Below are 110,269 nucleotides of genomic sequence, written 5' to 3'. Positions count from 1 at the left end.
AAGATCGTGCTCGATGTGGCCTGAATGCGACCGGTCCTTCCGCCGGGAGCTCTGGACGTGGTAAGCCCCCGCCGATGAGCCGATTTTCCATCCTGCTCGGCGGTGACATCCGCCTCACACCCCGTCTTCTGGCGCAGGTCGCCGGCACGCGCGCGATCGCCGCCGATTCCGGCATGCGCCATGCCGATGCGCTCGGCCTTGCGCCCGAACTGTGGCTCGGCGATTTCGATTCGGTTCCAGAGGACATGAGCGAAGCCTTTCCGGAGGTGGCACGCGAGGTCTTTCCAATCGAGAAGGACAAGACCGATGGCGAACTTGCCATCGACGCAGCCCTCCACCTCGGCGCCACCTCGCTCATCCTCGTCGGCGCCTTTGGCGGGGCAAGACCCGATCATGCGCATCTCCACCTCGCGCAGGCCGTACACCTGGCGGAAACGGGGATTCCGACGTTGCTTTCGAGCGGAAGCCAGGAAGGGCGGCTGCTCGTGACGGGGGAGCGCCATGCCTTCGACTTGGAAGATGGGACGCTGTTCAGCATCCTTGCCTTCACGGACCTTTCGGGCCTCACGGTGGAAGGCGCGAAGTGGCCGCTCCGTGCGGTTGATGTCCCCTTCGGTTCCTCCCTTGTCCTCTCCAATGTCGTGCGTGGAGAACTCACCGTGACCCTGCGGCAGGGACGGGCGCTGCTTCTCGCCGACTTCTTTGCAGACGAGAAGGTGTAAAGTGGCGCCTCCCCTCCTGAAGCTCGACGACATTCGGCTCACCTTCGGTGGCACCCCGCTGCTGGACGGGGCATCCCTGATGGTCGCTCCCGGCGAGCGCATCGCCCTTGTCGGCCGCAACGGCTCCGGCAAGTCGACCCTGCTCAAGATCGCCGCCGGCCTCGTGGAGGCGCAGGACGGCGAGGTGTTCCGCCAGCCCACGGCCACCATGCGCTATCTGCCGCAGGCGCCTGACTGGCAAGGCTTCTCCACCGTGCGCGCCTATGTCGAAGCGGGGCTGGGACCGGCCGACGACGTCAACCGTGTGGCGCTCGTGCTGGACCGGCTGGGGCTTACCGGCGAGGAGACGCCTGCCTCCCTTTCGGGCGGAGAGGCGCGCCGCGCCGCGCTTGCCCGCGTGCTTGCACCCGAGCCGGACGTCCTGCTCCTGGACGAGCCGACCAACCACCTGGACCTCGCCACGATCGAGTGGCTGGAGGACGAATTGCAGCGTTCCTCCTCGGCCGCCGTGATCATCTCGCATGACCGCCGTTTCCTCGAAAATGCAAGCCGCGCCACGGTCTGGCTCGACCGCGGCACCACGCGGCGGCTGGACAAGGGCTTTTCCCATTTCGAGGACTGGCGCGACAAGCTGCTCGAGGAGGAGGAGCGCGAGCAGCAGAAGCTCGGGCGCCAGATCGCGCGCGAGGAGCATTGGCTGCGATACGGCGTGACGGCGCGCCGCAAGCGCAATGTGCGCCGGCTGTCCGATCTGCAGACGCTGCGCGCGCGCCACCGCGGGCACCGGGGCGTGGAGGGTCTCGCCACGATGACGGCCAGCGATGCGGCCCTTTCCGGCAAGCTGGTGATCGAAGCGAAAGGCCTTGCGAAGAGCTTCGGCGAGCTTGCGGTGGTGAAAGATTTCTCCACCCGGATCCTGCGCGGAGACCGCGTAGGCCTCGTCGGACCGAACGGCGCGGGCAAGACGACCCTGCTCAAGCTCTTGACCGGCGCCCTCGAACTCGACGCGGGCATGGTACGGCTGGGCGCCAATCTGGAGATCGCCACGCTCGACCAGAACCGTGCCGCGCTCGATCCGGACGAGACCCTCGCCCATTTCCTGACCGACGGCCGCGGCGAGAGCGTGGTGGTCAACGGGCAGGAGCGGCATGTGGTCTCCTACATGAAGGACTTCCTGTTCAAGCCCGAACAGGCCCGCACACCGGTGCGCGAGCTTTCCGGCGGCGAGCGGGCAAGGCTCGTGCTCGCCCGCCTCCTCTCGCGCCCCGCGAACCTGCTGGTGCTGGACGAGCCGACCAACGATCTCGACATGGAGACCCTCGATCTCCTGCAGGAGCTGGTGGAAGGCTTTCCGGGCACGGTCATCCTCGTCAGCCACGACCGCGATTTCCTGGACCGCACGGTGACGAGCACCATCGCGCCGGCCGGCGACGGGCGCTGGATCGAATATGCGGGCGGCTATTCCGACATGATGGCGCAGCGCAAGGGCGAGGAGCTCGATCGCCGGAAATCGCGCCCTATGGAAGCGCCGCAGGCGAGGGTGCAGCCCCGCGGCGATCCGCAACGGCAGGTCACCAGGAAGCTCTCCTACAAGCAGAAATTCGCACTGGAGACCCTGCCTGAAAAGATCGAGGCGCTCGGCTCGGACATCGCGCGCCTCGAGGAGGAGCTGGCCGATCCTGCCCTTTATGCGCGCGACGCGGCCGCCTTCACCCGCTTCACGAAGGAACTCGACGACAAACGTGCCGAACGAGAGCGCCTCGAAGAAGAGTGGCTGGAGCTCGAAATGCTGCGCGAGGAGATCGAAGGCGGTTGAACTTGCCGCTATTTACCTGCTCTCGGCCCGTGCTATGCAGGTCGTGATTCATCTGCGGGGGTGGGCGGCGATGCTTTTCTTCTTTCGACCGATCGATGCTTGGGCGCTCGCTTCAGCAGTCGCGATTCTCTTCACGTGCGCCGATGGAGCCCTTGCGGCTGATATCGATGAGCTCGATGCGCTCTATCGGGAAGCCACGGTCATCACGGGCAAGTTCGAAAACGAGGTGCAGCGCGGGTTTGCGGAGTGCTTCGAACGGGTGCTGGTGAAGGTTTCCGGCGACACCGACCTCGCCGGCTCCCCCGCGGTGGTCGCGATGGCCGTTCGGGCGGAGGAATTCGTCGAGACCTACGAACTCCATGACCGGATGGCCGGCATCCCCGTCAATGACGAGCAGGGGACCCGCGACAGGCCTCATGTCCTGAGCGTCCAATTCTCCCCGGACGAGATCAACGAGGCCCTGCAGACATTGGGCAGCGAACCGTGGCTCGATCGCCCGCCGCTGACGCTTGCCGTCGCAATCGACAATGGGACGAACCGGTTCCTGCTGGCGCAGGACGCCCAATCCGGTGCCGATCAGCGCGAGGCGCTGGCGCAGCTTGGCGAGCGCTACGGCCTGGAGCTTGTCATCCCCGACAACAGCGCGCTCGCCGCGATCCCGATCGATTCGGCGACCTTCGACCTTCCCGAGTCCGACGAGGCGGAGGGGATACGAAAGGCGCTCGGCGCGGAGGCACTGCTGGCCGGCGTGCTGGTCTGGAACCAGGAGGCATTTCGCTGGTGGTCGCAATGGCGGCTCATCGGCGAGAATGCGGAGGAGCGCTGGGAGGCCGACAGCGTTTCCTTCGACACGGTGTTCCGCAATGTCCTGGAGACCGCGGTGCAGGAACTGTCCGGCACGGACGAGGAATAGTGTTCCTTCACGCGATGCTAACCCTCCCGGGCGAGACTGCCTCGACAACCAGCAGGATCGCCACGAATGAGCGAAGAGTTCCTCGTTTCAGCAAGACCCGACCTGCAGAAGGCCCGTGCCGACTGGCTCGCCTCCCTCGGGGATGAGCGGCGGCTGGCGCGGCTGACGCTCGAGGCTTATGAGCGTGACACGCGGCAATTCCTGCAGTTCCTGACGGGGCATCTCGGTGGCGCTCCCGGCATTTCCGATATCGCGCATCTGCGCCCTGCCGATCTCCGCGCCTTCCTGGCCGCGCGCCGGGCAAACGGCGCGGGCGCCCGCACGCTGGGCCGGGGCCTTGCCGGGATTCGCTCCTTCCTGCGCTATCTGGAAAGACGCGGTCTTGCCAACGCGGCCGGCGCGGGGGCGCTCAGGGCACCGAAGGCGCCCAAGGGACTGCCCAAGCCGCTCGCGGCGGCGGATGCGAGGCGCGTCGCCTCCGGCGAGGGCCAGCTCGCGGAGGAGCCGTGGATCGCCGCGCGCAACGCGGCCGTGCTCGCGCTGCTCTACGGCTCCGGGCTGCGCATCGGCGAGGCGCTCGGCCTCACCGGTGCGGATATCGCGGCGATCCGCAGCGGCTCGCTGCGAGTGGCCGGCAAGGGCGGGAAGACACGGATCGTCCCGGTGCTGCCGGTGGTGGGAGAAGCCGTTGCCGAATACCAGCGCCTCTGCCCATATCATCTGGCGGCAGAGGCAGCGCTTTTCCGCGGTGCGCACGGCAAGGCGCTGCAGCCCGCCATCATCCAGCGCGAGATGCGGAAGATGCGCTCGGCCCTCAACCTGCCCGACACGGCGACACCGCACGCGCTGCGCCATTCCTTCGCGACGCATCTGCTCGGCCGGGGCGGCGACCTGCGCGCGATTCAGGAGCTGCTGGGTCATGCGAGTCTTTCCACCACCCAGATCTATACGGCCGTGGACACATCGCGGCTTCTTGAGATCTACGAAAACGCCCATCCACGCGCGTGAGCGGCCAATTTCGCCTTGTTTCTCCGCTATCGCCTGACCGCATGAAGAATGATCGCCTTGCCCCCGGCCACCCGGCCCGGCCCTTGCTTACCACCCTCGCCGCTGCCCTGCTCCTCCTCTTCCTTGCGGCATTGCCGGCAGCCGGAAGGGCGGCGGAGGAAGCCGCCTGCACCGGCACGGACCTCGTGGCCGAGCTCGGAAGGGAGAATCCCGCCCTCCTGCGCCGCATCGAGACGGAAGCCGAAGCGATTCCCAATGGCGAGGGTCTCCTCTGGCGCGTGGAGGGCCGGGCAACCGCTCCGTCCTATCTGTTCGGCACGATGCACGTGACCGATCCGCGCGTGACCAAGCTGCCGGAAGCCGCGCAGAATGCCTTTGCCGAAGCGCGCAAGGTGGTGATCGAGACAACGGATATCCTGGACCGGCAGGCCATGATGGCGGCAATGCTGGAGAAGCCCGGACTGATGATGTTTCCCGAGGGCGAGAGCCTGACGGATCACCTCACGCCCGAGCAGCGGCAAACCGTGGAGGAGGCGCTGCAGAAGAGGGGCATGCCGCTCCAGAGCGTCATACGGATGAAACCCTGGATTCTCATCTCGCTCGTCTCGCTGCCCGAATGCGAGCTTCAGCGCCAGCAGAAGGGCACGCCGGTGCTCGATGCCAAGCTTGCCCAGGAGGCCGAGGCGGCGGGGAAGGACGTGACCGGCCTGGAGACGGTAACCGAGCAGCTCTCCGCCATGGCATCGCTGCCGCTGGACCTCCACATACAGGGCCTCGTCGGCACGCTCGATCTGGGGGAGCGCATGGACGACGTGATCGAGACCATGGTCGCGCTCTACATCAAGGGCGAGACGGGCATGTTCCGCCCGGCGCTCGGCGAGCTTCTCGAACTCGAAGGACAGGAAGAAGCGGATTATGCGGCCTTCGAGGAGCGGATGGTCAAGATGCGCAATCGCGTGATGGCGGAACGCGCCGTGCCGCTGCTGGAGGAAGGCGGTGCCTTCATCGCCGTCGGCGCCATGCACCTGCCGGGTGAAACCGGCCTGATCGAATTGCTGCGCGATGCCGGGTACCGCGTGAGCCGCGCGGAGTAGGCGTGCCTCACCATTGCCACGCCCGGTTTGCACCGTCTGGCCATTGTCAAAGAATTTGGGAAGCGGGGCGCACCGTTCGCGCCACAAAATTAAATAAGGCGCTCCCTTTGGCCCTCCGCTTTCGCTCCGGGCGTTCGTTCGCTCGAAAAGCCAAATCGTTGGCTTTTCGTCCGCTGCGCGGACCGCTCCTCACCCCCGCCGGAGTCTGTCCCGACCTCGGCCGATCACTCGGACCCTTCTCCTTCCCGGCTGCACCCGATGAAGGGGGTGGTCTCTGCCGGGCCGAAGGAGAGCCCTAGCGGCTTCTCCGCGGTTTCCGCGATGCCGTCTCTCACCAGCATCCGTTTTTCCGGAAACGGCGTCTCACACCCACCGCCCCGGCACCGCCGGCCTGTCGCGGGCCCTCGGATCCCCAGGTTCCGATCCTGGGGAGGAGGTTTCCGCCGCCCTCCCGAACACCCGGTGCGCATCCGGTTCCCGCGAGAGCGATGGGGCAAGAATAATACGGGCTGAGAGGGTGGGGAGAAAAAGAGTGCGATGAGCGAGTGGCGAAATAGAGAATAGCGAGTAGGAACAGAGGGTTGGCGTCGCAAAAAGATTTTGGAGGGGCGGATTTTATCCCCGCCTGGGACGGCGGCTGCGGTCCACTCGCACCCGAAGACGGAACCCTCCATCCCGATAGGACGTTTCGTCGCCAAGAGAAACGGAGAATGGTCCGATGGCTGATTACGACAGACCCAAAGACGCGCCGGGCACCGATCCAAGGGTCGATCCGGCCGGTACGCCGCCTCCCGTGAACCAGACGGTGGTTCGCGGCGGCGGCAGCGGCACCTTCATCGTCGTCGCCGTGATTGCGGCGATCCTCATCATTCTGTTCCTGGCCTTCGGCGGTTCCGAGTTCTTCGGAGGGGCTGATACCGCCGTGGCTCCGGAGGGTGAGGAGACCGTGATCGTGCCCGAGGGCGACGAGACCACAATAGCACCCGCTCCAGGCGGTGCGACGGGCGAAGCCCCGGCAGAGACCGCTCCCGCCACGCCGGATACGGGCGGCGGCGCCACCGGCGGCGATGCCGGCGGAACCGCGCCTGCTGCCCCTGAGGGCAGCACGACCGCGCCCGCCCCGAGCGAGCCGGCTCCGGCCGGGCAGTAGGACCCGAAGCTGCTGCAAACGAAGACGGCCGCGGACTCGTCCGCGGCCGTTCCTTCTCCTCCGCCGGGAGACGAATCAGCTGTGGATCGGCTTGTAGAAGGTGGCCAGCGCCGCCTCCTTGACCGCTTCGGACATGGTCGGATGGGCATGACAGGTGCGTGCCAGATCCTCCGACGACCCGCCGAACTCCATAAGCACCGCCGCCTCGTGGATCATCTCCCCGGCGCCGAAGCCCAGGATGTGGACACCCAGGACGCGGTCCGTCTTCTTGTCGGCAAGCACCTTCACGAAACCGTCCGTGTGCAGCATGGAGCGGGCGCGGCCATTGGCGCTGAAGGGGAATTTCCCGGCATTGTACTCGATGCCGGCTTTCTTCAGCTCCTCCTCGGTCTTGCCCACCGAAGCAACCTCGGGGCTCGTATAGACGACGGACGGGATGACCTCGTAGTTCACGTGACCCGCCTGGCCGGCGACGATCTCGGCCACGGCCACGCCCTCGTCCTCCGCCTTGTGGGCGAGCATGGGACCGGCGATCACGTCGCCGATGGCGTAGATGCCAGGCACGTTGGTGCGCAAATGCTCGTCGGTTTTCACGCGGCCGCGCTCGTCGACTTCGACCCCCGCCTCCTCGAGGCCGAGGCCCTCGGTGTAGGGTTTGCGGCCGGTGGCGACCAGCACGATATCCGCCTCGATCGTTTCGGCTTCGCCGCCCTTGGCCGGCTCGAAGGTCACGGATGCGCCGCCCTTCGTCTTGGAAACGCCGGTCACCTTGGCGCCCAGCTTGAACTCGAAGCCCTGCTTGGACAGCATGCGCTGGAACTGCCTGGCCACCTCGCCGTCCATGCCACCGAGAATGGTGTCGAGATATTCGACCACCGTCACCTTGGAGCCCAGCCGCGACCAGACGGAGCCGAGCTCCAGCCCGATCACGCCGCCGCCGACCACGACCATGCGCTCGGGCACCTTGGAAAGCTCTAGCGCGCCGGTGGAGGAGACCACGACCTTCTCGTCGAACTTCACCTCGACGCCGGGAATGCCGGCAACGTCCGAGCCCGTGGCGATGACGATGTTCTTCGTCTCCACCGTCTGGTCCTTGCCGTCCTCGCCGGTGACGAGGATCTTGCCCGCCCCGGCGATGCGCCCGGTGCCGCGGAAGACGTCGATCTTGTTCTTCTTGAAGAGGAAATCGAGACCCTTGACGTTCTGCTCGACCGTCCTGTCCTTGTGGGCGAGCATCTTCTTCAGCTCGAATTTCGGCGTGCCCACGTCGATGCCGAGATCGGCGAAGGAATGCCCGGCCTCCGCGAACATCTCCGTGGCGTGCAGCAGCGCCTTGGAAGGGATGCAGCCCACATTGACGCAGGTCCCGCCATGGTTCGGCCGCTTCTCCACGACAGCGGTCTTGAGGCCGAGCTGGGCGGCCTTGATGGCGCAGACATAGCCGCCGGGGCCGGTTCCGATCACGACGACATCATAGGTGTCGGGCATGGAAGTCCCTCACTTGCTTCTTGGGGAAAGGGAAAATCGTTTTCAGCTCTACTTGGCCGATGGAAAGTTTTGCGCCCCTTCGCACCCCCCTCTGTCCTGCCGGACATCTCCCCCTCAAGGGGGGAGACTGCACCGGCCGTTCACCGCGACACCTGTTCTGCAACTGTGACGGCTGGCGAAGGGGGTAATCCAGGCTGATCTCCCCCCTTGAGGGGGAGATGCCCGGCAGGGCAGAGGGGGGTAACCGCCCGGAGTGAAATCCTGAAACCATCTGTCCTAAAGATCGAGCACCAAGCGTTCGGGATCCTCGAGCACGTCCTTGATGCGGACAAGGAAGGTGACCGCCTCCTTGCCGTCGACGACGCGGTGATCGTAGGAGAGGGCGAGGTACATCATGGGGCGGACGACGATCTGCCCGCCGACGACCATCGGCCGCTCCTGGATCTTGTGCATGCCCAGGATGCCCGACTGCGGGGCATTGAGGATCGGCGTCGACATCAGCGAACCGTAGACGCCGCCATTGGAGATGGTGAAGGTGCCGCCCTGCATGTCGGCCAGCGCGAGCTTGCCGTCGCGGGCTTCCGCGCCCAGACGGCCGACCTCCTTTTCGATCTCGGCGATGCTCATGCGGTCGGCATCGCGCACCACGGGCACGACGAGGCCGCGGTCCGTGCCCACGGCCACGCCGATATGGCAGTAATTCTTGTAGACGATGTCCGCGCCGTCGATCTCGGCATTGACGGCCGGGATCTCCTTCAGCGCGTGGCAGACCGCCTTGGTGAAGAAGCCCATGAAGCCGAGCTTCACATTGTGCTTCTTCTCGAACAGGTCCTTGTACTTCTTGCGCAGGTCCATGACGGCCGTCATGTCCACCTCGTTGAAGGTGGTGAGCATGGCGGCCGTGTTCTGCGCATCCTTGAGGCGGCGCGCGATGGTCTGGCGCAGGCGCGTCATCTTCACACGCTCCTCGCGTGCCTCGTCCTCCGCTGCGGAAGGCGCGCGGGCAACTTTCGGCGTCTCGGCCGGCTGGCTGGGCGCGCCGCGCCCGCCGCGCTCGATAGCGCCCAGCACGTCGCCCTTGAGCACCTGCCCGTCCTTGCCGGAACCGGCGACATCGTCGCTCGAGAGCTTGTTCTCGGCCATGAGCTTGGCGGCGGAAGGTGCAGGCGGCCGCTTGCGCTCCTCGATCTGCGGCTCGCCGCCCACTTCCGCGGTCTTCTCGACGGCTTGCCCGGTGTCTTCGCTGCCGGCGGCACCCGCGGCCTGCGCCACGGCTTCCTCCTTCTCTTCCCGGGCGGGCGCCTGCCTGGCCGGCGCGGCAGCAGCGCCGCCCCCGCCGATGGAGCCGAGCAGCGCCCCGACCTCGACGGTCTCGCCTTCCTTGACGGAAATCTCCTGCAGCGTGCCGGCGGAAGGCGCAGGCACCTCCACCGTCACCTTGTCGGTCTCGAGCTCGACGAGGGGCTCGTCGACGGCGATCGCGTCGCCGACCTGCTTGAACCAGCGGCCGATGGTGGCCTCGGTAACGGATTCACCCAGAGTGGGAACGCGGATTTCAGTAGCCATGGTTCTGTTCCGTCGGTTCTTTTTGAGGTCGTTGCGTTCAGCCGCCCAGCGCGTCTTCGAGAAGCTGCGCGAGCTGCTCCAGATGCTTGGACATGAGGCCGGTGGCGGGCGAAGCGGAGGCCGGCCGGCCCGCATAGCGCACGCGCTTGTTCTTCGCTTCGATGTGCTGCAGCACCCATTCGAGATAGGGATCGATGAAAGACCAGGCGCCCATGTTCTTGGGCTCCTCCTGACACCAGACCATCTCCGCATTGCGGAAGCGTGACAGCTCCGTGATCAGTGCCTTGGCCGGGAACGGGTAGAGCTGTTCCACGCGCAGGAGATAGACATCGTTGACGCCGCGCTTCTCGCGCTCCTCGTAGAGGTCGTAATAGACCTTGCCGGAGCACATGACGACGCGTCGGATCTTCGAATCCTTGACGAGCTTGATCGGCTCGCCCGGCAAAGACTGCGCATCATCCCACAAAAGCCGGTGGAACGAGCTCTCGCCCGACAGTTCCGAAAGGGTCGAGACCGCCCGCTTGTGCCGCAGGAGCGACTTCGGCGTCATCAGGATGAGCGGCTTGCGGAAGTCGCGCTTCAGCTGCCGGCGCAGGGCGTGGAAGTAGTTGGCGGGGGTGGTGCAGTTCGCCACCTGCATGTTGTCCTCGGCGCACATCTGCAGGAAGCGCTCCAGGCGGGCGGAGGAGTGCTCCGGCCCCTGGCCCTCATAGCCGTGCGGCAGGAGGCAGACGAGGCCGGACATGCGCAGCCACTTGCGCTCGCCCGACGAGATGAACTGGTCGAACACCACCTGTGCGCCGTTGGCGAAATCGCCGAACTGGGCTTCCCAGAGCGTCAGCGCCCGCGGCTCGGCCAGTGAATATCCGTACTCGAAGCCCAGGACCGCCTCTTCCGAAAGCATCGAGTTGATGACCTCGTAATAGGCCTGCTGCGGTCCCAGATGGTTGAGCGGGATATACCGATTCTCGTCGCGCTGGTCGTAGAGCACGGAATGGCGCTGCGAGAAGGTGCCGCGCTCCGAATCCTGGCCGGAAAGGCGCACGGGATTGCCTTCGAGCAGGATCGAGCCGAAGGCCAGCGCCTCGGCCGTCGCCCAGTCGATCCCCTCGCCGGTCTCGATCATCTTCTTGCGGTTGTCCAGGAAGCGCCGGATGGTGCGGTGAACCTCGAAACCCTCAGGCACCTCCGTCAGCGTCTTGCCGATCTCTTTGAGCGTCTTCACCGGCACGGCGGTCTTGCCGCGGCGCTGCTCGTCCTCGTCATCGGCCTTCTTGAGGCCCGACCAGGCGCCATCGAGCCAGTCGGCCTTGTTGGGCTTGTAGGACTGCCCGGCCTCGAACTCCGCCTCGAGCGTCGAGCGCCACTCGGCCCGCATCTGGTCGATGTCGTCCTTGGTGACGAGGCCTTCCTCGACGAGCTTCTTCGAATAGATCTCGACCGTCGTGGGATGCGACCGGATCATCTTGTACATGATCGGCTGCGTGAACGCCGGCTCGTCGCCCTCATTGTGGCCGAAGCGGCGGTAGCAGAACATGTCGATGACGACCGGCTTGTGGAAGGCCATGCGGAACTCGGTGGCCACCTTGGCGGCATAGACCACCGCTTCCGGATCGTCGCCGTTCACGTGGAAGATCGGCGCCTCGATCATCTTCGCCACATCTGAAGGATAGGGCGAGGAGCGCGAGAAGCGCGGATTGGTGGTGAAGCCGATCTGGTTGTTGATGATGAAGTGCACCGTGCCGCCGACGCGGTGGCCGCGCAGCCCCGATAGCCCCAGGCATTCCGCGACGACGCCCTGGCCGGCGAAGGCGGCATCGCCGTGCAGGAGAAGCGGCATGACGCGGGCGCGCTCGGGAAGCGGCACCACCTCGTCACGCGTGCGGCCGTAAAGCTGGTCCTGCTTGGCGCGGGCCTTGCCCATCACCACCGGATCGACGATCTCCAGATGGGATGGATTGGCGGTCAGCGACAGGTGCACCTTGTTGCCGTCGAACTCCCGGTCGGAGGAGGCGCCGAGATGGTACTTCACGTCGCCCGAGCCCTCCACGTCGTCAGGGGCGATGGAGCCGCCCTTGAACTCGTGGAAGATGGCGCGGTGCGGCTTGCCCATGACCTGGGAGAGCACGTTGAGACGGCCGCGATGGGCCATGCCGAGCACGATCTCCTGGAGGCCCAACTGGCCGCCGCGCTTGATGATCTGCTCCAGCGCGGGGATGAGCGATTCGCTGCCGTCGAGGCCGAAGCGCTTGGTGCCCTTATACTTGACGTCGATGAACTGCTCGAAGCCTTCCGCCTCGATCAGCTTCTGCAGGATCGCCTTCTTGCCGTTGGCGGTGAAGGCCACGCCCTTGTCCGGCCCCTCGATGCGCTCCTGGATCCAGGCCTTCTCCTCGGGGTTGGAGATGTGCATGAATTCCACGCCGAGCGTGGAGCAGTAGGTGCGCTTCAGGATCGCCAGCATGTCCCGGATGGTGGCGGTCTCCAGCCCGAGCACGTTGTCGATGAAGATCGGCCGGTCGAAATCCGCCTCCGTGAAGCCGTAGGCCTCGGGCGAAAGCTCGTTGTAGTCCTCGAGCGGGTTGGCGATGCCGAGCGGATCGAGATTGGCGTGCAGGTGCCCGCGCATGCGGTAGGCACGGATCATCATGATGGCGCGGACGGAATCACGCGTGGCGCGGTGCACCTCGGCTTCCGAGAGGGCCACGCCGCCTTCGGCCGCCTTCTTCCTGAGCTTGAGGTCGATGTCTCCTTCGAGCGCCGCCCAATTGCCGTCGAGCGCGGAGACCAGTTCGCCATTGACGGTGAGCGGCCAGTCCTTCTTCTTCCAGGAGGCGCCCTCCGCGCTCTTCTTCACGTCCGCGGCGTTATCCTTGAGCTGGCTGAAGAAGGCGCGCCAGTCATCGCTGACCGAGCCCGGATCGCTTTCATAGGATGCGTAGAGATCCTCGATATAAGCGGCGTTGCCGCCGTAGAGGAACGAGGTGATGGAAAAATCGTCGTTGGCCTGGTTCTGCCGTGCCATCTTTATCTCGAAGCTTTTGGCTTCGTCTCCTGTTCAGAGCGAGTAGGGAGTAGCGAATAGCGAGCAGGGATTTCCTCTCGCGCATCCGCCGATCCTGTACGTCCCTATTCGCTACTCCCCTATTCGCTACTCGCTAACCCTTGATCGCCTCGACCAAGGTTTTTCCGAGCCGGGCCGGAGAGGGCGACACCTTGATGCCCGCCCGCTCCATGGCCGCGATCTTGTCTTCCGCGCCGCCCTTGCCGCCGGAGATCACCGCGCCCGCATGGCCCATGGTGCGGCCCTTGGGCGCCGTGCGGCCGGCGATGAAGCCAGTCATCGGCTTCTTGCGGCCGCGCTTGGCCTCGTCGAGCAGGAACTGCGCGGCATCCTCTTCCGCCGAGCCGCCGATCTCGCCGATCATGATGATGGATTTCGTCTCGTCGTCGGCCAGGAACATCTCCAGGACATCGATGAATTCGGTGCCCTTCACCGGATCGCCGCCGATGCCGACGGCCGTGGTCTGGCCGAGGCCTTCATTGGTGGTCTGGAACACCGCCTCGTAGGTAAGCGTGCCCGAGCGTGAAACAACACCCACCGAGCCCTTCTTGAAGATGTTGCCCGGCATGATGCCGATCTTGCACTCCTCGGGCGTGAGCACGCCCGGGCAGTTCGGCCCGACGAGGCGGGACTTCGACTTTTCGAGCTTCGCCTTCACATGCACCATGTCCATCACCGGGATGCCCTCGGTAATGCAGACGATGAGCGGGATCTCCGCCTCGATCGCCTCGACGATCGCGGCGGCGGCCCCTGCAGGCGGCACATAGATGACGGAAGCGTCGGCGCCCGTCTTCTCCTTGCCTTCCGCGACAGTGGCGAAGATCGGCAATTCGGCGGCGCTGTCGAGGCCGCTGCGCCAGATATCGCCACCCTTCTTCGGATGGACCCCGCCGACCATCTTGGTGCCGTAATAAGCAAGCGCCTGCTCCGTATGGAAAGTGCCGGTCTTGCCCGTCAGCCCCTGGACGAGGACCTTGGTGTCTTTGTTGACGAGAATGGACATTCTATCTCCTACAGACGCTTCAGCTCGGTGACGGTGAGGTCACTTTCGGCATTGCCGGTATTGAGGGTCGTGGCGGGTTCGAACATCAGCACCACCGGTTCCCTGGTCAGAGAACGCGGACGGTGCTCCACCGCCCGCGGCACGACGAGGAACTCGCCCTCGTCGAGTTCGACGGAGCCGTCCCGGAAATCGATCGCGATCCGCCCGCGCAGAACGAGGAACGCCTCGTCCTCCTTCTCGTGAGCATGCCAGTCGAAGACCTCGCCGAACTTGGCGACCTTCGCCTGGGATTCGTTCACATCGCCGGCCACGTGCGGGTCGAATACCTTCTGAATTTGGCGGTCCGCCGCTTCCAGCAGGTTGATCTTCCGGGGCGGCATGGAGTCAGGCTCCCTTCACCGCCGCCACGATCTTCTTGGCCGCGTCGTCGAGGTCGTCGGCGGGAGTCACGTCGAGGCCGCTCTCGGCGAGGATCTTCTTGCCGAGATCGACATTGGTGCCTTCGAGACGAACGACGAGCGGGACCTTGAGGCCGACTTCCTTCACGGCGGCCACCACACCTTCCGCGATCACGTCGCAGCGCATGATGCCGCCGAAGATGTTGACCAGGATGCCCTTCACGTTCGGGTCGGCGGTGATGATCTTGAAGGCGGCCGTCACCTTCTCCTTGGACGCGCCGCCCCCCACATCGAGGAAGTTGGCGGGCTCGGCGCCATAGAGTTTGATGATGTCCATGGTCGCCATGGCAAGGCCGGCGCCGTTCACCATGCAGCCGATATCGCCGTCCAGCGCCACATAGGAGAGGTCGTATCTGGAGGCCTCGATCTCCTTGGCGTCTTCCTCCGTCGTGTCGCGCAGCGCGACGACGTCCTCGTGGCGGAAGAGCGCGTTGTTGTCGAAGGAGACCTTGGCGTCGAGCACGCGCAGGCGGCCGTTCTCCATCACGATCAGCGGGTTGATCTCGAGCAGGCTCATGTCCTTCTCGGTGAAGGCTTTGTAGAGCGTCGGGAACAGCGCCTCGCCGTCCCTGGCCGCCTCGCCATCGAGCTCGAGCGCTGCATTGATCTTGGCTACATCCTCCGCCGTCACGCCCTTTTCGGGATCGACGGCGAGAGTCAGGATCTTGTCCGGCGTCTCCTCCGCCACGGCCTCGATGTCCATGCCGCCCTCGGTGGAGACGACGAAGGCGGGCCGGCCGACCGTGCGGTCGATGAGGATCGAGAGATAGAGCTCGCGGGCGATGTCGGCGCCGTCCTCGACATAAAGGCGGTTCACCTGCCTGCCCCCGGGACCGGTCTGCTTGGTGACCAGCGTATTGCCGAGCATCTCCTTGACATTGGCCACCACGTCCTCGACGGACCTGGCGAGCCGCACGCCGCCCTTGGCGTCGGGGCCGAGTTCCTTGAACTTGCCCTTGCCGCGCCCGCCGGCATGGATCTGGCTCTTCACCACATAGAGCGGTCCGGGCAGTCTTTTTGCGGCGGCCTCCGCCTCATCGGGCGTGAACACCGCCACGCCCTGCGCGACCGGTGCGCCGTAACCCTTCAGGAGTTCCTTGGCCTGATATTCATGGATGTTCATGTCGAAGAGCTCCTACTTTTTCAGGGCCGGCGCGATTTCTGCACAGGCCGTGCACAGGCCCTCGACGGCGCCCACCGAACTTTCGAACATCTTTTGCTCGGTCTTGTTCAGGTCGATCTCGATGATGCGCTCCACACCACCGGCGCCGATCACCACCGGCACGCCCAGATAGAGGTCCTTCACGCCGTACTGGCCGGAGACATGCGCTGCACAGGGAAGCACGCGCTTCTTGTCCTTGAGAAAGGCCTCCGCCATGGCGATGGCCGCGGAGGCCGGCGCGTAGAAGGCCGAGCCGGTCTTGAGGAGGCCGACGATCTCCGCGCCCCCGTCGCGCGTGCGCTGCACGATTTGGTCGATCTTCTCCTGCGTGGTCCAGCCCATCTTCACGAGGTCCGGAATGGGGATGCCGGCAACGGTGGAATAGCGCGTCAGCGGCACCATGGAATCGCCGTGGCCGCCGAGCACGAAGGCCGTCACGTCCTCCACGGAAACCTTGAACTCCTCCGCAAGGAAGTAGCGGAAGCGGGCCGAATCGAGCACGCCCGCCATGCCCACCACGTGGCTCTTGGGCATGCCGGAGAACTTCTGCAACGCCCATACCATGGCGTCGAGCGGATTGGTGATGCAGATCACGAAGGCGTTGGGCGCATACTTCCTGATGCCGGCGCCCACCTGCTCCATCACCTTCAGATTGATGCCCAGGAGGTCGTCTCGGCTCATGCCCGGCTTGCGCGGCACGCCAGCCGTCACGATGCAGACATCCGCGCCCTCGATCGCCGCATAGTCGTTCGCGCCCAGATATTTCGCGTCGAAGCCTTCGACCGGGGAGGATTCGGCGATGTCGAGGCTCTTGCCCTGCGGAATGCCTTCGGCGATGTCGAACAGGACGACGTCACCCAGTTCCTTCAGGCCGACCAGATGGGCAAGCGTGCCGCCGATCATGCCCGAACCGATGAGAGCGATTTTGTTGCGAGCCATGTTTTGAGAATCCCCTTTTCAGACGCGCCGGCCGCACGAGCAGAGGCCGACAGATTGCGAGGGCTGGAGCCGGAAGAAGGCCCTGAAAATCCCGCTTGCCATAATGCCGCAGGCGTAAAAATTCAACCGATTCTTTTGACCCCAGTGTTTTCAATCGTTTAGATCATTCGGGATTTACGTAAACGTAATCGCCAACCTTATCGGGCCGCGGAAACCTCCGGCTCCGGCGCATTCAGTGCCCATTCGCGGCTCTGCATCTCGACAAGCCGCGAGGCGGTTCTGTCGAACTCGAATTTCTCCGTTCCGGAGGCGGCCCGGTAGAGCGCCTCCGGTGCCGCTTCGGCGGAGAGGAACACCCGCGTGCGGCTGTCATAGAGCGTGTCGACAAGCAGGATGAAGCGTTTGGCCTCGTTCCGTCGCGAAAGGTCCATCGCCGGCACGTGGTCGATGAAGACCGTGTCGAAGCGCTGAGCGATGGCGAGATAGTCGCGCGCGCCGAGCGGTTTGCTGCACAGATCGGCGAAGTCGAAGCGTGCCGCGCGGCCGGCGGCCTTCGGCACCGCCACGCTCCGCCCCTTGACCGTCAGGGTCTCCTCGTGCCCTTCCCGGCCGCCTGCGGCCGCTTCCCACGCTTCGTCCATCGTGCGATCGGCCTCGGGGCCCAGCGGCGTGAGATAGACCGGAAGGCGACTGAGCTTCTCCAGCCTGTAGTCGGTGCCGGCGTCGAGATGCATGATCTTGGCATGCCGCTTCAGGACGTCGATGAAGGGCTCGAACAGGCCGCGGTTGAGGCCGTCACGGTAAAGATCGTCCGGCGCCACGTTCGAGGTCGCCACCAGCACCACGCCTTCGGCGAACAGGGCGGAGAAAAGGCGGGAAAGGATCATCGCGTCGGCGATGTCGGTCACGGAGAACTCGTCGAAGCACAGCACCCACGCCTCGCTCGCGAGGGCCGCGGCGACCGGAGGGATCGGGTCCGTCTCGCGCGTTTCCCCGTTCTTGAGCGCGGCACGGTGGGCGGCGATACGGTCATGCACGTCGGCCATGAAAGCGTTGAAATGGACGCGCCTTTTCCCCCGCACCGGCACGAGTTCGAAGAAGAGGTCCATGAGCATGGTCTTGCCGCGCCCGACCCCCCCATAAAGATAGAGCCCGGTAACGGGCTCCCTGTTTCTCCTGCCTTTGGCGAAAAGCCAGCCCAGCGCGCTGGACTTGCGGGCGAGCCGACGCTCCGCGATGCGCGAGATCAGGCCGTCGAGCGCGACCGCGACCTTCTCCTGCTGCTCGTCACGGGACACGGCTCCCGTCTCGACCATATGCGCGTAGCGCCGCGCAACGGAAGGATGGGTTTCTACGTCACGCAGGGACATGAGACGGGCCGAAGAACCTTTCGTTCCATGGAAGGCGGGCGCGACGCGCCCGCACGCCGCTTTCAGCGGGAAAGCGAGATCGACGAGCCGCCCGTCGTCTGGCCGCTATAGCTGCCTGCCCCGGTGGAATTAAGGCGAGCGATCGTGTTGCCGCCTTCATCATAGACGACGACTTGATTGCCGGCGACATCCCAGGCCCGCATATTGGCAAGCTCGTTGGAACAGCCGCGCGTACCGCCGCGGGACGAATTGCCGTATTTGGTGAGCGTCAGGAACATCTGGCAGGTCGAGCCGCCCGTGTTGACGCTCCACGAGCCGAGCAGGCTGTTCTTCTCGATGGGCGCGGCGGAGGCGGCTGCGGCCTGGCCGGCCGGATCGACGGCAGCCATCTCGGTTCCCGTCTGGCCGGGAGCGGGCGGGAACCCGCCTGCACCGGGCTGTGCGGGCGGAGGAAGCTGGCTGCCGGTCACGGTGCCGGAGGGCGCCGCGGGCAGCGGTTGCGGCGCGCGCGCTGGCACCGGGTTGAGCCGCTCCGACTGGCAGCCGGCCAAGGCAAGCGCCAGAAGCGAAATCGCAAAAACTCCGGTTTTCGAACTCGGCATTCCTCTCTCCGTTTTGGGCCTACCCAATGACGCCCTGACTGGTCCATCCAGGCGAGATCAGGAAGCTATCACATCCATCTATGGTTAAGAACCGGTTTCAAAGTGGAAATTTGCCTTGCCGCCCGTGATGGAGGAACCGGCGGCGGGAGGGCGCGTTAACACTTCGGTTTCAACCGGAGAGGTTTCTGATGCTTGAGTGGATACTCATTCTTTTGATCGTAGCAGCCGTTGCCGGCCTGCTCGGCTTGAATTCGCTTGCAGGCGTGGCGATGACGGGCGTCAAGATCCTGATCGGCATCGTGCTCGTGCTCTTCCTGCTGGCCGTACTCGGCGTCTTCGCGATTGCCTGACTTAGACCCCGCGCCATCTGGTAATTTCCGCCGCTATCCGCCATATAGGCCCCGAACCCCGAAGGGATTGGAGCCTTATGGCCGGACAGGCGTCATTCGCGAAGATGAACGGGCTCGGCAATGCGATCATCGTTGCCGATATGCGCGGCCGTGCGGGCCGCGTGAACCCGGACGCCGCGCGCGCGCTCGCTGCCGACCCGGCCACACATTTCGACCAGATCATGGCGATCCACGATCCGCGCCTACCGGGCACGGACAGTTATGTCGAGATCATCAATTCCGACGGCAGCCAGGCGCAGGCCTGCGGCAACGGCATGCGCTGCGTGGTGCAGGCGCTTGCCGCCGAGACCGGACGGCGGGCCTTTACGTTCCAGACCGTGGCGGGCGTGCTGACGGCGGAAGAGCACGAAACCGGTCTGATCTCGGTCGACATGGGCAAGCCCTGCTTCGGCTGGCAGGAGATTCCGCTTGCCGAGGAGTTCCGCGACACGCGCAAGATCGAGTTGCAGGTGGGTCCGATCGACGCGCCCGTGCTGCATTCGCCCTCCGTGGCCTCGATGGGCAACCCGCACGCCATATTCTGGGTCGAGGACGATCCCTACTCCTATGATCTGGAGCGTTTCGGGCCGATGCTCGAAAACCATCCGATCTTCCCGGAGCGCGCCAACATCACCGTCGCCCGCGTGGATTCGCCCGGGGAACTCACCATGCGCACCTGGGAGCGCGGCGCGGGGCTGACACTCGCCTGCGGCTCTGCCGCCTGCGCGGCCGCCGTCTCGGCCGCCCGCACCGGCCGCACGGGCCGGCGCGTGACCGTGAACCTGCCGGGCGGGCCGCTTCAGATCTTCTGGCGCGACGACGACCACGTGATGATGACCGGGCCTGCGGAGTGGGAGTTTTCCGGCCGCTTCGACCCCGAGACGGGAGCGTGGGAGCGCGAGACGGCAGGGGTGGCCTGATGGCGGTCGACGTCCTCACCTTCGGCTGCCGGCTCAACGCCTACGAATCCGAGGTGATCAAGCGGGAGGCCGACGCCGCGGGGCTTTCCGCGCTCCAAGGCGGCGCGGTGATCGTCAACACCTGCGCGGTGACGGCGGAGGCCGTGCGCCAGGCCCGGCAGGCGATCCGCAAGGCGCGCCGCGAGCACCCTGAGGCGCGCATCATCGTCACCGGCTGCGCGGCGCAGACGGAGCCCGGCACTTTCGGCGCGATGGACGAAGTGGACCTCGTGCTGGGCAATGAGGAGAAGCTGAAGGCAAACAGCTACCGCGCCCTGCCCGATTTCGGCATCAACCGGTTCGAGAAGGTGCGCGTCAACGACATCATGGAGGTGCGCGAGACCGCCTCGCACATGGTGGACGCCATCGAGGGCCGCGCCCGCGCCTTCGTGCAGGTGCAGAACGGCTGCGACCACCGCTGCACCTTCTGCATCATCCCTTACGGCCGCGGCAATTCCCGTTCCGTGCCCATGGGCGCAGTGGTTGACCAGGTGCGCCGGCTTGTGGAGAACGGCTATGCCGAGGTGGTGCTGACGGGCGTGGACCTGACCAGCTACGGTGCCGACCTGCCGGGAACGCCGAAGCTTGGCCGGCTGGTGCGAACGATCCTGCGGCAGGTGCCGGAGCTGAGACGGCTGCGCCTCTCCTCCATCGATTCCATCGAGGCGGATGCGGACTTGATGGCGGCGCTTGCCGAGGAGGAGCGGCTGATGCCGCATCTGCATCTTTCGCTCCAGGCCGGAGACGACATGGTCCTGAAACGCATGAAGCGGCGGCATCTGCGCGCCGATTCCATCCGCTTCTGCGAAGAGGTGCGGCGGCTCAGGCCCGACGTGGTCTTCGGCGCGGACATCATCGCCGGCTTCCCGACCGAGACGGAGGAGATGTTCGAGAACTCGCTCCGGATCGTGGAGGAGTGCGGGCTGACGCATCTTCACGTGTTCCCCTTCTCGCCCCGCGAGGGCACGCCGGCCGCCCGCATGCCGCAGGTGGCGCGCGATATGGTGAAGGAACGTGCCGCACGCCTGCGTGCCGCCGGTGACGCCGCCTACCAAAGGCATCTGGTGAGCCTCGGCGGAACGCGCCAGCGCATCCTGATCGAGCGCGACGGGCTCGGCCGCACGGAAGGCTTCACGCTTGCCGCGATCGAGACAGGCCGGCCTGGCGAGATCGTGGAAGCCTTCGTCACCGGCCACGACGGCGAGCGGTTGACGGCAACCATCCGCGAAGCGGCTTGAGGATTTAATGGCGTTCGGTTTCATCAAGAAGGTTTTCTCTTTCGGCAAGAAGGAGGTCGAGGAGAGGCCGGCGGAGGGCGAAGCGCCCGCCGAGGCGCTGACGAGCACCCCGACGCCCGAGATCACGCCGGAAACGCCTTCCCAGCCGGAGCCCGGGAAACCTGCCGAAGTGCCGCCGGAGCCCGAGCCGGCCCAGCCGCAGGAGCCGGCGCAACCGACGGAGCCTTCGCCCGCCCCCGAAATCCCGGAACCGCCGCAGCCGGAAATCCCCGAGCCCGCTCCGGAGACCCCGCCCGAGGTGCCGGAGCCGCCTCGGGAGGTCCCGCAGCCGGTCCCGGAGCAGCCGCCGAGCCCTGCGCCGGAAATTCCGCAGGCGCCGGAGCCGTCCCGGTCGCCGGCCCCGCCCGAAGTCCCCGCGCCCACAGTGGAAGGGGGAGGGTTTCCCGCGCCCCTTGCGCCCGAAGAGGCACCGGCGCCCGTCTCCCCCCGTCCCGGCTTCGTCGAAGCGCAGGCCGAGATTGCGGGAGAACCGGATCAGGCAAGCACGCTTGCGGAAGACTTGCGCCAGGGGCGGGTCACCATCGCCAGGACGGTCGAACGCAAGGCGGAAGAAGCCCCCGCGCCCACCCCTGAAGAGCCGCGCAGACCCTGGTTCCAGCGGCTGCGCGAGGGCCTGTCTCGCTCCTCGCGCGAGTTGCGCGACAACATCGCGGGCATCTTCCTCAAGCGGAAGCTCGACGAAGACACGCTGCAGGATCTTGAAGACGTGCTCCTGCGCGCCGATCTCGGGCTCGAGACGGCGATGCGCGTGACCGACGCGCTGTCGGCGGGCCGTTACGGCAAGGACGTCTCCGGCGCCGAGGTGCAGGCGATCATGGCGGAGGAGATCGAGAAGGTGCTGACGCCGGTGGCCCTGCCGCTGGAACTCGATCTCTCCCACAAGCCGCACGTGATCCTCGTGGTGGGCGTCAACGGCACCGGCAAGACGACGACGATCGGCAAGCTCGCCGCCAAGCTCGGCCAGGGCGGTCTCAAGGTGATGCTGGCGGCGGGCGACACGTTTCGAGCCGCCGCGATCGAGCAGCTCAAGATCTGGGGCGAGCGGACGGGCGCGCCGGTCGTCTCCTCCAAGCTCGGCGCCGATGCGGCGGGCCTTGCCTACGACGCCTACGAGAAGGCGAAGGCGGCGGGAAGCGACGTGCTCATCATCGATACGGCGGGCCGGCTGCAGAACAAGACCGAACTGATGTCGGAGCTGGAAAAGATCGTCCGCGTGCTCGGCAAGCACGATCCCGAAGCGCCTCACACGGTTCTGCAGACGCTCGACGCCACGACCGGCCAGAACGCCCTTAATCAGGTCGAAATCTTCCGCAATGTTGCGGGGGTCTCAGGGCTGGTGATGACGAAGCTCGACGGCACGGCGCGCGGGGGCATTCTCGTGGCCATCGCCGCCAAGCACAAGCTGCCGGTCTATTTCATCGGCGTCGGCGAAGGGATCGACGATCTGGAACCTTTTTCGGCTGGCGACTTTGCCAAGGCAATCGCAGGAGTAAGTTGAGTGGCGGACGAGAACACGATCTTCGAGCGCGATCCATCGGACCCGAAGCGCAAGGCGATGAACCCGCTCCTGAAGCTGGTGTTGGAGCTGGGGCCGCTGCTCGTCTTCTTCTTCGCCAACACGCGCGGCGAATGGCTTGCGGAACGCATCCCGGCGCTCGGGAGCCTCGGCGGCCCGCTCTTCATCGCCACCGCGCTTTTCATGGCGGCGACGGCCATTGCGCTCGCCGTCTCCTGGTCGCTCACGCGCACGCTGCCCATCATGCCGCTCGTCTCCGGCGTCGTGGTGTTCGTCTTCGGCGCGCTGACGCTCTACCTGCACAACGAGACCTTCATCAAGATGAAGCCCACGATCGTCAACGCGCTGTTCGGCGCGGTGCTGCTGGGCGGCCTCATCTTCGGCAGATCGCTGCTCGGCTACGTCTTCGATTCGGCCTTCAAGCTAGACGCGGAAGGCTGGCGCAAGCTCACCCTGCGCTGGGGGCTCTTCTTTCTCTTCCTCGCGGTTGTGAACGAGGTGGTCTGGCGCTCCTTTTCCACCGATGCCTGGGTGGCCTTCAAGGTATGGGGCATCATGCCCATCACAATCCTCTTCACCATGAGCCAGATGCCGCTCATTATGCGGCATTCGCTGGAGGGAAAGCAGGCGGGCGAATAACACACTCGTGATCCCGGCAGACCGCAAGGGGGGCCGGGAATCCATTGGCGGCGCACCCGTGAGGCTGCGGCCCGATGCTTCACCACGCGCTTTCGGCACCGCCTTGCCTGCTGCGGAAACCGGCCGCGCGTTCAATAGTCCGCGGCTCCTCGCTACCGTCGGGATGACGTGGCAGGTGATTGTGTCCTCTTTCCCTTCCTCGCAGCCTTCAACGCAGCTTCCAACCCGCGATAGAAGCGCACCTGGGGCGCGTGCAGGCCATGCTTGTGCAGGAGATGGCGCATAGGCGTCGTGGCGCCGACGAGATAGACCCTCGCCCCTTGCCATGCGGCCTTGCGGGAAAAACCCTCGATCGTAGCGGCGGCAGTGGAATCCAGCACGTCGACTTCTGATATATCAATGATATACGTTTTCGGCTGGCCGCCCATACGGTCGAGCGCGGTTGCGACACTCGCCGCTGCGCCGAAGAAGAAGGCACCGGAAATGCGGTAGACGACGATGTCCTCGTCGGTCCTCAGCGCGGCCGGATAGGGTTCCCCATCAGGCGCGTCGTCCGGCCTGTCGGCTGCCGCGATCGGATGCGCGTGGTCGACCTCGATCACCTTGGACATGCGGTGCAGGAAGAGGAGCGCGCCCAGGGCGAAGCCGACGAGGATGCCTTCCGTCAGATCGCGGAAAACGACGAGGAGGAAAGTGACGAGGAGGACGAGAGCATCGCCGCGCGAGCTCCTGAAAAGGGAAGCGAACTGGTGCTTTTCGGCCATGTTCCAGGCGACGACCACGAGGATGGCCGCAAGCGCCGAAAGCGGGATGAAACTTGCGAGTGGCGCAGCGACCAGCATGAAGACGAGCAGGAAGGCGGCATGCAGCATGCCGGAGACGGGCCCCCGCGCGCCGGCGCGCACATTCGCGGCCGTGCGGGCGATGGTGCCGGTCACGCAGATGCCGCCGAAAAGCGAGGAGGCGAGATTGGCCGCACCCTGCGCGACGAGTTCCGCATTGGAACGATGGCGCCTGCCGCTCATGGAATCCGCCACCACGGCGGAGAGCAGGCTTTCGATGCCGCCCAGAAGCGTGAATGAGAGCGCCGCCGGCAGGACGGCAACGACCTTTGCCAGCGACAACTCCGGCAGATGCGGCATGGGAAGCGCTTGCGGGATGCCGCCGAAGCGCGTGCCGATCGTCTCCACCGGCAGCGAAAAGGCCCAGGCGACGAGCGTGGTGAGCGCCACGGCAATGAGAAAGCCCGGCCAGTGCGGGCGGTAGCGCCGCAACACGAGGATGACCGCGACAGCGAGGAGGGCGATGCCCACCGCGGGTGGACTGAGCGTCGGCAGGGCCGCACCGAGCGCCTGCAGCTTGGGGATGAAGGGGCCGGGCTCCTGGCCTTCGAGGGTGAGCCCCAGGAAATCCTTGAGCTGGCTGGTCAGGATGATGACGGCGATACCGGATGTGAAGCCGACCGTGACGGGATAGGGTATATATTTGATGAAAGTACCCAATCGCAGAAAGCCGATTGCAAGTAGGAGGAGCCCCGAGAGGAATGTGGCGAGGATAAGCCCGTCCACCCCATGCATCTGCACCGTGGCAAGTACAAGCACGATGAAGGCGCCGGCCGGCCCGCCGATCTGGAATCGGCTCCCGCCGAGCGCCGAAACGAAGAAGCCGCCGATAATTGAGGTATAGAGCCCGCGCTCCGGCGCGACGCCGGAGGCGATGGCGATCGCCATGGACAGCGGCAGCGCGACGATGGCGACGGTGAGCCCCGCCACGGCGTCGGCCTTGAGCGAGGAGAGACCATAGCCTTCCCTCAGCACCGTGACGAGCTTGGGCGTGAAGAGATCGAGAAAACCTGGTTCGTGAGCGCGGGCGAGCATGATTTTTGACCCCTGGCAGCGGGATCGTCGGCCTGCCCGGCGAACGCCGTTGCACAAGACCCGTTCGATCCCTTCCGGTTCGAAACGGCCTTCTTCTTGTTGCGCAATTCCGGATGGAACGCCGGTTCCGCTTCCCCGGAATAGCCTTTGCGTCAGCCTTCGCCGTTCCTAGGCACCGCTTCCCTGAGGCGGACGCCGCGCCCGCTGCCGGTGCTCGGCGCATTCTCGCCGATCAGTTCGACGCCCGCCGCATCCAGGGCCTCGACCACCTTGGTCAAGGTCTCCACCACGCCCCGCACCCGGCCGTCGCTCGCCTCCATGCGCTGTATCGTGGGCAGCGAGACGCCGGAAAGCTCGGCGAGCCGCTTCTGATCGATGCCGAGAAGGGCGCGCGCGGCGCGCATCTGTCGAGCGGTGATCATGAACGCTCCGTCTGACGGTTATTCATATATCAAATAGCATGAATGATGTCTAGAAACTCAATCATGAGGTTTTGTGCCACGCTGCCTTAAGCACCGAACCATCCGATCACCGCGCCCATGATGACCGCGACGCCGAGCCAATGCAGCGCATCGATGAGGGTGAGGTCCCAGCCGAAGCCCTGGTACCGATGATTGACGGCGATGGTGGTGGCAATGAAGCCGAGCCATAGGAAGGCACCGGAGATCACGCCGTTCCAGAACGTGACCTGGCCCGCGCCCAGATGGCCGATCACGCCGGCGAGGATCCAGGCCATGACGAGCTCGGCCACGAAGGAGGTGATGAACGGCACGGGGCTCATCTTCATCTCCTCGGGCTTCAGCCGCGCGGCCCTGATCCAGGGCTTGCTCAGCGCCATATAGTAGACCGCGCCGAAGGCGAAGGCGGCGATGGCCGCCACCAGGATCGCCAGATAATTCATTCCGCCGAAATCCATCGCCTGATTCCTTTCCCGCTCAAGATGAGCGGATTGAAAGGCCGCACCCGCGCGCCGTCAAGACGAGCGCGACAGCTGCGCATGCGGACCGCCGCGCCCGGTTGCGCGGCCGGACGCGGAGGCACTCCTGTGGGATCAGGCGGCCTGCTTCTTCGGCTGGATGAGGCCGCGGGCGACGAGCAGCTCGGCGATCTGCACCGTGTTGAGGGCCGCGCCCTTGCGCAGATTGTCGGAGACGATCCACATGGCAAGGCCGTTCTCCACCGTCGAGTCCTCGCGGATGCGGCTGATATAGGTCGCGTCCTCGCCCGCGCTCTCATAGGGCGTGACGTAGCCGCCGTCCTCGTGCTTGTCGACCACCAGGCAGCCCGGCGCCTCGCGCAGGATCTCGCGTGCCTCGTCCGCGGTGATCGGCTTCTCGAATTCCAGGTTCACCGCCTCGGAATGGCCGATGAAGACGGGCACCCGCACACAAGTGGCCGTGAGCTTGATCTTCGGATCGAGCATCTTCTTGGTCTCGGCCACCATCTTCCACTCTTCCTTGGTGAAGCCGTCCTCCATGAAGACGTCGATATGCGGAATGACATTGAAGGCGATGCGCTTGGTGAACTTCTTGTTTGAGATTGGATCGGCCACGAAGACGGCGCGGGTCTGCTCGAAGAGCTCGTCCATGCCTTCCTTGCCCGCGCCGGAGACCGACTGATAGGTGGACACGACGATGCGCTTGATGGTGGCGGCGTCATGCAGCGGCTTCAGTGCCACGACGAGCTGGGCGGTCGAGCAGTTGGGATTGGCGATGATGTTCTTCCTGCGGAAGCCCTCGATCGCATCGGGATTCACCTCCGGCACGATGAGCGGCACGTCCTGGTCGTAGCGCCAAGCGGACGAGTTGTCGATGACGACGCAGCCCTGCTTTCCGATGCGTGGCGAGACCTCCTTGGAGACATTGCCGCCCGCCGACATGAGGCAGATATCGGTGTCGGAGAAGTCGTAATTGTCAAGCGCCTTCACCTTCAGCGTCTTGTCGCCGTAGGAGACTTCCGTGCCGACGGAGCGGCGCGAGGCGAGCGGCACCACCTCGTCGGCGGGAAAGCCGCGCTCTTCCAGGATGTTGAGCATTTCACGTCCGACATTCCCGGTGGCGCCGGCAACAGCAATCTTGAAACCCATGGATAAGCTCCTGTCCCTCTCCGCTTGGCTGTGGATCAAACCCGCCGGCCCGCGGGCTGCTCCTCCCCGGGCCTGTCTCGGGGAGAGAGCGAGCGGCCAAGGAAGGTCAGACCGTTTTGGCGGTCGTTTTGGCCGTCGTCTTCGTGAAGCGGGAAACCGCGCCGCCGGTTCCGGCAGCGGCATGAAAACTCGCAATATGGCGCGCGGAAGAGCGCATGTCCAAGGCAGTCTCCGTTTCCGGCACGGGTTTTACGCGGAATCGGGGCGAAGTCAATCGGGTCTCCCCACGGGGCCCGGTCGCTCGCCCGAACGTGAATTGACCGCCACCGCCGAGACCTTACCTTGGGGCAGGAGAACGAGGATAAGGCCATGAAGATTTTCCCGCCGATCGGTCTTTTGCCCGGAGCGCTGGTGGTCGCCCTGCCCATTGCGCTTTCCCTTCCCGCGCTTGCCCATCACGGCTGGTCCTGGACGGAGGACGGCATGTTCGAACTGGAGGGTACGATCACCGAGATCTATGTCGGCAACCCCCATGCTGCGCTGGACGTGGATGTCGAGGGAGAGATCTGGCGCGTCGAACTGGCGCCACCCTCGCGCACCGTCGCCGCCGGGTTTTCCGAGGATACGGCCAAGCCGGGAGACGAGGTCACCGCCATCGGCAACCGCTCGCGCGACGACAGCGAGCGGCGCATGAAGGCCGTGCGCATCATCGTCAACGGAAACACCTATGATGTGTATCCGGGCCGCGCGCCGAACTGACGCGGCCCGCCGCCGGGCCGCCTGAGTGGAGCTTCTCGGCATCATCGAGCAGCTTGCACCTGCGCGCGCGCTCAGGGCGTCGTTCTACGCCTATCCGCTGGTCAACGCCGCGCACATCCTGTCGATCGGAATGCTGCTTGCGAGCGTGATCCTGATGGACCTGCGGATCCTGGGCTTCCTGGCCGCCCAGGAATATCGGCCGTTCCTGAAACTGATGCGCCGCGCGGCGCTGATCGCCTTCTGCGGAGCACTCGCAACCGGCCTTCCGATGTTCGCCATCCGCGCCGGCGAATATTTTCATAATCCGGCCTTTCGGCTCAAGATGGCGCTGATCGGGCTTGCGGGTCTCAACCTCCTGGCGCTGCGCCTTTTCGTCTCCGGATCTGACGGCACCGCGAGCAGGCACCCCGCGGCGAAGCTTGCGGCGGCGCTGTCGATCCTGCTCTGGCTCGGCGTGCTGGTCTGCGGCCGGTTCATCGGGTTCGTGTGATGGGGGAACATTTTCCGCCCCGGCCGGTTGCCGGACAAAGGACGGAAGACCGATGGCCGAGAACCGGAAACCCACGACCATATCCGGCAGAAAGGCACGCCAGGGCGATGTCGTGCTGAAGACGCCGCTGCGCCGCGCGATCTTCATCGGCGGCCTGGCGGGCATCGTGATCCTGGGAATAGCCCTGGCGTTGGCCTGACGTCCGCTCAGGCCGAAAGCTCGCGGAACTTCCGCACGATCGCGTCGCCCATGGCCGAGGTGCTCACCTCGCGCATGCCCTCGGACATGATGTCGCCGGTGCGATAACCCTCGTCCAGGACAGCCGCGATCGCCTTCTCCAGCCGGTCGGCCTCCGCCACCATGTTGAACGAATAGCGCAGGCACATGGCGAAGGAGGCGATCATGGCGATCGGATTGGCCACGCCCTTGCCCGCGATGTCGGGCGCGGAACCATGCACCGGCTCATAGAGCGCCTTGCGGCTGCCGGACTTGGGATCCGGTGCGCCGAGGGAAGCCGACGGCAGCATGCCGAGCGAGCCTGTCAGCATCGCCGCAACGTCCGACAGCATGTCGCCGAAGAGATTGTCGGTCACGATCACGTCGAACTGCTTGGGCCAGCGGACGAGCTGCATGCCGCCCGCATCCGCGAGCATGTGCGTGAGCTCCACGTCGGGGTATTTCGCCCTGTGGGTGGCCGCCACGACCTCCTTCCAGAGCACGCCCGACTTCATGACATTGTGCTTTTCCATCGAGCAGACCTTGTTGCGGCGCGTGCGCGCCAGCTCGAAAGCCACACCGGAGATGCGCTCGATCTCGAACGTGTCGTAGACCTGCGTGTCGACGGCGCGCTTCTGGCCGTTGCCGAGATCGGTGATCTCCTTCGGCTCGCCGAAATAGACGCCGCCGGTGAGCTCCCGCACGATGAGAACGTCGAGCCCCTCCACCACGTCGCGCTTGAGCGAGGAGGAGTCGGCAAGCGCCGGATAGCAGATGGCGGGGCGCAGGTTCGCGAAGAGTTCCATATCCTTGCGCAGCCTGAGGAGGCCGGCCTCCGGCCGCACGTCATAGGGAACATCGGCCCATTTCGGCCCGCCGACGGCGCCGAAGAGCACGGCATCGGCTTGCAGCGCGCGCTGCATGTCCTCCTCGGAGATCGCCTTGCCATGCGCGTCATGGGCAGCACCCCCGACAAGCCCTGCTTCCATCTCGAAACCGGCGCCGAACTCGGAATTCATGACGGCGATGAGTTTCGATACCTCGGCCATCGCCTCGGGGCCGATTCCGTCGCCGGGAAGAAGAAGGAGCTTGCGCGTTGCCATGGGAGCCTCTTGCGTCTCGAAAACCGCGCCTTTGCTAAACGGGCGAGCGGCCTTGCGCAAGATGCGTCATGGAAGCGGAGAGTCAGGCAGCAAGCTCCGGATGGCGTTTGACGAGAGCGGTGCGCAGCTTCTCGAGCGCGCGGGATTCGATCTGGCGGACCCTCTCCTTGGAGATGCCGAGCGTGGCGCCGAGCGACTCGAGCGTGGCCCCCTCCTCGGAAAGCCGGCGTTCGCGCACGATGGTGAGTTCCCGGCCGTTGAGCGTGCCGAGCGCCTGTTTCAGCCATTGCGCGCGGCGCTCGCCGTCGATCGCCTCACGCACCACCTCGTCGGGCTGCGGCGCATCGCTCACCAGGAAATCGATGCGCTCGGAGGTGGGGTCGTTGTCGATCCTGAGCGGCGCGTTGAGCGAAGTATCCGCACTGGCAAGCCGGGCATCCATCAACGCCACGTCGCTCTCGGAAACCCGGAGCGCCTGTGCCACCTCGCGATAGATCTCCTCCGAGGGCGTGGCCCCCCCGGCCTTCTGCAGCTTCATGCGCAGGCGGCGGAGGTTGAAGAAGAGCGCCTTCTGGGCGGAGCTGGTGCCGCCACGCACGATGGACCAGTTGCGCAGGATGTAATCCTGCATCGAAGCCCGGATCCACCATGTGGCGTATGTCGAAAAGCGCACCTCGCGCGAAGGGTCGAAGCGCGCGGCCGCCTCCAGGAGCCCCACATGGCCCTCCTGGATCAGGTCGCTCATGGAAAGCCCGAAATTGCGGAACTTCGACGCCATGGCGATGACGAGCCGCATATGCGCCATCGTCATTCGATGGAGCGCCTGCTGGTCCTGCTTCTCCTTCCACTGGACAGCCAGCTCATGCTCCTCCTCGCGCGCGAGATAGGGCGCCTTCATGGCCGCTTTGATCAGCTTCCGCCGGGCATCTTCCTGCATCTTCTGGGCGCTCCTGCTTCCACCCTACCGCCGGCCTCCGGCGGCGGATCGGCGCCAACCGGTCCATCCGCGCCCAGGGCGGCATCGCACGAGGTGTAACAAGGCCGAAACCCAAAGGTTCCACGCACACGCAAAGGTGAAATGATAGCCGGGAAACAAAAAACCCGGCCGCTGCCGGCCGGGTCTTTCAGGGAAACGAAGATGGAAGGCTTACGCCGCCTCTTCCTTCTCCGTCTCGTCGTTTTCAGCCTTGGCGCCGCGGCGCGGGCCCTTGTTGAGATTGACCTCGATCAGGCGAACCGCCTCGGTTTCCGACATGCGGTTCACCGCGGCGATCTCCCGCGCCATGCGATCGAGCGCAGCCTCGTAGAGCTGGCGTTCGGAATAGGACTGTTCCGGCTGGTTGTCGGCGCGGTAGAGATCGCGCACCACCTCGGAGATGGAGAGCAGGTCGCCGGAATTGATCTTCGCGTCATATTCCTGCGCGCGGCGCGACCACATGGTGCGCTTGACGCGCGCACGGCCCTGCACGACGCGCAGCGCGCGATCGACATAATCCGTCTCCGACAGCTTGCGCATGCCGATGGTGGCGGCCTTGGCGACCGGCACCTTCAGGCGCATCTTGTCCTTCTGGAAATCGATAACGAACAGCTCCAGCTTGTGCCCGGCCACTTCCTGTTCCTCGATCGTGACGATCTGCCCGACGCCATGCGCCGGATAGACGATGAACTCGCCCGTCTTGAAACCCTGCCGTTGTGCCGATTTTTTCTGCTGGGTTGCCATACGCCTTACACTCCTGTTCTTAATGGGGCGGCAGAATAGCTCGCTCCGCCCGGGGCCGAGTGCCGGTGCGTGATTTGAAAGCGGCAGTAGGCGGTCCGGAAGGGGCGCTCGTCAAAGCTATCGCAAGCCGCTTTGGCCCAGCCGCCCTGGTCCGGAAAGAAAACCCACCTTTCAGTGATTGTATGTCCGCGCCTTCAAAAGACGTTCGTCTCCGGCATGTCACATATAGGTAACACAAAAAGCTGAAAGAATCAACTATTTGCCGCAAATGCGCAATCAACCGGGGACGGTGGCGGGCCACCATCCTTCAATGTGACATTGTGACGCGACCGCTTCCAGCGGCCGCAGCGAAGCTGCTCAACCGCCCTCGCCTGGCTCCGGCGAGAAGTATTTCTCGAACTTCTCCTCGATACCATCCCAATCCTTGGCATCCGCCGGAGGTTCCTTCTTGGCCGTGATATTGGGCCATTTTTCGGCGTATTCAGAGTTGACCTGCAGCCACTTGTCGAGGCCGGGCTCCGTGTCCGGCTTGATGGCCTCGGCCGGGCATTCGGGCTCACAGACGCCGCAATCGATGCACTCATCCGGATGGATGACGAGCATGTTTTCGCCTTCATAGAAACAGTCGACCGGACACACCTCGATGCAATCCATGTACTTGCACTTGATGCAATTGTCGGTCACGACATAGGTCATTGCGGGCTCCCGGGTCTCGGGTCTTGTGTTTTCGACGGCGGGTGAGGTAGCCCCTTTGCAGGGCCGTGGCAAGGTCCGCCATTCTGCTGCTTGGCGTCGCAGGAGAACAGCTTTGCGGCAGGGCACCCCGGGCCTCGCCGCAACCCTCAGTTCTCGCCGCGCCAATCGTCCAGCGCCCGGCGTTCCTTTTTGGTCGGACGCCCGCTGCCGGATTCCCGCTTAAGCGGAAGCGGCGCCGGCGAGGACGGAGGCGTCAGGTCCTCGTAAAGCAGGCGCGCCTCCTCCGCCGGCCCGCGCCGCACGCCAGGCCCGAGCACGCGATAGACCAGGATGCGCCGGTCGAGCGTAATGGTCAGCACGTCGCCGGGACGGACAAGCTGCGAGGCTTGCTCGGTCTTCTCCCGGTTGATGCGTACGCGGCCCGCCTGCGCCAGCTTGGCGGCAAGCGAGCGCGACTTGACCACGCGGGCGAAGAACAGCCACTTGTCGATGCGCTGGCGTTCGTCCGCGGCCAAATGTGCTATTTCCTCAGCTGGTCTCGCAATGCCGCGAGCTTGGCGAAAGGCGAATCGGGATCAACTTTCGGCGCGCGGTCCTCGCGCTTCTGCGGCCGGTCGTCCCGGCGCGGATGACGCTGCTGCCCGTCGCGACCTTTTGCCCCGGGCTTGCGCTCACGCCCATCCTCGGCGGCGGAACGGTGCGGCTGGCGCTGCTTGCCCTTGTCCTGTCGCGCGCCTTCCTGCCGCTTCTGCGGACGCCGACGCTCGAAGCGCGCCTGGCGCCATACGAGCACCGGCTTCGGCTCCTCCTCCGCTTCGGCCGGTGTTTCCGCCGGGGCAGCGGACGCCTCCACCCCCGCTGGCTCGGCGGCAGCCGAGGGCTCGTCGACATGGACCGGCTGAACCGGGCCGGTGCCCGTTGCAAGCCCCGCCTCGCCGGAATCGGCTGATACCGCTGTCTGGTCGCGTTCGGCCCCGATGGCTCCATGCTCGGCAGGCGTCTGCTCGACACGGTCCTGCCCGGAGCGCTCACCTTCGCCCGCGGCCTCCGCGGGTGCGGAGACCTCAGCCCGAACCTGCTCCGCCTCATCGGCAGCGGCCTGACCGGGCTGATTCTTCTCGACAGGCAGCCCGGCCGAAGCGGCTTCTTCGGCAGCGGCTTTCGTTTCCGCGGTCTTGTCGAAATTCTCGAGCCTGGCGCTCACTTCTTCGGCGGGCTTCGGCTCGGCGCGATAGCCGAGGCCCTTGAGAATCGCCTCCATATCATCGGCGGTGGCGCCCAGGATCGACATCATGGCCGGCGTGACGACGAAAGCGTCCCCGCCGAAGGCGCCTTCAGGACGTTTGCCCGTGCCCGGCTTCCAGGCGAGCGCCGGACGGATCTGATCCGCCAGCCGCTCCAGGATGTCCACGCGGACGGCGCGGCGGCCGAGATTGCGGAAGCCGGCGAGCCTATAGAACGCGCGTTCGAAAGTGGGGTCGGTGACGATCGAGGTACGCCCCGCGGCAAGCGCTGCCACCACATCGCCATAGCCCGGCCTGTCCTTGGCATCGTTCTTGAGCGCCCACAGCAGCGTGGCGAGACCGGCCGGCCCCGGTTTGATGAGGGAGGGGATGAAGACATGGTAGGCGCCGAAGCGGACACCAAGCCTTCTGAGCGCCGCACGCGCCTCCTGGTCCAGCGCACGAACCTCCTCGGCCACGTCGCGGCGGTTGAGCAGCCCGAAATTCTCCACGAGCTGGAAGGCGAGCCCCCGCGCGATGCCCGAGAGCATCTCTGCCTGCCGCAGGTCGAGAAGCGGCTTCAGCAGGCTTTCGATCTGGAAATTGACGAAGCGCTCGGCGCGGGCGGCAACCTTGTCGCGCGCGGGACCCGTGAGCTGCTCGTCCGCAAGCAGCACCACGCGCGGCTTCAAGACGTCGTCCGTCGCGGCCAGCGTGCCCACCGGCGCGCCGATCCAGCGCAGGATGCCATCCGAGCCCAGCGCAAGGTCGCCATTGGGCGCGGATGAGAAGCGCTCGGCGCGCAGATCGAACTCTGCCGCCAGCGCCTTCTGGGCGGCTGTCTTCACGGCACGCGCATCCTCCCCCTCCGCACTTTTGTCTGCGGTGAAGCGGAAGCCCTGCATCTCGCCGACATGGTGCCCTTCGACCAGGACGTCTCCGGCGGGGCTGATTTCTGCTTCAGGCATTGCGTTCTCTCTCAGGCGCCTCATGAGCACGGATGTCCTGCGATCAACGAAGCGTTTCGTCAATCTCTCATGCAGCGCATCGGACAGCCTGTCCTCGATCTCGCGCGTTTTTTCCTGCCAGTGTGTCGGATCGGACAACCATCCGGGCCTGTGGGACACGAAAGTCCAGGTGCGGATCTGCGCGATGCGCGCCGAAAGCGTGTCGATCTCGCCTTCGGTGGGGGACGCCCGTTCCACCTGCTCGGCCATGTAGTCCTCGTCCACATGGCCGCTGCGCGCCAGATCGGTGAAGATGGCGCTGACGAGCTCCGCATGCTGGGCGGGGGCGATCTTGCGATAGTCCGGCAGCGCGCAGGCATCCCACAGAAGCGCCACCTTGGCGCGGTTCGCGGCGAGCGTCCGCACGTCGTCGTCCCTGGAAAGATGCTCGAGCACGCGCAGGTCCGCCGCCGGCAGCGCCCGCGTAAGGCCCTCCACGGGCGGTGTCGCCTCGAGCGATGCCTTGAGCGCGTCGATGCTCGACAAGTCGATTTCGGCCGAGCGCCACTGGAGCATCTTCACCGGCTCGAACTGATGCGTCTCGACGCGCTCCACCAGGGCATCCGCGAACGGATCCACCTGCCCGGTGACGCCGAACGTGCCGTCGCGCACATGGCGGCCGGCACGACCGGCGATCTGTCCAAGCTCCGCGGCGGTCAGCTCGCGATTCTGAAAGCCGTCGAACTTACGGTTCTGGGCGAAGGCGACATGGTCGACATCGAGATTGAGACCCATGCCGATCGCGTCCGTGGCGACGAGGTAGTCGACGTCTCCGGACTGATAGAGCTCGACCTGCGCGTTGCGGGTGCGCGGACTGAGCGCGCCAAGCACGATGGCGGCGCCACCCCGCTGGCGCCGAATGAGCTCGCCGATGGCATAGACCTCGTCGGCCAAGAAGGCGACGACGGCCGAACGGCGCGGCAACCGGGTGATCTTCTTGGAGCCGGCATAGGTGAGCACCGACATGCGCGGACGCGTGACCACGGAGATGCCCTTGAGCAGCCGTTCCAGTATGCCGCGCATTGTGGCGGCCCCGAGGAGCAGCGTCTCCTGCCGTCCGCGCAGATTAAGAAGCCTGTCGGTGAAAATATGACCACGCTCCAGATCGGCGGCGAGCTGCACCTCGTCGATGGCGACGAAGGCAGCATCGGTCGCACGCGGCATCGCTTCCACGGTGCAGACCGAATAGCGCGCGCCGGGCGGGATGATCTTCTCCTCGCCGGTGATCAGAGCCACGTTCCGCTCACCCACGCGGGCGGCCACGCGGGAGTAGACCTCACGTGCGAGCAGGCGCAGCGGCAGCCCGATGATGCCCGATTCGTGGGCGACCATGCGCTCGATGGCGAGATGGGTCTTTCCGGTGTTCGTCGGTCCCAGGACGGCCGTGATGCCACGCCCGTCGAAGGTGGTGCGTTCGCTTTTCATCGGTTGAAGATTCATTCGCGGCACCCGCTTTAGGGTCTGTTGAGTGTCAGCACAGGAGCTGCGCCGCAGCGACGGCCCGTCGCCACCGCCGCAGACATATAGGATCGAAGTGCCGGAGCAAAAGGCAAAATGATGCCTCCGTTAAGCTTTGGAACGACTCTGGAACGAATCAGCGACGAATCACTGACTCCGGGTGATTCACTTTTTGTTCGACACAACATCTGGGGAAATCAGCTACTCTAAGCGCTAAATGGTGAATCCGCTTTCATCGCAATTCGCCGGATTCGCGTTCGGGCGTTAAGATTTCGTCCGTCCCCGGCAACGAGTGGCCTGCGGGCTCGGGACAAGTTTAGGGAATTGTTCGCTTTTCTAAATGGCACGTTAAACCGTTCCGCGCAAAAGGCGCGGATGCGTTAACGAACCGGCCAAAGCCGGAACGAACCGGCGACGAATCACCGACTTGAAGTCGTTCCGGGATTGTTCCGCACAAGATATTGTGGCCTCCACAGCCTGATAACCGACAATCCACAGTTTATCCACAGCGCTGAACGGGTCCTGCCGGTCGCGGAGTTAACGATGGCGTGCCGATTTGGGTCAGCAGCACCGGCGTGAAGAAGGAGACCGCCGCCTCAGGTGATATACTGCCCGCCATTCGCCGTGAGCGTGGAACCGGTGATGAAGCCCGCTTCGTCGGAGGCGAGGAAGAGGACGCAGCGCGCGATCTCCGCCGCCTCGCCGAGCCGCCCGACCGGAATTTGCGCGATGATCTTCTCGCGCACCGCCTCCGGCACAGCCATCACCATGTCCGTCGCGACGTAGCCGGGGCAGATGGTATTGACCGTGATGTTGGAGCGCGCGCCTTCCTGGGCCAGCGCCTTGACGAAGCCGATCTCGCCCGCCTTGGAGGCGGAATAATTCACCTGGCCGGCCTGCCCCTTCTGTCCGTTGATGGAGGAGATCACGACGATACGGCCGAACCGGCGCTCGCGCATGCCCGGCCAGAGCGGATGCGTCATGTTGAAGACGCCGGAGAGGTTCGTGTCGACCACCTCGCGCCACTGCGCGGGCGTCATCTTGTGGAACATCGCATCCCGCGTGATGCCGGCATTGTTGACCAGTACGTCGACCGGCCCGAGTGCCGCCTCCACCTCGGAAATACCCGCCATGCACGCCTCATAGCCGGCGACGGACCAGCGATAGGCGGGGATGCCGGTCTCGCCCGTGAAGCGTTTCGCCGCCTCCTCGTTTCCGGCGTAGTTTGCGGCGACCCGGTATCCCGCCTCCTTCAACGCAATGGAAATGGCCGCGCCTATTCCGCGTGTTCCGCCCGTCACGAGTGCTGTTCTCGGCATGTTTCTCTCCCATTGGAATCGGTCACGAAGGCGGAAGGTGGAGAGCCGGGATGAAGAGCGGTTGACGATGGAAGTGGATAACCGCTGTCCTCAGATCGCGCTGTTCCGCGCCGATGCACCGCGGGCCTGCAATCCCCTCTGACTGCTTCGGGCGGCTTTGCGCCGCCTCTTCTGCCCGTCCGCGGCTTCAGGGCCGTGATATGCCCGCTCCTCCCTCCTCCGCTATTCGTTCCCTCGCGTCACCTCTCCACGCACATGGCGACGCCCATGCCGCCACCGATGCAGAGCGTGGCGAGACCTTTCTTCGCGCCGCGCCGGCGCATCTCGTAAAGAAGCGTGTTGAGGATGCGGGCGCCCGAAGCGCCGATCGGATGGCCGATGGCGATGGCGCCGCCATTGACGTTCACGATGTCCGGATTCCAGCCCAGTTCCTTGTTGACCGCGCAGGCCTGTGCGGCAAAGGCTTCGTTCGCCTCCACCAGATCCAGGTCGGCCGCGCGCCACCCCGCCTTCTCGAGCGCCTTGCGGGAGGCCGGGATCGGCCCGGTGCCCATCACCGCCGGATCGACGCCGGCCGTTGCCCAGGAGACGATGCGCGCCAGGGGCTCGATGCCGCGCTTCGAAGCCTCCTCCTCGCTCATCAGCACGACGGCGCCCGCTCCGTCATTGATGCCGGACGCGTTGCCGGCGGTCACAGAGCCTTCCTTGTCGAAGGCGGGGCGGAGTTTCTGCATGGCGTCGATCGTAGCGCCGTGGCGGATATATTCGTCATCCTCCACCACGACCTCGCCCTTCCGCGTCTTCACCGTCACCGGCGTGATCTCGTCCTTGAAGCGGCCTTCCTTCTGGGCCGCCTCCGCCTTGTTCTGCGAAGCAAGGGCGAAGATGTCCTGTTCCTCGCGTGTGATCTGGAAGGCGCGGGCCACGTTCTCCGCCGTAGCTCCCATGTGATAGCCGTTGAAGGCATCCCAGAGGCCGTCGCGGATCATCGTGTCGATCATCGCGAAATCGCCCATCTTCACGCCGCCGCGCAGATGCGCGCAGTGCGGCGCCATGGACATGGATTCCTGCCCGCCGGCCACGATGATCCCGGCGTCGCCGCAGGCGATCTGCTGCATGCCGACGGCGACGGCGCGCAGGCCCGAGCCGCAGAGCTGGTTCAGCCCCCAGGCGGTCGTTTCCTTCGGCAGGCCGGCATTGACGGAGGCCTGGCGCGCCGGGTTCTGCCCCTGGCCTGCCGTGAGGATCTGGCCGAGAATGACCTCGTCCACCTCCTCGGCGGCGACCCCCGCCCGCTCCAGCGCCGCGCGAATCGCGACGGTTCCGAGTTCATGCGCGGGCACCTGGGCGAAAGACCCGTTGAACGAGCCCACCGGCGTGCGCGCCGCGCTCGCGATCACGATAGCGTTGGAAGAGGCCATGTCTTTCTCCAGTCAAGAACCAAACACCGCAGCCGGGCGGATCAGCCTCATGCCCGCCACGGATGCCATTGCCATGCATCCGGCGGCGGCACGCGGAGCGTTCGCGCTGCGAAAGCAGATCGTATCTGCACGGTTTCCTCACGGTCAATCCGGCATTTTCAAGGATTTGCCGGCTTCGCGGCCGCAGCAGGAAATCGGGCATATGCGGCAGCGCAGCGAAAACTGCTTTCAATTGCGGCAATCTTTCGCATATCCTGCGCAAAAGGCAGGCAATGCCCGCCGGCCTTGCCACGATCTTCGCGTGTGGGGAGCCCGAGAATGCCCGCGAAAGACGACCCGGTGGTGATCAAGAAATATGCCAACCGCCGCCTCTACAACACCGGCACCAGCACCTATGTGACGCTGGATGACCTCGCAGCGATGGTCAAGCGCGACGAGAACTTCGTCGTGCAGGACGCCAAGACGGGCGAGGACATCACGCATTCCGTGCTGACGCAGATCATCTTCGAGCTGGAGAACGACAAGAACGGGCAGAACATGCTGCCTGTGTCGTTCCTGCGGCAACTCATCTCCTTCTACGGCGATCAGATGCAGATGGTGCTGCCGAGCTTCCTGGAGCAATCCATGCTGGCTTTCGCCAAGGAGCAGGAGCGCATGCGCGAGCAGATGCGCCAGGCCTTCGGAGGCACGCCGATGGACATGCTGCCGATGGACGTGCCGATGAAGCTGATCGAGGAGCAGACGCGGCGGAACATGGAGATGTTCCAGAACGCCATGCGCATGTTCACTCCTTCCCCCCGCGCAGGGAACGGCGCCCGGCCGGAGACCGGCGAAGCCGCGGGCGGAGCATCCGGCGCCGACGACCTCAAGGAGATGCGCGAGCAGATCGCCGCGATGCAGCGCAAGATCGACGCGATGTCGAAGGATTGAGGCGCACGCCTCCGCGTCAGAGAAGGACGGGGGCGATGGTCGTCCAGAGGAGCTGGCGCAGGAAATAGATGATCAGGAGCAGGATGATGGGCGAGATGTCGATACCGCCCAGATCCGGCAGCAGGTTGCGGATCGGCCGCAGCGCCGGCTCGGTCACGCGGTAGAGGAAGGTGCCCACCGATCCCACGAACTGGTTCCGCGGGTTGACCACGTTGAAGGCATAGAGCCAGGAGAAGATGGCCGACGCGATGATGAGCCACCAATAGATTCCGAGCGCCATGTCTATGGTGCGAAGAAGCGCGATCATGCCTTTCTCCCAAAAAGTTTCGCGACATGTAGCCACTGGCGTGCGGCGCGGCAAGTCCTGCAAGGTCGACGCTTGACAGCTCCCATGGCCAGGACCTAAATGCGCTCCATTCCGGCGACACGGGGCTGTAGCTCAGTTGGGAGAGCGCATCGTTCGCAATGATGAGGTCAGGGGTTCGATTCCCCTCAGCTCCACCAGCCGGCACTTCCGCAGAGCAAACCCCGGAAAATCTTGGTCCAGCGTGCAGATGATGCGCGCGTGGCGGATGCGATTGCGCTAATAGCTGCGGCCATTGCCGCGATCAGCGGCCTCGAGAGCAGCGCCGCAGCACATTTTCATGGACAAAGCCGAATCCTCCGCCCTCGACGACCGGTACGTCGCCTTCCGCCATGGCGCCTTTGCGCGCTATTGGGCTGCCCGGCTTCTCGCCTCCTTCGCGACACAGATCGTCTCGGTCGCCGTGGGCTGGCAGATCTATGACCTGACGCGCGATCCCTTCGATCTGGGCCTCGTCGGCATCATCCAGTTCGCACCCTCGCTGCTCCTCTTTCTCGTGACGGGAGCTGCGGCCGACCGCTTCGGACGGCGCATGATCATGGGCCTTTCGGCGGGTCTCGAAGCGGCCTGCGCGCTGGCCCTGCTCTTCTTCACCATTCGGGGTCTCGATACGGTCGTGCCGGTTTTCCTGGTCCTCGCCGTGTTCGGGACGGCGCGCGCCTTCCTGGGCCCCGCCGCGGCCTCGCTGATCGCCAATCTCGTGCCGGCGGAGGACTTCGCCAATGCGGTGGCGTGGAACTCCTCCGCCTGGCAGGTGGCCGCCATCGTCGGTCCGGTCGCGGGCGGCCTGCTCTATGGTCTCTCGGCCGAGACGGCTTACGGGGTCGCGACGGTCTTCATGTTCGTCTCGGCACTCCTGTGCTTTTCGATCCCGAAGCCGCAGCAGCACACGGAGACCGAGCAGCCCACGCTTCAGACCCTCTTCGCCGGCTTCCGCTATATCTGGGAGGAGAAGATCGTGCTCGGGGCGATCTCAATGGATCTCTTCGCCGTGCTTCTCGGCGGCGCGGTGGCGCTGCTTCCGGTCTATGCGCGCGACATCCTCGATCTCGGACCGTGGGGGCTCGGCCTCCTGCGCGCCGCCCCGGGAATCGGCGCGCTCCTGGTGGCAGTCTGGCTCGCCGGCCATCCGATCCGCAACCATGCCGGGGTCATCATGCTCTTCTTCGTCGGCCTGTTCGGCGTCTTCACCGCCGTCTTCGGCTTCTCGACCATCCCCTGGCTGTCGATCGCGGCGCTTGCTGGGCTGGGGGCCGCCGACATGGTGAGCGTCTATATCCGCGAGACGCTGATCCAGCTCTGGACACCGGACCGGCTGCGCGGGCGCGTCAACGCGGTCAACATGGTCTTTGTCGGCGCCTCGAACGAACTGGGCGAGTTCCGCGCCGGCACGATGGCCGCCTTCATCGGCGTGGTGCCGGCGGTGGTCTTCGGCGGCGTGGGTGCGGTGGCGATCGCCGGGCTGTGGGCATGGCTCTTCCCCGAACTGCGCCGTGCGCGCCACCTCGACGGGCGCCACTGAAGAGCTGGAGGAAACCGCCCGCCGCGCGAAGAGAGCCAGGAAAGGGACTGGAGCACGCAGCCCGAGGGCTCAGACCATTCCGAGTGCAGCCTTGTAGAGATCGAGCATCGCTTCCTCTTCCTGCCGTTCGGCCTGATCCTTCTTGCGCAGCCGGACGATCGTGCGCACCGCCTTCACGTCGAATCCGTTTCCCTTCATCTCGGCATAGACCTCCTTGATGTCGTCGGAAATCGTCTGCTTCTCCTCCTCGAGCCGCTCGATGCGCTCGATGAAGGCGCGAAGCTGACCCGCGGCAACGGTCTGCGCAGTCTCGTTCGTGATTTCGTCTGTCATGCTGTTCTCCGGCAGGAAGGATGGGCGCCCGCGACTCGGGAGCACGGGCAAAAGATGGGTTTCGATGCCTTAGCGGATGGACAAGGTCAAGGCCGTTCCGCCCCTGTTCCACGCCTGCAGCGCCGCTCGCTGCCACAGGCGGGAGGCAGTCGCACGGCCTTACCACTTTGGACGGTCGGGCTCATCCGGCTGGGGTGAAGACATACCGGCCGCGTTCGGTTAAAGACGCTCAATGTTTCATCATCGTCAGGAGGTGGCCGTGGCAGCCGCTGAGACGCCACAGGTGACGGCGTTTTTCGATAAGCGCACCTTTTCGTTGCAGTATGTGGCCGCGGACCCGGCCACGAAGAAATGCGCCATCATCGATCCCGTTCTGGACTATGACGAGAAATCCGGCGCCACCGCTACGGAAAGTGCTGACGCCATCCTCGACTTCGTGGCGAACCGGGGGTTGGCCGTCGAGTGGATTCTCGACACCCACCCTCATGCCGATCACTTCTCCGCAGCTGCCTACCTGAAGGAGAAGACGGGCGCGCCCACGGCGATCGGCAACCACGTCGTGGGCGTGCAGGAACTCTGGAGGGATATCTACAACCTGCCGGATTTTCCGGTCGACGGCTCGCAATGGGACAGGCTTTTTGCCGAGGGCGAACGCTTCTCGGTCGGCCAAATCCCCGCCCGCGTCCTCTTCTCGCCAGGGCACACGCTGGCCTCGATAACCTATATCATCGGGGACGCCGCCTTCGTGCATGACACGCTGTTCATGCCTGACAGCGGCACGGCACGCGCAGATTTTCCGGGCGGCAGCGCCGCAAGACTCTGGCGCTCCATCCAGGAGATCCTCTCCCTGCCGGGCGAGACGCGGGTCTTCACCGGCCACGACTACCAGCCGGGCGGGCGCGAGCCGCGCTGGGAAAGCACCGTCGCGGAGCAGAAGGCCGCGAACATCCACATTTCGAAATGCCGCACGGAGGCCGAATTCGTGACGCTGCGGGAGGCGCGCGACAAGACGCTGCCAATGCCCAGGCTCATCCTCCATGCACTACAGGTGAACATGAATGGCGGCCGCCTGCCGGAGCCGGAGGCGAACGGCCGGCGCTACCTGAAGATCCCGCTCGACGCACTCCAGGGAGCGGCATGGGAGAGCGGCAAGGCCTGACGCCCGGCGCCCCGGCGCGCCCGGTCATCCAGGTGTCAGGAAACAGTCATGTTCCCGACAACCGCCTGCAACACGGGCGGAAGAAAGTGCCCTCGCTATTCCAACGAGGGAGACTGCCATGAAACCTTTTGCAGTGCGTACCCGCCGCCAGTTCCTGGCAGGCGGCAGCGCCACCATTCTTGCCGCCGCGGCGGGCGGCCTTGCCATGCCTGCCATCTCGCGCGCATCGTCGCGCCCGCAATTCACCCACGGTATCCAGTCGGGCGACGTGGACCAGGTGTCGGGTATGGTCTGGGCCCGCGCGGACCGGCCCGCCCGTGTGCAGTTCGAGATTTCGACCACCGAGAGCTTCGCCAACCCGATGCGGCTTCCACCGCTCGACGCGCTGCCGGAGAGCGATTTCGCCGTGAAGCGGCTCCTGACCGACCTCACGCCCGATCAGGAGATCTTCTACCGCCTCACCGCCGTGGACCTCGACGATGTCGCGGCCGCCTCGGAGCCGATCGTCGGCCGCTTCCGCACCGCTCCGGCTGCGCGCAGAAACATCCGCTTCGCCTGGTCGGGCGACACCGCCGGCCAGGGCTGGGGCATCGACGAGAAGGGCATGCTCACCTATGCCACGATGGCGAAGCACCAGCCGGATTTCTTCCTCCATTCCGGCGACACGATCTATGCCGACGGCGCAATGGAGGACGAGGTGGAGCTGAAGGACGGCTCCAAATGGATCAACAAGGTGCTGATCGACGAGAAGCGCAAGGTGGCCGAAACGTTGGACGAATTCCGCGGCCAGTGGAAATACAACATGATGGACGAGCACGTGCGGGCACTCAACGCGATCTGCCCCACCTTCTTCCAGTGGGACGACCACGAGGTGGTCAACAACTGGTCGAGTTCCAAGGATCTTTCGGCCGATGATCGCTACAAGGTCAAATCCATCGCCCTGCTCCAGGCGCGCGCCGCACGCGCTTTCCACGAGATGGCGCCGATCCGCTACACCCCGGCCGAGCCCGGCCGTGTCTACCGCAAGATCGCATACGGACCGCTGCTCGACGTCTTCTTCCTCGACCTGCGCTCCTATCGCGGGCCCAATGGCGCGAATCTCGAAGAGACGCTGACGCCCGAAGCCCGCATCATGGGCGAGGAGCAGGTCCGGTGGCTGAAGCGCGAACTCGCCAATTCCAGGGCGACCTGGAAGGTGATCGCCTGCGACATGCCGATCGGCCTCGTCGTGCCGGACGGCGACAGCATCGAGGCCATCGCCAATGGCGACGGTGGCGCCGCCAAAGGCCGCGAGATCGAAATCGCCGACATCCTGCGCTTCGTCAAGAACGCCGGTATCGAGAACACCGTCTGGTTTACCGCCGACGTGCATTACACTGCGGCGCATTACTACAACCCGGACAAGGCAGTCTTCCAGGATTTCAACCCGTTCTGGGAATTCGTCTCCGGCCCGCTGCATGCCGGAACCTTCGGCCCCAACGCACTCGACGGCACCTTCGGCCCCGAGCTGAAGTTCGTGAAGGCGCCGACCGAGGAGCAGGGCGCGAACCTGCCGCCGTCGGCAGGCCTGCAGTTCTTCGGCCTGGTCGACATCGACGGCCGGACGGAGCAGATGACCGTGCGGCTCATGGATCGCGACGACAACGAGCTCTTCAAGGTGATGCTCGATCCGGTGCGGTCAGCCTGAAATCCCGAATGGCGGCCGGGAGGGTAAGATTCCCGGCCGCGGATTTCCCCGAATGTCGAAGTGGAGACTACCGGCCAGCCCGCCGGATCCCTATATGGGCATCGAAGCCGGCGGCGGGCATTCACGCCTCCTCCCTTTCGCATCTGCGAAAAAACCTGTATGAGCGCGACCGAAGAAATGCGGGCGCGCGCAAAAGTCGCGTCCGGCGACCCTGAAGAGAGACAATGAAACTCCGCAATATTGCGATCATCGCCCATGTCGACCATGGGAAGACGACCCTCGTCGACGCCCTGCTCAAGCAGTCCGGCTCCGTGCGCGAAAACCAGCGCGTGGACGAACGCGCCATGGACTCCAACGACCTGGAGAAGGAGCGCGGCATCACCATTCTCGCCAAGGCCACCTCGGTGGTCTGGAAGGATGTGCGCATCAACATCGTCGACACGCCCGGTCACGCCGATTTCGGCGGCGAGGTGGAGCGTATCCTCAACATGGTGGACGGCGCCGTGCTTCTGGTCGACGCCGCCGAAGGCCCCATGCCGCAGACGAAATTCGTCGTCGGCAAGGCGCTGAAGGTGGGGCTCAAGCCCATCGTCGTCGTCAACAAGATCGACCGGCCGGATGCCCGCGCCGAGGAGGTGATCAATGAGGTCTTCGATCTCTTCGCAGCCCTCGATGCCACCGACGAGCAGCTCGATTTCCCGATCCTCTACGGTTCGGGCCGCGACGGCTGGATGAATCTTGATCCCGCCGGCCCGAAGGACGAGGGGCTTGCCCCCCTCTTCGACCTCGTGCTGCAACATGTGCCGGAGCCCCAGGTGGAGGACGGCGCCTTCCGCATGATCGGCACGATCCTGGAGGCCAACCCGTTCCTCGGCCGCATCATCACCGGGCGCATCGCCTCCGGCAGCATCAAGCCGAACCAGGCGGTGAAGGTGCTCGCGCGCGACGGCAGTCTCATCGAGCAGGGCCGCATTTCCAAGATCCTCGCCTTCCGCGGACTGGAGCGCACGGCGGTGGAGGAGGCGCAGGCGGGCGACATCGTCGCCATTGCCGGCCTGTCGAAGGGAACGGTGGCGGATACTTTCTGCGACCCTGCAGTCTCCCAGCCGATGGAGGCGCAGCCGATCGACCCGCCGACGGTGACCATGAGCTTCATCGTCAACGATTCTCCGCTTGCCGGCACCGAAGGCGACAAGGTGACGAGCCGCGTCATCCGCGATCGCCTCCTGAAGGAGGCGGAGGGCAACGTGGCCCTGAAGATCGAGGAATCGGCCGACAAGGACTCCTTCTTCGTCTCCGGACGTGGCGAGTTGCAGCTCTCCGTGCTCATCGAGACCATGCGCCGCGAAGGCTTCGAGCTTGCGGTCTCGCGTCCGCGCGTGGTGATGAAGAAGGACGAGAACGGCGGGCTTCTGGAACCCGTCGAGGAAGTCGTCATCGACGTGGACGAGGAGCACGCGGGAATCGTGGTGCAGAAATTGTCGGAGCGGAAGGCCGAGATGGTCGAGCTCCGCCCCTCGGGCGGCGACCGCCAGCGCCTCGTCTTCCATGCGCCGACGCGCGGCCTCATCGGCTATCAGTCGGAACTGCTGACGGACACGCGCGGCACGGCCGTGATGAACCGGCTCTTCCACGAATACCAGCCCTACAAGGGCGAAATCGGTGGCCGGGTGAACGGCGTGCTGATCGCCAACGAGCCGGGCGAGGCCGTGGCTTACGCGTTGTGGAACCTCGAAGACCGTGGTCCGATGGTCATCGATCCGGGCGTGAAGGTCTACCAGGGCATGATCATCGGAATCCATTCCCGCGACAACGACCTGGAAGTGAACGTGCTCAAGGGCAAGAAGCTCACCAATATCCGCGCTGCCGGCAAGGATGAGGCGGTGAAGCTGACCCCGCCCGTCCGCATGACGCTGGAGCGTGCGCTCTCCTGGATCCAGGACGACGAACTGGTGGAGGTGACGCCGAAGTCGATCCGTCTGCGCAAGCTCTATCTCGACCCGCACGAGCGCAAGCGCTTCGAGAAGCAGAAGCTCGCCGTCGCTTAAAAGAGACGGGCTTTCCAGCGAGCCCGCTTCCCGTTCTTTCCGAAAAGGCTATGATGCCGCCATTGAACAGGCTGGCGGCATCATGGACCTCTCCTCGCTGATCATCTTTGCCGGTGCGCTTTTCGTGGCGGCCGGGTCTCCGGGCCCGAGCATCGCGGCCCTCGTGGCGCGCGTGATCTCGCGCGGCTTCCGCGACGTGTTCCCGTTCCTGCTCGCCATGTGGATCGGCGAGGCAGTCTGGCTTTCCTGCGCGATCTTCGGCCTGGCCTTCATCGCCGAGACCTTCCACCTCGCTTTCCTCGCCATCAAATATGCGGGCGTCTGCTATCTGCTCTGGCTCGCCTGGAAGATGTGGACTGCGCCCGTCGCCATGGATGACGGAGCCATCCCGCAGGCGGGGAGCCGCTGGAGGCTCTTTCTCACCGGCATGGCCGTCACGCTCGGCAATCCGAAGATCATGATGTTCTATCTGGCCTTGCTTCCCACCATCATCGATCTCTCGGCGGTGAGCCTCGTGGGCTGGGCCGAACTGACTCTCACCATGCTCATCGTGCTGATCGCCGTGGACCTCGGCTGGGCCGTTGCAGCCGCCCAAGCGCGACGGCTCCTGCGAAGCGCGCGCGCCATGCGCATCGCGAACCGCACCAGCGCTTCCATGATGGCTGGCGCCGCGGCGGCGATCGCCAGCCGTTGAGCCACTTGCAGCCGGGTAGAATCCCGGCGTTTTCGCAAAAGCGGCAGATACGAAGAAATCGAGCGGATGCGACCGCATCACGAGGTGCCCGGCAGCACTTTCTCGAGCTCGGGGATCAGTTCGTCGGCGATGCTTTCGGGCGTGAACGGGCCGACATGCTTATAGCGGATCCTGCCGTCGGGGCCGACCAGGAAAGTCTCCGGCACGCCGTAGACGCCCCAGTCGATGGCCGCGCGACCGCTCTGATCCACGCCGATGGCATCGAACGGGTTGCCGAGCTCGCCGAGGAAGCGCCGGGCATTCTCCGGCTTGTCCTTATAGTTGAGGCCGACAAGCCGCAGGCGGTCGTCCTGTGCCAGCTCCATCAGCAGCGGATGCTCCTGCCGGCAGGGCACACACCACGATCCCCAGACATTGACCAGCGTCACATGGCCTTGGAAACCGGCGGGCGAAAGCCCCGGCAAGTCCATGCCTTCAAGCGGCGGCAGCTCTGTCTGCGGCGCGGACTGCCCGATAAGCGCGGAGGGGACAACCGACGTGTCCCTGCCGGAAAAGAGCTGCATGAGGAACACGGCCGAAAGCGCAAGGAAGGCGAAGAGCGGCAAAAGCAGGATCAGCCTGCGGCGTCTCGGTGCGTATTCGTCCGCCGGGCTCATCGCGAACCTCCGGCTGAGCGCCGGCGAACGCCGCGCGATTCGAGCTCCTTGAGCGCGCGCTGCTGGGCCGACTGGTCGAGCAGGATCCACGCCACGAGCCCGGCGATCGCAAGCATGGAGATGATATAGGCCGCGGCCACATAGGCGAGATGGCTCATCGCATGGCCTCCGCGGGCTTCGCGTCGGCTGCGCGGGCGGAAAGCCGGCGCATGGCGATCACCCGGCGACGCCAGATTTCCGTCCGCATGGCCATCAGATGCAGCGCGAGAAACAGGAGCGTGAAGCCGAGCGCGCAGACAAGCAGCGGCCAGAGCAGGCTCGGATGAATGGTCGGGCCGTCCAGCCGGAAGACCGAGGCCGGCTGGTGAAGCGTGTTCCACCAATCGACCGAGAACTTGATGATCGGTATATTGACGAAGCCGACCAGCGTGAGGATGGCGGCCGCCCTCGCCGAGCGGCCGGGGTCGTCGAGCGCACGCGTGAGCGCGATGATGCCGAGATACATGAGGAAGAGCACGAAAACCGAGGTGAGCCTCGCATCCCACACCCACCACGTGCCCCACATGGGCTTGCCCCAGATCGAGCCGGTGGCGAGCGCCAGCGCCGTGAAGACGGCACCGATGGGGGCTGCAGCCTTCAGCGACACGTCGGCGAGCGGATGCCGCCAGACCAGCGTGCCGAGCGCGGAGCCCGCCATCAGGCTGTAGCAGAACATGGAAAGCCACGCGAAAGGCACGTGGATATACATGATCCGGACAGCGATGCCCTGCTGATAGTCCTCCGGCGCGGCAAATGCCATGGCGAGGCCCGCCGCCAGCACCAGCATTGCCGCGCCCCACAGCCACGGCAACACGGTGCCCGACAGCGCCAGGAAGCGCGTCGGGTTGGCAATATCCATCCAGCGGCGGACCGCGTTCTCGCTCATGAGGTCCTAGATAGAGCCCAGCCCGCCGGAGCGCAATTGACGAACGTCAAAGCCGCATGAGGCCTTTTGTCCGGCTCCGGCTCAGTCTGCTGCGCCACGCAGGGCGAGGGCGGCCGCGGCGGGCCCGATGACGGCGAAGAAGAGGGTGAGCGCCGCCATGATGAGGAAAGGCGGCAGGAACGGGTCGGGCTCGGCCACTGCGCCCCTGCTCGCCGCCACGCCGAAGATGAGGACGGGGATCGTCAGCGGCAGGATGATGACCGAGACGAGCAGCCCGCCGCGCGGCAGCGCCACCGTGAGCGCAGCGCCCACCGCACCGATGAAAGTGATGGCCGGTGTGCCGACGAGAAGAGTCAGGGTCGCAGCGGCGAGCCCGACGGGCGGCACGTTCATGAAGACACCGAGGAGCGGCGTGACGGCGACGAGCGGCAGAATGGCCGTCGTCCAGTGCGCCAGGCATTTCGTGAACACCGTGAGCGCCACCATGTGGCGGCTCTCGGTCGTCAGCAGCACATCGAGCGAGCCGTCCTCCCGGTCGGCCTGGAACAGGCGGTCGAGGCCGAGCAAGCCCGCAAGCAGTGCGCCGATCCACAGGATCGCCGGGCCGATGCGGGCGAGAAGGTTGAGGTCCGGCCCCACGCCGAAGGGGATGACGGAGACCACGGCGAGGAAGAAGAGCACGCCGGCCATCGCGCCGCTGCCGGCGCGGATGCCGAGTTTTACTTCGCGGAGGTAGAGGGCGAGCATCAGGCGGCGCTCCGTTCGGAGATGCAGCACCCCTTCTCGCGCCTCTCTGCCCTGCCGCCCATCTCCCCCGCAAGAGGGGAGATTACGCCGGCCGGTTTCGCCGGCGCTCTTTTTGTAGCGCCGCAGATTGGCGAAAGCCCCAAAGAGGTCCGATCTCCCCGCCTGTGGGGGAGACACCCGGTAGGGCAGAGGGGAGCGCGAGGGGAGGAAAGGATGAAAGTCATCTCTCCCCCATCCTCAATTCCTGCGCCCTCTCCAATCCCAGCGGAAGATGCGTCGCCGCGACGATGATGCCGCCTTCCGCCAGATGCCCGCGCATCAGGTCCGCAAATCGCCGTTCCGATGCACGATCGAGCCCGGCGGTGGGCTCGTCGAGCAGCCACGCCGGCCGATGCGATACGAGGAGCCGCGCGATCGCCGCGCGCCGGCGCTGGCCGGTGGAGAGATAGCCGAAGGGCAGGTGCGCGATATCGTCGAGGCCCACCATCTCCAGCGCCTCGTAGGGCGAAAGCCGCGGCTCGCCCAGGAAATCGCGCCAGAAGGCGAGATTCTCCTCCACGGTGAGCGCGGTCTTCATCGCGTTCAGATGGCCGAGATAGTGGCAGGCTGCCCTGGCATCCGGGAACGCCTCCCCGCCGCCGGAAAACGTCACGGCACCTTCCGCCGACGGCAGCAGCCCTGCGACAACCCTGAGAAGCGTGGATTTTCCTGCTCCGTTGGGCCCTGTCACGAGCAGTGCCTCGCCTGCGCCCAGACCAAAGGAGATACCGGAAAAGACGGCCTCTCCGCCGCGCTCGCCGCTCAAGCGCTCGGCGGCGAGCCGCATGGTTTTTCCCTCTCCGGCAATGGCTTATCCCAACCCTTTCCTGAATGCGGCAGAAATGCGCTTATCGCTATAGAACTCTTTTACGAATTTCTCTATATCCGGGGCAACCACGCCAGCGGTCGGCGTGGAGAGCCTTTGTGCCGAACCAGCGCACCGCCGCCTTGACCGGCTGTTACGCAGGGGACGGACGCGGAAATGACCGTACCCGCACCTTTGAGCCTGACGTCTCAGGAAGTCCGTTCCCGTTCGGATGAACAGACCAGATGGGATGATCGCACGTGTCTACTTCACTCGACAGCTACAAATGCCGCCGCACCCTCAAGGTGGGAAACACCGAATACACTTATTTCGACCTCAAGGAGGCGGAGAAGAACGGTCTCGCCGGCGTTTCCCGGCTCCCCTTCTCCATGAAGGTGCTCCTGGAAAACCTCCTGCGCAAGGAGGACGGCCGCTCCGTCAGCAAGGAAAGCATCGAGGCCGTGGCCGCGTGGCTCTCCGATCGCGGTGCCGCGGGCGTTGAGATCGCCTATTCGCCGGCCCGCGTGCTGATGCAGGATTTCACCGGCGTTCCCGCCGTGGTGGACCTCGCCGCCATGCGCGACGCCATGGCCTCGCTCGGCGGCGACCCGCAGAAGATCAACCCGCTCGTTCCGGTGGACCTCGTCATCGACCATTCGGTCATCGTCGATGAGTTCGGCACGCCGCTCGCCTTCGCCCGCAACGTGGAGCTGGAATATCAGCGCAATGCCGAACGCTACCGCTTCCTGAAATGGGGCCAGCAGGCGTTCAAGAACTTCCGCGTCGTGCCGCCCGGCACGGGCATCTGCCACCAGGTCAATCTCGAGTTTCTCGCCCGCGTGGTCTGGAGCCGCGAGGAGGATGGCGATCTCCTCGCCTATCCCGATACCTGCGTGGGCACGGACTCCCACACGACGATGGTGAACGGCCTCGGCGTGCTGGGATGGGGCGTCGGCGGCATCGAGGCTGAGGCGGCCATGCTCGGCCAGCCCGTCTCCATGCTGCTGCCTGAAGTAGTGGGCTTCAAACTCACGGGCAAGCTGCGCGAGGGTATCACCGCGACCGATCTCGTGCTCACCGTCACGCAGATGCTGCGCAAGAAGGGCGTGGTGGGCAAGTTCGTCGAGTTCTTCGGGCCGGGCCTTGCCTCCATGACGGTCGCCGACCGTGCCACGATCGGCAACATGGCGCCCGAATATGGGGCCACCTGCGGCTTCTTCCCGGTCGACGGCGAGACGGTGAAGTATCTTACCATGTCCAACCGCTCCGCCGAGCAGATCGCTCTGGTAGAGGCCTACACGAAGGCGCAGGGCCTCTGGCGCGAGGATGACATGCAGGACCCGGTCTTCACCGAGGTTCTGGAGCTCGACCTCGGCACCGTCGTGCCTTCCATGGCCGGCCCCAAGCGGCCCGAGGGACGCATCGCGCTGGAGGACATCGCCTCCAATTTCGAGAAGGCGCTGGAAACCGAATACAAGAAGACTGTGGACACCGCGAAGCGCTACGCGGTCGAGGGCGAGGATTTCGACCTGGGCCATGGCGACGTGGTGATCGCCGCCATCACCTCCTGCACCAATACCTCGAATCCGAGCGTGCTTCTGGCCGCGGGCCTGCTCGCCCGCAATGCAAACCGGCGCGGGCTGAAGCGCAAGCCCTGGGTGAAGTCCTCGCTCGCCCCGGGCAGCAAGGTGGTGGCAGAATATTACGAGAAGTCCGGCCTGCAGAAGGAGCTCGACCAGCTCGGCTTCAATCTGGTCGGCTTCGGCTGCACCACCTGCATCGGCAATTCCGGCCCGCTGCCGGAGCCGATCTCCAAGACCATCAACGAGAAGGGCCTGATCGGCGCTTCCGTCCTGTCCGGCAACCGCAACTTCGAAGGCCGCGTCTCGCCCGACGTGCAGGCGAACTATCTCGCCTCGCCGCCGCTCGTGGTGGCCTATGCGCTGGCCGGCACCGTGCGCAAGGACCTGACCACGGAACCGCTCGGCGAGGACCAGGACGGCAACCCGGTCTATCTGCGCGACATCTGGCCGACTTCGGCGGAGGTGCAGGAGTTCATCGTCAAGCACGTCACGCGCGAGCTTTTCGCGGAGAAATACGCCGACGTCTTCAACGGCGACGAGAACTGGCGCGCGCTGGAAGCCCCTTCGGGCCAGACCTATGCTTGGGATTCGGACTCCACCTACGTGCAGAACCCGCCCTATTTCGAGGGCATGAAGCCGAAGCCGCGCCCGGCCGGCGACATCGAGGGCGCGCGCGTGCTCGGCCTGTTCGGCGACAAGATCACGACCGACCACATCTCGCCCGCCGGCTCCATCAAGGCCCAGTCGCCCGCGGGAGAATATCTCATGGAGCACGGCGTGGGCGTTGCCGACTTCAACCAGTACGGCACGCGGCGCGGCAACCATGAGGTGATGATGCGCGGCACCTTCGCCAATATCCGCATCCGCAACCACATGCTGGGTGAGAACGGGCGCGAGGGCGGCTACACGATCCACTATCCCTCCAAGGAGGAGATGTCGATCTACGACGCCGCCATGCGCTACAAGCAGGAAGGCGTGCCGCTCGTCATCTTCGCCGGCGTGGAATACGGCAACGGCTCCTCGCGCGACTGGGCGGCCAAGGGCACCAACCTTCTCGGCGTGCGCGCGGTCATCGCCCAGTCATTCGAGCGCATCCACCGCTCGAACCTCGTCGGCATGGGCGTCATCCCCTTCGTCTTCGCCGAGGAGACGAGCTGGAGCGAGCTGGGGTTGAAGGGTGACGAGACCGTCGCGATCGAGGGGCTGGACAACATCAAGCCGCGCGCCAGGATGACGGCCAGGATCACCTATGCCGACGGGCAGGTGAAGGAGGTGCCGCTGCTCTGCCGCATCGACACGCTCGACGAGCTCGAATATTTCCGCAATGGAGGGATCCTGCAATACGTGCTGCGCGACCTGGCCGCCTGACGTGATGCGGGAAAGGGGGAAAACGGTTCTCCGCCCCCGGAAAACCATGAACCGCCGGCCTTGGCCGGCGGTTTCGCGTTTATGCGGCGGACACCACGCCGGTTAACGAAGCCTTCACCGCAACGTGACTTTCCAAGGAAGTTCATTCGCCGCTACCATTAAACAATGCAGCAAAAGGCGGCCCGATAACCTTTGAGGCCGTGACGAGGAAGAGGACATGCGGAGTCTCACCGCTCGCAGAACCATTTTGAAGATGGGCCTTGTGGCGGTGGCGCTGCCTTCATGTTTCCGGGCTTCCAGGGCGGCAGACAGGCCCATCGCGGTGGTGGAGCTGTTCACCAGCCAAGGCTGCAGCAGTTGCCCGCGGGCGGATGCTCTCTTTTCGGAGCTTGCGGACCGCAGCGATCTCGTAGCCCTCGCCTACCATGTAGACTACTGGGACTATCTCGGCTGGAAGGACGACCTCGCCACGCCGGAAAACACCGAGAGGCAGCATGGCTATGGAGAAGTGCTCGGCACCTCCGTCTATACACCGCAGATCGTGATCAACGGGAGGCTCGACGTGACCGGGACGGACCGCAGTGCGGTGCTGGATGCATTGGAGGCGGCCGCCTCCGGCGCACACACCTTCTCTGCGGACGTGACGCTTTCGGCGACGAGCCAGAACGTCGTGATCGACATCGGCAAGGGTCCCGCCCAAGCCACAGGCGCCCATATCATCCTCGCCGCCTACCGTCCTCACAAATCGGTCGAGATCAGAGCCGGCGAAAACAGGGGAAAGACCATCGATTACTGCAATGTGGTCAGGAGCTATCAGACGATCGGCGTCTGGCACGGCAAAGCCGTCCGGCTCGAATTTCCCAAGACGGAGATCAGCAGCAAGGGTGGCGGCTGCGCGGTGCTCGTCCAGTCCGTCGACGGAAAAGGGAACCCCGGCCCGGTTCTGGGAGCAGCGGATATCCCCTCCGTGGTCTGACCGTCCTGGCATCCTGGAGACAAAAAAACGCCGGCACGGCGATTGCCTGTACCGGCGCTGATCTCAGGAGATCGTTGCCTTTCGTTTGGCCTTCGGCCCGGAGTTGGTTCGATCCAAGATCAGCCCTGTGGGCGGGGGGGCTTGGGGTACAGGACTGCTCCGGATCGAACCGTCTCAGGCAACATCCTTATGGTCGGTGCAAAATCAGGCGCAAGCGGGGAAAGAAAACGGCAATAATAAGGCAGGCGATCACCAAATTCGACGGCGGGTATCTTTTCCGTGAGAGCGGTTTGATTGCGAATGGGCTCCGGGGGTTGCATTTCCGGGCGGCCCGCGCCACCTTTCCTGTCACGATACCGTCATGAGGGTGCATGCAGCATGACCGATCTGGGAAGCGGCTCGGAGGGTAGGGACGATTCCGGGAATCTCATCCCGCTCGGCGAGGCCCGCCGGGCGCGGACGAAGCTTCCGATCACCTTTGACCGTCGGGAACTCGACCAGATCCTGCGTGTCTACGGTCGCATGGTGGCGGCAGGCGAATGGCGCGATTATGCCATAGACCACCTCGACGACAGGGCAGTCTTCTCCGTCTATCGCCGGGCGAGCGAGGTTCCGCTTTTCCGCATCGTCAAGGATCCGAGCCTCGCGCGGAAGCAGGGCGCCTACAGCGTCGTGGCCGTCACGGGCGCGATCCTGAAGCGTGGGCACGAGCTTCCCCGCGTGCTGGCCGTCTTCGACAAGAAATTGCGCCTGGTGGGAACCTGAGCCCGATCAGATCCCCCGCTGGAACAGTCTTTCGGGCAGTGATTCCGGGTCCGGCGACAGGGCATTGCCGCCATTGAGCGAAAGCTGCATGAACACCGTGTCCAGCCAGCGGCCGTGCTTGTAGCCACTGCCTTCCAGCACGCCGGCATGGCGGAAGCCGAGTGCGGCGTGCAGCCTCACCGAAGCGCTCTGCGGCGAGCCGTCGCCGATCACCGCGGCGATCTGACGGAAGCCGAGTTCCCTGCATGCGTCGATGAGCGCGGTCAGCAGCAGACGGCCGACACCCTGTCCTTGTGCATCCGGCGCTATATAGATAGAATCCTCGACCAGGAAGCGGTAGGCCCGGCGTGGCCGGAACGGCCCCGCATAGGCGTAGCCCAGCACGCGGCCTTCCTCTTCGGCAACGAGATAAGGATAGCGCCTGGAATTGAGCGCCTTCATCCGGGATGTCATCTCCTCCAGGCTCGGCGGCTCGAGCTCGTAGCTTGCCGTGCCGGTCTCGACGGCATGGGCATAGATTGCGGTGATGGCGGGAAGGTCGGCGGTCTGCGAGGCGCGGATGGTGATCACGGTCAGAAGCTCTTTGCGGCCTGGTTGCACTTTCATGGCAGGACAAGCGGCAAAAGAAAAGGGCGGCTTTGCCGCCTCAGATTGCTGACAAACCCCTGGCGCGGTCCAGGGGTTTGTGATTCACTGGGACATGTTGAAGCGCCCGGCCCCTGAACAGACTGCCCTCGAGATGGTTACGCTCGAGGATCTGGTTCCGAAGGATCATCTGCTGCGCAAGATTGAGCGGGTGTCGACTTTTCCTTGATCCATGTCTGACGGCTGCGCTCTACTGCGCCGACAATGGCCGTCCGCCGCTCGATCCGACGTTGATGTTCAAGGCGCTGTTCATCGGCTATTTGTTTGGGGTGCGTTCGGAACGCCAGTTGGTGCGTGAGATCGAGGTCGACGTCGCCTATCGCTGGTTCCTGCGTCTGAAGCTGGCGGACAAGGTGTTCGACGCCTCGACACTGAGCCAGAACCGGCGCCGGCGCTATCGGGACGAGGCAATAGCGCAGGGTATCTTCGACCGCATCGTCGAGCAGGCGATCAAGGCCGGGCTGGTCGACGGCACGGTGCTCTACACCGACAGCACGCATCTGAAGGCCAACGCCAACAAGGGCAAATACGATCTTGCCATGGTCGCCAGTCCCGCACCGGCTACTGGGCCGAACTCGACCGGGCGATCGATGCCGAACGCCAAGGCACAACGCACCATCGTCCGCGACGTCTGGGCCGAGGCGAGGGAGGGCCTCGATGCCAACCGGCTGACGGCTTGGGGCAAGGCCGTCTACCGCCGCCGCAAGGAGACGGCCGAACGCTCCTTCGCCGATGCCAAGCAGCTCCATGGCCACCGCTACGCCCGCTTCCGAAGTCTGATGCGCGTGCGCGTCCAGTGCCTACTCGCCGCCGCAGCCCAGAACATCAAGAAGATCGTCCTGGCGATCTGCCCCAAGCCTGCTCCCCGGCCCCTCTGAGGCCGGCGCAACCCTGACAAACAGTCCTGACGAAAATCAAAGGTCGTCAGCCGGATACAAAAACCCCGCCGAAAAATCGACGGGGTTTGTCAGCGGTCTGAGCCGGGCAAAGCCCGGCCTTTCCATATCCCGTTCCCGGTTGCGCTATTCGCGGCTGCTGCCCAGGAACTGCAGCAGGAACATGAACAGGTTGATGAAGTCGAGATAGAGCCTCAGCGCGCCCATGATGGCCTTGCGGCCGGCCACGAGCTGACTGTCGCCCTCGTAGTACATCTCCTTGATCTGCTGCGTGTCGTACGCGGTCAACCCGGCGAAGACCAGCACGCCGATCACCGAGATGGCGAACTGCAGCGCCGAGGAACCGAGGAAGATATTGACAATGGAGGCGATGATGATGCCGATGAGCCCCATGAACAGGAAGGAGCCCATGCCGGACAGGTCGCGCTTCGTCGTGTAGCCCCACAGCGACAGGGCGCCGAAGGAAGCCGCGGTGATGAAGAACGTCCGCACGATGCTCTCGCCCGTATAGACGAGGAAGATCGTCGACAGCGACAGGCCCACCAGGGCCGAATAGACCCAGAACGTGGTTTGTGCCGCCGAGACGCTCATCGTATGGATGCGGAAGCTCATGAAGAAGACCAGCGCCAGGGGGGCGAAGATCACCACCCAGCGGAAGGCGCTCTGGTAGATGAGCTGGCCGAAGGCCGTCAGCTGGCCGTCCGCCACAGCGAAGTTGAAGGCACCCCATGCGGCAAGGCCCGTGATGGCGAGCCCCAGAGCCATGAGGTTGTAGACCCGGATCATGTAAGCGCGCAGGCCCTCGTCGATCGCTGCGTCCGCGCGCGCGCCGGGCGTCACACGGGCCTGATAATTGCGAAGGTCAGCCATTTGTTCCTCTTTCTCGCTACTCTCCCGTCGGGTGTCGGCCACGTGGCCGCTCGCCGCTGGCGGGAGTCCAGCATGCGTGCTGCAAATATGATGTTTGTTTGTGCCAAGAGCAAGCCCCACCCTGGTGCAAAAGAACGTGTCCGAGCAGCGGAAATGGAATGCGCCCGCTCCTACAGATTCCGCAGAACGGGCGCGGCCTTGTGGCCGAGCACGCGCCAGGTGCCGACGAGGCCGAAGCCAACCGTGAGGACGAGCGCGATCAGCACCGTCGATAGGGCCACCTCGGGCAGGAAGGTCCAGGGCAGATTCATGATCTGCGACACGACGTACCAGCCGGCGATCCCGCCCGCCGCCAGCGCGAAGACTGCCGTGGCGAGCCCGATGAGGAGATATTCGAGGGCGAATGCCTTGATCAGCGTTCGGCGCGTGGCGCCCAGCGTCTTCAGCACCACGGCGTCGTGAATCCGGGCGCGGTTGCCCGCCGCCAGGGCGCCGGAGAGTACGAGCACCGAGGCGACGAGCGCCACCGCCGCCGCGGCGCGGATCGCAGTCGCGAGCTGCCCCACGAGCCGGTTCACCACCTCGAGTGCGTCCTTCACCCGGACCGTGGTAATGGTTGGAAAGCTGCGGGTGACCGCGTTGAGAAGGCGCGCGTCGTCGGCGTCGTTGGCGCTCGCGTCCGTCAACGTGGCGAGCCAGGCATGCGGTGCCCCAGCGAAGGTGTTGGGCGTGAAGATCATGACGAAGTTCATGGAAAGCGTTTCCCACTCCACTTGCCGGAAGCTCGCGATGCGCGCGGTGATGCTGCGGCCGAGCACGTTGACCGTGATCGTGTCGCCGAGCTTCAGCCCGAGTTCCCGCCCCTCGTCCGCCGTGAAGGAGACCAGCGGCTCGCCGTCGTAATCCTGCGGCCACCACGCGCCTTCCGTCAGCGTGGCGTTCTCGGGTTTCGTGTCCGAATAGGTGATGCCGCGGTCGCCGCGCAGCACCCATGCGCCTTCCGGCGGGGGCTTGATATTGCTTGTGTCCACCTCGTTGAGGGCCGTGATTCGGCCGCGCAGCATGGGCACGCGCGCCAAGCGACTGGAAGGCGCCAGGCTCTCCACCAGCCGCGTGAAGGGCTCGACCTCGTTCGGCTGGATATCCACGAAGAAGAAATTCGGGGCGATCTCGGGCAGGTTGCTGGAAATCTGCCGCCGCAGATTGCCGTCGATCAGCGCCAGGGTGGCGAGCAGCGTCAGCCCGAGACCGAGCGAAAGCACCACGGAGGGCGTGAGTGCGCCGGGGCGGTGGATGTTGCCGATGGCGAGCCTGAGCGCGGTGGAGCGCACGCGCGGCGCGCGGCGGGCGAGCGCTTGCACGGCCGAGCCAACGCCCCTCAGCACCAGAAAGGCGGCAATCGCGGCGCCGACAAAGATTGCGGCGATGTCCCGCTCCTCGGAATTGAGGATCGCGAGCAGCGCAAGCCCCGCGGCTATCATGCCCGCCGCGCCGAGATAGAAGGGCCTCGGCCAGCCCTTGGCATCGATGCCCATCTCGCGGAAAAGCGCCGTCGCCGGCACGTCGCGTGCCCGGCCGAGCGGAAGGAGCGCGAAAACGAGGGTGGTCAAGAGGCCGAAGAGCGCGGCAAGTCCGAGCGCTCCCGGATAAATGCCTCCCTCGGCCGGTACCGGCAGCACCGAAGCCAGCATGGCGCTTGCCGCGAAAGGCATCAGCGCCGCAAGGACAAGTCCGGCGGCGATCCCGATCAGCGCGATGAGCAGGATCTGGATAAGATAGATCGTCACCACGAACCCGCCGGAAGCGCCGAGGCTCTTGAAGGTGGCGATGACCGCGCGCTTTCCGTCGAGATAGGCGCGCACGGCATTCGCCACGCCCACGCCGCCCACCAGCAGCGCCGTGAGCCCGACAAGCGTCAGGAACTGGGAGAAGCGCTCGATATTGGAGGAAAGGGCTGGTGCGGCATTAAGCCGCGTGCGGATGCTCCAGCCCGCATTCGGAAAGCGCTCCGCGGCCTCGTCCCGCAGCGCCCCCAGTTCCTCCTCGCTCGCCCCGCCCTCCAGGCGGATCTTGTAGGCATGCTCGACCAGGCTGCCGGGCTGGATGAGGCCGGAGGCTTCGAGCCCGCCGAGCGATACCATCAGCCGCGGTGCGAAGCCGAAGCTTTCCGACACCAGGTCGGGCTCGCTCACGAGCTCGGCGCGCAGCTCGAAGGCTTGGCCGCCCAGCATCAGCCGGTCGCCGACGGAAAGATCGAGCCGCTCCATGAGGAGCGAGGGAGCCGCCGCGCCGTAGGCACCATCATGGAGCCCGAAGAGCGCCTCGTACGAAAGCGTGGGCTGCGTCACCAGCGCCCCGTAGAGCGGATAGCTCTCGTCCACCGCCTTGGCCTCGACCAGCGCCTGGTCGGAACCGTCGGGCAGCCGGGCCATGGAGCGCATGTTTGCGCTGACGGCCACTTGGCCGAGCGAGGAGAGCCAGGTCTGCTCTGCCTGGTCTGCCTCGCGCTGGTTGAGTTCGAAGCGAATATCGGCGCCAAGCAACTCCTGTCCCTGGGTTTCGACCGCGCCGCTGATGGCACGCGCCACCGAGTTGACGCCGCCGATGGCCGCAACGCCCAATGCGATACAGGCGAGGAAGACGAGAAAGCCCGAAACGCCGCCGCGCATTTCGCGCAACGCGAAGCGCAGCGCCAGGGCAAGGCCCGCGTTCCGGCGCGCCCTCCTGCCGCGCTCTACGGAAACGCCTCTCTCATCGACGGCTGCTTCCCTCGAAGGCATGGGTCAGCTCGCCGGCACGGCGTCGGCGGGAATCTCGATGCGGCCCGAGCGCATCGCCACCTGGCGGTCGCAGCGCTCGGCAAGCGCGGGATCGTGGGTGACGAGCACGAGGGTCGTACCGCGCTCGCGTGCGGTCGAGAAGAGCAGGTCCGCGATCTGCCGGCCGGTCGCCTGATCGAGATTGCCGGTGGGCTCGTCGGCGATCATGATCGCGGGCTCCGGCGCCAGAGCGCGGGCGATCGCGACACGTTGCTGCTCGCCGCCGGAAAGCTCGCCCGGATAATGCGTCACCCTTTCCCCGAGCCCCACCGCCTCCAGCTCCCTTACGGCGATGGCGAAGGGATCGGGATGACCGGCAAGCTCAAGCGGCACGGCCACGTTCTCCAGCGCCGTCATGTTGGGGATGAGGTGGAAGGACTGGAAGACGATGCCGATCATCCGGCCGCGGAAGGCCGCGACGGCGTCCTCGCCGCGCGCGTCGATGCGTTCTCCGGCAACGGCCACGCTGCCGCTGTCCACCTTCTCGAGCCCGGCGATGACCATCAGGAGCGTCGACTTGCCGGAGCCGGACGGACCGACGATGGCCGTCGATCTGCCACGTTCCACCGACAGGCTGACCCCCTTGAGCACGTGGACGGACGAAGCGCCCTCGCCCAGCCGGAGCGAAACATCCTTCAGATCGATCACGGGTGTGGTCACGGGCAAGGCGTCCTATATGTGAGAAAACACGGGCGCGGGTCCGGCTGATATGGGTTGAGTTTCATGGCAATCAATTCTTTGGACAAGTTTTTCGGTGCTGTCTCGCCGCTCGCGAAAATTTTACCGGCGGTGACCGCCGTCTTCCTGCTCGTGGCCGCCGCACAGCCGGCGCGTGCCGAACCCTTCAGCATCGTTGGATTCGGCGACAGCCTGATGGCCGGTTATGAGCTTGCCCCGGACGAGGGCTTCACCGAGCGGCTCGAAGCCGCCCTGCGTGAAGGCGGGTATGAGGTGACGGTCGCAAATGCCGGGGTCTCCGGCGATGCGACCAGCGGCGGCCTCTCGCGGCTCGACTGGTCGGTGCCCGACGGCACCGATCTCGTGGTCCTGGAGCTCGGCGCCAACGATATGCTGCGCGGGCTCGATCCCGCCTCCACCGAACGGAACCTGTCGGAGATCGTCGAGCGGCTGCAGGAGCGCGGAATCGGAATCCTGCTGCTCGGCATGTATGCGGCTCCCAATCTGGGTCCCGACTATCAGCAGGCCTTCAACGGCATCTATCCGCGCCTTGCCGAAAAGTACGACCTCCCGCTCGTCCCTTTTTTCCTCGAAGGCGTCGCCGGAAACGCCTCGCTGCAACTCGCGGATGGAATGCATCCGAACGCGGCCGGGATCGATCGCATGGTGCAGAACGTTCTGCCCGAGGTGCAAAAGCTCATCCGGGAGCAAAGGCCGAACATGTAGGGGGAGAGTGGGAGAAACCGCTTGCCCCGGGACTCAATCGATGATTCGCTGCAACTGATGTAGCGAATCGAGGAGGTTGCCATGCCGCGACTTTTCACCGCCCTCGAGATTCCGCGCGACGCGGCCCTGTCACTCTCGCTCTTACGCGGCGGCCTGCCGGGAGCACGCTGGGTCGATGTCGAGAACTATCATCTGACATTGCGGTTCATCGGCGATATCGAAGGCCATGTGGCGGACGAGATCGCCAACGCACTCGACCGGGTGCGTCGTCCCTCCTTCCAGCTTACGCTCTCGGGCGTCGGTGCGTTCGGCCAGAAGAAGCCGCACGCGGTATGGGCCGGTGTCGCGGCCTCGCCCGATCTCCAGGCGCTTCAGGGGGAGATCGAGCGCATCTGCCAGCGGCTGGGCCTGCCGGCCGATCCGCGCAAATTCACGCCCCACGTCACGCTGGCACGGCTGAAGAACGCGTCCCCGCACGATGTGGCGGCCTATCTTTCCGCCCGTGGCAACTTCGCCGCAACCCCCTTCCGGGTGGGGCGGTTCGTGCTGATGTCCTCGCGTGAATCGGTGGGCGGCGGCCCCTATGTGATCGAAGAGGCCTGGCCGCTCCTGCGTGCCGAGCCCGGTCGTTCCGCCAATCTGGCGGCGAGCGCCTCGGAAGCTTCGCGGATCGTCCAGTAGATCGCCGCGAAGCTGTCTTCCCCTTCGTAATAGGGATCCGGCACCTCCTCCTTACGGCCGAGCGCATAATCGAGGAAGAGATGAATGCGCTTGCGCGCTTCCGGCGGGGCGATGCGACACAGCCGCCGGACATTCTCCCGGTCCATGCCGAAGATGAGGTCGAAGCGCGCGAAGTCGGCCGGGCCGACCTGCCGCCCCCTTTGGCTGGAAATGTCGATGTCGTAGCGCCGCGCCACGGCGACCGAGCGCGGATCGGGCGCATGGCCCACATGCCAGTCGCCGAGTGCCGCCGAATCGATCTCGAATCGGTCCTCGAGCCCCCTCTCGGCCACGACGGACCGGAAGATGCCTTCCGCCAGCGGCGAGCGGCAGATGTTCCCGAGGCAGACGAAAAGAATGGCGGTGCGGGGCTGTTCGGTCATGGCTCGTGCGTTATCCTCTGTATGCGATAGCACGGAGGACCATGATGGCAAGACAGAAGCTCGACAGGAGGGAGGCGGAGGAAGCGCTCGCCGGTCTCGAAGGCTGGGAGCTTGCCGCGGAAGGAGACGCGATCCGTCGCCGCTTCACCTTCGCCAATTTCAACGAGGCTTTCGGCTTCATGTCGCGGGTGGCGCTGGCGGCGGAAAAACTCGACCACCATCCCGATTGGTCGAACGTCTACAAGACGGTCGACGTCACCCTTAGCACCCATGATGCCGGAGGGCTGACGGAGCTCGACTTCAAGCTGGCGCGGAAAATGAACGCCTATGCAGGCGGGTGAGCCACGCAGCGGCGACATTGCATTCGCGGGAACCCCTCCCCACATCCACCCGCGAGGAGTGATCTGGATGGATGATGTGAAGATCGGCGAAATCCTGGCTCCGGTCAGGCCCGAGGAAAACAGCCGCCGCGAGAAGGCCGTGAAGCGGAGATTCTGGCGCACGGTGAAGAAAGCCGCCCGCCAGGTGCCCTTCATGGAGGATGTGGTGGCGGGTTATTATTGCGCGCTGGACAGCAACACGCCGACGCGCGTTCGCGGCGTGCTCATCGCCGCTCTCTTCTACTTCGTCCTGCCGCTCGATGTCGTTCCGGATTTCTTGGCCGTCTTCGGGTTCACCGACGACGTGGCGGTGCTTGCCGCCGCACTCAGCGCCATCCGTGCCCATATCACACCGGCGCATCGCCTGGCCGCCCGGCGTGCGCTCGCGGATGTGGATTAGCACGGGCTGTCTCGCCCGATCACATCCGGACGGGAACGCTCCACTTTTACTTCCGGGTGGGTCAAATTCTTGCCTTCTTCCTCCGATTCAACCTCGGACTGGGGTTTGAAAAGCCGTTCATCGTGCCTCTTCGTTGTGCCGGCTGCCGAACGAGAAGCGATGCCTGAGGCGAGGAAACTTTGGGCGGATTATCTTTTGGTAACCCAAATTCAATAAAAATGGAGCAATCAGGCCCAGGCGCCTGATCGCTCAGGGGTAGCATTTGGCAGGCAAAGATACGGTAAGGACAATGCGTGGATTTCTCTCGTCCCTCTTCATGCTTTGCACGATCCTGGCCGCGGGGCCGGCTTTCGCGCAGGCAACCGCCGTCGGCCAGCATCGTGACTGGGGCACCTACAGTTATCAGTCGGGGAGCGGCAAGGTCTGCTATGTCATGAGCGTGCCGAAGCAGAAGGAGCCCTCCAGCCTCGATCACGGCGACATCTTCTTCTTCGTCAGCCAGAAGCCGGGTCAGAACGTGGCTTTCGAGCCGCAATTCATCGCCGGCTACGATCTGCGGGAAGGCTCCAAGGTCACCGTCTCGGTGGGCAGCAGGTCCTTTACCATGTTCACCCAGGGCAAGTCGGCCTGGATGGAGAACGCGGCCGAAGAGCCGCAACTCATCGCCGCCATGAAGGCGGGATCGGATATGCGCATTTCCGCCACCTCGCGCCGCGGCAACAACACGAACTACACCTTCTCTCTGCTCGGGCTCACTGCCGCCCTCGATTCCATCCAGAGCTGCAAATAGCGAGGCTGCGGGTGTTTGCGGCCCTGGCAACAGGCCGGGGACATTCTTCAGGAAAGGACGGCGATGCGCGTCCGGCGGGACAGGAACCGCAGGAGTCGGGCCATGTCACGTGGGCTCACGGCGATACAGCCCTCGGTGGGCATCATGCCTTCCCGCGCGATATGCAGGAAGATGGCGCTGCCGGCGCCGCGCTTGCGCGGCCGGATGTTCCAGTCGAGCACCACGCAGACGTCATAGAGCCTGTCCTGCCGCAGCATCCTCTCATGGCTCGCCGCGATGGGCAGGCGCACCGGCCGATTGTAATTGGCGTTGCAGGGCGCGTCGCACCACCCGAGATCGGGCCGGATGGGCAGGACGGGAAGACGGGCAGGTCCGATGCCGCCCGACCGCCGGTCGGGGCGGAAATAGATTCTCTGCGGACGCATCGTGGCGAGCGGCGTCGCCCCGTCGCCCTCGCGCTTGAAGGCGCTTACTCCCGAGCGCCCGAGCGCGCAGGCGAAGACCAGCCCGCCAATAGCGAGGAGGCCCCGGCTCCGGTCACCGGGGCGTGTGCTAACCTTGAGAACCGGAGCTTTGGGGCGTCTGTCGGAAGCCGGCGTGCCTTGCCGCTTTTTCTGGCGTATAATTGATTTGTTCAACAAAGAATCACGACGGGCTTTCATAGTCGGCTTATTGCACATAAACGGGACGTTCTGCCAAGCAGGGGGCTGGTCAACGCCATCTGGCGAAAAATTGATGGATCGAAAATGACGCCACGCACCATCCTGATCGTCGACGACGACGATGACCTGCGCTCCACCCTGGTCGAGCAGCTGGCTCTCTACGAGGAATTCGACCTCATCGAGGAAGCCACGGCGACCAAGGGGATCCAGGCCACGCGCAATGCCATGGTGGATCTCACCATCATGGATGTGGGCCTGCCCGACATGGACGGGCGCGAGGCCGTGAAGCTCCTGCGCAAGGGAGGCTATCGCGCCCCGATCATCATGCTGACGGCGCAGGACACCGATTCCGACACCATCCTGGGGCTTGAGGCCGGCGCCAACGACTATGTGACGAAGCCTTTCCGCTTCGCCGTCCTGCTCGCGCGCATCCGCGCGCAGATGCGCCAGCACGAGCAGAGTGAGGATGCCAGCTTCACGGTGGGGCCGTATACGTTCAAGCCCAGCCAGAAGCTGCTGATCGACCAGCGCGGCAGCAAGATCCGTCTGACGGAGAAGGAGGCGGCGATCATCAGATATCTCTATCGCGCCGAGCAGAAGGTGGTCACGCGGGACGTCCTTCTCGAAGAGGTGTGGGGCTACAATTCCGGCGTGACGACGCACACGCTGGAGACCCACGTCTACCGTTTGCGCCAAAAGATCGAGCGCGATCCTTCCAAAGCCGAGATTCTTGTGACAGAAAGCGGCGGATACAAGCTCGTTCCCTGAGCCGGCGGGTGGGGAAAACCATAACACGGGAACGGGCGCGGGGACGGATCCGCCATGGCGCTGGACGATGACATCCGCGTGTTGTCCGGCGTGAGACTCTTTGAGGGTTTCACGCGCGAGCAGCTACGCCTGCTGGCCTTCGGAGCCGAGACCATCTCCCTCGGCGCGGGGCGGAAGCTCTATTCCGAAGGAGCGCCGGCCGATTGCGCCTTTGTGATCGCCTCCGGCGAGGTGGCACTCTATCACCAGAACGCCGACCGCCGCGACCTGATCTCCACATATGGGCCCGGCGCCATCCTGGGGGAGTTCGCGCTGATCGCCGAATCGGAGCGGCTGACCAGCGCAGTCGCCCAGACGGACGTCACCGTGATCCGGCTGAGCCGCTCCATGTTCCGCCGCATCCTGGAGGAATTCCCGGAAGCAGCCGAGGACCTGCACCGCCGCATCTCAGCCGATCTTCAAGCCATGCTGGCGCGCATCAGCGCCATTGCCGCGAAGCTTGGCAGGTAGCGCCGCTCCCGGAGCGGGTTGCGTTCGCTTTTCAGCCGCGTTTGTGCGACGGCAAGTGCTTCCATTTGCCTGCGAATGCTCCAAACAGAAAAGACCGACCCCTAGGGGCCGGCCTTTTCACGTGTTGCCTGAGATCCGAAGCTTAAGCTTCCTTGGGCTCCAGCACCTGCCGGCCGCGATACATGCCGGTCTTCAGGTCGACATGGTGCGGGCGGCGCAATTCGCCGGAATTCTTGTCTTCCACGTAAGTGGGTGCCTTCAGCGCGTCGGCCGAGCGGCGCATGCCGCGCTTGGACGGCGAGGTTTTTCTTTTGGGAACAGCCATCGTACTCTCCGGTATCGGTCAAAGGCCGGTGCGGCTCCGTCGCGGAGCCTCGCCACCGGCCTCAAATCTCGCAATTGGGGCCCGCCTATACACGGGAAAACGCTGCTTGGCCAGTGGGCGCAGTGATTTTTCGCGCCTACAGGGCGCCGCATCAATCACGGTTTTCGGCACCGATGTCATACAGCTCGAGCAGACCACTGTCGATCAGCTTCGCGTGAAGCATCAGCAGGATGATCCCGGCATCCTGACCCTCGCCCTCATCAAGCGCCGCTTCCATGCGGCGGGTGACGCTTTCGAGCCGCGGCTCTCCGTTGTGTGCAGCGAAATCGCCGCTGCCGAGGATGCAGAAGGCCATCAGTTCGCCCACCGGCGGATAGGCGGAGGCGGACGGCTCCGCCTCCTCCCGGCTCATCAGCGTGACGGCGGCGAGCTTCACGCCCTCCGGCACGCTGTCCGGATGTACGCCCGCCCGCCGCAGTGCCTCGTCGAGCCGCCGCATATCCTCGGACCGGCCGAAGATGCCGAAGAAACCGATCGAGGAGCCGCGCTTCACCATTCAGCAGCGAACCTCCCTATTCCAGGCAGTCGTCATAGGCGCCGGCCCTGCGGGCGCGCACCTCGATCACCCCGACCACGCGGCGTGCCCCGGCGTCGGGGTTCAGAGGGTTGCGGAGGAACGGGTTGGGCAGGGCCGCCGCAAGCAGGGCCGCCTGCCGCGGCGAAAGATCTTTCGCCGGCCGGCCGAAATAAAACTGCGCCGCCGCTTCGGCGCCATAGATGCCGGGACCCCATTCCGCAATGTTGAGATAGATCTCCATGATGCGCCGTTTGGGCATGACCGCGTCGAGATAAAGTGCGAGCGGCGCCTCGACCCCTTTGCGCAGGAAGGAGCGGCTCGGCCAGAGGAAAAGGTTCTTTACAGTCTGCATCGGGATCGTCGAGGCGCCACGCGCCCGCTCTCCCGAGAGCGCCTCGTCGATCGCCGCCTTGAGTTCGCCGAGATCGATGCCCGAATGGGAGCAGAACTGGCCGTCTTCCGACATCATCACCGCATGCACGATGGGCGTGCCGAGTTGGTCGAGCGGAGTCCATTGGCGCTGATAGCCGCTGAGCGTCACCAGGTCCCCGATCATCAGCGTGGAGACCGGATGCACCCACGGCACCCGGTAAAGGAGCGTGAGACCGAGCGGCAGCAAGGCGAGCACGACGAGAATGGCCACGAGCCTGCGCATGACGCGCCGAATGATCCGCGACCGGCCCCGCCGGCGCGCTGCGCCGGACCGCCTCTCTGCTTCCACCGACGGTGCCTCCACGCCGTTCTCCCAGCTTTCCCTTTGGGCATAGCGACAGGCTACCGCAGTGGCAACCATAAACGGCCGGCAGTCTCTTGACCGGAGGGACGAATGCCGTCATCGCTCCCGCATGGACGAGATGACGCTGCCTTCCTTCGAAACCCTGCTGGCGCTCAGCGCGCAATCGGTCGAGGACCTGCTGCGCCGCCTTCTCGACGAGCGCGTGCGCGAGGGCGAGATCCTGCGGCCCGAACGTCTTCTCGCGGCAATGCGGCACGGGGTGCTGAACGGGGGCAAGCGGCTTCGGCCTTTCCTGGTGCTCGAAAGTGCCGCGCTCTTCGATGCGCAAGGCATGGCGGCCTTCCGCGTGGCCGCAGCGCTCGAATGCGTGCACTGCTATTCCCTCATCCACGACGACCTGCCGGCCATGGACGACGACGACCTGCGCCGCGGCCAACCCACGGTCCACCGCGCCTTCGACGAGGCGACGGCCATCCTGGCGGGCGACAGCCTGCTGACCTATGCCTTCGATATCATCGCCGACGCGGAGACGGAGCTTGCGCCGGCCACGCGGGCCGAACTCGTCCTCAAGCTGGCGCGGGCGGCAGGCCCGGGCGGCATGGCGGGCGGACAGGCCCTCGATCTCATGGCCGAGAAGCTGCCGCCAGACGAAACCGGCATCGTGCGGCTCCAGGCCATGAAGACCGGCGCGCTCATCCGCTTCGCCTGCGAGGCGGGCGCCGTCATCGGCAATGCGGGCCCTGCCGAGCGGGAGCGGCTCTCCTCCTTCGGCGCCGCCATCGGGCTTGCCTTCCAGCTGGCGGACGACCTCCTGGATCTTACCGCCAGCGCCGAGGACATGGGCAAGGCGACCGGCAAGGACGCCGCGGCCGGCAAGGCCACGCTTGCCGCTTTCCACGGCGAGGCATGGACACGCAGGCAGCTCGCCGGGCTGGTGGATCAGGCCGAAGAACTGCTCGAGCCCTTCGGCGAGAAGGCCACCGTGCTGCGCCTTGCCGCCCGTTTCGTCGCGGAGCGGGACCGCTGAAGCCACTCAACCGCCCTTCACATTGGCCACGAGGAAATCCAGGAAGGCCCGCACGCGGGCGGGCAGATACCGCCCCTGGCCCACATAGACGCGGCAAGAGGGTTTCGCCTGGCTCGACCCGCCGGCGGTCTGACCTATCATCTGCGGTGAGTCGGCACCGCGAACGCGGTCGCCGGGTCACTGCAGCACGAGTTCACCGGTTATCTTGCGCCACTCGCTGGGCGAGATGAGCTGTCGGTGCGTGTAGCTCACCGAATGCAGCGGTCCCTCGAGCGAGTCGCGCCAGAATTCGATGAACCGGTACAGCTCGGGAAATTTTGGAGCGATGTCGTAGTGCTGCCAGATGAAGCTTTGCAGCACATGCGGGTGATCGGGAAGATGGTACAGAAACTGCGCGGTGGTAAGACCGTAGCCTTCCAGCATCAATTCGGTTTCGCGGGTGTCCTGCATGGATGTCCTTCCAATGCCGTTGCTGTTCCATTGTGTCTCGGGCGGGCTTGACCCGTCCAGAGAAAAAATGCTTCTGGCAGCGCAAAGTTCCTGGAAATACAGCATGTTAGCAGCGCTCAATCTTGAGTGCTGACAAGAACGCGTCCGCTTCTGCGACAGATGCCGAGTGTCCATCATTGGTCTGATATTGCCGTCGCGGCCAGAATGGTAATAATGCGCGCCGATGCGTGGGGCGGCGTCCCTTGACGGGGCGAAGCTCCGGTAAAATGCCCAGATCCGGAGGAAACAGATGTCCGAAGTGCATGTTCACCGCGTGAAGGCGGCGTGGAAGAAGCGCGCGCTGATCGACGGCGAGACCTACAGGAAATGGTACAAGGACAGCATCAAGGATCCGGACAAGTTCTGGGGCAAGCACGGCAAGCGCATCGACTGGTTCAAGCCCTACACCAAGGTCAAGAACGCCTCCTTCAAGGGCAAGGTTTCGATCAAGTGGTTCGAGGACGGCGTCACCAATGTCGCGCACAACTGCATCGACAGGCACCTGAAGAAGCGTGGCGACCAGGTCGCCATCATCTGGGAAGGCGACAATCCCTACGACGACAAGAAGATCACCTATCGCGAGCTCTATGAGCATGTGTGCCGCCTCGCCAATGTGCTGAAGGCGCGCGGCGTCAAGAAGGGCGACCGGGTGACGATCTATATGCCCATGATTCCGGAAGCCGCCTATGCCATGCTCGCCTGCGCGCGCATCGGCGCCGTGCATTCGGTGGTCTTCGGCGGCTTCTCGCCCGATTCACTCGCCGGCCGCATCGAGGACGGCAAGTCGGATTTCGTCATCACCGCCGACCAGGGCCTGCGCGGCGGCAAGACGATCCCGCTCAAGGAGAACACCGATAAGGCCATCGCCATCGCCGAGAAGGCGGGCGCAAAGGTGCGCCACGTGCTCGTCGTGCGCCGCACGGGCGGCAAGATCGACTGGGTGGAGGGCCGCGACCTCTGGTATCATCAGGAGACCCGTGACGCGAAGGCGGAATGCAAGCCGGAGTCCATGAAGGCGGAGGATCCACTGTTCATCCTCTATACCTCCGGTTCCACCGGCAAGCCGAAGGGTGTGCTGCACACGACCGGCGGCTATCTCGTCTATGCCTCCATGACGCACCAGTACGTCTTCGATTACCAGGACGGCGACATCTACTGGTGCACGGCGGATGTAGGCTGGGTAACCGGCCACAGCTACATCGTCTACGGCCCGCTCGCCAACGGCGCGACCACGCTGATGTTCGAGGGCGTGCCGAACTATCCCGATGCCTCCCGCCTCTGGGAGGTCGTGGACAAGCACCAGGTCAACATCTTCTACACCGCGCCGACCGCCATCCGTGCACTCATGGGTGCGGGCGATCGGTATGTGACGAAGACCTCGCGCAAGTCGCTGCGCGTGCTCGGCTCCGTGGGCGAGCCGATCAACCCGGAAGCCTGGGAGTGGTACTATAACGTGGTCGGCGAGAAGCGCAGCCCCGTGGTCGACACCTGGTGGCAGACGGAGACCGGCGGCATCATGATCACACCGCTGCCCGGCGCCATCGACCTGAAGGCGGGCTCGGCGACGCTGCCCTTCTTCGGCGTCCGGCCGCAGCTCGTCGACGGCGACGGCAAGGAGATCGAGGGCGCAGGCTCCGGCAATCTGTGCATTACCGAGTCCTGGCCGGGGCAGATGCGCACGGTCTACGGCGATCACGAGCGCTTCGTGCAGACCTATTTCTCCACCTACAAAGGCAAGTATTTCACCGGCGACGGCTGCCGCCGCGACGAGGACGGTTATTACTGGATCACCGGCCGCGTCGACGACGTGCTCAACGTCTCCGGCCACCGGCTCGGAACGGCCGAGGTGGAATCCGCCCTCGTCGCCCATCCCAAGGTCTCGGAAGCCGCAGTGGTCGGCTATCCGCATGACATCAAGGGCCAGGGCATCTACTGCTATGTGACGCTGATGGCCGGCGAGAAAGGCTCCGACGGGCTCAAGAAAGAACTCGTCGAGCACGTGCGCCAGGAGATCGGCCCGATCGCCACGCCGGACAAGATCCAGTTCTCCCCCGGCCTGCCCAAGACGCGCTCCGGCAAGATCATGCGCCGCATCCTGCGCAAGATCGCCGAGGATGATTACGGCGCGCTCGGCGACACTTCGACGCTGGCCGATCCGGCGGTCGTGGAGGACCTGGTGGAGAACCGGCAGAACAAGAAGACGGTCCAGGCTTGATGAGCTTTCCTTCTTCAGCTCCTTAGGCGGGCCGTCACGTCAGCCAGCCTGACGTCGGCCCGGGTTTGACCGGCATAGCGCAGCGCGCACTGCAGCAACGTTACGTCATCGGCCGCCGCCGGACGAACGAAGGTGTTCGGCCAGCTTCAGGGGTGCCTTTTGCAGCATCAGCCGCAGGTCGCGATTGAACTGCCGCGGGCTCCTATAGCCAAGAAAGCGGCCGATCTCCCTGCCGTCCTCTACAAGGATAAAAACGGGCGTATAGGGCGGCCTCTCCACATGTTTCAGATCGTCGGGCCAGCGGCGCATGAGATCGACCCGCCGTAGGGGAACCCTCTTTCCGATCTCGCTGGTTGCATATGCCGGCGCCATCTGCCTGTCGAAGCGTATGCAATAGACGCAGCCTTTGATCTCGACGAAAACGAGTTCGGCAGAGAAAACTGTGGGCGCATAGAGAGTGCTGAGCGCTATCGATAGAGCGGCAAGAACTCTGGTCATGTCAGCATCCGATTGGTTGAAGCAGGGGCTTGCGGGACGGCCGGAAATCTGCGGCAGACAGATGCTGCGGGCGACGCGAGCCGTCCGGCCAAGGCTGCTGGATCAGATGTGGAGCGCAGGCTGTGTCATTCCGGAACACCGTCATGAACGCTCGTAGCGAAATAGGTCGGTTTCTGGTCTGTCGTGCCGTCATGCCCGATATGGTGCAAGCAGCGTACCGCGATCCCATTCAGGCGAAGCCTGGTCGGCCCAGGCGGCGGGCAGCAGACGGACGCGATCACCTAGGTGCGCCGGGCATCCCCGGCCGCCCGTGGCGTGCCCGCGAAGCCGGCAGTATCCAATGGGCGACGACATCATTCTCCCTGAACTGAAGCTTTACCCCTTGCGCGATCGCCCTTCGCCATCCACATTGGGGGCAACTGCAACAAACGAAAGGAGGTGATCCAATGTCGAGTGATTTCAATTCCAGCGTGGCCTCGGCGGATTGCCTTACCCGGGAGCAGCCTCTCGGCTAAAGCGCATGACGCGCGGCGCGGCTTTTTGCTGAGCCGCTGGCCGCGTCAGGAATGGAAGACACGGGGGCTGTCCGCAAGGACAGCCCTTTTCCTTTGGATGGGGAGATTCTTTCAGCCTGTGGACGCGCTGGCCGCACTCTACGGCATCGGCCGGTGCATCGTCGGATGGTGCGGCTAAGAGGTCTTATTCCTCGTCTTCGTCGCTCTTGGAGCGCAGCGAAGAGAGCTTCGCGAACACCGCATCCGCGTCGAGCTCCTTCTCCTCCGGCTCCTCCTGGCGGGTCTCCTCGAAGGGCATCTTCTCCGTCTGCGAGGCAGGCAGGAGCGTGTCGCCGGCCGGCGGCTGCTGCGGCACGTTGCGGGAGGCGCGCTGCACCTCGATGTCGAGGTCGATCTGCGAGCACAGCCCCAGCGTCACCGGGTCCATTGGCACGAGATTGGCCGAGTTCCAGTGCGTCCGGTTGCGGATCTGCTCGATGGTCGACTTGGTGGTGCCGACGAGGCGCGAAATCTGCGCGTCCTTCAGTTCCGGATGGTTGCGCACCAGCCAGAGAATGGCGTTCGGCCGGTCCTGGCGCTTGGAAAGCGGCGTGTAGCGCGGTCCCCGGCGCTTCGTCTCCGGCACGCGCACCTTCGGCTCCGAAAGCTTGAGGCGGTAATCCGGGTCGGCCTCGCCGCGCGCGATCTCCTCGCGCGTGAGCTGGCCGGTGATCACCGGATCCATCCCCTTGATGCCCTGCGCCGCATCGCCGTCGGCGATCGCGCTCACCTCCAGCGGGTGGAGCTTGCAGAACTCGGCGATCTGGTCGAAGGAAAGCGCCGTGTTGTCCACCAGCCAGACGGCGGTTGCCTTCGGCATGAGAAGCGTGTTGGCCATCGTAAAAATATCCTGTCTTCGCCCGCGTCCCCAGCGCAGGCGGTGGTCATTGCCACCGATGTATGGGATGGGCGTTATATAGTTGCATTCGTCCATCGAGGCAAGAAAACTATTGTCCGAATTCCTCCGGGGACGTCACGGGACTGTCATCGTCCCGTCATGCGGCTGCAATCCTCGTCTTCCAAGAAGCGGTGTTTCCAACCGAGAGGGAGATGGGGAATGGGACGTCCTTCACTGCTCTTTGCGCTTGCCGCAACGCTTTCGCTTTCCACAGCGATCCCTGCTTTCGCACAGCAGGCCTTCAACCGAATCGCGACGTTCCCCGTCGCCGAGAACCTGCCGGACGACATCGACCCGGCAACCCCGACCTCTTCGGAGATCATCACGGCGAGCGAGGACGGCAACACACTCGTCTATTCCGACAGCCCGCTGGGCGCGATCGGCTTCGTCGACATCACCGATCCGAAGACTCCCAAGGCGGCCGGCATCCTCAAGGTGGAGGGCGAGCCTACCTCGGTGACGGTCGTGGGCGGCAAGGCCTTCGCGGCGGTCAACACGTCCGGGAGCTACACCGATCCCTCTGGCAAGCTGCTCGTGATGGACATTGCCGGCAAGCAGGCGGAGGAGGCATGCACGCTGGCAGGGCAGCCCGATTCCGTGGCCGTCAGCAAGGACAAGCGCTTCCTCGCGATCGCCATCGAGAACGAGCGCGACGAGGACGTGAACGACGGCGCGATCCCGCAGATGCCCGCAGGCACACTCCAGATCGTGCCGCTTGCCGATGGCGTAGCGGACTGCGACGGCATCAAAACCGTGGACCTCACCGGGCTTGCCGCAGTGGCGCCCGAGGATCCCGAGCCTGAGCTCGTGGATTTCAACGACGCGGGCGAGATCGCCGTCACGCTTCAGGAGAGTAACCACATCGCCATCGTTTCGGCCGAAACCGGCGAAATCGTCAGCCATTTCTCGGCCGGCAGCACGAGCCTCGACAATATCGACACACTGGATGACGGCGCGCTGCGCTTCGACCAGTCTGCAAGCGATCTCCTGCGCGAGCCGGACGCCGTGAAATGGCTCGACGACGACCGCCTGGTAGTCGCAAACGAAGGTGATTACGAGGGCGGTTCGCGGAGCTTCAGCATCTTCTCCAAGGCGGGCGAGGTGCTTTACGACTCCGGCGCGGATCTCGACCACCGGGCGGCGCTCGCCGGCCACTATCCCGACAAGCGGTCGGATGCCAAGGGTGTGGAGCCCGAGGGCATCGAGGTCGCCGCCTATGGCGATCAGCGGTATATCTTCGTGGCAGAGGAGCGCTCCTCCCTCGTGGCCGTCTATCGCGATACCGGCGCGGAGCCGGAATTCGTGCAGGTCCTGCCCTCCGGCATCGGTCCGGAAGGCGTGCTGGCCATCCCCCAGCGCAACCTTCTGGTGACGGCGAACGAGACCGACCTGGTGGAAGACGGCGGCGCGCGCTCGCACGTCATGGTCTATGAACTCGGCGAAGGCGCTCCGGCCTATCCGATGATCGCCTCGGTCATGCAGGATGGGCGCCCGATCGGCTGGGGGGCACTCTCCGCGCTCGCAGCCGACCCGGCGCAGGCAGGCCATCTCTTCGCCGCCTCCGACTCGGTCTATGGAGCTCAGCCGGCGATCTTCGCCGTTGATGCGACAAAGACCCCCGCCGAGGTCACCCGCAAGATCGTCGTCAAGCGCGGCGACGCGCCGGCACAGAAGCTCGATATCGAAGGCCTCGCCTCCGATGGCGAGGGCGGCTTCTGGCTCGCCTCCGAAGGGCGCACCGACCGACTCATCCCGCACGCGGTCTATCACGTCGACGCCGAAGGTGTGATTCAAGAGGAGATCGGCCTGCCGCCAGAACTGCTGGCGCATGAGATCCGCTACGGCTTTGAAGGCATCACCACCGTGGGCGAGGGCGACGAGCAGATGCTGGTCATGGCCGTCCAGCGCGAGTGGAAGGACGACCCCAAGGGGCAGGTGAAGCTCCTTGCCTACAAGCCCTCTTCCGAAGAGTGGTCTGCAGCGCGCTACCCGCTCGACGCGACGGAGAAGGGCTGGATCGGCCTGTCGGAGATCACCGCCCACGACGGCGCGCTCTACATCGTCGAGCGTGACAATCTCATCGGCACGGCGGCGAAGAACAAGCGGCTCTACAAGGTTGCGCTCGACGGCTTCAAGCCTGCCGCGCTCGACGGCGATCTCCCCGTGGTGGAGAAGACCCTGGTGCGCGACCTGATCGAGGATATCCGTTCCGCCACCAACGGCTACGTGGTCGACAAGATCGAGGGCTTCACCATCGATGCGGACGGCGAGGCCTATTTCGTCACCGACAATGACGGCGTGGACGATTCCTCTGGCGAGACGATCTTCGTGAAGCTCGGCCGGCTCGACGCCGTGAACTGATCGCCGGGCAAAGCCCTGCTGATAAAACCCGGGACGCACCCGAACGCCCCGGGTTTTTCTTTGATCGCTTCTATATCCAGCACCCAGCTGTCGGGCCGAGGATATAGTGCCGAAAAGGGGGGCTCTTTCGCGGTCAGGCGTAGCTCGCCGCGAAATCGCCTTCGAAGGAGACCTCGGTTGTCCTGAAATCCCCCTTCCAGGGATTCGCTTTCTTTCGTGTCAGCGCCTTGAGGTCGCTGAGCCGCTTTCTGCCAACCTCGTCGAGCGCGTGCAGGACGGCCTCCTTGTCGGGGAAATGTTCCTGGACCGCGTCCAGCCAGATCGTTCGGCCTGCAAGGAAGCCTTGCGCGCCGGCCGCATAGGAGTAGCCGAGCACGCGGTCAAATTGCTCCGGCGTGGCCCCGCCCGAAAGCAGAACCCAGGGAATGCCCGCCTCGCGACAGATGCCCCCGATCTCGGCGAATGCATTTGCGGCTGATTGCGTGGCCGGGCTTCCGTCCATTGCCGGCAGCGACGCGGCGGGCACCGGCGTTTCCAGCTTGAAGAGGTCCACGCCATAGTCCGGCTTGGCGAATTCGCGAACGCTCTCGATGACGAGAGCCGCCTTCTTGTCAGGCGATTCCACGTAGCCGGTCGTGTGGGCGGCGCTGTCCGGGAAGGGATAGACGAGCAGCTCCAGCACATAGGGGATGTCGTAGCGGCGGCACTCTTTGCCGATGGTGCGCACGAAAGCCTGCTGGTGGGCGATGACGTCCTCGCCGGCATCCGGCCGGTACCAGGCGAGCACCTTGACGGCGTCGCCGCCGATCCGCCGGATCTTCTCGACGCTCCAGTTGTCGATCGCACGCGACTTGCGGCCCGAGGATGTCTCCTCGAAGCGATGATCTTCGAGCGTCACGATGAAACCGGTCTTGGATGGCAGGACGTCGATCGCGGCCGGAATGGCGAAATTCGGGTCGAGAAGCATGGAGCTTGCGTCTTCCGCCAAGGCCTTCACGAGCAGACGCTTCACCGAAAGCATATCGGCAAACGTCACGTCCTCCGGTGCGATGGATTTCGCCTTTGCGATGGCACTGATCAGCGGAGGGCGCTGATCCAGCGCCACCATCGTGAAGTACCCGTCCTCATCGGCCAGCCGGGTGAGGCCGCGACTTTTTCCGATCGTGCTCATGCGCAAGTTCTCCATAGATGAAGTGTTTCGTCCAATGTCGGAATCCCGCTGCGTCCACCGGCCCTGGTGCATTTGAGGGCCGCGGCGGCAGAGGCGAAGGTGAAGGCCTCGGCGACCGGCGCGCCGGCGGCGATGGCGAAGGCATAGGCACCGTGAAAGACATCGCCTGCGCCTGTCGTATCGACGGAGCGCACCGGGAAAGCCGGCTGGCGACGCGCCCGGCCATCCTGGCGCCACGTCACGCCCTCGCTGCCCTCCGTCACCGCCGCGACCTTGCACCCGAAGGCGCATATCTCCGCCAGCGGGTCGGCCGCACTGCCGGCGAAGGCTTCCAGTGCGGGCTTTGAGAAGACGGCATGATCCGTCAGCGGCAGGAGAGCCGTGAAGACCTCCGGCTCCGCCATGTCGGCATCCAGCACCGTGGGCGCGCCCGCCGCTCGCGCGGCAGAGAAGGCCGCCGCCGCCCCCTCCGGCCAGCGCGGGTCGGCCAGGACCGCGCCAACCCCGGTGATGCCTGAGATGGGCAGCCATTCCGGATCGACCGGCTGGTCCGCGCCGCGAAAATTGGCGATCTGGCGCTCCCCCGCCGCGTCGACGATGACCCCGGAAATGGAGGAGCGCGCTCCGGGAAAAAGCCGGAAATGCGAGACGTCGACATTCTCCTCTTCCAGGCCGTGCCGCATAAGCCGCCCCTCATGGTCGTCTCCGCCGCGCCCCCAGAATTGCACGCGCGCCCCGAGGCGCGCTGCCGTGACGGCCGCCGTCGCGGCCATGCCGCCGCCGATCGTCGTGAATGCGGATGCGCGAACCTTGCCGCTGCCCGGACCGGCGAACCTGTCGACCGTCCAGATATAGTCGAGGGCCGACAGCCCGAGGCAGATGAGTTCAGGGGTGCGTTCGCACCATTGGGGCGGGAAGCGTGTCATAGCCCGACAACACAATCATGTTTGATCCCGAGATGGTTCTCGATCTCGTATCGCGCGACTGCGCGGCCGGGTGCCGATTGCTCATAGCCGGCGAACGCGTCGGAAGGACTTGTTTCCTCCGCCGGTGGGCTCCATCCGCCCGCCACGGGGCAGGCTTGGGCGAAAACGCTGTTGGTCGGTCCTGGATCGGTCATCGACGGTCCTTGATGTCAGCGTATGGCTTCGCCGGTTTCGCTCGCGAAGAGATGCGCCTTGTTTGCGGCCGGGATCAGCGGGAGCGTGTCGCCGGGCCTGGGCCGCAGGTCGGGCGACACGCGGGCGATCGCGTCGATACCGCCCGCCTTGAAGTGGACGAGCGTGTCGGAGCCGAGCGGCTCGACAAGGCTCACCTGCGCCTTGAAGGCGGCCGGGTCGTCCGGTTTGAACAGGAAGTGCTCCGGGCGTACGCCGAGCACCAGCGCCTCGCCGTTTTCCACGCCGGCCGGCCGCCTTTCGAACAGGCGTGCTGCCTCTATGGACCGTCCGTCCTCAAGGCTGATCTCGCTGCCGGAGATGCGGACCGGGATAAAGTTCATCGAAGGCGAACCGATGAAGCCGGCGACGAACAGGTTCGCCGGCTTTTCGTAGACATCCTCCGGGCTGCCCACCTGCTGGATGATTCCGGACTTCATCACGACGATGCGGTCCGCCATGGTCATCGCCTCGATCTGGTCATGGGTGACGAACACCATGGTGGTGCGCAATTGCTGCGACAGCGCCTTGATTTCGGCGCGCACCTGCGCACGCAGCTTGGCATCCAGGTTCGACAGGGGCTCGTCGAAAAGGAAGACCTTGGGATCGCGCACGATGGCCCGTCCCATCGCAACCCTCTGGCGCTGCCCCCCCGAAAGCGCCTTCGGCCGGCGGTCGAGCAACCCGTCGATATGCAGGAGCGTGGCCGCCTTCTTCACGCGCTCGTCGATTTCGGCCTTGCTCATGCCGCGCATCTCGAGTGCGAAGGCCATGTTCTGCCGCACGGTCATGTGCGGGTAGAGTGCATAGTCCTGAAAGACCATGGCGATATCGCGCCGAGCAGCGGGCACGGTGTTGACGCGCTCGTCACCGATATGGACATCCCCCTCGTTCACCGTCTCCAGTCCGGCGAGAATGCGCAAGAGGGTGGATTTGCCGCATCCGGAAGGACCGACGAGGACCACGAATTCGTGGTCAGGGATGTCGAGGCTCAAATCGGGAATGACGGTCACGCTGCCGAAGCGCTTGACCAGGTTCCTGATGCGTATGGACGCCATCAATTGGACTCCTCGAACGCGAGAACGGGTTTGATCGAGCGCCCGCGGGCGAAATGCGCGAAGCGCTCCGGCAGGGCGTCGAGACCGAACCGCTCGTCCACCAGGCGCGCGTACTGCTTCCTGTGAGCGCGCAGCAGTTCCAGGTTTGCCGGGAAATCCTGCTTGGGGAAATAGAAGGTTCTGAGCATCACGAAGTCCTTGCGCCGGAACACCTTGTCCTCCGTGATGGTCCAGGGGGCGGCGTTCTCGCCCACCAGCACGATCACGCCCTTGGGCAGGATGAGCTCGATGGCGAGGTTGCGCGCGGCATGCGCGCCAGAGCACTCCACGATCATGCTGAAACGCTTTGCACGGCTGCCGACCGGATGCGCGACGGCGCCGAAATCGGTCGCGATCGCCAGCCGCTCCTCGTTGGGATCGGAGACATGGACATTGACGAAGCCGAGCGCCTTCAGTGCCAGAATGACACCCAGGCCGACGGGTCCGGCGCCGGTCACCAGCACGTCCGGCTCCTTCTCGGCCGGCACGATCCGGCCCGCTTCCCTGACGGCATGGGCGGACGTGCCGATCGTATCGAGAAGCAGCGGGCCCAGATCGTCCTCGATGTCGTCGGGAACCGGCAGCAGGCAATTGTCCGGCACCGCCACATATTCGCAGTAGCCGCCGTCCCGGTTCCAGCCGATGAGCGAAGAGACGGTGAGGCACATCTGCGTGTCGCCCGCCAGGCAGGCTTCGCATTCACCGCAATGAAGCGGGATGTAGACGGCGCAGCGTTGGCCGTCCATGGCGTGGCCGCGGTGCTCCACGCGCCCGAAGATCTCGTGGCCTGCGATATGCTCGGCCCCCTTGTGCCACAGCTTGAAATCGGAGCCGCAGAGCGCGGTGCGCAGCACGCGCACCAGCGCCTCGCCCGTTGCCGGCACGGGCATGGGCTTTTCTTCTATGGTGATCCGGTCGTCGCCGTGAAAATCGGCTGCCCGCATGGTTGGTGGATTCGGCATGACTTCACCCTTTGACGGCGCCCAGCGTCAGGCCCGAGACGAGCCAGCGCTGGACGATGACAGCGAGGACGAGAGGCGGCAGGGCGATCAGGGTGGCGGCCGCCATGAGCGCGCCCCAGTTGGTCGACCCCTCTCCGATGAAGTTGAAGGAAGCGGCGATCAGCGTCTTCGTGTCGGAATTGGACAGCACGAGCGCGAAGAGGAAGTAATTCCAGGAGAACACGAAGGCGAGAATGCCCGAGACCGCAAGACCGGAAGTCACGAGAGGCAGCGCGATGCGATGGAAGACGCGAAACGTCGAGCAGCCGTCCACCTGCGCGGCCTCGAAGATGCTGCGCGGAATGTTGTCGAAGAAAGGCATAAGTACCCAGATGACGATCGGCATGGTTATGACCGCATGGGTGAAGATGAGCGCCCAATAGCTGCCGATCATGTCAACCTGACGGAACATCACGTACCACGGCAGAAGGAAGAGCGTACCCGGCGCCATGCGCGCGACGAGCGCGACGATGGCCGGCCAGGTGATCCGAGTCCAGGACACGACGAATGCTGCCGGCGCGCCGAGCAGGATGCCAAGCGCCGTCGAGACTGAAGTGACGATCACGCTGTTGATGCCGTACTGGATGAAGGGTGTCGTTTCCGACAAGGAGACGTAGTTCGAAAGCGTCGGCGTGAACAACAGCGTCGGCGGATAGGCCGTGACCTCGTGCGAAAGCTTGAAGGACGACAAGACCATCCACAGCGTGGGCGCGATGACGATGATGCCCGCCAACGCCAGAAGGATCACGTTGAGATAACCGAGCCAGCGGTCGGCGGAAGCGCTGCTGTTCATATCTCTCCTCCTACCAGGCCACCGCGTTGCGGAGCCGGTTGAGCGCAAGCACCACGCCGAGCACCATGACCGACAGCGTGATCATCAGAGCGCCGGCATAGCCGAGCTGGAAGAATTCGAAGCCGGTCCTGAAACCGTAGATGTTGAGCGTCGTGGAGGCGTTGGCCGGGCCGCCCTGCGTCGTGATGTAGATGAGGTCGAAGAAGCGCAGGAGATCGACGCTGCGCAGCACCGTCGCCGTGACAAGGGTCGGCAGGAGCAGCGGCAGGGTGATTCGAAGAAGGGTCTTCGTCCTGGATGCGCCGTCGATCTCGGCGGCTTCGTAGACGCTGGGCGGCAGCGATTGCAGCCCGCCGAGCACGATGAGCGCCACATAGGGCGTCCATTGCCAGGTATCGACCAGCGCGAGCGTGGGAATGACCAGGGCGGGTGAGGCGAGCCAGTTCGACGGCGGCAGGCCGAGCGAGGTGAGAATATAGTTCGCCGCGCCCAGCGAGGGGTCGAGAATAATGAGCCACATCATTCCCGCCACCACCGGCGGCAGCATGAAGGGCGATATGAAGAGCGAGCGGATGATGCCCGGCAGCCGGCGCGCCCGGAAGAGAAGCAGCGCCAGCGCGGTGCCGCAGACGAGCTGCAGCACCAGGGACAGGGCGTAGAGATAGAACGTGATCCAGAGCCCGTTCCAGAACTGCGTGTCGTTCACCATGCGCGCATAGTTCGCCGCACCGTCGAAACGCATCATCCCGGTCGCGGAAACCGCCTGGAAGCTGATCCAGATCGTATAGCAGAACGGGAAGGCGATCATCGCCACGGTAAAGATGACCGAAGGTGCCGCAAGGGCGGCAAGCTGAGCCCGTTGGGAATTCGACGTGTCCATCCGGCGCTCCGCATTCAGCCCGCGAGATAACCGCCGTCGACAGCGAAGACGCTGCCGGTGACGTAGGAGGACGCGGGCATGGCGAGATGGACGACCGTGGCCGCCAGGTCCTCCGGCTGGCCCCAGCGCTTCAAGGCCGTACGCTCGGCGATCCGCTCGTAGTGCACCCGGTCCTTGCGGCCCTCCGCATTGATCGCGGTTTCGATGAAGCCCGGCGCCACCGCGTTGACGCGAATGCCGTCCGCGGCCCAGGCATGCGCCAGCGCCTTGGTGAGCATCACGACCCCAGCCTTGCTCGCGCAATAGGCGGGAATGCGCGGCAGCGCGGTGAAGGCGTTCATGGAAGCGATGTTGACGATGGAGCCTCCCCTTTCCGCGAGTGCGGCGCGAAAGGCCAGGCAGGTACTGAACGTGCCGGTCAGGTTGACCTCGATCACCTTGCGGAACGTCTCGCGATCATATTCCTCGTCCCGCCGCAGAATGCCGGCGCAGTTGACGAGCGCGTCGACTGCATCGAAGCGGCCTGCATAGCGGCAGACAGCGCCGTCATCCGTCACGTCGAGACATTCGAGCGACAGACGGGGATGGCCCTCCGGCGCGAGGCGAGCGATTTCATCCTCGCTGACACCGGTCGCGCTCACCTCCGCGCCAAGCTTGAGAAAGAGCCGGACGATCGCCGTTCCGATACCGCCGGCGCCGCCGATTACAACGGCGCGGAATCCCGGCGTCAGTTCGAATGGGCTGCTTGGCATTCGGGCTAATCCGATTAGGGGCCGCCCGCATGCGAGCGGCCCGTTGAACGGGATGTGGAACTACTCGCGCGCGATCAGCGCGTTGAGCTGTTCGTCGGCGGCAGCGCAGGCCTCGTCTACCGTGCTCGTGCCGAGGAGGACGGCGTTGACCGCCTGGCCGATATACTCGCGCGATTCCGGATTCTGGACGATGGGATAGCCGACTTCCGAGGTGCCCTTGTCGGCCAGGTGCTCCAATGCCTCCTGCCAATGCTGGCGCACCGGCTGCTCCTCGAGCCAAGCCTGGTAGTCGGGGTCGGAGGCCACCGCGTTGCGTGGCGGTGCGATGCCTTCGAGCGCGAGTTTCGCCTGCATCTCAGGGCTGCTCGCCCACTGCACGAAGTACCAGGCCGCCTCCGGGTTGGAGCTGAACTGCGAGACGGCCAGCGCCCAGCCGATCGTGGTCGGGTGAGAGCCGCCCTCGCCCGCCGGCAGCGGCACGATCGCCGTATCCTCGAGCCGGGCGCCGCCTTCCATGACGGCTGGGAATTCGTTCGAGGACTGGAATGACATGGCCGAACGGCCCTCGCGATAAAGCGAGGTGAGCTGATAGAAGGAGTAGTTGACCACGCCCGGCGGGCCATAGTCCTTCAGCAATGAGGCATAGAGCGAAATCGCCTTCTTGCCCTCCTCCGAGCAGAGGTTCGACTTCCCGTCCGCCATGTAGCTTCCGCCCATATTGTGAAGGAAGTTGCTGAAAGTATAGGGAAGCGCCGGCGCGAGCCCGCGCGAGGCGAAGGCCGTCATGTCGGGAGCGCACTTCTTGAGCTCCGCCGCGACCTCGGAGATCCCCGCAAGGCTCTCGGGGGGATTGAGCCCGCACTTCTCGAACACGTCGGTGCGATAGTAGAGAAGCGGCCCCTCGATGTTCAGGGGAACGCCCGTCAGCGCGCCGTCGAAGGTGGCCGCTTCCACGAGTGCGGGGCTGAAGCCCTTGAAATCGTATTCCGGAGCGGCGTTTTCAGTGGTGTAGGGCAGAAGGTCCTCGTACCAGCCGGCCGCCGCGAACTGCATGCCTTCGCGGGACGGCAGGGTCATGAAGATGTCCACCTCGTCGCTGCGCGCGTTCATGACGGTCAGCAGGCGCTGCCGCATCTGCTGCTCCTGATAGCTGTCGACGCGGAGCGTGATCCCCGTCAGCGCCTCGAACTCGTCCTTGTATTTCAGGACGGTCGTCGCCCACGGATTGTTGTTGGCGAGGAAGGTGATCGTCTCGCCTTCATGCGCCTTCCAGTCGAATTCCTGCGCCGCTGCAACAGCACCCCAGGCGGCGGGCAGAAGCAGCGCCGCGGCGAGGGTCGGCAGTGTTTTCAATGATGATCGCACGATGAGTCCTCCCTGGTCCAGGTCCGCTGCCCGCAAAGGCGTGCGGAACAGTGAGCGATTTCACTGTAACCGGTTACATATCTTCCGATCCCGGCAATGTCAATTCGGAGCGGGCACACATGAGTGACTCTTTCCTGAATTCGCTAGATGCCCGCCAAATGATTGCATTTCCAGCCAACCTGTTGCAAGAAAGCCGGATGCATAGCGCACCCGAAACAGCATGAAACCGATTTCTAAAAAACCGACGACCACGCTTCTCGACGAGGCAAAATCCGTTGGAATCCGCGAAGTGGCGAAGCGGGCGGGCGTCTCTACCGCGACGGTTTCCCGCGCGCTCAACAACCCTGAGTCGGTGAGTGCCGGGCTTCGCGCGCGCATCAACACGGTGATCGACGAAATCGGTTACATCCCCGATGCCTCCGCCCGTGCCCTGTCCAGCCGGCGGACCCGCACGATCGGAGCCATCGTGCCGACCATCGACAATGCGATGTTCGCGCGCGGTCTGCAGTCGCTGCAGTCCTACCTGGCGACGAAGGACTACCTGCTTCTGCTTTCCACCAATGAGTATGATCTCGACATCGAGCTCAAGCAGGCGCGCAACCTCGTCAGCCGCGGCATAGACGGGCTTATCCTGCGCGGAGACAAGCGGCATGATGAGCTGCGCAAACTTCTGCTTTCGCAGAAGATCCCTTTCGTGAATGTCGGCGTCTACGAGCCGGAAAAGCCCTATCCCAGCATCGGCGTGGACAACGCGGCGGCGGGGCGGCGCATCACGCAGCATCTGATCGAGCTCGGCCACAGGCGCGTGGGAATCGTGGCGGCGATGCAGAGGAACAACGACCGCGCGCAGGCCCGCCTCACCGGGGTCCTCCAGGTTCTGGAGGAGCATGACGCGCCGCCGCCGGAACGCTGGATGGTGCAGGTCAACTACAATCTCGATGATGCGCGCCAGGCGGCGCGCTACATCCTGGCGGAAGGCGACCGGCCGACAGCGCTGGTCTGCGGCAACGACGTCATCGCCTATGGCGTGATGCTGGAGGCGCAGAAGCTCGGCATCCCGGTTCCGCAGCAACTTTCGGTCGTCGGCTTCGATGATCTCGAATGGAGCCGCCATCTGCAGCCGAGCCTGACGACGATCCACATGCCGACCGACGAGATCTGGGTCCGGGCGGGCGAATATCTCGTGGAGCATCTGGCGGGCGCGCCGGCGATCATGCATCGCGAGATAGATTTTTCCCTGGTGGTTCGCGAATCCACTGCGCCGCCTCCCAAAGACTGAGGGTCCCACCCATGGACATATCCTTCGAAACCGCAGAGATCACACCGCATGTCTTCCGGGTGCCGATCGACGTGCCTGTGGTGACCTCCTTCGGAGAGATGCGGGACCGTCCAGCCCTTTTCGTTCAGGTGCGGTCCTCCGACGGAGCCGAAGGCTGGGGGGAGGTCTGGTGCAACTTTCCCTCGGTCGGCGCCGAGCATCGCGCCCGGCTCATCCAGTCGACGCTGGCGCCCTTGTGCAAGTCGAGGCGCTTTGACGATCCCTCGGAAGCCTTCCGCCGGCTCACCGCCGCGACCGAAGTGCTCGCCATTCAAAGCGGTGAGCCCGGTCCGCTCGCGCAGGCGGTCGCGGGCCTGGACATTGCGCTCTGGGACCTGGTCGCCAGAAGAGCGCGCAAGCCGCTTTACCGGATGTTCCGCGAGGAGGAGATCGGGTCCGTGCCGGCCTATGCCAGCGGCCTGAACGCCGATCGGCCGGAGATCCTGGCACTGCGCAAGCACGCGGAGGGCTATCGCCGGTTCAAGCTCAAGGTCGGCTTCGGGCAGGAGCGCGATGTGCGCAACTTGCGCGCATTGCGGGAGGCCTTCGGTCCGGGAACACCGATCATGGTGGACGCCAATCAGGCGTGGACTTTTGAGGAAGCGGTGGAGATGAGCGCCGCCCTTGCGCCCTTTGGGCCGGTGTGGCTCGAAGAGCCTCTGCGCGCCGATGCTCCGTTGTCGGATTGGCAGCGGCTGACGCGCGGTTCGCCAATCCCGGTGGCCCTGGGCGAGAATCTTCGCGGCGATGCGGCATTCAGGCAGATGATGGAGTCGGGCGGCATATCGGTCCTGCAACCCGATATCGGCAAATGGGGTGGCTTCAGCCGCTGTGTCGCGATCGGCCGCCGGGCGCTGGAACACGGGATCAGCCTGTGCCCGCATTGGCTCGGCGGCGGTATCGGCCTCATGGCCTCCCTGCATTTCCTGGCGGCCGTCGGCGGTGACGGTGTGCTTGAAGTCGATTCGAACCCAAATCCCCTGCGCGACCGTTTCATTCTCGGCTTTCCCGATATCACATCCGGCAATATGCGCGTTCCGGAGGGGTACGGTCTGGGCGTGGCGCCCGATCTGGACGGGCTCGAGCGCTACCGGGTCGCACTGCCGGTATGAGCGGTCAGGTGGTGGCGTCGCGCGCCCGTGCGGCGCCCTCGCCCTGGCGTTCGAGCCACGCACGATAATCGCGTCCGGTATTCTCGATATGCCGTGACAGGAGCGTGCAAAAGGCCTGCTCGTCGCCCGTTTCCAGCATCCCGCAGAGCATCGTGTGGGCGCCGAGCGAGCGATCGACCACATGCCGGTCGTCGTGGGCGCGCGTGCGCAGCGCCCCGATCTTGGCGGCGATGAGCCCGTAACCATCGCGGATATACCCGTTCCCGCAGCACTCGATGAGCACCAGATGAAACTGCGCATCGAGTTTGCGGTAGGCGGCGAAGTCGTTGTCTGCCAGCGCCTTGTGCATGTCGTTCACGACGATGCGCATCCTGCGACACGCTTCACTCCGGTCGCCGGCCATGATGCGGCGGGCCGCTGCGAGTTCGAGCAGCCGGCGGAACTCGGCGATCTGGTCGATCTCCGCCTCCTCGATACGGAAGATCGAGGTGCCGCGTTGGGGGTCGATCTGCACCAGGCCCTCGCGCCTCAGTTCCTGCAGCGCCTCCCGCACGGGCGTCTTGCTGATGCCGAGCATCTTGGAGAGCCGGATTTCCGAAACCTGGTCGCCGAGCTTCAAGCGCCCCTCGATGATGGCGTTGCGCAGCTCCCGCAACGCCATTTCAGACAGCGATTCCGGCCTGTTGAGACGTAGCAGATCCAAATCCGTTCCCCTGACACCGACGGAATCTTTTAGCGCGCGGCTGGGGCTTTGCCTAGACAGTATCTGGAATATCAGATATTGATCCGGCAGAAAGCGGGGTTGAGGAGCAAAGTGCGCTTTCGAAAAAAAGGGAGGTTTCATTGACTTCGATCCACTCGTGCAGGCGTGTGTCCGCGCTGTTCGCCACTTCGGCCCTGGCTATGGCGGCCGTCGTCACCGCCGCGACCGCGCAGGAGAAGATCACGCTGACTTTCGCCAACTGGGCGTCCGCGGAAGCTGCGACGCGCCCTGGAATCGAAAAGGTGATCGCCGATTTCGAGGCGGCCAATCCGAACATTGAGATCGAGAGCGAAGCTATTTCGTTCTCCGAGATCGCAAGGCAGCTTGTCCTGCGGGTCCGCTCCGGCAATCCGCCGGATGTTTCCCAGCTTGCCGGCAACGACACCTTCCTGCTTGCCGCGACAGGAAAGCTCGAACCGCTCGATGAGTATGTCGCAAGGCTGGACGTGGAGTTGACCGGGCTGGAGGATCTCAGACTCGACAGCAAGCTGATCGCGCTGCCGTGGAACCACGCGCCTGCCGGCCTGTGGTACAACAAGGCCATCATGGAGGAAGCCGGGCTCGACCCCGAGAACCCGCCGAAGACGATCGATGAGCTGATGGAGGCGATGGCCGCCGTCAAGGAAAGCCAGCCGGACGTCATTCCGCTAGGCCTCGACACCACGAACCGCGCCTTTTCCATGAGTTCCAACTGGCCCTGGATGCGCACCTTCGGCGCCCAGCCGGTGGGCGAAGGCGCAACGGGTGCCGAGTCACCCGAGATGAAGGCCTATCTCCAGTGGATGCGCGATCTCGCGCAGAAGGGCTACATCGACCCCGGCCGCAAGATCGGCGAGTTCCGGCCCCTGGCCGCCCAGGACAAGGTGGCATTCCACTGGGATCAGGTGCTGCTTCAAGGCGTGATCCAGAGCACCAACGGCATGTCGGACGAGGAGTTCTATGAGCATTGGGGCGTTGCCGCCATGCCCACGGGACCCGGCGGGGAATCCCACTCCTTCGAAGGCGGGCATCAGCTCGTCATGTTCGCCGACAGCGAGAAGAAGGAGGCCGCATGGAAGTTCATGCAATATCTGGCGACGTCGCCGGACGCCATCGCGAACTACACGGTCAGCTACAATTCCTCTCTGCCGCCGCTGCAGGAGGCGCCTGAGGCGCTATCCGAAGAACTGGACACGCCGATCTTCAACGCTTTCCGCGAGCGCATCATTCCCACCGTGGCGCCGCAGCCATACGGGCCTGATTTCGCGGCGGCCTCCACTGCGGTGATGGCCGGCGTCCAGCAGGCGGTGACCGGCACCGAGCCGATCGACGATATCGCCGCCTCCGTCCAGAGCCAGCTCGACCGGCAATGAGCAACACGGCCGTGATGGAGAACCAGAAGCCCGTCCGGAGAGCGTCCGGACGGGTGCCATGGCTGGACTGGATGGTGATGCCGACGCTGGCGGTGCTTGCGCTCGTCGTCGGCTATCCGGTCGTCTACACGCTCATGCTGTCCGTGCAGGATTACAACCTGCTGGACATCGTGCCCGGCGGCTATGTGGGCGCGGGCAACTACAGCAGCCTCTTCTCCGACCCGGTCTTCTGGACGGCGCTCTACAACACTGCCGTCTACACCTTCGGAAGCGTTTTCGTCTCGGCGCTTCTCGGCCTCATCTTCGCGCTCCTGCTGGACAATCTGGCAGGTCCGCAGTTTCGGGCCGTCCGGGCGCTCCTTCTGGTGCCCTGGGCCGTGCCCTTCGTCGTCGTCGCCTTCCTGTTCCGCTACATGTACATGCAGAACGGCGGCATCGTGAACGAGATGCTCCTGTGGTCGGGGCTGATCGACCATCCGGTCCCGTGGCTCAACAATGCCGCCCTGGCGATGCCGGCGGTCATGGTCGCCAATATCTGGGCGATGGCGCCGTTCTTCTTTCTCCTTTTGAGCGCGGCGCTCTCCGGGATTCCGAACGAGGTCATCGAATCCGCACGTGTCGATCGCGCGCGGACTTGGAGCATGATCTGGCATATCAAGCTGCCATTCCTGCGAAATCCGTTGATCGTCTCGAGCCTGCTGATGATCATCGCCAACTTCAACGACTTCGCGAAGATCTGGGCCATGACCCAGGGCGGCCCCGGATTCAGCACGACCACCCTCGTGGTCTACGTCTACCGCCTGGCCTTCGAGAATTTCGAATTCGGCTACGCCTCGGCCACCGGCGTGATCTGGCTTCTGCTGCTTCTCGTATTCGCGGTCGCCTATGTGCGCGCGCTCAGGATGAACTGAACATGAGCAATGAAGAGACCTTTCCATCCTCGGCCGCGCTGGGCGCTTCTTCCAGCCGCACCGATGCGTGGCAGCGCTCCGGCAAGGTCGTGCAGATGGCGGCGATCGGCTTTGCGCTCGTGTGGAGCCTCGCGCCGGTCTATTGGATGCTTTCCACCTCGCTCAAGACGGAGCTGGAGGCAACGCGGCTCGACCCGACGCTTTGGCCGCACGAGCCGACACTGGCCAACTATATTGGCCTTGGCGGGGGGACGCTGCCTTTCGTCTCGTTCTTCTTCAATACGGTGGTGAGTTGCTTCCTGACCGCCCTCATCGCGGTCGTCGTCGCCACGCCGGCGGCTTACGCGCTTTCGCGCGCGCAGTTCCGCCTCCGCACGTCGATCGGTTACACGGTGCTCATCGTGCGCATGCTGCCGATGATCGTACTGCTTGCGCCGCTTTATCTGCTTCTGCTCAACGCACAGCTGCTCGACAGCCTTTCCGGCCTCGTCGTCGGCTTCACCACTTTCGGCCTGCCCTTTGCGGTGTGGATGATGAAGAGCTTCATCGACGCCGTTCCGATCGAGGTGGAGGAGGCGGCGCGCGTCGATGGCTATCCCCGATGGCAGGTTCTCCTGCGGGTCGTCGTGCCGCTTGTCTTTCCCGGCATTCTCACCACCGGCACCTTCGTTTTCATGGAGGCGTGGAACAATCTGATCTACCCGCTGACCTTCATCACTTCGCTGGACAAGCAGACGCTGCCGGCAGCCCTCGTGCTGACCTTCACCGGCCAATTCAAAACCGACTGGGGCGGTATGATGGCGGCCGCGACCATCACAACCCTGCCGTTGATGATCGCCTTCTTCGCCGTCCAGCGCTCAATGGTGCGCGGCCTGACCTCGGGAGCGGTTGCCGGTGCCTGAAGATCGCAGGAATTCAGGCCACTTTGCCGGCGCAGTGGCGCTCGTCACGGGTGCGGCCGGCGGCATCGGGCTCGCCACCGCGCGCCTGCTTGCGGCGGAAGGGTGCCGTGTCATGCTCACCGACATCGATGCGGGCGGGCTCGATCGGGCTGCGAAATCCCTTTCCGGCGCTGATATCGCAACGGCGGTTGCCGACCTGTCGCAGCCGGGCGATCGCGAAAAGCTCGTGCCGGCGGTGGTTGGGCGCTGGGGGCGCATCGACGTGCTGGTCAACAACGCGGCCTGGCACGGCTCACGCGTCTCGTTTCTCGACAGTTCCGATGAAGACTGGGAGCAGGTCTTCGCCACCAATGTGACGGCGGTCGCCGTGCTGTCCCGCGCTGCTGCGCGCGACATGCGCGGGCGCCGCTCGGGGTCGATCGTGAACATCGCTTCGGTGCAAGTGGATCTGCCCGTCCCCAGCTACGCCGCCTACGTGGCGAGCAAGGGGGCGATCGTCAGCCTGACCCGGGCGCTGGCCGTCGAGCTTGCCCCGGAAGGAATCCGCGTCAACGCGGTCGCACCCGGCGTGATCGCGACCGAGCATTTTCAGGCCACGTTGAGCGACGTTGGGAGAGATGGAGAGGCATTCGCCATGCCCGCGTCGCTGCTCGGCCGCGAGGGTAGTCCGGACGAAGTCGCAAAGACGATTGCCCATCTCGCATCGGCCGACGCCTCCTTCGTCACCGGCGCCACCCTTCATGTCGATGGCGGGCGGCATATCAGCCGCCGGCCCGATCCCTTTCAGGCCGCCTTCGGTGATCGGCCCATGCACGGAAAGAACTAATGGCAAGCATCACGCTGAGCAATATCGAGAAGTGGTACGGCGAGGTTCAGGTCCTGCACGACTGCAACCTCGAAATCGGAGACCACGAATTCATCGTGCTGGTCGGTCCCTCCGGCTCGGGCAAGACGACATTGCTGCGCATTATCGCGGGGCTCGAGCAGATCAGCGGCGGCGAGCTTTACTTCGACAAGAGCTGTGTGAACGATGTGGATGTGGGTGACCGGGACATCGCCATGGTGTTCCAGAACTACGGGCTGTATCCGCACATGTCCGTCTACGACAACATGGCCTTCGGCCTGCGGCGCCGAAAGCTGGGCAAGCAGGAGATCGACAACAGGGTGCGGCGAGCGGCGGAAATGCTCAACATCGCGCCCTATCTGAACCGCCGGCCACGCCAGCTTTCCGGCGGACAGCGCCAGCGCGTGGCGCTCGGCCGGGCGATCGTCCGTGACCCCGCCGTCTTCCTGCTCGACGAACCGCTGTCGAACCTCGACGCGCATCTGCGTGTCCAGATGCGGGGGGAGATCCTGAAAGTGCACCGTGCCGTGGATGCGACCGCAGTCTATGTGACGCACGACCAGGTGGAAGCACTCACCATGGGTGACCGGATCGTGGTCATGAACGAAGGGCGCATCCACCAGGTGGGCACGCCTGACGAGCTGTACGACCGGCCGGACAACAAGTTCGTGGCCTCGTTCATCGGCACCCCGGCAATGGGTTTCCTCGAATGCCGCATCGAACACGCCGGCGACGAAGTGGCGCTTGTCACGGGGGCCGCGCGGTTCCCGCTTTCGGCCGCGCAGGCGCGCGCGCTTAAGAAGACCCGATCGGACCGGGTCACTGTCGGCATCCGCCCTGAAAGCCTGATCCTGAACGGTGAGGGCGGGAGTCCGATCGACGGCGCTGTCGAGGTGGTGGAGATGCTGGGCTCCGAGCAATTCGTCCATTTCACAACCGATGGGGGACAGCTTACGGCGCGTGTGCCGCGGGACCGGCCCGTCAAGGTCGACCAGAACGTCACGTTCACCGCCGATGCCAAATATCTGCATATCTTCGACAGCACGACCGGGCTGGCCTTGCGCTAGGCAGGGTTTGGGCAGGGCGCACATCAGGAGCTTTTTATGGCACGCATTGCCGCCATCGACACTTTTCGAGTGCCGCCGCGCTGGATTTTCGTCCGCGTCACCACCGATGACGGATACGCAGGCTGGGGTGAGGCGATTGTGCCGAAGCGCTCTCGGGCGGTGGTCGGCGCCATCGAGGACATGGCGGCGAATCTCCAGGGCATGGAGGCGGGGCGAATAGAAGACATCGCCCAGCGCCTGCGCAAGGGCGCCTTCTTTCGCGGTGGCGCGGTGCTGGCGACCGCGGCGGCGGCGATCGAACAGGCCTTGTGGGACATCAAGGGCAAGGTGCACGGCCTTGCCGTTCACGAATTCCTGGGTGGTGCGGTGCGCAACAGGCTCCGCGCCTACGCCTGGATCGGCGGAGACGAGCCGGATGACGTTGTCGAGCACGCCCGCCAGCGCATCGAGCAGGGCTTTACCGCCGTCAAGATGAATGCGACCGCGGCCCTGGGATATGTCGGCGAACTCGAGACCATCGACGCCGCCGCGGCGCGGATGGGGGCCTTGCGCGATGCTTTTGGAAACGGGCTCGACATAGCGCTCGACTTTCATGGCCGGGTACACCGGGCTGCGCTGAAGCCTCTGCTCAAGGAGCTGGAGCAGTTTCGGCCGATGTGGGTGGAGGAACCGGTCACGCCCGAGAACGAGGAGAGCCTCAAAACACTGGCCCGCACTGCGGGCTCGATTCCCGTCGCCACCGGCGAACGGCTCACCTCGCGCTGGGAGTTCAAGCGCCTTCTCGATTCGGGCGCGGTCGATATCATCCAGCCGGATGTCTCGCTGACCGGCCTGTTCGAGCTGGAGAAGATCGCCCGGCTGGCCGAAATCTATGATGTCGCGGTCGCCCCGCACTGCCCCAACGGGCCCGTGTCGCTCGCCGCCTCGCTGCAGGTCGGCTTCTGCTGCCCCAACGTGGTCATCCAGGAACAAAGCCTGGGGCTTCACTATCACCAGGGCTTTTCCGGCCTGCCGCAGGGCGACCTGCTCGACTATCTGACCGACCCGCAGCCGCTCACCGTCGTCGACGGCGCTTTCCCGCTGAATTCCCGAGCGGGGCTGGGCATCGAGCTCGATACGGACAAGATCGCGGCGGCACGGACGGATTGGTATCTGCCCGATCCCGACTGGACGCACGCCGACGGCACCTATGCCGAATGGTGAGCCTATCTCAGGTCGGAGACGTAATGCGCCCGTTCCGTAAGGCAGCGTGAGACGCGCAGCTCCACCGGCTCCTGTGCAAGATCCAGCGCCGTGCGCGAAATATGGAGCATCGGCACGCCGGGGCGGCAGCCGAGCATGCGCGCATCGCGGATGCTCGCGCCGACGGCCTTCAGCTTTTCCGAGGCGCCCGCGATGGTAATGCCCCACCGCTGCGAATAGAGACGGTAGACATTGTTGGGAATTTCCGTCAGCGCCTCGAAGCCGGGAAAGCGGGCGGCAGGAAGCGTGATCGTCTCGATGAGGAGCGGCGCCTGCTGCAGGGTGCGCAGGCGCTCGATCTTCCAGACATCCGCGCCGATCGATATCTTGAGACTCTCGGCCTCTTCCTTGCTGGCGTTTGCAAGCTTCGATTGCAGCACCCGCGAATTGGGAAAGGAACGCTCGCCGCTGTCGGGAACGAGACGGAAGAACTGGAACAGGATCCGGCTTTCCTCCGGCTCGGCCACATAGGTGCCCCGCCCTTGCCGACGGATCAGCAGGTTCTCCGCCGTCATGGCATCGAGGGCCTTGCGCACCGTCCCCTGGCTGACGCCCAATTCGCGGGCCAGATCCATTTCCGAGGGAATGATCTGGCCGGGCTGCCAGCTCCCTTCGATCAGCCGCCGGACGAGGCTTTCCTTCACCTGGAGATAGAGGGGCCTGAACCCGAAAGCCCTGGCTTCGGTAACCTCGGTCATGACGTGCGATCCTGCGTGCGCTTCGCGCCTTTTAACGTCCGGTGATTGACATGGCCACATGCATGTGACTTATATCTTATATAAGACATAAAATATAAGAGCGAGGGCAAAATGCAAAACCCGCATCTTCTCGTGCATGATCATGAGGACAATGTCGGCGTCGTCGTCGTGGAGGATCTCAAGGCGGGCACGGACATGCTGTGCGTCGTCACCGCCGACAACTCGAGCTTTCAGCTTACGGCGAAGGCCGATGTGCCGATCGGTCACAAGGTGGCGCTCAAGGATCTGAGGAACGGCGACACCGCGGTCAAATACGGCGAGGACATCGGCAAGATCATCGCCGACGTCGAAAAGGGCGGACATGTGCACGTCCACAATCTCAAGACCAAGCGCTGGTAAGCCGGGAAGGGCAGTTCAATGGCATCCAAATACGCGAACCTCACTTTCAAGGGCTATCGCCGCGAGAACGGCCGTGTCGGCGTGCGCAACCACGTGGTCATCCTGCCCGTCGACGATATCTCAAACGCCGCTTGCGAAGCGGTCGCCAACAATATCAAGGGCACGCTCGCCCTGCCGCACGCCTATGGGCGTCTGCAATTCGGCGCCGACCTCGACCTGCATTTCCGCACGATGATAGGGACGGGGGCGAACCCCAATGTTGCCGCGGTCGTGGTCATCGGCATCGAGCCGGGCTGGACGAAGAGGATCGTCGACGGCATCGCCGAGACCGGAAAGCCGGTCGCGGGCTTCTCCATCGAGCAGAACGGCGATCTGAAGACGATCATGGACGCCTCCCGCAAGGCGAAGGAGTTCGTCCACCATGCCACGGAGCTGCAGCGCGAGGAGTGCTCCATCTCCGAGTTGTGGGTCTCCACCAAATGCGGCGAGAGCGACACCACCACAGGCCTCGGCTCCTGCCCGACGGTGGGCAACATGTACGACAAGCTCCTGCCCGAGGGCATCTACGGCTGCTTCGGCGAAACGTCGGAGATCACCGGTGCGGAGCACATCGCCAAGGCGCGCGCCATCAATCCGGAGGTCGGCGAGCGCTGGTACCGGATGTGGAAGGCCTATCAGGACGAGGTGATCGAGGCCAACAAGGTCGACGATCTCTCGGAAAGTCAGCCGACCAAGGGCAATATCGAAGGCGGCCTGACGACGATCGAGGAAAAGGCGCTCGGCAATCTGGAGAAGATCGGCCGCACCTCGCGCTACATCGACATCCTCGAACCGGCCGAGGCGCCGAAATCCGGAGCGGGCCTCTATTTCATGGACACATCCTCCGCCGCGGCGGAATGCGTCACCCTGATGGCGGCAGGCGGCTACGTGGTCCACACCTTCCCCACGGGCCAGGGCAATGTCATCGGAAACCCGATCGTTCCGGTCATCAAGATTTCCGCCAACCCGCGCACCGTCCGGACCATGGGCGAGCACATAGACGTGGACGTCTCCGGCATTCTGCGCCGTGAGATGACCCTTGATGACGCAGGCGATGCCCTGATCGACATGATCGCGCGCACGGCCAACGGCCGCAACACGGCGGCCGAGGCGCTCGGACATCGCGAATTCGTCATGACGAAGCTCTACCGCAGCGCCTGACCCGGGCGCTGCAAAACACCAGACCAGGGAGGACGTTATGGTGTTGAAGAAAACCATCCTGTGGGCCGCTGCCGCGGCCTTCACTTTCCTTTCGAATGCCGCCATGGCATTCCCGGACAAGCCGGTGAACTACATCATTCCCTTCAATCCCGGCGGGGAAAGCGACATATCCGCCCGTCTCCAGCAGCCCTTCTTCAAGAAGATCACCGGACAGGATCTGATCATCCAGTACCAGGCGGGTGCAGGCGGCGCTCAGGCCTGGTCCGTGCTCAACGACCAGCCGGGCGACGGCTACACGATCATGGGCACCAACCTGCCGCACATCATCATGCAGCCGCTCCTGCAGGAGCCCGGCTATACGACGGAAGACCTCGTCAACATCTACATGTTCCACTTCACGCCCGACGCGCTGGTCGTGCGTGCCGACAGCGAGTTCAAGTCGCTGCAGGACCTGGTAGAGGCCGCGACCGCTGCGCCCGGGTCCGTTACCGTGGGCGGGACGGCCACCAACTCGGCCAATCACATCGCCAACCAGCGCTTCGCCAACGCGACGGGGGCGAAGCTCACCTACATTCCCTACACCGGCACCGGTGCCACCGTGCCCGCGCTTCTCGGCGGCGAGGTCGATGCTCTTTGGGGGTACACGACCGTGGCGGCCGGCCAAGGAAATGAGGTGCGCATGCTGGCGGTCGCACAGGAGGAGCGGCATCCGCTCTTTCCGGATGTGCCCACCTTCAAGGAACTCGGCATCGACATGGTCGGCGGGGCGTATCGCGGCATCGCAGTACCGAAGTCGACGCCGGAGGCGGTGCGCCGGCAACTCTCCGATATCATCGGCAAAATCAACACGGACTCCGAATTCGTGAAGCAGATGGAGGATGCCGGTTTCGCCATGCTCGACGTTCCCTATGGCGAAATGGACGCGTTCATGGCCGAGAGGAGGCGGATCTACAAGGAAATTGCCGAGCAACTGGCCGCCGAACAGTAGCACGACGAGATGGCCGACCACGGCGTTCGACCGCGGTCGGCCGTTTTGCGAAAGCCGGGAACCCTGCCATGCAGATCGATTTCGGATTCATTCTTGGCCAGGCCTTCAGCCCGTTCAATCTCGTCCTGGCGCTTTCCGGCGTGGTGCTGGGCACGGTCATCGGTGCGCTTCCCGGCCTATCGGCCACTATGGCGATCGCCGTGCTCGTGCCGTTCACCTTCGCAATGGATCCCGCCTCGGGCCTGATCATGCTGGGCGCCATCTATACGGGCGCCATCTATGGCGGCGCCTATGCGGCGATTCTCGTCAACACGCCCGGCACGCCGTCCGCCATCGCGACAACCTTCGACGGGTATCCGATGGCAAAGAGCGGCAATGGCGATCTCGCCATGACGCTCGCGACGCTGGCCAGCGTCATCGGCGGCCTGGTTGGCGCCGTGCTCCTGATGACGCTGGCGCCCATGCTCGCCCAGGTGGCGCTCGCCTTCCATTCCAGCGAGTATTTCTGGCTGGCGGTTCTCGGCCTCACCCTCGTCGCCAGCCTTTCCAGCGGCAACGTGCTGAAGGGCCTGATCGGGGCCACCTTCGGCCTCGTCCTGTCTATGATCGGTGTGGCCGTCATCGGCGGCGACACGCGCTTCACCTTCGGCTCCTCCGTTCTCCTGGGCGGAATCGATATCGTTTCGGCTCTGATCGGCCTCTACTGCATTCCGGTGCTGATCGACATGGTGGCCCGCCCGGAGCGGCATCTGGAGCCGGCGCCGCTTGGCCGCGGCATCCGTTTCTTCGAGGCCGTCGGCCATTGCGCGACCAACGCCTTCAATCTCGTCCGCTCTTCGATCATCGGCACGCTCGTGGGGATTCTGCCGGGTGCCGGTGGCTCGATCGCCTCGCTCGTCTCCTACTCGGAAGCGCGCCGCGCCAGCCGGCATCCCGAGCGTTTCGGGAAAGGTGAGCCGGGCGGGCTGCTTGCCACGGAAAGTGCCAACAACGCCACGGTTGGCGGCGGCTTCATCCCTACGCTGGTGCTTGGGATACCGGGCACGCCGCCGGATGCCGTCATCCTCGGCGCGTTGCTCGTCCAGGGTATCCGCACCGGTCCAGAGCTCTTCACGCAGCAGAGCGGCATCGTCTACGTCTTCATGCTCGGGCTGTTGATCGCCACGGTCCTGATGCTGCCGATGGGGCTGCTGATCGGCCGCTACGCCTACCGTTTCATCGTCAACACACCCAAGACGCTCCTGGTGCCGCTCATTGCCTTCATGACGGTGATGGGCAGCTATTCCATCCATTCCAACCCCCATGACGTGGCCGTCATGGTGGCGATGGGTGTGATCGGCTGGCTGCTCTCTCTGGCCGGCTACGGGCCGTCCCCCATCGTCCTTGGCCTTGTGCTCGGGCAGATTGCCGAGCAGGGCTTCATGCGGGCCTATCTGATCGGCAGGGCGCAAAACGATTTCGGCGGCCAACTCCTGTTCGATCGCCCGATCAGCTGGGGCATTGTCGGCCTGATCCTGCTCACCCTGTGCGTACCACTCATCAGGCAGTTGCGCGCCGGCGCCCAGAAGCCGACGGAGGTCCGCCCATGACGAGGAATTCCGAACCTGGCGTGGCAGGTGTGCAGGAAAAGGACTGGGCCGGCGCCGTCGGCTCCATCCTCTTTGCTGTGCTGGGTCTCTACGTCTTCGTCACCAGCTTCGCCATGTCGCCTATGGCGGCGATGTTCCCGCGCACCGTCGGCGCGGCCATGGCGCTTCTCGCCGTCCTGCAGATCGCGGCATCCCTAACCGGCCGGAGCGGCAGGTCGATGGAGGCGGGCGCCGGCGTGCGGGCGCAGGCGGAGGGAATTGGCCGCCGCATCAGCCTGGTCGTCGTGATGGTCGCGTGGGCGCTGCTGTTCCCGGTCATCGGGATTTTCGTGACCAGTCTTCTCGCTTGCATCGCCCTGATGTTCACCGGCACATTTGGCCGCCAGACACCGCGCCGCCTGTCGATCAACCTGGCGCTGGTCCTGACATTGGTCGTCCTCTTCTACCTTCTCATGTCCAACATACTGAACATCCCCATGCCGCGCGGCCTGCTCATTTAAGGAAACCGCCACACATGCCCGAAATCGTCATCAGCGAATTCATGGATGAAGCCGCCGTCGAGCACCTGTGCGAAGGCTTCGACACGCTCTATGACCCGTCGCTGGTGGACCGGCCGGCGGAACTGGCCGCCGCCCTCCAAGGGGCGCGGGCGCTCGTCGTGCGCAACCGCACGCAGGTGAGGGTCTCCTTGTTGGAGGCAGCGACCGCGCTCGAATGCGTCGGCCGCCTCGGCGTCGGGCTCGACAATATCGATACGGAAGCTTGTGCCGCACGTGGCATCGCGGTCTATCCCGCCACCGGCGCCAACGATCTCGCCGTCGCCGAATATGTGATCGCGATGGCCCTCGTCCTCCTGCGCGGCGCCTATGGCTCGAGCACCGCCGTCGCCGCCGGCGCGTGGCCGCGGCAGGCCCTGATCGGCGGCGAGGCTTCCGGCAGGACGATCGGGCTTGTCGGCTTCGGCGCCATCGCGCGCGAGGTGGGCCGCAGGGCGGAGGCGCTCGGCATGGCGGTGATCGCTTACGACCCGTTCCTGCCGGACGACCATGCCGCCTGGAAAGGCGCGCGCAAGGTCACGCTCGAGCGGCTCCTGGCGGACGCGGATGTGGTCAGCCTGCACACGCCGCTGACGCCGGACACACGGCACATGATAGACGCCGCCGCCATCGGCCGCATGAAGAAGGATGCGGTGCTCATCAACGCGGCGCGGGGCGGCATCGTGGACGAGGACGCCCTGTGCGCGGCGCTTCGTGAAGGGCGACTCGCCGGGGCAGCCCTCGACGTGTTCGAGGAAGAGCCGCTCGGCGCCGAGAAGGGCGCAAGGTTCCAGGGGCTGAAGAATCTCGTTCTGACGCCCCACATCGCCGGCGTGACGCGTGAATCCAATGTGCGCGTCAGCTATAAGATCGCGCAGACCGTCCTTCAGCATCTCAGAGATAAGGTATGAGCGAAAAACGACTGTCGATCGAAGAGGCGACCGGCCTCGTGGTCGAAACCCTTCTGCGCTGCCGGACGTCGCGGCCCAATGCGGAGGCCGTGGCCCGCGCGCTCATCGGCGCCGAGCTGGCCGGCCAGGCGGGCCATGGCCTGCGGCGCATGCCTTCCTACTGTGCGCAGGCGCTGAGCGGCAAGGTCGACGGCATGGCGATGCCGCAGACCACGGAAACGAGGCCGGGCGCGCTGACCGTCGATGCCGCCCACGGCTTCGCCTATCCGGCCCTCGAACGCGCGCTCGAGTGGCTGCCGGACGCGGCGCGCGGACAGGGCGTGGCGATCGCCGGCATTCGCCGCTCGCACCATTGCGGCGTCACCGGCTTGTTCGTAGAGCGGCTGGCCGAAGCCGGCATCGTCGGCCTGATGATCGCGAATTCGCCAGCCGCTATGGCGCCCTGGGGCGGAAAGCGGGCGCTTTTCGGCACCAACCCGATCGCCTTCGCGGCACCGCTGGAGGGAGCGGAACCGCTCGTCATCGACATTTCCCTTTCCAAGGTGGCGCGCGGCAAGATCATGGCGGCCAAGCAGAAGGGAGTGTCCATTCCGGAAGGGTGGGCGCTGGACACCGAGGGCAACGCGACCACCGATCCCGCCGCGGCACTCGCCGGCACCATGGTGCCGATGGGCGACGTCAAGGGCACCGCCCTTGCGCTGATGGTGGAGATGCTGTGCGCCGGGCTCACCGGCGCCAACTATGCCTATGAGGCGACCTCCTTCTTCGAAGCCGAGGGCGTACCGCCCGGTACGGGACAGACCCTGATCGCGATCGATCCGACGGCTTTTGGTGCGGGGGCGACGGCACGTTTTGCCGAGATGGCAGGGCTGATCGACGAGATGGACGGCGCGCGCCTGCCTGGCCGGCGGCGCCAGGCCCTGAAACGCGAACTGACGCGCGCAGGCATTCCTGCCGACCGGGAATTGCTGCAGCAGATCGGGGTGATCGGCCTGTGAGACACGGAATCCCTGCGTTTTCCATCTACGATGTCTTGTCATGAGCGCTTCCCCGCCGGCGATGCGCCTCCAGCACCTGAAGAGTCTGGCGCCCGGCATCATGCTGGCGCTCTTGATCGCGCTTGCGGCGACCTTCCTGTCCGAGCACTACGGCGCCCCCGTCATGCTCTTCGCGCTTCTGTTGGGAATGGCTTTCCATTTCCTGTGGGACGAACCGCGCAGCGCCGCCGGCATCGATTTCGCTTCGAGATCGCTGCTGCGCCTCGGCGTCGGTCTGCTCGGAGCCCGCATCACTTTCGAAGAGATCGGTGCGCTCGGTTTCGGGCCGATCCTGCTGGTACTCGCCTCGGTGGTGGCGACCATCGGCTTCGGCCTCCTGATGGCGCGGCTTTTCCGACGGCACTGGACCTTCGGCATATTGACCGGCGGCGCGGTGGCGATCTGCGGCGCCTCGGCCGCGCTCGCCATTTCGGCAGTGCTGCCGAACCGGCCGGAGCGTGAGAAGGACACGCTCTTCACCGTCATCGCTGTGACCGGGCTTTCCACGATCGCGATGATCATCTACCCGATTCTCTTCGCCGCGCTCGGCTTTGACGACCGGGAAATCGGCGTCATGATCGGCGCCACCATTCACGATGTCGCGCAGGTGGTGGGTGCGGGCTATGCCGTCTCCGACGTGGCTGGCGACACGGCGACCTTCGTCAAGCTCCTGCGCGTGGCGCTGCTTCCGATCGTGGTGATCTCGATCATGCTTTTCGCGCGGCGCGGAGAAGGGGCGAAGGGCTTGTCGCTCCCCTCCTTCGTGGTGCTGTTCGCCGCTCTCGTCGTGCTCAACAGCCTGGGTTTCATTCCAACGACGGTCGCAGCCCTGCTTTCGGAGCTGTCGCGCTGGCTTCTGGTCGTCGCGATTGCCGCGCTCGGCGTGAAGACGGCTCTGAAGGACATGTTCGCCCTCGGTGCCGGCCACATAAACGTGGTGGTCACGATCACATTGTTCCTGATGATGCTCGCCCTCGGTCTGTCCCTGCTTCTCTGATGGGCAACCCGTAGAACCGGGCTGCGCCGCGACGTTCGGCAGGTTTGCGCCGAAGCCGGCGAAGGCCGAGCCGTCGTTGCCGGTCGCCGAAGAATAGGCATAGAGGATTTGCGACAGGCCATGCGGCCCCGCAAGCGCGCGCGTACTCATTTGGCGGAGTTTCCGGGGAGTTAAAGGGAGCGTCTTCCCTTGCGATTTGATTCGTTTGCCGGAACGTCCCTGCGGGTGGCCGATTAGGGATGCGGACTGTCCGGTGTCTGTACCGGGTGATCGAGAGGCACCCCACGCCGTTGGGAGGAATGATGCGACAGTATCTGATGGACCTGACCAGCCCTGGTCTGAGCCCGCGCCATCTGCGCCGCTCGCTGCAGGAAAACGACAGCCGCGCGATGGATTATCGCCGGGCGATCGTCGGGGCATCCCTGATCGGGATCGCCAGTATGGCTGTCGTAACCCTGCTGCAAACGGGGATCGTGCGGCACCTGCCCGATCCGCCGACGCGCCGGCCGCACTTTGACTCGGACAAGGTCAATTCGTCCGAAGAGGCCTACAGCTACGGCATGCCGGACGGGCCGCTGGCGATCGCCATGCACGCTATGAATCTGGTGTTCGCCGCCGCCGGCCCGCCCGACCGGTTCAGATGGCGCCCCTGGCTGCCGCTCGCCGCCGCCTTCGCCTCCGCGGCCCAGGCCGCCATCGCGGCCAAGTACCTGTTCTATCAGATGCCGAAGGTGGACAAGGCATGGTGCCCCTATTGCATCGTCGATGCGCTGACCCATTTCGCCACCTTCGCGCTCACCCTGCCCGAACTGGCCAGGGTTATGCTGCCGCGGCGGCTGCGATAGCGCCGGCATCCGGATATCGGCGATGGGGCAGGACAGGCGCATACCGGGTTGGGTGAGCGGCGCCCTTGTCGTCGGCGCCTTCGGACTGCTGGTATGGGCGGAGATATACCGGCCTCTGCGCGAGCACCGGGAAGGGAAGGTCAGGCGAAACATTCGCAACCTCACCGTGGCGGCCCTGAGCGCTGTCGCGCTACAGGCCCTTGAAAGGCCGGTCGTCAACCCGCTGTCCCAGCAGGTGGAGCGCCTCCGCTGGGGCTTGCTCAAGCGCTTTCGCCTCCCTGCCTGGGTCGAAAATGTTCTGGCCGTGGCGCTGCTGGATTACACGCTGTATCTCTGGCACATCCTGGTCCACCGGATGCCGTTCCTCTGGCGCTTCCATCAGGTGCATCATGCCGATCTCGACATGGACACCTCGACGGCGCTCAGGTTCCACTTCGGCGAGATGGCCTTGTCGGTCCCCTATAGGGCAGCGCAGGTGGCTCTCCTGGGCATCGCACCGCGGCCGCTTTCGATCTGGCAGACATTCCTGCTGGTCTCCATCATGTTTCATCATTCGGACCTGCGCTTCCCGCTGCGTCTGGAGCGCCGACTCTCCAGGTTCTTCGTCACGCCCCGCATGCATGGCATCCACCATTCGATCATCGAGGACGAAGTCAACTCCAACTGGTCGAGCGGCCTTACGCTGTGGGATTGGCTGCATGGAACTTTGCGGCTCGACATTCCCCAAAGCGAGATAGATATCGGCGTGCCGGCCTATCGCAGTCCCGAGGACGTGACCTTGCCGAAACTGGTCGAAATGCCGTTCACCGAGCAGCCGCCGACCGATCGCTTGCCGTCGGGCGAGAAGCCTCGCCGCGAGCGGCGTTTCAGCGTCGGCAAAGGCCTCCGGGGATAGTATAACCGGCGAGGCCGGGTGCGTGGCGTAAAGCTGCGACGAGGAGGAACATGGGTGTTGGCGAACCGTCGCCGCCGCGGGACCGCGTGGAAAAAGGTCGCGGTCGGGATTGCGATCGTGCTCGCGCTGGCGGTTCTTTACTGGTGGCTCCGGCGGTCCGGCGCACTGGAGATTCTCGGCAACGAGCCGGCATTGCGGGCGCAGATCCGGCGGCTCGGCTTTTGGGGTCCGCTGGCAATCGTCGTGATGATTACCGGTGCCATCGTCTTGAGTCCCATCCCGAGCGGCCCTATCGCAATGGTCGCCGGCGCCGTATACGGGCCCGTCCTGGGCACGATCTATGTCGTGGCCGGCGCAGAGGCAGGCGCGATCATCGCCTTCTGGATCGCCCGCATCTTCGGCTATGAAATCGTGCGGCGCTGGTCCAGGGTGGAGCCGCTCCTCGACCAGTTGCGCAACAACCGATCGCAGAACTGGCTGATGACCATCGTCTTCGCCTCCCGGCTCGTTCCCTTCATCTCCTTCGACGCCGTCAGTTATGCGGCTGGACTGACACCGCTCGCCTTCTGGCGCTTCGCGGTCGCGACGCTCCTGGGCGTCGTTCCGATCAGCTTCCTGCTCACCTATTTCGGAAAGCAGGCCGTCACCGCCGATCCCATGCACATGATGATCATAGCCGTTGTCGTCGGTGGGGTCACACTCGTGCCCTTCGCGCTGAAGCTCCTGTGGGAGCGATATCGCAATCGATGAGCAAGGCGGCAGCGCGCACGTGCCGCGAAGGACGGGAGTCGACGATGGCAGCGCGCCGCACCGCCGCGATAATGGCATATGTTTCCGCCTGTGCTCGATTCCGGGGGTCTTAATTCTTCAGTACGGCCGGAAACGGCCAAGGCATGCGCTGATTTTGCAGGTGGATGGGAGTAATTTCGTGTTAGTCCCCATCATGGAGTATCCGACATGCGTATCGCCGCTATCACTCTGGCTGCCGCGCTCGGCCTTGCCGCCCCGGCTTTCGCGCAGGACGTGCGCCCACTTGTCGACGCCGAGTGGCTGAAGGCGAATGCCGGTCAGGAAAACCTCGTCATCCTCGACATCCGCGATGATGTGGAGGAGACCGAGCTCGGCTCCGAGCCCTATATCGCCAAAGCAGTGGCCGCGCCCTATGCGACGGCCGGCTGGCGCACCGAGGTCGACGGCGTGCCGGGCATGCTGCCGCCGGTCGATCAGGTCGCCGGGCTCATCGGCAGTCTCGGCATCGACAATGACGACCATGTGGTCATAGTGCCATGGGGTACGGATTCGAGCGAGTTCGGCGGTGCGACCCGCGTCTACTGGACCTTCAAATATCTCGGGCACGATGCGGTTTCGATCCTCGACGGCGGCTGGCGGCAGTATGATGCCGCAGGTGGCGCCCGCTCGGCGGAGCCCGTGAAGCCGGAGCCGGTCGAGTTCACATACGAGTTGCAGGACGATCTACTCGCGACGAGCGAGGAGGTGGCTGCCGCGCTCGAATCGGGCGTGAAGCTCGTCGACGGTCGCCCGGCCGAACAATATGAAGGCAAGTCGAAGAGCCCGGTCGTGCGCGTCGAAGGCACGCTCCCCGGTGCCGTCAACATCGAGCACAGCAAGCTCTACAGAGCCGAATACGCCCTCTTCGCCCGCCCCGAGACTGTGCGGACGCTTGCGGAAGAGGTTGCCCTCGGCACGGACGAGGAGAACATCGCCTTCTGCAACACCGGCCATTGGGCCTCGATCGCCTGGTTCGGCCTCAGCGAGGTTCTCGGCAACAAGAACACGAGCATGTATGATGGTTCGATGTCCGAGTGGACAGCCGATCCCTCGCGACCGGTCGAGAACCGTTCGGGCACGTGAACAAGGGCATTCCGCATCGACTTGACCCGAATTCTGGCGAAGTCATATCCTGATCAAGGATGTCCGGCCTGTGCCGGGCATTCACCGTTCTCGACGAGACACGTCGAGCGCGGACCGGCTGGACCCCTCCCATGACAGATCTTTCACTCGACCGCCCAAGCTGTCTGCCGCCCGTGAACGCCGACCGCGCGCCGATACTGGTTGCCGGCGGTGCGCTTGTTCTCGGCTTTCTGGTGATAGCCACTTTGGTCGACCTGCGCCAGGCGATGCTCTTCTTCGTCGGCGGTCTGCTCGGCGCCACGCTCTATCACGGCTCTTTCGGCTTCACCGGCGGCTGGCGCCGCATGGTGGTGGAGAGGCGGGGGCGGGCCATGCGGGCGCAAATGCTGATGATCGGTGTTGCTGCCGTTGCGATGATCCCGCTGATCGCCGCGGGCAATCTCGGCGGGCAGGCACTGGTGGGCGCGGTGGCGCCGGCGGGAACCAGCGTGCTGGTCGGCGCCGCCATGTTCGGGCTCGGCATGCAGCTTGGCGGCGGCTGCGGGTCCGGCACGCTGTTCGCCGTCGGCGGCGGCTCGGCGCGGATGCTCATAACGCTCACCTTCTTCATCGTCGGGGCGTTCATCGGCACGGCACACCTGCCGTGGTGGCTGGGGCTGCCGTCGTTGCCGGCAATCAGCATCGCCGCAGAACTCGGCATCGTCGCGGCCGTGCTCGTATCGCTGGCGGGCCTCGGTCTTGTCGCGTTCGTGACGGCGGCCATCGAGCGGCGCGCACACGGGGACATCGAGGCTGAGCCGGGCCCGTCGCGGCCGGGCTGGAGCTGGGTTCTCCGCGGGCCCTGGCCGCTGGTCGGCGCAGGCCTGCTTCTCGCGCTCCTCAACATCGCGACTTTGCTCCTCGCCGGTCATCCCTGGTCGGTGACCTTCGGCTTCGGCCTGTGGGGTGCGAAGGTCGCACAGGCCTTCGGCGTTCCCGTGGAGAGCTGGGAATTCTGGAACTGGCCCGGCCCGCAGACCGCGCTCGGTTCGAGCGTTCTGGCCGACGTGACCTCGGTGATGAATTTCGGCATCATTCTGGGGGCGGCTCTTGCGGCCAGCCTTGCCGGCAAGTTCGCGCCCAAGGCCAAGGTACCGTTCGCCTCCATGCTTGCGGCGGCGATCGGCGGCATTTTGATGGGATACGGCGCACGGCTTTCCTTCGGCTGCAACATCGGGGCGCTGTTCAGCGGCATCGCTTCCGGCAGCCTGCATGGCTGGCTCTGGTTCGCCGCCGCCTTCCTGGGGTCTTTGGCGGGGATTTGGCTGCGCCCCGTCTTCGGCCTTGATGGGTTCACCCGCAAATGACGGCGCGCAATACGCTTCTCTTCGGTGCCGCACTTGCCGCCACGACGGCGGCGGTCGCCGTCGACCACTACCATCACCCCGCGCCGCGCCCCGCCCCGCAAACCGCTCGCGCCTCGGGTGCGCCTCCTTGCGCGGCTGCAGCGCCTTGTGCCGCCGGGGCGGCAAAGCCCGCGCCCGCGGCGCCCTGTGCGCCTGTCGCACCTTGCGCAGCGGCAGCGCCAAAAAAGGCACCGCCTCCACCGCCGGCGGCACCTCCGGCCGAGCAGGAGATGAAGCGCGCACCGCCGCCACCTCCAGCTCCACTGCCCCGGAAAGGAACCGGCGAATGACGCCGGACGCAAGAAGCCGTGCGCTCTCCGAGATCGCCTTCTGCGAGAGCATCCTCTCCAAAGCGGGCCTCAACGTGCTCCTGGAGACATTTCGCGACACCGCGGAGACCAAGGCCTGGGACCATTATCCACCCGGCGACGTCTTCGATCCGCAAAGCGGTGCGCAATGGTTCTATCATTGCCATCCGGCGGAGGAAGGGGCGGCCGAGCACGGACATTTCCACTGCTTCCTGCGCCCCGAAGGCCCGGACGGGCCGATCCATCATCTTGCCGCCGTCGGCGTCGATGCCTATGGCCGCCTGCTCCGGCTTTTCACCGTAAACCGGTGGGTGACGGGTGACGACTGGCTCGATGCGGAGAAGACCATCGCGCTGCTACCCCGCTTCAACGTTGAGATGCCGCGTCCGTCCTATCTGGTCAACCGCTGGCTGACCGCCATCCTCGCCGCCTACGAGAATGAGATCGCCGGCCTGATCCGTGAGCGCGACCGTGTGATCGCTGCGCACCATCCCAACGACGGATCGCCTCCCCTCGAAGACCGGGCGCTCGAGGTCACATCCAGTCTCGACTTTTGATCGGCATCGCGCGCGCCTGTCCATCCGCCCTCGTTCATCATCGGCCCGCCGTCGAGCGTGAAGGCGAGACGCCCGATCCCGGTCGAGTCTGGAGCGGGCGGCGACCGGCCCGTCATCCTCGACACATAAAGCCGATCGCGGCTCCGTCCTGGTCCAGGAGAAAACGAGCTGCTCAACGCCACCTCCGTACAGGGTTCCCGCCTTGGCCCGCCTGCCTTGCCGGGGGCTTTCCCAGCGAAGAAGGCGTGGAGGTTGACGTGGCAGATGTCGATCCCAACCGGCTCCGGCGGTCTCGCTCGGCTCCTGGACCTATGAGCGGTCAAGGTGGATGAGACGGCGGGAGAGCGGAGTTGCGGCCTCAGACTTGGCACGGGATATCTGCCGGACCAGAATAGCGGCCTGGCGGGCGTTGCCGACGCAACCCGCCTCAGGGGAGACGTCCCGTTGAGTGAAGACTCAAAACTGGAGCGCGCCGTCGATCCAGACGCCCGGCTACTGCGGCTCATAGTGCCGGGCGTCCTGGACCGATCATCGGGGCCGTCGTGGTTTTGCTGCGGCTCCGATGATCCACCGCTTTTCGGGTGAGATTCACCTGACCGACATACGAGCGGCGGTTTCCGCGATGTCTTGGCCGTCGTGCTTCAGGCGTCGGCCTGCACGGTCATCAGCTTTGCGGCAATGAGTGAGTGGATCGCAACCATGGTTAGAGCTTGGCATGGGACGTGTTTCGCCTTGCGAACCGCTGAAAAGGAGTTGCCAATATCGTTCCTGCATGAAGCGAGAAGAGGGACATCTGGACTTTGTCGGCTTAACGGGAGCGATACTTTGCCATGCCATGCTCCAAAATACGGCGAACCCTCTGAGAAACCTGGGAGAAATGATCATGCAACTGGGAGTTATCGGCCTCGGACGGATGGGCGCCAACATTGCCAGGCGGCTCGGCCGCGCAGGGCATCGCTGCATCGTCTATGACCGCAATGCAGATACCGTGCGCGAGCTTGCCGGCGAGGGCGCAAGGGCCGCATCAAGCCCGGAGGATCTGGTCGCCAAGATGGACGTCCCACGCGCCGTCTGGGTGATGCTGCCGGCCGGTGAGGCCACCGAAGAGACCGTTCAGCGGCTTGGTGAGCTCATGACGGCCGGCGACACCGTCATCGACGGCGGCAACACTTTCTACAAGGACGATATCCGCCGCGCCGCGGCACTCAAGCCCAAGGGCATTCATTATGTCGACGCCGGCACCTCGGGCGGCGTGTGGGGGCTGGAGCGTGGGTATTGCCTGATGGTCGGCGGTGACAAAGAGGCAGTCGACCGCCTCGACCCGATCTTCGCCGCGCTCGCGCCGGGTGCGGGAGACATCCCCCGTACGCCGGGCCGCGAAGGGCGCGACCCGCGCCCCGAAAGGGGATATCTCCATGCCGGCCCGGTGGGTGCCGGCCACTTCGTCAAGATGGTCCATAACGGCATCGAATATGGCTTGATGCAGGCCTATGCCGAGGGCTTCGACATCCTGAAGGGCAGGGCCTCGGAGACGCTGCCCGCAGACGAACGCTACGATCTCGATCTCGCCGACATTGCCGAGGTCTGGAGGCGCGGCAGTGTCGTCTCCTCCTGGCTGCTCGACCTCGGCGCCGCGGCGCTCGCCGAGGACGAGGCGCTCTCCGCCTTTTCCGGCGCGGTCGCCGATTCCGGCGAGGGGCGCTGGACAGTGATGGCGGCAATAGAGGAAGCTGTCCCCGCCGAGGTCCTGTCCGCCGCCCTCTACGCCCGGTTCCGCTCGCGCAAGGAGCACACCTTCGCCGAGCGGTTGCTCTCGGCGATGCGCTTCAGGTTCGGCGGCCACGTCGAACGTCCGGATGGAGGTTGAGAATGAGCACCCCCGTCTCCGCCCGCCATCTCCCCGATGACGCCGAACCGGCGCCACCCAGCACGCTCGTCGTCTTCGGCGCCTCCGGCGACCTGACGAAACGGCTCTTGATGCCGGCGCTCTACAATCTCGCCAGGGAAAAGGCTCTCGATCCGGCCTTCGAGGTTATCGGCGTCGACCATCTGGAGCGCGGCGAGGATGATTTCCGCGCCTATCTCACCACCTCAATGCAGGCACTTGTGAAAGAGGGTGGCGGGGAATTCGAGGCCGCCAGGCTCGATCTGCAGGCCTGGAACTGGATTGCCGGGCGCCTCCGCTATCTCACGGGCGATTTCGACGATCCCGAAACCTATCGCCGTCTCGCCGAGCGCCTGGAAAAGCGTGCGAAGGAAAACGGCC

110 protein-coding genes, 1 tRNA gene and 2 pseudogenes (2 of these 113 cut by a window edge) are annotated in these 110,269 nt (G+C 64.9%); 61 read left to right on the top strand and 52 right to left on the bottom strand.

Annotated features, from left to right (window positions below):
* The 7 genes from PVE73_RS02770 to PVE73_RS02740 all read left to right on the top strand — a co-directional run.
* A protein-coding gene (locus PVE73_RS02770; protein ID WP_277365480.1) for an NAD(P)H-quinone oxidoreductase crosses the window boundary here: on the top strand, positions 1 to 24 show its end. 984 nt of this gene lie to the left of the window's left edge; only the last 24 of its 1,008 coding nucleotides appear in the window; its start codon lies off the left edge, out of view; the stop codon is at positions 22 to 24.
* A 50-nt stretch (positions 25 to 74) separates the two neighbouring features.
* Complete coding sequence (locus PVE73_RS02765) at positions 75 to 722, top strand: thiamine diphosphokinase (protein ID WP_277365479.1); 648 nt, start codon at positions 75 to 77, stop codon at positions 720 to 722.
* 1 nt (position 723) lies between these two features.
* Complete coding sequence (locus PVE73_RS02760; RefSeq protein ID WP_277365478.1) at positions 724 to 2,538, top strand: ATP-binding cassette domain-containing protein; 1,815 nt, start codon at positions 724 to 726, stop codon at positions 2,536 to 2,538.
* A gap of 70 nt (positions 2,539 to 2,608) precedes the next feature.
* Complete coding sequence (locus PVE73_RS02755; protein WP_277365477.1) at positions 2,609 to 3,451, top strand: DUF2066 domain-containing protein; 843 nt, start codon at positions 2,609 to 2,611, stop codon at positions 3,449 to 3,451.
* 66 nt (positions 3,452 to 3,517) lie between these two features.
* Entirely contained in the window at positions 3,518 to 4,459 is a 942-nt protein-coding gene (locus PVE73_RS02750; RefSeq protein WP_277365476.1) for a tyrosine recombinase XerC, read from the top strand.
* Between the two features lie 41 nt (positions 4,460 to 4,500).
* The gene (locus PVE73_RS02745; protein WP_277365475.1) at positions 4,501 to 5,553 is read left to right on the top strand and encodes a TraB/GumN family protein; all 1,053 of its coding nucleotides are present in this window, start codon (positions 4,501 to 4,503) and stop codon (positions 5,551 to 5,553) included.
* A gap of 718 nt (positions 5,554 to 6,271) precedes the next feature.
* Positions 6,272 to 6,703, top strand: a complete 432-nt coding sequence (locus PVE73_RS02740) for a hypothetical protein (protein ID WP_277365474.1) — start codon at positions 6,272 to 6,274, stop codon at positions 6,701 to 6,703.
* Between the two features lie 75 nt (positions 6,704 to 6,778).
* Here PVE73_RS02740 and lpdA read toward each other — a convergent pair whose 3' ends face one another.
* The 9 genes from lpdA to PVE73_RS02695 form a co-directional block, all read right to left on the bottom strand.
* The gene (gene lpdA / locus PVE73_RS02735) at positions 6,779 to 8,191 is read right to left on the bottom strand and encodes a dihydrolipoyl dehydrogenase (RefSeq protein WP_277365473.1); all 1,413 of its coding nucleotides are present in this window, start codon (positions 8,189 to 8,191) and stop codon (positions 6,779 to 6,781) included.
* Positions 8,192 to 8,467: 276 nt separating this feature from the next.
* Positions 8,468 to 9,757: a 2-oxoglutarate dehydrogenase complex dihydrolipoyllysine-residue succinyltransferase gene (gene odhB, locus PVE73_RS02730; RefSeq protein ID WP_277365472.1), complete on the bottom strand. Its 1,290-nt coding sequence runs from the start codon at positions 9,755 to 9,757 to the stop codon at positions 8,468 to 8,470.
* Positions 9,758 to 9,794: 37 nt separating this feature from the next.
* Positions 9,795 to 12,782 carry a 2-oxoglutarate dehydrogenase E1 component gene (locus tag PVE73_RS02725; protein ID WP_277365471.1) on the bottom strand — a complete coding sequence of 996 codons (2,988 nt, stop codon included), beginning with the start codon at positions 12,780 to 12,782 and terminating at the stop codon, positions 9,795 to 9,797.
* A 133-nt stretch (positions 12,783 to 12,915) separates the two neighbouring features.
* Entirely contained in the window at positions 12,916 to 13,824 is a 909-nt protein-coding gene (gene sucD / locus PVE73_RS02720; protein WP_277365470.1) for a succinate--CoA ligase subunit alpha, read from the bottom strand.
* 8 nt (positions 13,825 to 13,832) lie between these two features.
* A complete protein-coding gene (locus tag PVE73_RS02715) occupies positions 13,833 to 14,204 on the bottom strand; it encodes a cupin domain-containing protein (RefSeq protein ID WP_277365469.1) in 372 nt (123 codons plus the stop codon).
* Positions 14,205 to 14,208: 4 nt separating this feature from the next.
* Positions 14,209 to 15,405 carry an ADP-forming succinate--CoA ligase subunit beta gene (gene sucC, locus PVE73_RS02710; RefSeq protein WP_277365468.1) on the bottom strand — a complete coding sequence of 399 codons (1,197 nt, stop codon included), beginning with the start codon at positions 15,403 to 15,405 and terminating at the stop codon, positions 14,209 to 14,211.
* Between the two features lie 12 nt (positions 15,406 to 15,417).
* Positions 15,418 to 16,383 carry a malate dehydrogenase gene (gene mdh / locus PVE73_RS02705; RefSeq protein ID WP_277365467.1) on the bottom strand — a complete coding sequence of 322 codons (966 nt, stop codon included), beginning with the start codon at positions 16,381 to 16,383 and terminating at the stop codon, positions 15,418 to 15,420.
* 197 nt (positions 16,384 to 16,580) lie between these two features.
* Entirely contained in the window at positions 16,581 to 17,753 is a 1,173-nt protein-coding gene (gene zapE / locus PVE73_RS02700; RefSeq protein WP_277365466.1) for a cell division protein ZapE, read from the bottom strand.
* Between the two features lie 62 nt (positions 17,754 to 17,815).
* On the bottom strand, positions 17,816 to 18,355 hold the full coding sequence (locus PVE73_RS02695) for a protease inhibitor Inh/omp19 family protein (protein WP_277365465.1): 540 nt from the start codon (positions 18,353 to 18,355) through the stop codon (positions 17,816 to 17,818).
* A 188-nt stretch (positions 18,356 to 18,543) separates the two neighbouring features.
* Here PVE73_RS02695 and PVE73_RS02690 point away from each other — a divergent pair, with 188 nt between their 5' ends.
* The 5 genes from PVE73_RS02690 to PVE73_RS02670 all read left to right on the top strand — a co-directional run bounded on the left by PVE73_RS02690 (position 18,544) and on the right by PVE73_RS02670 (position 23,156).
* Positions 18,544 to 18,705 (top strand): DUF1328 family protein, encoded by a 162-nt coding sequence (locus tag PVE73_RS02690; protein ID WP_277365464.1) that lies wholly within the window; start codon positions 18,544 to 18,546, stop codon positions 18,703 to 18,705.
* Positions 18,706 to 18,782: 77 nt separating this feature from the next.
* The gene (gene dapF, locus PVE73_RS02685; protein ID WP_277365463.1) at positions 18,783 to 19,664 is read left to right on the top strand and encodes a diaminopimelate epimerase; all 882 of its coding nucleotides are present in this window, start codon (positions 18,783 to 18,785) and stop codon (positions 19,662 to 19,664) included.
* Positions 19,664 to 20,941, top strand: coding sequence for a tRNA (N(6)-L-threonylcarbamoyladenosine(37)-C(2))-methylthiotransferase MtaB (gene mtaB, locus PVE73_RS02680; RefSeq protein WP_277365462.1), 1,278 nt, complete (start codon positions 19,664 to 19,666; stop codon positions 20,939 to 20,941). Before dapF ends, mtaB begins: the two co-directional genes overlap by 1 nt.
* 7 nt (positions 20,942 to 20,948) lie before the next feature.
* Positions 20,949 to 22,499 (top strand): signal recognition particle-docking protein FtsY, encoded by a 1,551-nt coding sequence (gene ftsY, locus PVE73_RS02675; RefSeq protein ID WP_277365461.1) that lies wholly within the window; start codon positions 20,949 to 20,951, stop codon positions 22,497 to 22,499.
* A gap of 57 nt (positions 22,500 to 22,556) precedes the next feature.
* Positions 22,557 to 23,156 (top strand): septation protein A, encoded by a 600-nt coding sequence (locus tag PVE73_RS02670; protein WP_277367323.1) that lies wholly within the window; start codon positions 22,557 to 22,559, stop codon positions 23,154 to 23,156.
* 152 nt (positions 23,157 to 23,308) lie between these two features.
* Here PVE73_RS02670 and PVE73_RS02665 read toward each other — a convergent pair whose 3' ends face one another.
* From PVE73_RS02665 to PVE73_RS02650, 4 genes are all read right to left on the bottom strand, one after another.
* Entirely contained in the window at positions 23,309 to 25,033 is a 1,725-nt protein-coding gene (locus PVE73_RS02665; protein ID WP_277365460.1) for a SulP family inorganic anion transporter, read from the bottom strand.
* Positions 25,034 to 25,185: 152 nt separating this feature from the next.
* Positions 25,186 to 25,455 (bottom strand): helix-turn-helix transcriptional regulator, encoded by a 270-nt coding sequence (locus tag PVE73_RS02660; protein ID WP_277365459.1) that lies wholly within the window; start codon positions 25,453 to 25,455, stop codon positions 25,186 to 25,188.
* A gap of 86 nt (positions 25,456 to 25,541) precedes the next feature.
* The gene (locus PVE73_RS02655) at positions 25,542 to 25,949 is read right to left on the bottom strand and encodes a DUF1761 domain-containing protein (protein ID WP_277365458.1); all 408 of its coding nucleotides are present in this window, start codon (positions 25,947 to 25,949) and stop codon (positions 25,542 to 25,544) included.
* Positions 25,950 to 26,084: 135 nt separating this feature from the next.
* Positions 26,085 to 27,119 (bottom strand): aspartate-semialdehyde dehydrogenase, encoded by a 1,035-nt coding sequence (locus tag PVE73_RS02650; protein ID WP_277365457.1) that lies wholly within the window; start codon positions 27,117 to 27,119, stop codon positions 26,085 to 26,087.
* Positions 27,120 to 27,488: 369 nt separating this feature from the next.
* Here PVE73_RS02650 and PVE73_RS02645 point away from each other — a divergent pair, with 369 nt between their 5' ends.
* Genes PVE73_RS02645 through PVE73_RS02635 form a run of 3 tightly spaced genes read left to right on the top strand, consistent with a single transcriptional unit; the run spans position 27,489 to position 28,567 of the window.
* Positions 27,489 to 27,878 (top strand): DUF6152 family protein, encoded by a 390-nt coding sequence (locus PVE73_RS02645; RefSeq protein WP_277365456.1) that lies wholly within the window; start codon positions 27,489 to 27,491, stop codon positions 27,876 to 27,878.
* Positions 27,879 to 27,903: 25 nt separating this feature from the next.
* Complete coding sequence (locus tag PVE73_RS02640) at positions 27,904 to 28,368, top strand: DUF6644 family protein (RefSeq protein ID WP_277365455.1); 465 nt, start codon at positions 27,904 to 27,906, stop codon at positions 28,366 to 28,368.
* A 52-nt stretch (positions 28,369 to 28,420) separates the two neighbouring features.
* A complete protein-coding gene (locus PVE73_RS02635) occupies positions 28,421 to 28,567 on the top strand; it encodes a peptide ABC transporter permease (RefSeq protein WP_277365454.1) in 147 nt (48 codons plus the stop codon).
* A 7-nt stretch (positions 28,568 to 28,574) separates the two neighbouring features.
* Here PVE73_RS02635 and leuB read toward each other — a convergent pair whose 3' ends face one another.
* The 8 genes from leuB to PVE73_RS02595 all read right to left on the bottom strand — a co-directional run bounded on the left by leuB (position 28,575) and on the right by PVE73_RS02595 (position 38,531).
* Positions 28,575 to 29,687, bottom strand: a complete 1,113-nt coding sequence (gene leuB, locus PVE73_RS02630) for a 3-isopropylmalate dehydrogenase (RefSeq protein WP_277365453.1) — start codon at positions 29,685 to 29,687, stop codon at positions 28,575 to 28,577.
* An 82-nt stretch (positions 29,688 to 29,769) separates the two neighbouring features.
* On the bottom strand, positions 29,770 to 30,624 hold the full coding sequence (locus PVE73_RS02625) for an RNA polymerase factor sigma-32 (protein ID WP_277365452.1): 855 nt from the start codon (positions 30,622 to 30,624) through the stop codon (positions 29,770 to 29,772).
* A 210-nt stretch (positions 30,625 to 30,834) separates the two neighbouring features.
* Positions 30,835 to 31,407 (bottom strand): CarD family transcriptional regulator, encoded by a 573-nt coding sequence (locus PVE73_RS02620; protein ID WP_277365451.1) that lies wholly within the window; start codon positions 31,405 to 31,407, stop codon positions 30,835 to 30,837.
* A gap of 357 nt (positions 31,408 to 31,764) precedes the next feature.
* On the bottom strand, positions 31,765 to 32,103 hold the full coding sequence (gene fdxA, locus PVE73_RS02615) for a ferredoxin FdxA (RefSeq protein WP_277365450.1): 339 nt from the start codon (positions 32,101 to 32,103) through the stop codon (positions 31,765 to 31,767).
* 146 nt (positions 32,104 to 32,249) lie between these two features.
* Positions 32,250 to 32,618 (bottom strand): RNA-binding S4 domain-containing protein, encoded by a 369-nt coding sequence (locus PVE73_RS02610; protein ID WP_277365449.1) that lies wholly within the window; start codon positions 32,616 to 32,618, stop codon positions 32,250 to 32,252.
* A gap of 5 nt (positions 32,619 to 32,623) precedes the next feature.
* Positions 32,624 to 35,758 (bottom strand): helicase-related protein, encoded by a 3,135-nt coding sequence (locus PVE73_RS02605; protein WP_277365448.1) that lies wholly within the window; start codon positions 35,756 to 35,758, stop codon positions 32,624 to 32,626.
* 629 nt (positions 35,759 to 36,387) lie between these two features.
* Positions 36,388 to 37,110, bottom strand: a complete 723-nt coding sequence (phbB, locus tag PVE73_RS02600; protein ID WP_277365447.1) for an acetoacetyl-CoA reductase — start codon at positions 37,108 to 37,110, stop codon at positions 36,388 to 36,390.
* 239 nt (positions 37,111 to 37,349) lie between these two features.
* A complete protein-coding gene (locus PVE73_RS02595) occupies positions 37,350 to 38,531 on the bottom strand; it encodes an acetyl-CoA C-acetyltransferase (protein ID WP_277365446.1) in 1,182 nt (393 codons plus the stop codon).
* Here PVE73_RS02595 and PVE73_RS02590 point away from each other — a divergent pair.
* Both PVE73_RS02590 and phaR read left to right on the top strand, forming a co-directional pair.
* Positions 38,530 to 38,877 (top strand): hypothetical protein, encoded by a 348-nt coding sequence (locus PVE73_RS02590; RefSeq protein WP_277365445.1) that lies wholly within the window; start codon positions 38,530 to 38,532, stop codon positions 38,875 to 38,877. The two genes, PVE73_RS02595 and PVE73_RS02590, sit on opposite strands and share 2 nt — an antisense overlap.
* Positions 38,850 to 39,461, top strand: coding sequence for a polyhydroxyalkanoate synthesis repressor PhaR (gene phaR / locus PVE73_RS02585; protein WP_277365444.1), 612 nt, complete (start codon positions 38,850 to 38,852; stop codon positions 39,459 to 39,461). The genes PVE73_RS02590 and phaR overlap by 28 nt, the downstream gene beginning before the upstream one ends.
* 16 nt (positions 39,462 to 39,477) lie before the next feature.
* Here the strand turns inward: phaR and PVE73_RS02580 are convergent, their stop codons facing one another.
* Positions 39,478 to 39,768, bottom strand: coding sequence for a YggT family protein (locus PVE73_RS02580; RefSeq protein WP_277365443.1), 291 nt, complete (start codon positions 39,766 to 39,768; stop codon positions 39,478 to 39,480).
* Between the two features lie 121 nt (positions 39,769 to 39,889).
* On the opposite strand from PVE73_RS02580, the gene PVE73_RS02575 reads away from it, so the two are divergent.
* Positions 39,890 to 39,965: transfer RNA gene (locus PVE73_RS02575), tRNA-Ala, on the top strand.
* A gap of 140 nt (positions 39,966 to 40,105) precedes the next feature.
* Positions 40,106 to 41,347 carry an MFS transporter gene (locus PVE73_RS02570; protein WP_277365442.1) on the top strand — a complete coding sequence of 414 codons (1,242 nt, stop codon included), beginning with the start codon at positions 40,106 to 40,108 and terminating at the stop codon, positions 41,345 to 41,347.
* A 69-nt stretch (positions 41,348 to 41,416) separates the two neighbouring features.
* Here the strand turns inward: PVE73_RS02570 and PVE73_RS02565 are convergent, their stop codons facing one another.
* Positions 41,417 to 41,680: a DUF2312 domain-containing protein gene (locus PVE73_RS02565; RefSeq protein WP_277365441.1), complete on the bottom strand. Its 264-nt coding sequence runs from the start codon at positions 41,678 to 41,680 to the stop codon at positions 41,417 to 41,419.
* A gap of 232 nt (positions 41,681 to 41,912) precedes the next feature.
* On the opposite strand from PVE73_RS02565, the gene PVE73_RS02560 reads away from it, so the two are divergent.
* The 4 genes from PVE73_RS02560 (at position 41,913) to PVE73_RS02545 (ending at position 47,268) form a co-directional block, all read left to right on the top strand.
* Positions 41,913 to 42,839, top strand: coding sequence for an MBL fold metallo-hydrolase (locus tag PVE73_RS02560; protein ID WP_277365440.1), 927 nt, complete (start codon positions 41,913 to 41,915; stop codon positions 42,837 to 42,839).
* Between the two features lie 118 nt (positions 42,840 to 42,957).
* Positions 42,958 to 44,526, top strand: coding sequence for an alkaline phosphatase D family protein (locus tag PVE73_RS02555; protein ID WP_277365439.1), 1,569 nt, complete (start codon positions 42,958 to 42,960; stop codon positions 44,524 to 44,526).
* A 224-nt stretch (positions 44,527 to 44,750) separates the two neighbouring features.
* Positions 44,751 to 46,574 carry a translational GTPase TypA gene (typA, locus tag PVE73_RS02550; protein ID WP_277365438.1) on the top strand — a complete coding sequence of 608 codons (1,824 nt, stop codon included), beginning with the start codon at positions 44,751 to 44,753 and terminating at the stop codon, positions 46,572 to 46,574.
* Between the two features lie 82 nt (positions 46,575 to 46,656).
* Positions 46,657 to 47,268, top strand: a complete 612-nt coding sequence (locus PVE73_RS02545; RefSeq protein ID WP_277365437.1) for a LysE family translocator — start codon at positions 46,657 to 46,659, stop codon at positions 47,266 to 47,268.
* Between the two features lie 77 nt (positions 47,269 to 47,345).
* On the opposite strand, the gene PVE73_RS02540 is transcribed toward PVE73_RS02545, so the two are convergent.
* The 5 genes from PVE73_RS02540 to ccmA all read right to left on the bottom strand — a co-directional run bounded on the left by PVE73_RS02540 (position 47,346) and on the right by ccmA (position 50,422).
* Positions 47,346 to 47,924, bottom strand: a complete 579-nt coding sequence (locus PVE73_RS02540) for a DsbE family thiol:disulfide interchange protein (protein WP_277365436.1) — start codon at positions 47,922 to 47,924, stop codon at positions 47,346 to 47,348.
* Positions 47,921 to 48,082: a heme exporter protein CcmD gene (gene ccmD, locus PVE73_RS02535; RefSeq protein WP_277365435.1), complete on the bottom strand. Its 162-nt coding sequence runs from the start codon at positions 48,080 to 48,082 to the stop codon at positions 47,921 to 47,923. Before ccmD ends, PVE73_RS02540 begins: the two co-directional genes overlap by 4 nt.
* Positions 48,079 to 48,849, bottom strand: a complete 771-nt coding sequence (locus PVE73_RS02530) for a heme ABC transporter permease (protein ID WP_277365434.1) — start codon at positions 48,847 to 48,849, stop codon at positions 48,079 to 48,081. The genes ccmD and PVE73_RS02530 overlap by 4 nt, the downstream gene beginning before the upstream one ends.
* An 81-nt stretch (positions 48,850 to 48,930) precedes the next feature.
* Complete coding sequence (ccmB, locus tag PVE73_RS02525) at positions 48,931 to 49,596, bottom strand: heme exporter protein CcmB (RefSeq protein WP_277365433.1); 666 nt, start codon at positions 49,594 to 49,596, stop codon at positions 48,931 to 48,933.
* 220 nt (positions 49,597 to 49,816) lie between these two features.
* The gene (gene ccmA, locus PVE73_RS02520; protein WP_277365432.1) at positions 49,817 to 50,422 is read right to left on the bottom strand and encodes a heme ABC exporter ATP-binding protein CcmA; all 606 of its coding nucleotides are present in this window, start codon (positions 50,420 to 50,422) and stop codon (positions 49,817 to 49,819) included.
* A 278-nt stretch (positions 50,423 to 50,700) separates the two neighbouring features.
* Between ccmA and acnA the strand changes: the two genes are divergently transcribed.
* The 3 genes from acnA to PVE73_RS02505 all read left to right on the top strand — a co-directional run bounded on the left by acnA (position 50,701) and on the right by PVE73_RS02505 (position 55,132).
* Positions 50,701 to 53,391: an aconitate hydratase AcnA gene (gene acnA, locus PVE73_RS02515; RefSeq protein ID WP_277365431.1), complete on the top strand. Its 2,691-nt coding sequence runs from the start codon at positions 50,701 to 50,703 to the stop codon at positions 53,389 to 53,391.
* 217 nt (positions 53,392 to 53,608) lie between these two features.
* Positions 53,609 to 54,367, top strand: a complete 759-nt coding sequence (locus PVE73_RS02510; RefSeq protein WP_277365430.1) for a DUF1223 domain-containing protein — start codon at positions 53,609 to 53,611, stop codon at positions 54,365 to 54,367.
* 378 nt (positions 54,368 to 54,745) lie between these two features.
* Complete coding sequence (locus tag PVE73_RS02505) at positions 54,746 to 55,132, top strand: DUF2794 domain-containing protein (RefSeq protein WP_277365429.1); 387 nt, start codon at positions 54,746 to 54,748, stop codon at positions 55,130 to 55,132.
* 6 nt (positions 55,133 to 55,138) lie between these two features.
* Here the strand turns inward: PVE73_RS02505 and PVE73_RS02500 are convergent, their stop codons facing one another.
* Positions 55,139 to 55,708 carry a GNAT family N-acetyltransferase gene (locus PVE73_RS02500; protein WP_277367322.1) on the bottom strand — a complete coding sequence of 190 codons (570 nt, stop codon included), beginning with the start codon at positions 55,706 to 55,708 and terminating at the stop codon, positions 55,139 to 55,141.
* A 124-nt stretch (positions 55,709 to 55,832) separates the two neighbouring features.
* Here PVE73_RS02500 and PVE73_RS02495 point away from each other — a divergent pair.
* Positions 55,833 to 56,655 (top strand): annotated as a pseudogene (locus PVE73_RS02495) (transposase).
* Positions 56,656 to 56,799: 144 nt separating this feature from the next.
* Here the strand turns inward: PVE73_RS02495 and PVE73_RS02490 are convergent.
* The 3 genes from PVE73_RS02490 to PVE73_RS02480 form a co-directional block, all read right to left on the bottom strand.
* Entirely contained in the window at positions 56,800 to 57,543 is a 744-nt protein-coding gene (locus PVE73_RS02490; RefSeq protein ID WP_277365428.1) for a Bax inhibitor-1/YccA family protein, read from the bottom strand.
* A gap of 170 nt (positions 57,544 to 57,713) precedes the next feature.
* On the bottom strand, positions 57,714 to 60,212 hold the full coding sequence (locus PVE73_RS02485; protein WP_277367321.1) for an ABC transporter permease: 2,499 nt from the start codon (positions 60,210 to 60,212) through the stop codon (positions 57,714 to 57,716).
* A gap of 114 nt (positions 60,213 to 60,326) precedes the next feature.
* Positions 60,327 to 61,022 carry an ABC transporter ATP-binding protein gene (locus PVE73_RS02480; protein ID WP_277365427.1) on the bottom strand — a complete coding sequence of 232 codons (696 nt, stop codon included), beginning with the start codon at positions 61,020 to 61,022 and terminating at the stop codon, positions 60,327 to 60,329.
* 63 nt (positions 61,023 to 61,085) lie between these two features.
* Between PVE73_RS02480 and PVE73_RS02475 the strand changes: the two genes are divergently transcribed.
* Both PVE73_RS02475 and thpR read left to right on the top strand, forming a co-directional pair.
* On the top strand, positions 61,086 to 61,766 hold the full coding sequence (locus PVE73_RS02475) for an arylesterase (protein ID WP_277365426.1): 681 nt from the start codon (positions 61,086 to 61,088) through the stop codon (positions 61,764 to 61,766).
* A gap of 81 nt (positions 61,767 to 61,847) precedes the next feature.
* A complete protein-coding gene (gene thpR, locus PVE73_RS02470; protein ID WP_277365425.1) occupies positions 61,848 to 62,447 on the top strand; it encodes an RNA 2',3'-cyclic phosphodiesterase in 600 nt (199 codons plus the stop codon).
* Here thpR and PVE73_RS02465 read toward each other — a convergent pair.
* Entirely contained in the window at positions 62,348 to 62,869 is a 522-nt protein-coding gene (locus tag PVE73_RS02465) for a low molecular weight protein-tyrosine-phosphatase (protein WP_277365424.1), read from the bottom strand. The genes thpR and PVE73_RS02465 overlap by 100 nt on opposite strands.
* A gap of 44 nt (positions 62,870 to 62,913) precedes the next feature.
* Between PVE73_RS02465 and PVE73_RS02460 the strand changes: the two genes are divergently transcribed.
* From PVE73_RS02460 to PVE73_RS02450, 3 genes are all read left to right on the top strand, one after another.
* On the top strand, positions 62,914 to 63,210 hold the full coding sequence (locus tag PVE73_RS02460; protein ID WP_277365423.1) for a 4a-hydroxytetrahydrobiopterin dehydratase: 297 nt from the start codon (positions 62,914 to 62,916) through the stop codon (positions 63,208 to 63,210).
* Between the two features lie 67 nt (positions 63,211 to 63,277).
* On the top strand, positions 63,278 to 63,649 hold the full coding sequence (locus PVE73_RS02455) for a YkvA family protein (RefSeq protein WP_277365422.1): 372 nt from the start codon (positions 63,278 to 63,280) through the stop codon (positions 63,647 to 63,649).
* Between the two features lie 289 nt (positions 63,650 to 63,938).
* Positions 63,939 to 64,439, top strand: coding sequence for an invasion associated locus B family protein (locus PVE73_RS02450; RefSeq protein ID WP_277365421.1), 501 nt, complete (start codon positions 63,939 to 63,941; stop codon positions 64,437 to 64,439).
* 47 nt (positions 64,440 to 64,486) lie between these two features.
* Here the strand turns inward: PVE73_RS02450 and PVE73_RS02445 are convergent, their stop codons facing one another.
* Positions 64,487 to 65,077 (bottom strand): L,D-transpeptidase family protein, encoded by a 591-nt coding sequence (locus PVE73_RS02445; RefSeq protein ID WP_277365420.1) that lies wholly within the window; start codon positions 65,075 to 65,077, stop codon positions 64,487 to 64,489.
* 108 nt (positions 65,078 to 65,185) lie between these two features.
* Between PVE73_RS02445 and PVE73_RS02440 the strand changes: the two genes are divergently transcribed.
* On the top strand, positions 65,186 to 65,869 hold the full coding sequence (locus PVE73_RS02440; RefSeq protein WP_277365419.1) for a response regulator transcription factor: 684 nt from the start codon (positions 65,186 to 65,188) through the stop codon (positions 65,867 to 65,869).
* A gap of 54 nt (positions 65,870 to 65,923) precedes the next feature.
* On the top strand, positions 65,924 to 66,379 hold the full coding sequence (locus PVE73_RS02435) for a cyclic nucleotide-binding domain-containing protein (RefSeq protein ID WP_277365418.1): 456 nt from the start codon (positions 65,924 to 65,926) through the stop codon (positions 66,377 to 66,379).
* A gap of 142 nt (positions 66,380 to 66,521) precedes the next feature.
* Here PVE73_RS02435 and rpmF read toward each other — a convergent pair whose 3' ends face one another.
* From rpmF to mtgA, 3 genes are all read right to left on the bottom strand, one after another.
* The gene (rpmF, locus tag PVE73_RS02430) at positions 66,522 to 66,704 is read right to left on the bottom strand and encodes a 50S ribosomal protein L32 (RefSeq protein ID WP_011582738.1); all 183 of its coding nucleotides are present in this window, start codon (positions 66,702 to 66,704) and stop codon (positions 66,522 to 66,524) included.
* Between the two features lie 151 nt (positions 66,705 to 66,855).
* Positions 66,856 to 67,260, bottom strand: a complete 405-nt coding sequence (locus PVE73_RS02425; RefSeq protein ID WP_277365417.1) for a hypothetical protein — start codon at positions 67,258 to 67,260, stop codon at positions 66,856 to 66,858.
* Positions 67,261 to 67,276: 16 nt separating this feature from the next.
* A complete protein-coding gene (gene mtgA, locus PVE73_RS02420; RefSeq protein ID WP_277365416.1) occupies positions 67,277 to 68,017 on the bottom strand; it encodes a monofunctional biosynthetic peptidoglycan transglycosylase in 741 nt (246 codons plus the stop codon).
* Positions 68,018 to 68,126: 109 nt separating this feature from the next.
* Between mtgA and PVE73_RS02415 the strand changes: the two genes are divergently transcribed.
* Positions 68,127 to 69,044, top strand: coding sequence for a polyprenyl synthetase family protein (locus PVE73_RS02415; protein ID WP_277367320.1), 918 nt, complete (start codon positions 68,127 to 68,129; stop codon positions 69,042 to 69,044).
* A gap of 6 nt (positions 69,045 to 69,050) precedes the next feature.
* Here PVE73_RS02415 and PVE73_RS02410 read toward each other — a convergent pair whose 3' ends face one another.
* Together PVE73_RS02410 and PVE73_RS02405 are read right to left on the bottom strand one after the other, a co-directional pair.
* Positions 69,051 to 69,185 carry a hypothetical protein gene (locus tag PVE73_RS02410; RefSeq protein ID WP_277365415.1) on the bottom strand — a complete coding sequence of 45 codons (135 nt, stop codon included), beginning with the start codon at positions 69,183 to 69,185 and terminating at the stop codon, positions 69,051 to 69,053.
* Positions 69,186 to 69,221: 36 nt separating this feature from the next.
* Entirely contained in the window at positions 69,222 to 69,494 is a 273-nt protein-coding gene (locus PVE73_RS02405) for an usg protein (RefSeq protein WP_277365414.1), read from the bottom strand.
* Positions 69,495 to 69,783: 289 nt separating this feature from the next.
* Here PVE73_RS02405 and acs point away from each other — a divergent pair, with 289 nt between their 5' ends.
* Positions 69,784 to 71,748, top strand: coding sequence for an acetate--CoA ligase (gene acs / locus PVE73_RS02400; RefSeq protein ID WP_277365413.1), 1,965 nt, complete (start codon positions 69,784 to 69,786; stop codon positions 71,746 to 71,748).
* 105 nt (positions 71,749 to 71,853) lie between these two features.
* Here acs and PVE73_RS02395 read toward each other — a convergent pair whose 3' ends face one another.
* Both PVE73_RS02395 and PVE73_RS02390 read right to left on the bottom strand, forming a co-directional pair.
* Positions 71,854 to 72,246: a transcriptional regulator gene (locus PVE73_RS02395; RefSeq protein ID WP_277365412.1), complete on the bottom strand. Its 393-nt coding sequence runs from the start codon at positions 72,244 to 72,246 to the stop codon at positions 71,854 to 71,856.
* A 699-nt stretch (positions 72,247 to 72,945) separates the two neighbouring features.
* Entirely contained in the window at positions 72,946 to 73,638 is a 693-nt protein-coding gene (locus PVE73_RS02390; protein ID WP_277365411.1) for a DUF1013 domain-containing protein, read from the bottom strand.
* A 219-nt stretch (positions 73,639 to 73,857) separates the two neighbouring features.
* On the opposite strand from PVE73_RS02390, the gene PVE73_RS02385 reads away from it, so the two are divergent.
* Positions 73,858 to 76,059, top strand: coding sequence for an esterase-like activity of phytase family protein (locus tag PVE73_RS02385; RefSeq protein ID WP_277365410.1), 2,202 nt, complete (start codon positions 73,858 to 73,860; stop codon positions 76,057 to 76,059).
* Positions 76,060 to 76,192: 133 nt separating this feature from the next.
* On the opposite strand, the gene PVE73_RS02380 is transcribed toward PVE73_RS02385, so the two are convergent.
* The 8 genes from PVE73_RS02380 to PVE73_RS02345 form a co-directional block, all read right to left on the bottom strand.
* Complete coding sequence (locus PVE73_RS02380; RefSeq protein WP_277365409.1) at positions 76,193 to 77,230, bottom strand: tagatose 1,6-diphosphate aldolase; 1,038 nt, start codon at positions 77,228 to 77,230, stop codon at positions 76,193 to 76,195.
* Positions 77,227 to 78,156 (bottom strand): PfkB family carbohydrate kinase, encoded by a 930-nt coding sequence (locus tag PVE73_RS02375; protein WP_277365408.1) that lies wholly within the window; start codon positions 78,154 to 78,156, stop codon positions 77,227 to 77,229. The genes PVE73_RS02380 and PVE73_RS02375 overlap by 4 nt, the downstream gene beginning before the upstream one ends.
* A gap of 209 nt (positions 78,157 to 78,365) precedes the next feature.
* The gene (ugpC, locus tag PVE73_RS02370; protein WP_277365407.1) at positions 78,366 to 79,445 is read right to left on the bottom strand and encodes a sn-glycerol-3-phosphate ABC transporter ATP-binding protein UgpC; all 1,080 of its coding nucleotides are present in this window, start codon (positions 79,443 to 79,445) and stop codon (positions 78,366 to 78,368) included.
* Positions 79,445 to 80,446 (bottom strand): alcohol dehydrogenase catalytic domain-containing protein, encoded by a 1,002-nt coding sequence (locus PVE73_RS02365; protein WP_277365406.1) that lies wholly within the window; start codon positions 80,444 to 80,446, stop codon positions 79,445 to 79,447. The genes ugpC (PVE73_RS02370) and PVE73_RS02365 overlap by 1 nt, the downstream gene beginning before the upstream one ends.
* A 4-nt stretch (positions 80,447 to 80,450) precedes the next feature.
* Positions 80,451 to 81,278: a carbohydrate ABC transporter permease gene (locus PVE73_RS02360; protein WP_277365405.1), complete on the bottom strand. Its 828-nt coding sequence runs from the start codon at positions 81,276 to 81,278 to the stop codon at positions 80,451 to 80,453.
* 10 nt (positions 81,279 to 81,288) lie between these two features.
* Entirely contained in the window at positions 81,289 to 82,158 is an 870-nt protein-coding gene (locus PVE73_RS02355; protein WP_277365404.1) for a sugar ABC transporter permease, read from the bottom strand.
* A gap of 14 nt (positions 82,159 to 82,172) precedes the next feature.
* Positions 82,173 to 82,910 carry an SDR family oxidoreductase gene (locus PVE73_RS02350; RefSeq protein WP_277365403.1) on the bottom strand — a complete coding sequence of 246 codons (738 nt, stop codon included), beginning with the start codon at positions 82,908 to 82,910 and terminating at the stop codon, positions 82,173 to 82,175.
* Between the two features lie 60 nt (positions 82,911 to 82,970).
* Positions 82,971 to 84,275, bottom strand: coding sequence for a sugar ABC transporter substrate-binding protein (locus PVE73_RS02345; RefSeq protein ID WP_277365402.1), 1,305 nt, complete (start codon positions 84,273 to 84,275; stop codon positions 82,971 to 82,973).
* Positions 84,276 to 84,495: 220 nt separating this feature from the next.
* Here PVE73_RS02345 and PVE73_RS02340 point away from each other — a divergent pair, with 220 nt between their 5' ends.
* Together PVE73_RS02340 and PVE73_RS02335 are read left to right on the top strand one after the other, a co-directional pair.
* On the top strand, positions 84,496 to 85,554 hold the full coding sequence (locus PVE73_RS02340) for a LacI family DNA-binding transcriptional regulator (RefSeq protein ID WP_277365401.1): 1,059 nt from the start codon (positions 84,496 to 84,498) through the stop codon (positions 85,552 to 85,554).
* A gap of 11 nt (positions 85,555 to 85,565) precedes the next feature.
* On the top strand, positions 85,566 to 86,705 hold the full coding sequence (locus PVE73_RS02335; RefSeq protein WP_277365400.1) for a mandelate racemase/muconate lactonizing enzyme family protein: 1,140 nt from the start codon (positions 85,566 to 85,568) through the stop codon (positions 86,703 to 86,705).
* A gap of 4 nt (positions 86,706 to 86,709) precedes the next feature.
* On the opposite strand, the gene PVE73_RS02330 is transcribed toward PVE73_RS02335, so the two are convergent.
* Complete coding sequence (locus PVE73_RS02330) at positions 86,710 to 87,408, bottom strand: GntR family transcriptional regulator (RefSeq protein WP_277365399.1); 699 nt, start codon at positions 87,406 to 87,408, stop codon at positions 86,710 to 86,712.
* A 140-nt stretch (positions 87,409 to 87,548) separates the two neighbouring features.
* On the opposite strand from PVE73_RS02330, the gene PVE73_RS02325 reads away from it, so the two are divergent.
* The 6 genes from PVE73_RS02325 to dgoD are packed head-to-tail and all read left to right on the top strand — an operon-like array spanning position 87,549 to position 93,747.
* Entirely contained in the window at positions 87,549 to 88,820 is a 1,272-nt protein-coding gene (locus PVE73_RS02325) for an extracellular solute-binding protein (RefSeq protein ID WP_277365398.1), read from the top strand.
* Positions 88,817 to 89,731, top strand: coding sequence for a sugar ABC transporter permease (locus tag PVE73_RS02320; protein ID WP_277365397.1), 915 nt, complete (start codon positions 88,817 to 88,819; stop codon positions 89,729 to 89,731). The genes PVE73_RS02325 and PVE73_RS02320 overlap by 4 nt, the downstream gene beginning before the upstream one ends.
* A 2-nt stretch (positions 89,732 to 89,733) precedes the next feature.
* Positions 89,734 to 90,633 carry a carbohydrate ABC transporter permease gene (locus PVE73_RS02315; RefSeq protein WP_277365396.1) on the top strand — a complete coding sequence of 300 codons (900 nt, stop codon included), beginning with the start codon at positions 89,734 to 89,736 and terminating at the stop codon, positions 90,631 to 90,633.
* Positions 90,626 to 91,459: an SDR family oxidoreductase gene (locus PVE73_RS02310; RefSeq protein WP_277365395.1), complete on the top strand. Its 834-nt coding sequence runs from the start codon at positions 90,626 to 90,628 to the stop codon at positions 91,457 to 91,459. Before PVE73_RS02315 ends, PVE73_RS02310 begins: the two co-directional genes overlap by 8 nt.
* Positions 91,459 to 92,544 (top strand): sn-glycerol-3-phosphate ABC transporter ATP-binding protein UgpC, encoded by a 1,086-nt coding sequence (gene ugpC / locus PVE73_RS02305; protein WP_277365394.1) that lies wholly within the window; start codon positions 91,459 to 91,461, stop codon positions 92,542 to 92,544. The genes PVE73_RS02310 and ugpC (PVE73_RS02305) overlap by 1 nt, the downstream gene beginning before the upstream one ends.
* A gap of 36 nt (positions 92,545 to 92,580) precedes the next feature.
* Positions 92,581 to 93,747, top strand: coding sequence for a galactonate dehydratase (dgoD, locus tag PVE73_RS02300; protein ID WP_277365393.1), 1,167 nt, complete (start codon positions 92,581 to 92,583; stop codon positions 93,745 to 93,747).
* A 2-nt stretch (positions 93,748 to 93,749) separates the two neighbouring features.
* Here the strand turns inward: dgoD and PVE73_RS02295 are convergent, their stop codons facing one another.
* On the bottom strand, positions 93,750 to 94,484 hold the full coding sequence (locus PVE73_RS02295) for a GntR family transcriptional regulator (protein WP_277365392.1): 735 nt from the start codon (positions 94,482 to 94,484) through the stop codon (positions 93,750 to 93,752).
* A 111-nt stretch (positions 94,485 to 94,595) separates the two neighbouring features.
* Between PVE73_RS02295 and PVE73_RS02290 the strand changes: the two genes are divergently transcribed.
* The 8 genes from PVE73_RS02290 (at position 94,596) to PVE73_RS02255 (ending at position 102,141) form a co-directional block, all read left to right on the top strand.
* The gene (locus tag PVE73_RS02290) at positions 94,596 to 94,883 is read left to right on the top strand and encodes a UxaA family hydrolase (protein ID WP_277365391.1); all 288 of its coding nucleotides are present in this window, start codon (positions 94,596 to 94,598) and stop codon (positions 94,881 to 94,883) included.
* 18 nt (positions 94,884 to 94,901) lie between these two features.
* Positions 94,902 to 96,083, top strand: a complete 1,182-nt coding sequence (locus tag PVE73_RS02285; RefSeq protein ID WP_277365390.1) for a UxaA family hydrolase — start codon at positions 94,902 to 94,904, stop codon at positions 96,081 to 96,083.
* A 37-nt stretch (positions 96,084 to 96,120) separates the two neighbouring features.
* The gene (locus PVE73_RS02280; RefSeq protein WP_277365389.1) at positions 96,121 to 97,071 is read left to right on the top strand and encodes a tripartite tricarboxylate transporter substrate binding protein; all 951 of its coding nucleotides are present in this window, start codon (positions 96,121 to 96,123) and stop codon (positions 97,069 to 97,071) included.
* A 68-nt stretch (positions 97,072 to 97,139) separates the two neighbouring features.
* Positions 97,140 to 98,660 (top strand): tripartite tricarboxylate transporter permease, encoded by a 1,521-nt coding sequence (locus PVE73_RS02275; RefSeq protein ID WP_277365388.1) that lies wholly within the window; start codon positions 97,140 to 97,142, stop codon positions 98,658 to 98,660.
* On the top strand, positions 98,657 to 99,160 hold the full coding sequence (locus tag PVE73_RS02270; RefSeq protein WP_277365387.1) for a tripartite tricarboxylate transporter TctB family protein: 504 nt from the start codon (positions 98,657 to 98,659) through the stop codon (positions 99,158 to 99,160). The genes PVE73_RS02275 and PVE73_RS02270 overlap by 4 nt, the downstream gene beginning before the upstream one ends.
* Positions 99,161 to 99,174: 14 nt before the next feature.
* On the top strand, positions 99,175 to 100,107 hold the full coding sequence (locus PVE73_RS02265) for a hydroxyacid dehydrogenase (protein WP_277365386.1): 933 nt from the start codon (positions 99,175 to 99,177) through the stop codon (positions 100,105 to 100,107).
* Positions 100,104 to 101,105 carry an Ldh family oxidoreductase gene (locus PVE73_RS02260; protein WP_277365385.1) on the top strand — a complete coding sequence of 334 codons (1,002 nt, stop codon included), beginning with the start codon at positions 100,104 to 100,106 and terminating at the stop codon, positions 101,103 to 101,105. Before PVE73_RS02265 ends, PVE73_RS02260 begins: the two co-directional genes overlap by 4 nt.
* Positions 101,106 to 101,145: 40 nt before the next feature.
* Positions 101,146 to 102,141: a putative sulfate exporter family transporter gene (locus tag PVE73_RS02255; RefSeq protein WP_277365384.1), complete on the top strand. Its 996-nt coding sequence runs from the start codon at positions 101,146 to 101,148 to the stop codon at positions 102,139 to 102,141.
* A 36-nt stretch (positions 102,142 to 102,177) separates the two neighbouring features.
* Here PVE73_RS02255 and PVE73_RS02250 read toward each other — a convergent pair.
* Positions 102,178 to 102,273 (bottom strand): annotated as a pseudogene (locus PVE73_RS02250) (potassium-transporting ATPase subunit KdpA); the annotation flags it as partial.
* A 170-nt stretch (positions 102,274 to 102,443) separates the two neighbouring features.
* On the opposite strand from PVE73_RS02250, the gene PVE73_RS02245 reads away from it, so the two are divergent.
* From PVE73_RS02245 to zwf, 8 genes are all read left to right on the top strand, one after another.
* The gene (locus tag PVE73_RS02245) at positions 102,444 to 102,986 is read left to right on the top strand and encodes a vitamin K epoxide reductase family protein (RefSeq protein ID WP_277365383.1); all 543 of its coding nucleotides are present in this window, start codon (positions 102,444 to 102,446) and stop codon (positions 102,984 to 102,986) included.
* A gap of 22 nt (positions 102,987 to 103,008) precedes the next feature.
* Positions 103,009 to 103,881, top strand: a complete 873-nt coding sequence (locus PVE73_RS02240) for a sterol desaturase family protein (protein WP_277365382.1) — start codon at positions 103,009 to 103,011, stop codon at positions 103,879 to 103,881.
* 54 nt (positions 103,882 to 103,935) lie between these two features.
* Positions 103,936 to 104,631 carry a TVP38/TMEM64 family protein gene (locus tag PVE73_RS02235; protein ID WP_277365381.1) on the top strand — a complete coding sequence of 232 codons (696 nt, stop codon included), beginning with the start codon at positions 103,936 to 103,938 and terminating at the stop codon, positions 104,629 to 104,631.
* Between the two features lie 207 nt (positions 104,632 to 104,838).
* Positions 104,839 to 105,753 carry a sulfurtransferase gene (locus PVE73_RS02230; RefSeq protein WP_277365380.1) on the top strand — a complete coding sequence of 305 codons (915 nt, stop codon included), beginning with the start codon at positions 104,839 to 104,841 and terminating at the stop codon, positions 105,751 to 105,753.
* Between the two features lie 131 nt (positions 105,754 to 105,884).
* Positions 105,885 to 107,099 (top strand): YeeE/YedE family protein, encoded by a 1,215-nt coding sequence (locus PVE73_RS02225; RefSeq protein WP_277365379.1) that lies wholly within the window; start codon positions 105,885 to 105,887, stop codon positions 107,097 to 107,099.
* A gap of 325 nt (positions 107,100 to 107,424) precedes the next feature.
* Complete coding sequence (locus PVE73_RS02220; RefSeq protein WP_277365378.1) at positions 107,425 to 108,003, top strand: hypothetical protein; 579 nt, start codon at positions 107,425 to 107,427, stop codon at positions 108,001 to 108,003.
* 883 nt (positions 108,004 to 108,886) lie between these two features.
* Positions 108,887 to 109,870 (top strand): phosphogluconate dehydrogenase (NAD(+)-dependent, decarboxylating), encoded by a 984-nt coding sequence (gene gnd / locus PVE73_RS02215; protein WP_277365377.1) that lies wholly within the window; start codon positions 108,887 to 108,889, stop codon positions 109,868 to 109,870.
* A 2-nt stretch (positions 109,871 to 109,872) separates the two neighbouring features.
* A protein-coding gene (gene zwf / locus PVE73_RS02210) for a glucose-6-phosphate dehydrogenase (RefSeq protein WP_277365376.1) crosses the window boundary here: on the top strand, positions 109,873 to 110,269 show its 5' end (the start). Its footprint extends 1,163 nt past the window's final position; only the first 397 of its 1,560 coding nucleotides appear in the window; the start codon lies at positions 109,873 to 109,875; its stop codon lies beyond the right edge, outside the window.

The sequence above is a fragment of the Chelativorans sp. AA-79 genome (assembly GCF_029457495.1).
In the GTDB taxonomy this organism is placed as follows: domain Bacteria; phylum Pseudomonadota; class Alphaproteobacteria; order Rhizobiales; family Rhizobiaceae; genus Chelativorans.
The sequence above is the reverse complement of the archived record's forward strand: the minus strand, read 5'-3'. Positions and strand labels throughout refer to the sequence as shown.

What these genes read in the sequence shown, in the direction of transcription:
- PVE73_RS02765 (WP_277365479.1), top strand. Translation starts at nt 75, where the DNA reads ATGAGCCGATTTTCCATCCTGCTCGGCGGTGACATCCGCCTCACACCC.
- PVE73_RS02755 (WP_277365477.1), top strand. Translation starts at nt 2,609, where the DNA reads ATGCTTTTCTTCTTTCGACCGATCGATGCTTGGGCGCTCGCTTCAGCA.
- PVE73_RS02750 (WP_277365476.1), top strand. Translation starts at nt 3,518, where the DNA reads ATGAGCGAAGAGTTCCTCGTTTCAGCAAGACCCGACCTGCAGAAGGCC.
- PVE73_RS02745 (WP_277365475.1), top strand. Translation starts at nt 4,501, where the DNA reads ATGAAGAATGATCGCCTTGCCCCCGGCCACCCGGCCCGGCCCTTGCTT.
- PVE73_RS02740 (WP_277365474.1), top strand. Translation starts at nt 6,272, where the DNA reads ATGGCTGATTACGACAGACCCAAAGACGCGCCGGGCACCGATCCAAGG.
- lpdA (WP_277365473.1), bottom strand. Translation starts at nt 8,191, where the DNA reads ATGCCCGACACCTATGATGTCGTCGTGATCGGAACCGGCCCCGGCGGC.
- odhB (WP_277365472.1), bottom strand. Translation starts at nt 9,757, where the DNA reads ATGGCTACTGAAATCCGCGTTCCCACTCTGGGTGAATCCGTTACCGAG.
- PVE73_RS02725 (WP_277365471.1), bottom strand. Translation starts at nt 12,782, where the DNA reads ATGGCACGGCAGAACCAGGCCAACGACGATTTTTCCATCACCTCGTTC.
- sucD (WP_277365470.1), bottom strand. Translation starts at nt 13,824, where the DNA reads ATGTCCATTCTCGTCAACAAAGACACCAAGGTCCTCGTCCAGGGGCTG.
- PVE73_RS02715 (WP_277365469.1), bottom strand. Translation starts at nt 14,204, where the DNA reads ATGCCGCCCCGGAAGATCAACCTGCTGGAAGCGGCGGACCGCCAAATT.
- sucC (WP_277365468.1), bottom strand. Translation starts at nt 15,405, where the DNA reads ATGAACATCCATGAATATCAGGCCAAGGAACTCCTGAAGGGTTACGGC.
- mdh (WP_277365467.1), bottom strand. Translation starts at nt 16,383, where the DNA reads ATGGCTCGCAACAAAATCGCTCTCATCGGTTCGGGCATGATCGGCGGC.
- zapE (WP_277365466.1), bottom strand. Translation starts at nt 17,753, where the DNA reads ATGTCCCTGCGTGACGTAGAAACCCATCCTTCCGTTGCGCGGCGCTAC.
- PVE73_RS02695 (WP_277365465.1), bottom strand. Translation starts at nt 18,355, where the DNA reads ATGCCGAGTTCGAAAACCGGAGTTTTTGCGATTTCGCTTCTGGCGCTT.
- PVE73_RS02690 (WP_277365464.1), top strand. Translation starts at nt 18,544, where the DNA reads ATGCTTGAGTGGATACTCATTCTTTTGATCGTAGCAGCCGTTGCCGGC.
- dapF (WP_277365463.1), top strand. Translation starts at nt 18,783, where the DNA reads ATGGCCGGACAGGCGTCATTCGCGAAGATGAACGGGCTCGGCAATGCG.
- mtaB (WP_277365462.1), top strand. Translation starts at nt 19,664, where the DNA reads ATGGCGGTCGACGTCCTCACCTTCGGCTGCCGGCTCAACGCCTACGAA.
- ftsY (WP_277365461.1), top strand. Translation starts at nt 20,949, where the DNA reads ATGGCGTTCGGTTTCATCAAGAAGGTTTTCTCTTTCGGCAAGAAGGAG.
- PVE73_RS02670 (WP_277367323.1), top strand. Translation starts at nt 22,557, where the DNA reads ATGAACCCGCTCCTGAAGCTGGTGTTGGAGCTGGGGCCGCTGCTCGTC.
- PVE73_RS02665 (WP_277365460.1), bottom strand. Translation starts at nt 25,033, where the DNA reads ATGCTCGCCCGCGCTCACGAACCAGGTTTTCTCGATCTCTTCACGCCC.
- PVE73_RS02660 (WP_277365459.1), bottom strand. Translation starts at nt 25,455, where the DNA reads ATGATCACCGCTCGACAGATGCGCGCCGCGCGCGCCCTTCTCGGCATC.
- PVE73_RS02655 (WP_277365458.1), bottom strand. Translation starts at nt 25,949, where the DNA reads ATGGATTTCGGCGGAATGAATTATCTGGCGATCCTGGTGGCGGCCATC.
- PVE73_RS02650 (WP_277365457.1), bottom strand. Translation starts at nt 27,119, where the DNA reads ATGGGTTTCAAGATTGCTGTTGCCGGCGCCACCGGGAATGTCGGACGT.
- PVE73_RS02645 (WP_277365456.1), top strand. Translation starts at nt 27,489, where the DNA reads ATGAAGATTTTCCCGCCGATCGGTCTTTTGCCCGGAGCGCTGGTGGTC.
- PVE73_RS02635 (WP_277365454.1), top strand. Translation starts at nt 28,421, where the DNA reads ATGGCCGAGAACCGGAAACCCACGACCATATCCGGCAGAAAGGCACGC.
- leuB (WP_277365453.1), bottom strand. Translation starts at nt 29,687, where the DNA reads ATGGCAACGCGCAAGCTCCTTCTTCTTCCCGGCGACGGAATCGGCCCC.
- PVE73_RS02625 (WP_277365452.1), bottom strand. Translation starts at nt 30,624, where the DNA reads ATGCAGGAAGATGCCCGGCGGAAGCTGATCAAAGCGGCCATGAAGGCG.
- PVE73_RS02620 (WP_277365451.1), bottom strand. Translation starts at nt 31,407, where the DNA reads ATGGCAACCCAGCAGAAAAAATCGGCACAACGGCAGGGTTTCAAGACG.
- fdxA (WP_277365450.1), bottom strand. Translation starts at nt 32,103, where the DNA reads ATGACCTATGTCGTGACCGACAATTGCATCAAGTGCAAGTACATGGAT.
- PVE73_RS02605 (WP_277365448.1), bottom strand. Translation starts at nt 35,758, where the DNA reads ATGAAAAGCGAACGCACCACCTTCGACGGGCGTGGCATCACGGCCGTC.
- phbB (WP_277365447.1), bottom strand. Translation starts at nt 37,110, where the DNA reads ATGCCGAGAACAGCACTCGTGACGGGCGGAACACGCGGAATAGGCGCG.
- PVE73_RS02590 (WP_277365445.1), top strand. Translation starts at nt 38,530, where the DNA reads ATGTCTTTCTCCAGTCAAGAACCAAACACCGCAGCCGGGCGGATCAGC.
- PVE73_RS02595 (WP_277365446.1), bottom strand. Translation starts at nt 38,531, where the DNA reads ATGGCCTCTTCCAACGCTATCGTGATCGCGAGCGCGGCGCGCACGCCG.
- phaR (WP_277365444.1), top strand. Translation starts at nt 38,850, where the DNA reads ATGCCCGCGAAAGACGACCCGGTGGTGATCAAGAAATATGCCAACCGC.
- PVE73_RS02580 (WP_277365443.1), bottom strand. Translation starts at nt 39,768, where the DNA reads ATGATCGCGCTTCTTCGCACCATAGACATGGCGCTCGGAATCTATTGG.
- PVE73_RS02570 (WP_277365442.1), top strand. Translation starts at nt 40,106, where the DNA reads ATGGACAAAGCCGAATCCTCCGCCCTCGACGACCGGTACGTCGCCTTC.
- PVE73_RS02565 (WP_277365441.1), bottom strand. Translation starts at nt 41,680, where the DNA reads ATGACAGACGAAATCACGAACGAGACTGCGCAGACCGTTGCCGCGGGT.
- PVE73_RS02560 (WP_277365440.1), top strand. Translation starts at nt 41,913, where the DNA reads ATGTTTCATCATCGTCAGGAGGTGGCCGTGGCAGCCGCTGAGACGCCA.
- PVE73_RS02555 (WP_277365439.1), top strand. Translation starts at nt 42,958, where the DNA reads ATGAAACCTTTTGCAGTGCGTACCCGCCGCCAGTTCCTGGCAGGCGGC.
- typA (WP_277365438.1), top strand. Translation starts at nt 44,751, where the DNA reads ATGAAACTCCGCAATATTGCGATCATCGCCCATGTCGACCATGGGAAG.
- PVE73_RS02545 (WP_277365437.1), top strand. Translation starts at nt 46,657, where the DNA reads ATGGACCTCTCCTCGCTGATCATCTTTGCCGGTGCGCTTTTCGTGGCG.
- PVE73_RS02540 (WP_277365436.1), bottom strand. Translation starts at nt 47,924, where the DNA reads ATGAGCCCGGCGGACGAATACGCACCGAGACGCCGCAGGCTGATCCTG.
- ccmD (WP_277365435.1), bottom strand. Translation starts at nt 48,082, where the DNA reads ATGAGCCATCTCGCCTATGTGGCCGCGGCCTATATCATCTCCATGCTT.
- PVE73_RS02530 (WP_277365434.1), bottom strand. Translation starts at nt 48,849, where the DNA reads ATGAGCGAGAACGCGGTCCGCCGCTGGATGGATATTGCCAACCCGACG.
- ccmB (WP_277365433.1), bottom strand. Translation starts at nt 49,596, where the DNA reads ATGCTCGCCCTCTACCTCCGCGAAGTAAAACTCGGCATCCGCGCCGGC.
- ccmA (WP_277365432.1), bottom strand. Translation starts at nt 50,422, where the DNA reads ATGCGGCTCGCCGCCGAGCGCTTGAGCGGCGAGCGCGGCGGAGAGGCC.
- PVE73_RS02510 (WP_277365430.1), top strand. Translation starts at nt 53,609, where the DNA reads ATGCGGAGTCTCACCGCTCGCAGAACCATTTTGAAGATGGGCCTTGTG.
- PVE73_RS02505 (WP_277365429.1), top strand. Translation starts at nt 54,746, where the DNA reads ATGACCGATCTGGGAAGCGGCTCGGAGGGTAGGGACGATTCCGGGAAT.
- PVE73_RS02490 (WP_277365428.1), bottom strand. Translation starts at nt 57,543, where the DNA reads ATGGCTGACCTTCGCAATTATCAGGCCCGTGTGACGCCCGGCGCGCGC.
- PVE73_RS02485 (WP_277367321.1), bottom strand. Translation starts at nt 60,212, where the DNA reads ATGCGCGGCGGCGTTTCGGGCTTTCTCGTCTTCCTCGCCTGTATCGCA.
- PVE73_RS02475 (WP_277365426.1), top strand. Translation starts at nt 61,086, where the DNA reads ATGGCAATCAATTCTTTGGACAAGTTTTTCGGTGCTGTCTCGCCGCTC.
- thpR (WP_277365425.1), top strand. Translation starts at nt 61,848, where the DNA reads ATGCCGCGACTTTTCACCGCCCTCGAGATTCCGCGCGACGCGGCCCTG.
- PVE73_RS02465 (WP_277365424.1), bottom strand. Translation starts at nt 62,869, where the DNA reads ATGACCGAACAGCCCCGCACCGCCATTCTTTTCGTCTGCCTCGGGAAC.
- PVE73_RS02460 (WP_277365423.1), top strand. Translation starts at nt 62,914, where the DNA reads ATGGCAAGACAGAAGCTCGACAGGAGGGAGGCGGAGGAAGCGCTCGCC.
- PVE73_RS02455 (WP_277365422.1), top strand. Translation starts at nt 63,278, where the DNA reads ATGGATGATGTGAAGATCGGCGAAATCCTGGCTCCGGTCAGGCCCGAG.
- PVE73_RS02450 (WP_277365421.1), top strand. Translation starts at nt 63,939, where the DNA reads ATGCGTGGATTTCTCTCGTCCCTCTTCATGCTTTGCACGATCCTGGCC.
- PVE73_RS02440 (WP_277365419.1), top strand. Translation starts at nt 65,186, where the DNA reads ATGACGCCACGCACCATCCTGATCGTCGACGACGACGATGACCTGCGC.
- PVE73_RS02435 (WP_277365418.1), top strand. Translation starts at nt 65,924, where the DNA reads ATGGCGCTGGACGATGACATCCGCGTGTTGTCCGGCGTGAGACTCTTT.
- rpmF (WP_011582738.1), bottom strand. Translation starts at nt 66,704, where the DNA reads ATGGCTGTTCCCAAAAGAAAAACCTCGCCGTCCAAGCGCGGCATGCGC.
- PVE73_RS02425 (WP_277365417.1), bottom strand. Translation starts at nt 67,260, where the DNA reads ATGGTGAAGCGCGGCTCCTCGATCGGTTTCTTCGGCATCTTCGGCCGG.
- PVE73_RS02415 (WP_277367320.1), top strand. Translation starts at nt 68,127, where the DNA reads ATGGACGAGATGACGCTGCCTTCCTTCGAAACCCTGCTGGCGCTCAGC.
- PVE73_RS02410 (WP_277365415.1), bottom strand. Translation starts at nt 69,185, where the DNA reads ATGATAGGTCAGACCGCCGGCGGGTCGAGCCAGGCGAAACCCTCTTGC.
- PVE73_RS02405 (WP_277365414.1), bottom strand. Translation starts at nt 69,494, where the DNA reads ATGCAGGACACCCGCGAAACCGAATTGATGCTGGAAGGCTACGGTCTT.
- acs (WP_277365413.1), top strand. Translation starts at nt 69,784, where the DNA reads ATGTCCGAAGTGCATGTTCACCGCGTGAAGGCGGCGTGGAAGAAGCGC.
- PVE73_RS02395 (WP_277365412.1), bottom strand. Translation starts at nt 72,246, where the DNA reads ATGACCAGAGTTCTTGCCGCTCTATCGATAGCGCTCAGCACTCTCTAT.
- PVE73_RS02390 (WP_277365411.1), bottom strand. Translation starts at nt 73,638, where the DNA reads ATGGCCAACACGCTTCTCATGCCGAAGGCAACCGCCGTCTGGCTGGTG.
- PVE73_RS02385 (WP_277365410.1), top strand. Translation starts at nt 73,858, where the DNA reads ATGGGACGTCCTTCACTGCTCTTTGCGCTTGCCGCAACGCTTTCGCTT.
- PVE73_RS02380 (WP_277365409.1), bottom strand. Translation starts at nt 77,230, where the DNA reads ATGAGCACGATCGGAAAAAGTCGCGGCCTCACCCGGCTGGCCGATGAG.
- PVE73_RS02375 (WP_277365408.1), bottom strand. Translation starts at nt 78,156, where the DNA reads ATGACACGCTTCCCGCCCCAATGGTGCGAACGCACCCCTGAACTCATC.
- ugpC (WP_277365407.1), bottom strand. Translation starts at nt 79,445, where the DNA reads ATGGCGTCCATACGCATCAGGAACCTGGTCAAGCGCTTCGGCAGCGTG.
- PVE73_RS02365 (WP_277365406.1), bottom strand. Translation starts at nt 80,446, where the DNA reads ATGCCGAATCCACCAACCATGCGGGCAGCCGATTTTCACGGCGACGAC.
- PVE73_RS02360 (WP_277365405.1), bottom strand. Translation starts at nt 81,278, where the DNA reads ATGAACAGCAGCGCTTCCGCCGACCGCTGGCTCGGTTATCTCAACGTG.
- PVE73_RS02355 (WP_277365404.1), bottom strand. Translation starts at nt 82,158, where the DNA reads ATGGACACGTCGAATTCCCAACGGGCTCAGCTTGCCGCCCTTGCGGCA.
- PVE73_RS02350 (WP_277365403.1), bottom strand. Translation starts at nt 82,910, where the DNA reads ATGCCAAGCAGCCCATTCGAACTGACGCCGGGATTCCGCGCCGTTGTA.
- PVE73_RS02340 (WP_277365401.1), top strand. Translation starts at nt 84,496, where the DNA reads ATGAAACCGATTTCTAAAAAACCGACGACCACGCTTCTCGACGAGGCA.
- PVE73_RS02335 (WP_277365400.1), top strand. Translation starts at nt 85,566, where the DNA reads ATGGACATATCCTTCGAAACCGCAGAGATCACACCGCATGTCTTCCGG.
- PVE73_RS02320 (WP_277365397.1), top strand. Translation starts at nt 88,817, where the DNA reads ATGAGCAACACGGCCGTGATGGAGAACCAGAAGCCCGTCCGGAGAGCG.
- PVE73_RS02315 (WP_277365396.1), top strand. Translation starts at nt 89,734, where the DNA reads ATGAGCAATGAAGAGACCTTTCCATCCTCGGCCGCGCTGGGCGCTTCT.
- ugpC (WP_277365394.1), top strand. Translation starts at nt 91,459, where the DNA reads ATGGCAAGCATCACGCTGAGCAATATCGAGAAGTGGTACGGCGAGGTT.
- dgoD (WP_277365393.1), top strand. Translation starts at nt 92,581, where the DNA reads ATGGCACGCATTGCCGCCATCGACACTTTTCGAGTGCCGCCGCGCTGG.
- PVE73_RS02295 (WP_277365392.1), bottom strand. Translation starts at nt 94,484, where the DNA reads ATGACCGAGGTTACCGAAGCCAGGGCTTTCGGGTTCAGGCCCCTCTAT.
- PVE73_RS02290 (WP_277365391.1), top strand. Translation starts at nt 94,596, where the DNA reads ATGCAAAACCCGCATCTTCTCGTGCATGATCATGAGGACAATGTCGGC.
- PVE73_RS02285 (WP_277365390.1), top strand. Translation starts at nt 94,902, where the DNA reads ATGGCATCCAAATACGCGAACCTCACTTTCAAGGGCTATCGCCGCGAG.
- PVE73_RS02280 (WP_277365389.1), top strand. Translation starts at nt 96,121, where the DNA reads ATGGTGTTGAAGAAAACCATCCTGTGGGCCGCTGCCGCGGCCTTCACT.
- PVE73_RS02275 (WP_277365388.1), top strand. Translation starts at nt 97,140, where the DNA reads ATGCAGATCGATTTCGGATTCATTCTTGGCCAGGCCTTCAGCCCGTTC.
- PVE73_RS02270 (WP_277365387.1), top strand. Translation starts at nt 98,657, where the DNA reads ATGACGAGGAATTCCGAACCTGGCGTGGCAGGTGTGCAGGAAAAGGAC.
- PVE73_RS02265 (WP_277365386.1), top strand. Translation starts at nt 99,175, where the DNA reads ATGCCCGAAATCGTCATCAGCGAATTCATGGATGAAGCCGCCGTCGAG.
- PVE73_RS02260 (WP_277365385.1), top strand. Translation starts at nt 100,104, where the DNA reads ATGAGCGAAAAACGACTGTCGATCGAAGAGGCGACCGGCCTCGTGGTC.
- PVE73_RS02255 (WP_277365384.1), top strand. Translation starts at nt 101,146, where the DNA reads ATGAGCGCTTCCCCGCCGGCGATGCGCCTCCAGCACCTGAAGAGTCTG.
- PVE73_RS02245 (WP_277365383.1), top strand. Translation starts at nt 102,444, where the DNA reads ATGCGACAGTATCTGATGGACCTGACCAGCCCTGGTCTGAGCCCGCGC.
- PVE73_RS02240 (WP_277365382.1), top strand. Translation starts at nt 103,009, where the DNA reads ATGGGGCAGGACAGGCGCATACCGGGTTGGGTGAGCGGCGCCCTTGTC.
- PVE73_RS02230 (WP_277365380.1), top strand. Translation starts at nt 104,839, where the DNA reads ATGCGTATCGCCGCTATCACTCTGGCTGCCGCGCTCGGCCTTGCCGCC.
- PVE73_RS02225 (WP_277365379.1), top strand. Translation starts at nt 105,885, where the DNA reads ATGACAGATCTTTCACTCGACCGCCCAAGCTGTCTGCCGCCCGTGAAC.
- PVE73_RS02220 (WP_277365378.1), top strand. Translation starts at nt 107,425, where the DNA reads ATGACGCCGGACGCAAGAAGCCGTGCGCTCTCCGAGATCGCCTTCTGC.
- gnd (WP_277365377.1), top strand. Translation starts at nt 108,887, where the DNA reads ATGCAACTGGGAGTTATCGGCCTCGGACGGATGGGCGCCAACATTGCC.